This window comes from Pseudoflavonifractor sp. BSD2780061688st1 E11 (assembly GCF_005844125.1).
GTDB lineage: Bacteria > Bacillota > Clostridia > Lachnospirales > Lachnospiraceae > Sellimonas > Sellimonas catena.
The window spans coordinates 1-113,318 of the sequence record NZ_SPHM01000005.1; the positions used below are offsets into that span (position 1 = coordinate 1).

The window sequence follows — 113,318 nt, forward strand, 5'->3', positions numbered from 1 at the left end:
CGCATGTTTATCTAACATATGTTCGATGAACATGCGTTCTTTTTTTGACTGCTCCAAAAACGCAATTTCCTATAAAGCAAAAAACAGCCCGTCGAGGATTCCCGCTTGGGAATCCATCGGCAGGCTTGACTGACCTCCTTCTTATTCAATTTCTGTCCCTACATTTGGGGTAAATGATGATAGAACAGCGCCGTAACACCGTTATCAAGGTCTGGCTGACCGCTGCTCAACCATCAGAACAGAAATTGAGATCAATCAGTCAAGCCGCCAAAACCCTTGATTTATCAGGCTTTTTTCCGGTTGTCTCTATTATTTCACAAGCTCCATGAATCGTCGCAATGCATCGTTTTCCCATTAATTTTGGCAGCCACAGCATGGCGCACGGGCCTTCCGCATGGAAATGCACCACATCATACGGCCCGAAGGCTACACGAATTGCTGCCACGGTGGAGGCACTCATAGCTGCCAGTCCCCGCTTATCAATCGTAGGAACATTCACGATCCGCACCCCTTTGTATGTTGTTAATCCTTTTTTTCCGCCCTGCTTTCCGCTCCGGTTATAGCAGGTCACCTGATGCCCCAGTTTTGCCATTCGGGTGCTCAGTTCTTCCACTACTACTTCCACGCCACCCTGTCCCAGAGCCGGCATACATTTCATACCAAGGAAAGCAATACGCAGTTGATTTTGTTTCTTTTTTTCCATCACATCGATCCTTCTTTTTTAACCACTGCAAGTACTGTCTTCAGCAGAATCCGAAAGTCCATCCCCACACTCCAGTCTGTAATGTATTCCGTATCCAGCTTGACCACTTCCTCAAAATCCGTGATCTCGCTTCTTCCGCTTACCTGCCACATTCCGGTAATCCCCGGTTTGATAGCAAGTCTTGCACGATGGTGAAGCTCGTATTTTTCCCACTCATCCAGTGTCGGAGGTCTTGTCCCCACCAAGGACATATCACCTTTCAGGACATTGAAAAACTGCGGGAATTCATCAATCGATGTCACCCGGATCAGATGTCCGATCCCGGTCTTCTTCCTGCCATCCGGCAGGATCTTATTTCCAATGACGCGTGTGTCAAAATCCAGCTTGAACATCATGCCGTCCTTCACCCGGTTTTCTTTCATCAACTCTTTTTTCCGTTCCTCCGCATCCAGATACATGCTGCGGAACTTGTACATTTTAAATTTCTTCCCGTTTTTTCCCACCCTTACCTGTGAGAAAAAAATCGGCCCCGGCGACTGAATATAAATAGCCGGTGCAATAAAAACAAATAAGATTCCTGTCAGAATGCAACCCACCAGTCCGCCTGCAATATCCAGGCATCGTTTTAGAAATGCCTGCTTGTCTGTTGTATAATTGATGCTGGTAGTCAGTACCAAGTAATTTCCGATTTTCTCCACCAGCGGTTTCTTTCCCACCTTGTTGGTGGCCTGTGAAATATTAAAGTGTACAGTAACTCCTGTCTCCACCAGCTTGTCTATCAGGCTCTGGGGAAGGGTTTCGTCATCCCCCGGAATCAGGAGCACCTCGTCAATCCATTCCCGGCAGACATATTCCGGTGCGGTATCGACATTTGCCACCACCTGCAGTCCTCCGATATCTTCTCCAACGATATTCCGGTCGGCAATCACCAGACCGGCCAGATTGTACATTTCATAATTATGATGCTTGATGCTTAAAACCACATCCAGAGCCGCCCGGTCGGTAGTCACGATCAGGAGGGAGCGGTCTCCGCCTGTCCGCATCTTCTTCCGGAGCATCCGCTTCCATAGAAGACGCACCGCATAGGTGAGGAAGAGATAAATCACACCTGTCATATACAAAACGATTCTGGAATAATTCGCTGCTTCCTGAATCGTAAACAGATACAGCGTAGCAAACAGAAGTACCAGTACTACATGTTTCAGGGTGACGGCAAATTCCAGATAATATCCCCGTTTCAGTACATTTTTAAATGTTTCAAAGAAAAACAGCACGACAACATCTGCCAGTTCCAGAAAGATTGCCATATTCAGATATAACTGCGATTCATAAGGGCTGCCTGTTCTGTGCCGGAGCAGGTAGGCAAGAATAAATGCCGCCTGCAGGCAGATCAGATCCAGCAGGATAAAATCGCTGTGTTTTAACCATCCTTTGGAACTTTTCTTATACATGAATTTTTAACCTTCCTCTTCTGTTGCTCTTATTTTCTTTTAAAACCGGATGACTTCCTGCCCTTTCAGGATCCTCCTTGGATTCTCCCGAAGCAGCAGTTCCGGGCATGCACTTCCGTACTGTCTTGCCAGCAGATCCCGAAGTGGTGCCAGGCTCAACGTCCGGACATCTGCCCGGTGAGCGTCTGTTGCTGCAAGGGAAGCCAGCTGTCTGTCCAGCATGTAGGCTGCTGCATCCGCTGCTCCTTCTCCAAACCGCCCGAAAATGCTTCCCTTATCCAACTGGAGCACCGCCCCCATCGCGGCCCATTCTTTTACATGGCCAGGTATCCGCTGCACGCAGCGGTACCGTTCCGGATGTGCCAGGACCGGAATGTATCCGGCATCCAGAAGATACGTCAGCATCCTGTAAATCTGCCATGCGGGCGCATCCAGCCTGACTTCTGCCAGGACATAGCGGGTATGATTGATCGTCAGCAGTTCTCCGCGTTTTAACTTTCTTACCAGTTCCGGCCCGTCCATGATCTCCATGCCTTCTATCAGCTGTAATGGAATCCGCTCTTTTGTCAGGAGTTCCCGAAACTGTTCCAACTGTCTGCGGTATACACGTACAAGTTCCGCCGACTCTCTTCCCGGCAGGTTTGCATGACAGGTAGCTGCAACAGTATCAATACCGGACTCTACTGCTGTCTGCGCCATTTCGACTGCCTCTTCCCAGGATCTGGCTCCATCGTCAAGGCCCGGCAGAAGGTGGGCGTGGAGATCGATCATCTTACGTCCTCCCCGGAAGCGGTTTCTTTGGCCCCTTTTGATTCCTGTTTCTTTCCATAGCCATAAGAGCCGTATCCATAGTAACCATATCCGTAACGTCCATAACCATAGTAGCCATATCCGCCCCGGTGTACCGGAACACCGTTGAACACATATCCCAGAAGCGGTGCTTTGCTGTCTTCCAGCCCGGAAATACTGTCCAGAATCCGGCGTTTCTGCACCTGATCGTAACGGATCACATACAGGATGCCGTCCGACTGTTCTGCCAAAATACTGGCGTCCTCAAACATTTCTACCGGCGGTGCATCCAGAAGGATCAGATCCCACTGGGCTTTCATTTCTTCCATGACCTCATGGAAACTGCTATGATTGAGGATCTGCTGAACACCTTTGACAGGTTTGTTTCCTCCAAGGAAATCTACTCCAGTCTCTTTCTCCCGATAAACTGCTTCTTTCAGCGTACATTTCCCTGCTACAACAGAAGCTAGGCCTCTTCCTTTTTCCTCCGTCAGATGCTTCCGGTCTGCCTGCTTGCGCAGGTCCGCGTCAACAAACAGAACTTTTACCCCGTGGGATGCCGCCGCAATGGCCAGGTTATAAGCCAGGGTGGACTTTCCTTCTCCCGGCATGGTGCTCGTCAGTACCAGAACTTTACCGTCCTTTTCCTCCAGTTCACGGGAGATCCGAATCTGCAGACTCTGAATATTTTCCCGAAATGCCTGAGGCGTCCGGTTATCCTTCATCTGGATCCATCTGGTAGTCTGCTTCTTCCTAAGCTTCCTTGAAACTTCCGGTATATTAGCAATACAGGAAAGGCTCATGACACTGTTCAACTCTTCCGGCTTCTGTACCGTTTTCTTGAAAAAAGCATACAGGCAGATAAGAAGGAATCCTGCTCCTGCCCCGTAGACAGCACCTTTTTTGATCTGTCCCCGGTAACTCGGCCGGTTGTACGGCTCCGTCGGAGTCGACGGCTCGTCGATCATATTAAATTTCGTATCCCCGATGACAAACCGTGCCACGTCCGGATAAACCTTAATAGCCGACTCCAAAATCGCTTTGGCATCTTCCGCGCTGTTGCTGGTTACGGTCATGGTAATCATATTAGAATCAGACACTGCCTGTGCGGAGATACTTCCGTTGACCGCATCTACTCCCAGGTCTTCCTCAATCGCCTCCGTCAAAAGGCTGCTGCTTAAAATATAAGGAAAGGTTTTCGCCAGCTGTCCGGCCGTTGTCGTATCATAATAAAAGTTATAGGTACTGTTTTCCGAATCGGTAGATCCTCCGGTCAGAACCGTAAAGGTTGCAGCGGATTGATACATCGGTGTATAAAACAGGCTGGTAGCCCTGAGATAAAAAGCTCCTGCCCCGACTACAGCCAGAAGGATGATCAGCCACCAGAATCGGAGAATCCCCTGAATCACATTCCAGAACAGAGCCCCCAGATCAATCACGTCGTCTTCATCGATCCTTCGGGACAGGTTCTGGTTATTCTTGCTATAAAGATCTCTCTCTGCCATCCTTACACCTCCTCGCTGCCATCAGTTCTGCCGTATCCGTAGTAGGAATGTTCCCGAAGAGAACTCCACAAATGCTCTTTTAAAAAGGCATTTAAAATGAAACCTGTAAAGTCCACGCCTGCCTGGCGGATCGTATCCGAAGCATCGTTTGCCGCTCTCACATCCGTCCAGTCCTGGCGAACGATCAGTACCGCGTTATCTGCCATTTTCAGCATCAATTCCGCATCGCTGGATACGGACATTGGAGGCGTATCCAGAATAATGTAATCCATCTTTTTCCGACCGGCGTCAATCAGCGCTTTCATTTCCATTGAATCCAGATACCGTGCTGCATTATGGATGCTCTTCTCCTGAAACACCGTATAGATCTTTTCCTTTTTCTCATAAATTAGAACATCTTTAATCTCTGCCTTTTTGTCCAGATAATCCGATAGATACTTTCGGTTTTCTTCCTTTTTTTCAAACACTTTATAAAGAGCCGGCTTCTTCAAATCCACGTCAATCAGCATTACCCTCCGGCCTTTTTCCGCCAGTGCAAGGGCCAGGTTTGCCGCCACAGAAGATTTTCCTTCATTTTCCGCCACACTGGTCACCATCAGTACCTTCTGGTCTCTCCTGCGCATATGATGGTCGATTCGGGTTGCTGTCTTACGGACCGCTTCTCCAAACGGCATACTGACCAGCCTGGAAGAGATCAGAATGGATTTATTTAGTTTCCGCAACGCTCCCCGGACGGTTTTATTTTTCCGCTCATATGGAATCAGTTCCAGAATCCGTCCATCCAGATTTCGTTTGGCTCCTTCCCTTGTTTTCACTGTGAAACGCAGGATAGACAGTAAAACGACCAGCCCGCCGGATCCAGCCGCTCCTGCCAGAATGGCAAGCTTCTGGTACCGGGAACTATTCATGGCATTGGAAGGTGCATACGGAACCGATGGTTCCTGTACGATCCGGAGCATCGCATTGGAGAAGAGATAGTCCGATACCTCATCATAATTCCGGATGGCAGACTGGATCACCTGATACGCCCTTCTAGGGTTTTCACTCGTTACCTGCAGCGTGATCAGGTTCGTTTCTTCAATCACGGTTGCCTGAATCGTTTCGTTAATGGAATCTTCACCGAGCTCTTCTGCAATCTTTTCTTTTAAGACATTACTGTCGAAGACTTCGCTGAAGACTCCGGCCATCTGGTTGGTCAAAGACAGAGAGGAATAGGCATTGCTGTCACCTCTCGCACTGACTGCCATGGTGGCCTGGGCGGTAAATTCCGGCACATACAGAATGCTCATGACCCCGGTTACCGCAAACCATCCTGCTGCAGCCGCCAGAAGAATCACCCATATATTTTTCAGCAGGTCCCGGATGATACACAGGATGCTGATTTCATCTAGTCTGAATTCTCTTACTTCATTCTTCATCTGGTATCTCTCCTTTTACTCCCGCACGATTACGGTCAGCCAGGTTTCACCTCTGCCTGTATCGCCGTCTGTCTGATATTGAACCTGATAGGTTCCAGTTTCCCCGGTATTGACCTGAGAACTGATGGAAAGGCTGCCTGCATCCAGCTGGTTGCCGTCCATATCTTCCACATAGTCCACATAGTCTTCCGGGTGGAATTCTGCTCCTTTTTTCAAGTACACAAGAGACTGTGTCAGATGAATGTCTGTGCTGAGCCGGGATGCTTCCACGATATGAACCGGAAGTTCCGCCTGTGTCGTGTCACCCAGACTGTTGGACACTTCCACCTGGATCGTATAGTCTCCTGCAGTCCGGTAATCGACGTTACTCTCCAACAGTTTCACCATAGAAGAGATATCTCCATCGATCTGATCCGCAGCGTGGACATAGCTCCGAGCATTGTTCTCGTTACCTACTGCAAATACCAGCGGCTGGGTCAAAGTAAATTTCGGTGCCTCATAATCAGTAAAACGGACTCTTCTGGTTAGAGTTGCTGCCTGATTGGAGGAATCAAATACCACATAGGTCAGGTTGCACACTCCCGGCTCGATAAACTGGGAAAAGTTTCCTGCCATGATCTGGTCTGTCAGATCCCCGTCTTTTTCGTCCTCTGCTGTCAGTCCTTCCAACAGATCGCTTTCTTCATAAGAAGTGGAGACTTCCAGCTCTTCACGATCGCTTGTGATGACCGGTCTGGTCGGATCTTCTGTTGCCTGTTCTTTAATCCGGGCCGCCCCGTAGATTCCAAGGCTTGCGATAAAAAGGATGATAACCAGTATTCTTATATATCTCATCTTGTTTTCTCCTGTCTCTTAGCTTGGTCAGAATGCATCCAGAAATTCCTGAATGCCCTGTTCGTCTACCTGCGTAATCCCATGGTCCTGGATTTTATAGACCCGGTTACACATGGCAAATACGCTGGGCCGGTGTGCGGCCACAAGAATAGTCCGGTGCGGTTCTTTTTTGATGATTCTCCGAAGCACCCTCCGTTCTGTCGCCACATCCAGCGCACTGGTGGCTTCATCCAGAATCATAACCGGAGCATCTGCAAGAAGAGCTCTTGCGATGGAGAGCCTCTGCTTTTGCCCCTCGGAAAATCTTGTTCCCCGCTCCCGAACCTGTGTGTTCATTCCTTCTTCTAATTTCTCTACAAACTCCCAGGCACACGCTGCCTCCAGAGCCTGCCTGATTTCTTCGTCTGTCGCTTCCGGTTTGACCATCCGCATGTTGTCCGCAATCGTCCCTGTAAAAAGGGTGTTGCTCTGAGGGATGTAGCTGAACAGGCATCGTGTAGCCGAAGATGCCTCCATTGCTGTCCGTCCCGGATTACCAAGATAAACCCGGCCTTTTTGCGGATGGTACAGACCCAGAAGCAGGTTTAGGGTTGTCGTCTTTCCCTGCCCGGAAGGACCGATCAAAGTTTCCCAGACCAGCAATTCTTTCTGGCCAAGCCTTACTTTTTCCGGTTTATACACCAGATTTCTGCTTCTTTTCTCCATCTCGCCATCCCGCCTGCTTTTCATTTCTGTGCATCCGTTACCACAGAATGGTTATTCCGTGGTAAAAAAATACATAACAAAACATTTTTTCTCTAGCATGTTTCATTTTAATATTGTAGGAAAGAGAAGTCAATAGTTTTTTTGCATGCAAAGAAGCCCGTTTGCTTTTTCCGGGAAAACGGGCGTAGGCATGTTGCGCTATTTTTTGAAAAAGGAGGGCAGATCGACATTCCGGGGCTGTTACAAAATGGCACAGTCCCTTATTTTTTGCCGTTTTTCATGGCAGTTACCACGGAATAACCATTCTGTGGTATTTTTTATACGATTAATCTCATTTTTTTGATAATGCGTTCCTGTTTGCGGATGCCTTCCGCCACATAGATCTTATGACAAGCAAGTATTTATGGAAAGAAAAAAACTCTTGCCTGTATAACTACGGATTTTTATATAGCTTTTCTTTACATAATAATCGATACTTTCTGATGTAACTGACAATACGTCACATATCAGAAAGGAGATGGTTTGTTATGCTAAGACAAATCAAAGTTACAGAGCTCTGCAAAGAACTGGAAGAAAAGCTGGTTGGGCTTCAGTATTCCGAAGATTCATTGCGGAGATATCGCAAAGTATTCCGGGAATTCGAGGAATACGCAGGGGATTGTGATTATTCACAGTCCAGGGGAACAGACTTCTTGCTATGGAAGTTCAAACAACTTGGAGGTTTTGTTACATCCGGAGAGCACTCTAAAAATGAGATGTATTACTTTCGGGTAATCCGATCACTTGCTGAATATTATAACTTCGGTACATTGTTCAGACGGCACGATTATGACGGGGAAATTGTTTGGCCGCTTCCCTTTAAGGAGGTGACAGAAGGGTTTTTACAGTATGAAGTAGAATGCGGATGCTCCCAGTGTCACTATCGGCGTTGCCGGGGTATCATTAAGGATCTGATCCTGTTTTTGGATTCCTCGGGCATTCATCATCTCAATGGTGTTACCGCTGATCTAATGTCCCGTTTTACTGAAACAATGATCGGACTCGCCCCAGTAACGATCGCTGAAAGGTTATCTGCCCTTAGGCAGTACTTCAAGTATGCCTTTCTTCACAAGTATGTTGATCAACCTATAGAAGTATTTTTGCCCCATCCTCCACAGAGATTGCGTACAAAACTCCCGACGGTTTGGAGCGAAGAGCAGATCGAACAACTGATCAACAGTATCGATATCACTACCCCCATTGGCAAAAGAGATTACGCTATTATCCTTCTGGGGGCAAGGCTTGGTCTTCGCATTGGCGATATACTTTCTCTTACGTTCAATGACATAGACTGGGGCAAGAAACTTATTACTGTTACCCAGAACAAGACCAGGGAACCGCTATCGCTTCCGCTTCCGGATGATGCGGGGTGGGCGATCATTGATTACCTGAAAAACGGGAGGCCCGTTACGGATTACCCAAATATCTTTGTGACGCATAACGCCCCCTACAAAGGAAGCCCGTTTAAAAGTACGCTTCGGCACAACATCAATAAAGCTTTGAAAAGAGCCGGTATTCCAATCGATAAATCCAAGCGCTATGGCTGGCATTCCCTCCGTCATTCGCTTGCAACAAACTTGCTTCAGAATGAAGTGGATGCGTCCACTATCTCAGATATACTTGGGCATTCGGATCCGCAGGTGGCAAAACATTATCTCAGGGTGGATATAAACGGCTTGCGAAAATGCGCCCTGGAAGTGGAGGGGAAGCCTTATGTCAAAGAATAAGACATTCACCGGCCCCCTTGCGGAACATATACAGAGATTCCTTAATGAAAAGCGTTCCCTTGGGTATAAATACGAAGAACAAGAGCGTGTCCTCTATGTTCTGGACCAAATGAGCAAACAGTTTGACTGTTCAAATGGACTCCCCAAAAACCTTTGCCTGGCTTTTATTGAGCGGGATCCTAACTGGCGACAGAAAACGCAGGAACAACGCGTTACACTGATCCGTACTTTTGCCGAATACCTGATCAGACACGAAACCCCTGCGTACCTGGTGGACTTTTCTATCGTAACTAACAGGCACGAAGATTTCAAGCCGTATATTTTTACACATTCGCAGATCAAGGACATTTTTAATGCTGCAGATTCAATCCGTCCGCATTCTTCTAATTCGCATATTTTTTATCCAGCGATTCTGCGCATTCAGTATGGATGCGGCCTTCGCATCTAAGAAACACTCGGGCTGCGGATGAAGGATGTGGACATGGATAAAAATATCCTGCACGTTATAAACGCGAAGAACAATAAGGATCGCGACATCCCGGTGAGCGACTCGGTGATGGAGTACATCAAATGGTATGGACGTAAAACTCACGCAGCTTATGAGCCAGATGGCTTCTTTTTCAGGAGCCGCCGTGGCAATGGGCATTATGACAAAACATCTGTGAATCATTACTTCCGGGATATCCTGTTTGAATGCGGAATAATGCATGGGAACAAAAGCGATGGCGGGCCTCACCTGCATAATCTCCGTCATACTTTCTGTGTGCATAGTCTGGAAGCGATGTTGAGGAATGGGATCTCCCATCAGGTTGCGTTACCGCTGTTAATGACTTACATGGGGCATTCCTCTCTTTCCGCCACTGGCCGTTATCTGAAACTTACAGCGGAAGCATTTCCTGATCTGGTCGATCAGATCAGTAGGATATATGCTGACATCATTCCAAACCTGGAGGTAAAAACTGAGTATGAAGACGAATGATTTTCCCCGCATGCTCAGTGATTTTTTGCTGAAGGAACTGCCAGGGGTACGCAACCAAAGCAGCAACACCATTGTTTCTTACAGAGATACTTACATACGGCTATTGACCTACTGCCGAGATATACTGGGTATAAGGCCAGAAAATCTTAACGTAGCTGACCTGACTGCTGAACGGATCGCAGAGTTTCTAAACTGGTTGGAACGTAAATGCAATAACAGTATAAGCACGAGGAATCAAAGGCTTGCTGCGATTCATTCATTGTTCCGCTATATACAGATGCAGGCTCCGGAGCACATGTTTCAATGTCAGCAGGTGTTAGGAATCCCCTACAAAAAGACCAGTAGGCGTCAGGTGGGATATCTTAGCGAAGCTGAAACCAAAACATTGTTGTCCATGCCAGATACCAAAACACGTAAAGGACGCCGCGATCAGGCATTGCTCACTCTCCTATACGATAGCGGTGCCCGTGTGCAGGAACTTGCAGATTTACGCGTCGGAGACCTTCGTTTGGAATTCCCTGCCCAGGTCAAACTGACTGGGAAAGGAAGGAAAACCCGAAGCGTTCCTCTGATGGATAAAACTACCGCTCTTCTGAAGAATTATCTTTTAGAACAGCATTTGGACTCTCCATCTGACTTTGAGCATCCATTGTTCTATAACTCACAGGGCAGGAAGCTTACACGGCAAGGTATAGCGTATATCCTCAAAAAATATGCGGTTGCTTGTGAAATTGAAGAAATCTCTCCACATAAAATACGGCATACGAGTGTCCGAGAATGTCTGCAAGGAGAGCGAGATTTTTTTCTACCGCGTAAAAGCAGCGGGCGAACAGATGCCTCAGGTTGTGTGGAAAGACCTTCGTTTTGTCTACGCCGGCCTCTTCACAGATGGCTTTCATTTCATGGCAGATATTGCTCCGGTCCAGTGGTTTTCCGGTTCTTGTCTGAAAGATCGGTCCGCTCTGAATGTCCTGATTGTTTACGTAGGTCCGCAGTTTCTTTTTCAGCTTCTTTGGCAGCAGAATAGTCCGGTCCTTCCCTTTCAGGTGAATCTGTACCCTGCCGCATTTCAGCGCCTCTATCGTGATGAATTTCAGTTCTCCGACCCGGATCCCGGTACCGCAGATTGTCAGAATCACATAGTAAAGCCGAAGATTCGGGCGGTTCCTTGCTGCCATCAGCAGACGTCTGTACTCCTGCTCGGAGAGTTCTCTTTCTTCATCGATAAATGCCTGTCTCTGAATCTTCAGGAGCTTTACCGTGCAGGTTTGACAGCCTGTAAATTCCAGATAGGAATTTACCGCAGAGAGCTTCGCGTTTACGGTCTTTGGCTGGTAGGATCGAATCAGCCTCTCCGGTATTCGAGGATTTTCTGTTTTGAGACTTTTGCGCCGCCAAGAAAAGCGGATAAAATCTGAAGCTCTCTCATATACTTCTCAACGGTAGCCCGGCTTTTTTCTTCCTGAATCAGGAAGATTTCATACTCTTTCAATGACTTTTGCGTAATACGTTTCCCTTCCATAAGTATTCCTTCCTTTTGTGTTTTCTCTTTAGTATCTTCAGCTCTGCCTTCCACTAATCCTGCCTTTGTAAATTTTGCTGTATATAAAAAAAGACTGAATCTATCTCTGTTTTGGTTCAGTCTTTTTGCATTTTTTTTATTTTTCTTTACCATATGGCTGATTTTCGATATAATAAAGTTAATATATTACATCGAAGAAAGGATGCTCTACATGAAAAAAACGCTTTCGCGCCGCCAGAGTTATCTTCTGCTGGCAGTTTTTCCCGCCTATTTTATCATTGTGGGACTATTTATGCAGCCACCTTCGGAAATTCTTTCCGGTCTTTATTCGATTATCCGTGAGCCTGACTTCCTGATTACAGACTATTTTGTGATTGGAGGCATTGGGGCTGCTTTTCTGAATGCCGGCCTGATTACGCTGCTTTTACTGCTGGTTCTTTATCTTCTGCATATGGAAATCGACGGTCATACCATCACCTCCTGCTGCCTGATCTTTGGCTTTTCTTTGTTTGGAAAAAATGTCGTCAACATCTGGACGATTCTCCTGGGTGTCTATTTGTATGCTCACTATCACAAGACTTCCATCCGGAATTATCTTTATGTCGGTCTGTACGGAACGAGCCTTTCCCCGATTATTACCCAGGTTATGCAGTTCGAAGGATTATCATTGCCTGTCCGGGTCTTTTTAAGCTTTGCTATCGGTATCAGCATTGGTTTTGTTCTGCCTCCATTGTCTACCCATGTTCACTATGCTCATCAAGGTTACTCTTTGTATAACGTCGGTTTTTCTTCCGGTATCATTGCGACAGTCATCATCTCTTTATTCAAATCCTTTGGAATTGAAGCAGAATCCCGGCTGATCTGGCATACAGGAAGTAATCTGGAGTTTTCCATCATTTTGGGGGCACTGTTCCTGATCATGATTTTATCTGCCTTTCTTCTGGACCGGAAGCAGCTGTTTGCTTCCTATAAAAAAATCCTTAAATGCAGCGGAATCTCAGGAACTGATTATCTGAAACAGGAAGGGAAAGCGCCTGTTCTTCTCAATATGGGAATCAACGGATTTTTCGCCATGTTTCTTGTGCTGATTTTGGGCGGAGATCTCAACGGTCCGACCATCGGCGGTATTTTCACGATCGTCGGATTTTCTGCCACCGGGAAGCACCTCTTTAATATTGCCCCGATCATGATCGGCGTTATTTTGGCCAGTGTAACAAAAGAGTGGAATATCAACGATCCGTCACCGATGCTTGCTCTTCTGTTTTCTACGACTCTTGCCCCGATCGCCGGGGAATTCGGGATTGTAGCCGGTCTCCTCGCCGGATTTCTTCAGTCTTCTGTAGCATTAAATGTTGGAATTCTTTATGATAGTATGAATTTGTATAATAATGGATTTGCCGGAGGAATTGTAGCCATTTTCATGGTTCCGGTGATCCGTTCCATCCGCTCCAGAAGAGCGCGCGCAAAAGGCGACCTCTCTCTTTAGAGGCCGCCTTGCTTACCATTCCTTATGCATTTTTTGAAATTCCGGTATGTAGAGAATAAGTGTCAAAAACATGATCACCATCTCAGCGAGAATAAAGAAATCCGCTGTCTTTTTGGGAATTCCCGGAAATACCACCAGTGCCAGAAGTAGTAAAAACAAGGTGGCTGTACATACTTTTCCAAACCATTTTGCTCCGTTTAGCTTCTGCCCGTGTTTCAGATTCCAAGCTCCCATCACCGCCATAAATCCTTCTTTTACGATCATCAGAAGGATCAGATAACGCATCAGTGGATAGCGGAACGCAAGACAGATGGCAACTGCCGCATGGGTCAGTTTGTCCGCCACAGGATCCAGAAATTTCCCAAATTCGGTGATCATATTGAAATGTCTTGCGACTTTCCCGTCCAGGAAATCGGTGATGGTGGAGATCAGAAGAATCGCCGCCGCCTGATATTCCTCCTGAATGGAATCTGCACGTAAGTATACAATACAAAATACCGGGATCAGAAGAATCCGGAAATATCCCATGCAATTTGGTATTGATAACAGTTCTTTTTTTGAAAAATGCTTCATGTTCCCTCCATTCTGGTTTGACAGGCCCCCTCTTCTTTGTTTAAAATAGTGATAAAACAACGACAGGCAACAAGGAGGCGCTTTATGCTGCGAAATATTGATCTAAATGAAATCTCTGACGGAAATCTCTACACTTCCAATGATCTGGTCCGTGCCGACTGCGGCGGATGCCGCGGGTGCTCGGACTGCTGTCAGGGAATGGGAGATTCCATCATTCTGGACCCGTATGATATGGACCAGCTGTACCGTGGAACCGGCCTGAAGCCGGAGGAGCTTCTCCTTCGCGCTGCAGAGCTTTCCGTTGTGGACGGCATCATTCTTCCTCATCTGAAGATGACCGGAGAACGGGACTGCTGCCCGTTTCTTTCCGAAGACGGACGCTGTCAGATCCACGCATTTCGTCCCGGATTCTGCCGGCTCTTCCCGCTTGGCAGACTGTATGAGGATGGTTCTTTTTCCTACTTTCTTCAGACGAAAGAATGTAAAAAGACCCGCCGTTCCAAAATCCGGATTAAAAAGTGGCTTGGCATCCCGGACCTGCCGCGCTATGAAGACTATGTGTGCAGCTGGCACTACCTTCTGATGGATCTTCAGGCCCATATTGAACGGACAAACGATGAATCCTATCAGAAACAGGTATCCATGTATGTGCTTCAGAACTTCTACCTGACCCCGTACCCGGAAGAAGGCTTTTATGAATCCTTCCAGGAGCGGTATGAGACGTGCAAGAAGCTCTTTCACCTGACATAAGACTGCTTATGCCGGCAGGTGTTTTACAGTTCTCTGGAATCCAGAACGATCGTAAACGGTCCGTCATTGATGAGGGAGACTTTCATATCTGCACCGAATCTCCCTCTTTCTACGACCGGTACCTGAGCCTTGCAGGACTCAATGATATATTCGTACAGCTCCTCTGCCGCTTTTGGATCGCCGGACTCGATAAAGCTTGGCCGGTTTCCTTTCTTGCAGTTGGCATACAGGGTGAACTGGGAAATCAAAAGCAGACTTCCTCCCACATCCGCCAGGGACAGGTTCGTCTTGCCATTTTCATCTTCAAAGATCCGCATTCCGATCAGCTTTTTTACCATCTTGTCCGCGGTCTCTTTTGTGTCTTCCTTTCCGACACCGATCAGGACCATAAATCCCTTTCCAATACTTCCGATGGTTTCTCCATCAACGGTTACCGAGCTCTCAAGAACTCTTTGAATTACAAATTTCATCTTTTTCACTCCTTTTTTTCTCCTATCTATCTTACCGTTTTTTTGTCTGTTCTGCAAGAAATACCTTGTATTTCCGCAATAAATAAGATATATTGATACAGTATGATGAAATTTGGAAATGAGGATGAGACATGAAATTACAGCAGCTGCTCAGCTTTACACGGAAAGCTGTGGACGAATACCAGATGATCGAAGCAGGAGACAAGATTGCCGTCGGAATTTCCGGAGGCAAGGACAGTCTGACACTTCTCTACGCGCTCGCCGGTCTGCGGCGTTTTTATCCGAAGCCGTTTGACCTGATTGCCATCACGGTGGACCTTGGCTATGAGAAGTTTCATACAGAGAAGATTGAGGCACTCTGCCAAGAGCTGGATGTGCCATACCATGTAGTAAAAACGGATATTGCAAGGATTCTGTTTGAGGAACGCAAGGAAAGCAATCCATGTTCGCTCTGCGCCAAGATGCGCAAAGGCGCGCTCAATGAAGCAGTGAAGAAACTGGGCTGCAACAAGGTTGCCTATGCCCATCATAAGGATGATATTGTCGAGACGATGATTCTTTCTCTGATTTTTGAGGGACGGTTCCACTCTTTCTCTCCGAAATCCTATCTGGACCGTATGGATCTGACTGTTATCCGTCCAATGATGTATGTCAATGAAGCGGATGTCATCGGATTTCAGAGAAAATATGAGCTTCCTGTCGAAAAGAGCCGCTGTCCGGTGGACGGGCTGACAAAACGGCAGTATGCCAAAGATCTGATTCACCAGCTGGAGCTTGACCATCCGGGTGCAAAGCAGCGCATGTTTACCGCAATTATAAATGGAAATATTGAAGGCTGGCCGGTACGGCTGACAAGAGAGGAAGTAAAAAGCAGTTCTTAAAGAACTGCTTTTTTCGTTGCTTCTTTGATTTTTACGATCTCTATAATCGCATCTACACATCCGTCGATGCCAAGCTTTCCGCTGTCAAGGCAGACATCATAGCTCTGAACCGCCGACCATTTCTTGTTAGTGTAATAGTTATAGTAGCTGCCGCGCTTTTTGTCCGTCTTGATAATCATTTCCTTCGCTTTCGCCTCTGTCATGTCATACATCCGGCTGATTCGTTTGGCCCGCTTTGCTGTGTCCGCATGGATAAAGACAGACAGGACATTCCGGTAATCCTCCAGCGCATAGTCCGCGCATCTTCCGATCAAAATGCAAGGTCCTTCTTCGGCAAGCTTTTTAATCGCGTCAAACTGTGCGAGGAAGATCTTATGGTTGATCGGCATGTCAGAGTAGCTCCCTGATTTATATCCGAGTGAATAGGTATCCATTACCAGAGAATAGAGAAAACTGCTTGTCGGCTTCTCATCGTGTGCCTTTAAAAGTTCCTCTGCAATTCCACTGTCTTTGGATGCACGATCCAGCATTTCTTTATCATAAAATGGGATCTCCAGCTTCTCGGAAAGACGCTCGCCGATCTCGTGTCCACCGCTGCCAAACTCTCTCCCGATTGTAATAATTGTATTTGTTTTTGACATATACATCACGCTCCTTTAACCAGTCAGCTGTCAAGCTATCGATAGGACTATTATATATCAAATTGAGCAAAATGTATATAACTTTACCAAAAATTTAACTTTTTCTTCTCAGTTTTTGCAATAAATCAACAAAATATTGCGGAAGAGGGGCATCGAATTCCATGTATTCTCCCGTTGCAGGATGATAAATTCCCAGAATCTTCGCATGCAGCACCTGCCCTTTCAGCCCTGGAAAAGGAGGTCTGGAGGACGGTCCGTACACTTCATCCCCGAGAAGCGGATGATGAAGCGATGCCATATGGACACGAATCTGGTGGGTACGCCCCGTCTCGAGACGGCAGCGGATGTAGGTGAAATTTCCAAAACGCTCCAGCACCTCATAATGGGTCACAGCCTGTTTTCCATTTTTATGGTTGATGCTCATCTTTTTCCGGTCTGTCGGGTGGCGCCCGATCGGCGCGTCCACGGTTCCGGTGTCTTCTTTGATATTCCCGTATACAATCGCATGGTATTCCCTGCGGATCGTATGCTCTTTCAGCTGCTCCGCAAGAATCCGGTGGGCCTCATCATTTTTGCATACCAGAAGGGACCCTGTCGTATCCATATCGATCCGGTGTACAATTCCCGGACGCATCACGCCATTGATCCCCGAAAGGCTGTCTTTGCAATGATACATCAGTGCATTGACAAGCGTCCCGCTGTAATGCCCCGCCGCCGGGTGGACAACCATCCCTTTCGGTTTGTTGACGACCAGAATATCCTGATCCTCATAAAGAATATCAAGCGGGATGTCTTCCGGAAGGATATCCGGCTCCTTTGCCTCCGGGATCTCCACCGAGATTTCATCGCCTGCCCCCAGTTTATAGTTTGCCTTTACAGGCTTTCCGTTTACACTCACATGGCCCTCTTTGATCAGCTTCTGAATATAAGAGCGTGATACTTCCTCCAATCTGCACGAAAGGAATTTGTCGATCCGTTCTCCGACAAATTCCTCCGCCTGCAACACTTTATTTTCCATCTGTGCCTGTTCCTTTCTTTCTTCCAAGAAACTCCAGCTCCTCCTCCTTGTACCGGAAAAAGATCAGGATAAGCAGTACCGCAAATGATACCGTCACATAAATATCTGCCACGTTAAATACCGGAAAGTCAATCAGACGGAAATAGAAGAAATCTACCACATATCCAAGACGAATCCGGTCAATCAGATTCCCGGCCGCGCCTGCCACAATGAAAATTCCGCAAAGTCTCAGCGGCAGATACCGGCCGGTCTTCGGAATCCGCACGTAACAGTAAAGAATAAAAGCAAAAATCAGAATGGCAACGCACACGAAAAAGATCTGCCGGTTCTGCAGAAGACCAAACGCGGCACCTCTGTTTTCCAGATAGTTCAGTTCAAACACGTTGTCAATCAGGACAAAGGCAGGACCGTCCTTCAGATGCGTGACTGCCAGATATTTGGTATACTGGTCAATCAGTACCGCCACGATGACAAGAATCACTGCCATGACATAATTTTTCAGTCCATTTTTCTTATTCATATCTCTCTCCTGTGATCATCAATCAAGTATATTTTCGGACTTCAACATAGGATCTTCCCTTCCGCGTCTCGGAAAGCACGCCCTCGTAACGGAATTTCCCCATTCCCCGCACCGAGATAATGTCTCCTTCCTTCAGGCGGTACCCGTTGCTCACAATCAGCCTGCCGTTTACAAACACCTTTTTCCCTTCAATCAGTCCGGAAAGTCTGCTTCTCGAGGAAGAAAATGCAAGTGCCAGAAGACTGTCCAGTCTTACAGACGCAACTGTCCCCCGTATTTCTTCAAAGGACGGCTCGTACTGAAACTCCTGCTGTGCCTCAATCTGTGCCATTACAGATGTGTGACGGATTCTGGTCAGATTTTCCGCAAGAAAGTCCGCCATGCTTTCCGATACAAATACAACCGCCTCCCGGTCTTCCACGAGAATGTCACCGATCTTGCATCTTTCAATTCCAAGATTCAGAATTGCTCCAAGATAGTCCCGGTGAGACAGTTCCTCCGAAAACTTCGGATTCAGCGGGCGGATACGAAGGATGGAAAACGGATAAAAAAACTCATAACAAAGAGCATCAGGTAGAAAAGCAACCATCTGACGCTCCGCTGCCGCATAGCCGCCAAAAGTCTCGTATCCGGAGTATAGCTCCTCCTTTGACAGCGTATGCAGAATATTCAGTTCATTCAGATTCAGAAAGTCACTGAACATCACAATCCCGCGCTGGTAGGCAGTGCGGGATAGGTCAATCAGTCTTTTCTGAAATATTAATTCTTCTCTTTCCATTCTCTGAAACCGGTTTCTTAGTATCTTTTGCTGATAGAAGACACATCAAAAGATGTGTTCAGAAGATCCTGAAGATCTCCGGAAATACCTACGTTTGTAGGAGTCAGCAGGAAGATGAAACTGGAAATCTTCTGAAGGTTTCCGTCAATGGCAAATGTCGCGCCTGATGTAAAATCAATGATACGCTGCGCAATCTCAAGATCAAGGCCTTCCAGATTCAGAATTACAGTACGTCCGCTCAAAAGTGTCTCTGTAATCTCTCTTGCGTCATCCACAGAGCTCGGCTTGATCACACATACTTCCATGCCTGTAGCCTGCGGTCTGCGGCCTGAACGTCTCATAGGTGTCACTTTGCTGTTCTGAGAAGATGTCTGTCTGGATTCGTAGTCTTCCTCTTCTTCTGCAGAGAAATTTTCTGTCTCTTCATTCGTCTTATCTCTTCCAAACAGTTTTCTTTTCGGTTTCTCTTCGTAGTCCTCTAAGTCATCTTCATCAAAGAAATCATCGTTCTCATAATCGTCGTCGTCATCACTTAATTTCATGATATTCAAAAACTTGTCTAATACACCCATTTTTTACACTCCTATCATCTTGTGTTCTTATCTAAAGCATAATTTCTTTTACCAAAGATTCCTGTACCGACACGGACCATTGTGGCACCTTCTTCAATCGCTACTTCATAATCATTGGTCATACCCATAGAAAGTACGCCCATATGGATATTATCAATGTTTTTGTCTGCAATGTCAACAGATAATTTCCGAAGCGCAGAAAAAAATTGTCGATTTTTCTCCGGGTCATCTGTATTCGGCGCAATCGTCATCAGGCCCTCTACAGTGACATTTTTGAACTCTGGAACTTTATCGATAAACCCCATGACATCTTCCGGCATGAGACCGAATTTTGTGTCCTCTTTTGCCATATTGACCTCCAGAAGGACCTTCGCTGTGACCTGCTTTTTCGCCGCTTCCCGGTCAATGGTCTCCAGCAGTCTGAGGGAATCCACCGAATGAATCAGCTCGGCTTTGTCAACGATATATTTGACTTTATTTCTCTGCAGATGTCCGATCATGTGCCACCGGATATCGGACGGAAGTTCTTCGTATTTTTCCGTCAGTTCCTGTACTTTGTTTTCCCCGAACACACGGATTCCCGCATCGTATGCCTCCCGGATCATGGCAGCCGGTTTCGTTTTGCTGACCGCGATCAGTGTAACATCTTCCCTTTTCCGTCCGCTTCTTTTGCAGGCATTTTGTATTTTTTCCTCTACAATCCTGAGATTTTCTGTAACAACTCCAGGCTCATAACATGTTTCCATCTCTTCTACTTCCTTTCTGCTTTTGCTATACAAGAATCTCATCATCCTGTACCGATTCCGCGTTCAGGACAATTCTGTCATAGTTGGACAGCTGATTGCTGCTTCCGTTTCCGGTAATATAGTAGTCCTCATTTTCAGCCGCGATATCAATGGAGGTAAAGACAGCATAACCGCTTCCGGCTTCATAGACCCCTGCCTGGCTGACTGTCTCAGACAGCGTTCTTGTATTATTGGAATCCTGCATCTGGATCACTGTGCCCTTTGGCAGATTTTCCGCTTCGATGCATGCCATATTTTTTTCCGTATCTGTATAGTAGACATCCGCCGCCCGGAAACTTGTTTCCCCGTCATTATAGACAAGCACGCCCTGCTCATCTGTCTCGCCGTTGCTCACAATATATTCTGTCGGAACTTCATAGCAGTCCTTTTCCACAACCGCGGATTTTGGAATTTTGAGTCCCTGTGCGTTTTCAATGAGAATCTCAATGTCCAGATAACGGTCGGATGCGTAGCGGATCATCGAACTGTCCAGTGTCAGGTATGCGTAATAGGTGTCCTTGTCCTTCTTTTCCATCTGAAGGCCCGCAATCATTTCTTCATCATCTTTTAAAAAACGGATGTTGACACTGCTGCGGTCCAACAGAGACTCTGCCGTATCCGCATCCATTCTTACAACCAGATACCATTCTTCTCCTGTCACAATCTTGTACATGCTGTCTCCTTCACTGACTTTCCGGTTCTCATGCACCTCCGTCCTGGTATAGCTGCTTTTATCAAAATTCTTGTCTGTGACCTGGTCGGTTGTCATGCTCTCATAACCGTCTACCTCATAGACAAGAATTCCATCCGTCTCACTTGTACAGTTCTGATAGCTTCCTTCTTCCTGCTCTTCAAGAGCCGCTGTCATTCTGGAAGTTCTGGTCTGGTCTGTTTTCCGGTCAAGCAGATTCTGTATCGTACTTTTCAAGGAGTACGTCTCGGAAAAAGATGCCTCCCTGTAGTTGTCCGCAAATGTGCGGACCGAAGACAGAAGCTGTCTCTGCTCATCCTCTGTAAGCTGTGTTTCTCCTGTCTCTTCCTCCCTGTTGCTTAAATCCAGTTTCTTATCGGAAACAGCACAGACACTCTGACCTGCTGAAATCTTGGATTCCTCGGGCTGATAGAAATTCAGATAGCCGCTTTTCGACGCCTCCACAGTCTGCTCTGTCCGGACTGCAAATCCGGTATAGGATACATTCTTAATAATCGATCCCTGCCCTACTTCATAGTATGTCGTCGGCCGGTTGGTAACCGAAACCACCAACTCTACAATCACATAGATCAGGATAACGGCAAACAGAATGACTCCGATATTGATATTCCATTTTCTGCGGTATGACCTGATATCCGTAGTTTTCTTTCTGACTGCCAAATCATCTTCCTCCTAATTCCATTTCTTAAGCCTTGGTCCATTCCGGTAACAATAGAGATCCCCCTGCCGTACATTCCGCTTCTTCATCTCATCCAGCAGCATGTCTTTCAGCTTCCACCAGCTTGTATTCCAGTTGCAGAACACGGCATCCTTCTCCGGAATTCTGCTGAAAAACCGTTCGATCACCATATCCGGATCCAGCAGCCGGATAAACAGAATCAGGCGCTCCAGATACTCTTCCAGGGTGCAGATCTGAAACTCCCCGTTTTCATACTGCCCTGCAAGCTCTGTCCCTTTTGCCAGATAGAGAGAATGAATCTTGACGATATCATTACCAAGCACCGACAGAATTTTCGCTGTTTCCGCCGCATCTTCCCCGGTATCCCACGGAAGATTTAAAATCACATGGGTACAGATATCAAACGGATACTGTCTGATCCGCTGTACCGCATCGATATATTCCGCAAGGCCGTGTCCCCGTCTGACTTTTGCAAGGGAATGGTAGTTGACTGTCTGAAGTCCCAGTTCGATCGTGACCGCAATTCCCGTCTCCTGCATCCACTCATGCAAAAAAGCCAGGTAACGGCTGCTGATACAGTCCGGCCTGGTGGAAATCGATACTTCAACGATATCTTTCACCTTTTCCGCTTCCCTGATATAGGAGCAGAACGTCTCAAACGGAAAGTATGTATTTGTATAATTCTGAAAATATGCAATAAACTTCTCTGCGTGATATCGTCTTTGAATATATTCTTTTGTCTTTTCGAGCTGCACCGCAACCGGTACAGCCCCTTCCATGGCCTCAAACCCGGTGCCTTTTTCCGAACAGAACGTGCAGCCGCTGCCGCCCTCTCTGTTCGGGCATGTCCCGGGAAGATTGACCGGAAGTTTATATACTTTTGCGTGATACTTGTCTTTCAGATACTGACTGTATGATCTGTATAACTGCTCTTCCATCGTCACTGTCCTTTTCTTCTCCTGTATATTCTTCTGTTTTCCGGTAATAATAAGGAAAGAATTCATAAAGGAGGATTATCATATATGAAATGGTTTGATAACATTGCACTGACACTGGTAATCGTAGGCGCCCTGAACTGGCTGCTGATCGGCGTATTCCGCTTTGATCTGGTCGCCTGGCTCTTCGGAAACCTGTCCATGCTGTCCCGTATCATCTATGCGCTGGTAGGTCTCTGCGGCCTATATCTGATCAGCCTGTTTGGACGGATACGTGGCTTTTCCGAAGATTAATTCTGCGTGCCTTCCAGAAGCGCATTCATATTCTGATAAAGGATATCTCTCGATCCGGCACCCATCACGATGGAGATGTATGGATGATCTGCCGAATTCCGGTCCAGAAGGATCAGGCAGTATCCTGCTTCTCCGGTCGTGCCGGTCTTGCCGCCCACTACAGTAACTCCTTCCGGAGCATTTACAATGCCTCTCGCATAATAGTTGGTTGGCTTCCACTCTTCTGTGCGGACACTTCCGTCCGCTTCTTTGATGGAAGCAGTATAGCTTTCCGCCTCGATGACTTTCATGAATTCCTCATTTTGAATACAGGTATTGAAAATCAGATACAGATCGTATGCTGTTGTATAATGATTATCATCATGCAGTCCGTGCGGATTGGTGAAATGCGTGTTAACCGCCATCAGCTCCTTCGCGCGGGCGTTCATTTCTTCCACAAAAGCTTCTTCCGACCCGGAAATATGTTCTGCGATCGCTGTCGCAGCGTCGTTTCCTGAAGAAAGCAGCAGGCCGTAAAGCAGATCGCCAAGCGTCAACTGGTCTCCTTCCTGAAGTCCGCACAAAGACGCATCTGCAGGAAAACTGGATGCTGCCGCATTCTCTCCGACTGTCACGACATCAGAAAGATTCCCTTTTTCCAGCGCAAGAAGTGCTGTGAGAATCTTCGTCGTGCTGGCCGGATACAGCCGGTCATGGATCTGATTGGAATAGAGCACATTTGCTCCGTTTAAGTCAAACAGTCCGGCAGCATGTACGTCTGTTGTGCCGCTGTACTGAATTTCATCCGTATTTTCGGGAGCCACACACAGACTGGTTGCCGCAAGCCCGTCTGCGGAAAATACCGAACCGCTGTAGTTCGCTTTTTCGTAGGATATCATCTCCGCATTCTTCTGCGCATGCTGCATGGAGACCGCATACACTCCGCCGCCTGCCGCCGCAATCAGCACCAGACAGATCCCTGCTGCGATCTGTCTCCTATGGTTCTTTTTCTGATTCTTCTTATTCCCGTGTCTGCGGCTGCGTTTCTGTCTGTTTTTCTCAATCCGTTCTCTTCTTTTTTGTGCTTCCTCTTCCCTGTAACTACTCATACATGAACCCCTTCATAGCATTTATACTGCTGTGTTATACTACTTATACATTTCTCTCCAGTCGAGATCTCCTCTGTCGATGGCCAGAATAATCAGTTCCGCCGTTGCAAGATTGGTCGCGACCGGAATGTTGTATGTGTCGCACAGACGGATCACATCATTGACATCCGGCTCATGCGGCTTCGGATTCGACGGATCCCGCAGGAAAATCAGGGCGTCGATCCCGTTCTGCGCGATCTGGGATCCCAGCTGCTGCTTCCCGCCAAGAGGTCCTGCCAGATATTTGTGTACATTCAGATTTGTAACTTCCTCGATCAGACGTCCTGTCGTTCCGGTTGCATACAGTTCATTTCTGCTTAGAATCCCTCTATAAGCAATACAGAAATTCTGCATCAGTGTCTTTTTTGAGTCGTGTGCAATGAGCCCAATATTCATGTTTCTCACTCCTTACTTATATTTTTTCTGCTGTAATCCAACATTTAATACCAGACCTATACCGATAAACATGCTGACAAGGGATGACATTCCGTAGCTGACAAACGGCAGCGGAATACCGGTATTCGGGAAGAGCCCTGTCGCCACACTGATATTAATGAAGCTCTGTATCCCGATCTGCGCGGCTACCCCGCAGCATATGATCCGGCCTCCTGTATCCGGTGCACGCATCCCTATTCTCATACATTGTATTACAATTAATAATAGCAGACCAATCACGATACAGCAACCCACAAAACCTAATTCTTCTCCTACAATCGCAAAGATAAAGTCGGTCTGCGGCTCCAGAATAAAGTTACCGTTCTTTACGGATGTTGTCGTATTATTGTTCAGGCCCTTTCCGGTCAGCCGGCCGGAACCGATGGCCATAATGGAGTTATTCTGCTGATACGCCTCATCACTGCTGTATTTTTCGGGCTGCAGCCACGCAAGAATACGTGTCTCCTGATACCCCTGCAGAATATCGATATCCGAGTGGACAATGAGGCTCAAAAGGATCACTGCCGTCGGAACTGTAATCAGAAGAAATATTCCGATAAATTTATAGCTCAGGCCTCCCACATACATCATAACGCAGAATACCAGAACAATCGAAATCGTTGTTGAAAGGTCCGGCTGCTTGTAGATCAGAAAGCATGGTACCGCCATCAGAAGTACTGCCTTTATGATCGTAACCGGCTTTGTAATCTCATCTTCATGATTCATAATATATTTCGCAAAGAACAGAACAAGCAGGATCTTTGCAAGTTCGGACGGCTGAAACGTCGTAAATCCAAAGTCAATCCATCTTGTCGCGCCGTTTACGTCTCTTCCGAAGAAACGTACAGCCAGAAGCATCGCGGTCGTCAGGCCGTAAAGGATCCACTGCAGATTCAAAATCCATACATAATCAATCATGGATACAACGGCCAGTGCGATCAATCCGATGACCAGTCCGATGATCTGTCTTCCCTGAACAGACTGCTTAGCACTTCCGATTACCATGATGCCCAGACATGTCAGGGCAAGCACGGAAATCAGCAGCGAAAATTTAAAATCTTTTAAACGGTATGGTTTCGTAAATTTCAGTATCTTCAAAGCTTTTCTCCTGTCAGTGTAATGGTAATCCGGGAACGGGTGACTGAAACATCAAAGGTTTCCGGAGTTGTATCAATGTATTTTGATACCGTCAGAAACAGTTCTTTCTGGAACAGTTCACATACATTTGGGTTACAATCCATTCTGTCGGATACGAGAACCGTTCTGAGGCGGTCTTTTGCGATCCCGACAGACGCTTTTTTTTCCATTCCTTCAAATAATCCCATTTTCTGCCTCCTGCTTAATTCTTTTTGAACAGATGTGTGAGCCGGGAGAACAGTCCTCCCTTCTCATCCATATCCATGAGAGGAACTTCCTCCCCCGTAAGTCTTCGGCAGATATTCATATAGGCTTTCCCGGACGGGGAATCATCACCCGCAACAGGTTCACCCTGATTTGTCGCGATCACGACCTGTTCATCATCCGGGATGGCTCCAAGAAGATGGATCGGAAGAATCTCTGTCACATCTTCCACAGACATCATGTCTCCGCGCTTTACCATGTCAATCCGGATCCGGTTGATAATCAGTTCAAGATTCCGGATCTGTTTTGCTTCCAGAAGACCGATAATCCGGTCGGCATCGCGGATCGCGGATACTTCCGGCGTCGTTACGACAACAGCACGGTCGGCTCCTGCCACGGCATTTTCAAATCCCTGCTCAATCCCGGCCGGACAGTCCAGAAGTACATAATCATACTCTTCTCTCAGATCAGCGGTCAGCTTTTTCATCTGCTCCGGAGAGATGGCGGATTTATCCTTTGTCTGGGCAGACGGGAGCAGATAAAGCCCCTCATATCTTTTGTCGTGAATGGCAGCCTGCTTCAGTCTGCATTTCCCTTCGATCACGTCAACCAGATTGTAGACAATCCGGTTTTCCAGCCCCATTACAACATCCAGATTCCTAAGTCCCAGATCCGTGTCGATGACCAGCACTTTTTTCCCAAGCTTTGCAAGGCCGGCCCCTATATTCGCGGTCGTCGTCGTCTTCCCGACACCGCCTTTTCCTGATGTAATAACAATAACTTCACCCATGTTCCTTCCTCCTAAGACCAAACTTGATGGAAAGACAACAGACAGGAGAAATCCGCCCCTGCCATGCCGCCTTCTTTCTTTCGTAATTTCCGCTACATCATCAGTCTCCTGAAACAACCGTTCCAAGGGATGCTGCATGTCCCGTCACGATTTCATCTTCTTCATCCAGCCCGTAATAGTAGCGGATAATATCACGCCCTATTTCAGAAGGATACGTAGAATTATAACCATTTGCGATACGGATCGCAAACGCAACGTTGGTGTCCTGTCCTGATGTAAATCCAACGAACAGGCCGTGGTTCGGATGTGTCGTACTCTGCTGTGCTGTACCTGTCTTTCCGTACAGCTCAAAGTCTCCGAGACTATTGAATGTGGAAGTGTTGGTAACCATTCTGCGCATTCCATTGTGAACTGCTGTCCATGTGGAATTCGCAATTCCTTCCACCTCATTTCTGACACTTGGCTCATAATCTTTCACAAGATTTCCGTTGACATCCGTTGTTTTATCAAATAATGACAGATTATAGACGGTCCCCTCATTGGCAACTGCGCTGATATAACGTGCAAGCCCTGATGTTGTATAGTTGTTGGTTCCCTGTCCAATGGAAGAACGTACTACGTCACTGTCGGAAATCTGCGGCTGCGACTCCGTGATTTCCAGCCCGGTTGTGTCTCCAAGGCCGAATTCCTCCGCATATTTCTGCAGACGCTCAATTCCGTATGCATCATTGTATTCTCCGCCTGTTGTTCCAAGACGGTAGCCTACTTCGTAGAAGAAATCGTTACAGGAGTGCTGAATTGCGCTTACTACACTTAAGCTTCCATGAGAGCCCGGATAGATCCAGCACCGTGCAATCGGAGAAATCTTATCAAAAATTCCGGTACAGGAAATCGTAGTTCCTGTGCTGATTACTTCCTCGGTCAGACCTGCAATGGAAACAAGCGGTTTATATGTGGAACCAGGCGCCGTCCGTTCCTGTGTTGCTTTGTTGTAAAGCGGACTCGACGTCATGGAGTTCAGCTGTGCATAATAGTCGGAATCCATCGTATTTGCCAGACGATTGTTGTCATAACCCGGATAGGAAACCATGGCAAGCACCTGTCCGTTGCTCGGATCCGTAATCACGATGGATCCGGTACACGGCTCCAGTCCCAGTTCGCCGGGCGTAATCTCCAGACTTTCAATCTTGCTCCGGATAAAGTTATAAGCAGCTGTTGAACCGGAACTTCTCAGCCGGTTGTACTGGGTTTCATCATATTTCAGAATATTCTGCTCATACAGGATACAGCAGACCTGGTTTCCTGAAATATCCCCGGATTTGATCATATATTCATAGATGATTTTTTCAAAATCACCGTCATCTCCAAGCACTTCTCCCACATACTGCACAATTGCCTGATAAATCTCGGAAGCGCTTGAATAGCTTGCATCCCCTTCCAGATAATCGGTCAGTTTTGAGGTGTCGATCCAGTTCTGTGAAATCGCATAATTCAGGTATTCATTAACTCCGATCGTCTCCTCTTCTTTCCATGCAAGATAGGTCTCATCGCTTGTATCGATTCTGTCCTCAACAAGGATTCCGGAATCATCTGTCAGAAGTGTGTCCACCACATAGTCCATGTAGGCTTTCATCCGGTCAGACAGATCCTGGTAGGCCGTCCCGTTTGCATTCTGCATTTCGGAAAGCACGGAACTGATCGCGTCTTCCTCTCTCCAGGAATAGGTCTCCAGAACCTCTTTTTCTGCAGTACCCGCATCACTTTGGGTAAACTGGCTTGTATCAATGATCTCGTTCTTGAAAAATGCATTATAAACATCTCCCACCGGAATGACGATGGAGTCTGCATCGGTTACATTGCTTGTATCATAGTCAAGACGGTTGACCATCTTGGAAAGCAGAATCGCCGCAAGCTTCTCTTCGAGAATATTGTAGGCGGCAATCTGAAGATCCGCGTCAATTGACAGGTATACATCATTTCCTGCCTTTGCCTCTGTCACCTTCTCGGAATCGATGACCTTTCCGACATTGTTAACGTAGATTTTCGTCTCTCCTTTTTCTCCCTGAAGAGTGCTGTCCATTGCTTTTTCAATCCCGGCCTTTCCGACAATATCTGTCAGAGAGTAGGATTCCTGCTCTTCCTCGGAAAGTGCATTGTACTCATCCTGGGAAATCTGTCCGGTATAGCCGATAATCGATGCAAAATATTTACTGTTATTATACTGGCGGATGGAGCTCTCTTCGATGCTGACTCCTGTCAGCTCCTCCTGATTTTCCATTATTTCCGCCACTGTCGTATCACTGACATTTGTTGCAATTGTCGTTGCAATATATTTCCGGTACTTGTTCAGGCTGATCGCATACCGGATATTGACAAGCTTCAGAATATCCGATTTCTCGTAATCGTCCTCATTGATTCCGTATCCGTACGTCTCATCGGTGCACAGATAGTGGATAATATCTGCCGCTGTATAGTTTTTCTGTTTCTCGGACAGCTTGTCTATCGTAGCATACCCAAAAATGTCGGCAATAAACCGAAGACGCGCTGTGCTTTCCGTAGAAAACTCATACTCACCGCTGTCATTGAGGACAATACCGAAGCTGTTGATGATGGAGTCCCCGTTTTTCTCGATAATATCGATTACTCTGCGGACTGTTGCGTTCAGCTCCTTGTTTTTCTGCTTAGTCGTATCGTAATCCCCGTTATCTTCGATCGTTACCGAATAGGCAAGAACATTGTCCGCCAGAACTGTTCCGTTCCGGTCGAGAATCCGTCCTCTTGTGCCCTGTACTTCTCTTGTTTTCTGAATCTGGAGTTTGTAGTCGTTCAGATAGCTCTCGCCTCTTACAATCTGAAGATAGAACACTCTCTGCACCAGAATCGCGAACATCACGCAGAATACAATACTCGCGATAAACATTCTGGACTTTACAAGCTTGATGACTGTTTCCTTTATGCGTTCCAAAATATTAAACAAACCTGCTTGCACTCCTTTTTTCTTCTTCTACAAGTTTACGGTTAATTCTTAAAATAAGCTGATATACAATCAAGGTGATAATGACTGTATAGAGCATCTCCGGAATGATGACGTGCCCGAGATAGTAAAGAAAATGGAAATCACTCTGGAGCATGAACTGGAAAAAGTAGACCAGTATTCCATATACCAGCTCACTTCCCCCGATCAGAAGAAGCGGCAGTTTGATATTTTCATCATAGTAGAGCTTCTGGAAAAATCCATTGGCATATCCGATCACTGTGTATAATAAAATATAAAATCCAATATACTGTCCGAAGCTGATATCAAGCAGAAATCCGCTCAGCACTCCAACGAACATCCCCTCTTTCTTCCCCTGCATAAATCCAAAGGCTGCCGTCAGAATGATCAGAAGATTCGGCTTGATCGAAGCAAGCTCAAGATAGCTGAATATCGTTGTCTCCAGGAGGAAAAACACGATCACAAGAGCTGCCTCAATGACTTTGCGTTTTACAGCCAGCATGAGTTGTCTCCTTTCTATTCACCCGATGAATCGCTTTCTGTCTGATTTCCATTGTCGATCAGATCCTGTTTTGTCGTTGTAATGACAAGAACTTCCTGCAGCTTTTTGAAATCTACCGCAGGGATGATATATCCGGAACGGGTCAGATTGTTTGAATCCACGTTGACCTCGCTGACATATCCTATCAGAAGCCCCTGCAGATATTTACTGCTGATATTGGACGTTACAATCTGTTCTCCAACTGCAACTTCATTTTCATTATTTGCCAGCTGCTCAAACTGTACAACACCGTTGTTGATCAGCTTCAAATCTCCGCTGACAATACACTGGTCAAAGGTTGTCATGACCATGGCCGATATATTGACCTCATCGATAATCGAACGCACAGTAGAAGAATGCGTATTGACCTCTGTCACAATTCCGACAAGTCCGTTTCCGCTCAGGACATTCATATCTTCACGGATTCCGTCCTCGCTTCCTTTGTCGATCGTAAAGGAAGTAAACCAGTTGCTTCCGTCATTCGCGATCACTCTCGCTCCTACTTTCGGGTAGTCGGATGTATTCTGATCCATCTTGTATAAATCATAAAACCGCTCCAGCTCCACTGCTTTTTGCTGCAGCTGGTTATTTTCCGCTTTCAGATTTTCATTCTGTTCTTTCAGTGTTTCATTTTCTTTCTGTACACTTTTCAGTGTGGCAAAATTATCCGCCACATCGTTGACCCATGTCCCGATCACATTGATCCCTTTCTGCATCGGGACCACCGTATAATCTGCGATCGCCCGGAGCGGGCCGCTTTTGACATCTGCAAAAAAGGTCGCCGCCATGCACACAACGCAGGCAGCCACGATGATCAACAGCCAGTATTTACTTTCCAAACCTTTTTGATTTCTTGTCTTCATCTTATCTCATCCACCTATAATTTTCGTCTTTCATGGAATATGCCAGATCCTTCAGATCGTCCGACAATAGAATATCACGCACTCCCCGGATTGCGCTTAAATGGGGCTCTTTAACCGTATAAAACGGAATCCCCGTTTTTTCCTCCATATATCTGTCCAGACCTTTTGTACAGGCAATGCCTCCCGTCAGACAGATTCCCCGCTTTCTGATCGCCGCAAGCACATCCGGCGGAGCCTGTTCCAGCATCAGCGACACTGCTTCCCCGCAAGGCTTAAGGAACTCTTTCACAGCGGTTCTGACAATATAGTCCGGGATCTCCTTGATTCCGGGTCTTGACCGAACCAGGTCTCTCCCTGCAGCCATTACCGCGTGTCCCTGTTCTTCTCCAAACACGCTGCTCTGAATCCGCACAGCCTCTGCTGTCAGCCTGCCAATCACAAAATCCAGATGCCTCCTGACGAGAGTAATGATGGCTCTGTCTATGGAAGCCCCTCCGGTCTTTAACAGACGGTTCAGGACAATCCCGCCTCTGGACAGAACAGAAATATCCGTTGTCTCGCCTCCGATATTGACGATGGCCGCTCCGGTCTCCTGTTTGATATCAATCCCGGCTCCAATCGCATCTGCGACGCCCCGCTCCACGATGCGGACCTCTTTTGCCCTGGCCGAAGAATAGATCAGCAGATCAAAAAACGCTTTCTTTTCCATCTCTGTCACATCTGTCGGAACCGCAATCACATATTCTGTCCCTCTGGAGAAGAATCCCTCCTCTGTCTTCAATTCACTTTCCAACAGGTACTGCATCTCTCCGATTCTGGAAATCACACCTTCCTTCATCGGAAACTCGATTGTAATTTCCCCCGGCGCCTTTTCATACATTTCATAGGCACGGTCGCCTGTTGCAAAAATCTCTGTCTCATTCCGGACGGCTACCGCATTTTTTACGGTCCGGATCCGGTTTTCCTTTTTATCATAAATCTTTAACTGATACGTACCAAGATCCAGGCCATAAATACTCCTAGCCATCTTCGTCCCAGTCCCTTCTATTATTTATATCCACCCTTTTTCAGCAAGGCTCACATACGACCGGTCACCGATAATGATGTGGTCGATCAGCGTGATTCCGATCAGTTCTCCCGCTTTCGCGATCTTTTTCGTCACAAGGATATCTTCCCTGCTCGGCTCCGGATCACCGCTCGGATGATTATGCAAAAGTATAATCATCACCGCATCTTTCTGTAATGCTTCTATAAACAACTCTCTGGGAGAAATCACAGACATATTGACTGTCCCCTTGGAAATTCTTGTCTCACCCAGAAGCTTTGACTTTGTATTTAACATCAGCAGTTTCAGTTCTTCCTGTTTGAGGTGACGCATATCTTCCATATAATAGGAAGCGATCGTCTCCGGCCTGTCAAAACAGAGCGGCTCTTTTGCTTTCTCTTTCGCAATTCTTCTTGCAATCTCACAGAGGCAGAGAATCTGTACCGCCTTAACCTCTCCGATTCCCGGAATTTTCATCAATGCCTCTTTCGAGTAGGAAGGAAGCCTCGTAAGCCCGCCCTCTTTTCCGTCCGGGTAAAGCACTGCTTTTGCTGTCTCCAGCACATTGCCTCCTTTCGTACCGCTTCTTAAAAGTACGGCCAGAAGCTCAATATCGGTCAAGCTTTTTGCACCAAAACGTCCACATTTTTCATATGGACGTTCCTCTTTCAGTAACTCTTTCATTTTTTGATTCATACTCTTTTGTAAACTCTGATGATCGATTCAGTAGATTATAAGAAGCGATAAATAATGATAGAAAGAATCATGCCAACAATGCTGGCGATAGAAATATTCACACTCAGTCCCAAAGTGAGAACCAGAATTCCAAGATCCAGTACAACCGGCTGCTGCAGGCCAAATGTCTGACCGTACGAAAGCCATCCAAGTCCGGGAATATCCTGTGCGAGCATCCCTATAAATCCGCCCAACACAATACCTGCCAGAAGCATCAGGAAAAGTCCCCATCCATTTTTGCTTCCTGCTCCTTTCATCTGTAACCCTCCAAACTCTAGTGTTTTACAAACCGCTTTTATTCTAACACACTTCAAAAAAAGTGTATAGACTTTTTGTGCATTAAATTTTCCTTAAGAATCGACAACGTATTTTTTATGGGTAATCCTTTTCCCTTCCATAAAATAAACCTCCAAACTGATAAGTCTATCTTACATCAGTTTGAAGGTTTACACAAACTTTGGGATACTCCCTAAACAAAGCGAAGATGCCGCTTGATCATCTAGTCTGATGATTTTGCGACACCTTCATCAGCATTTTTTCTGAACTAGCTGTGCTCATTATTCCATACTTTTATAATAATCAATTACATTTACAAAAGGGATTACAATTTTTCCGTTATTAAAAATATTAGCCGTAAGTGTTTCTATTTTCCCTCTTGCAATCCCAATAATGGCCGCCGCTCCATTCACTGCTACAAGTTGCTTAAATTTCTTTTCACTAATGCTTCCCTGTGAAAGAAATGCTCCCTCCAGTGACAGTTCCATTATGAATTTATGCTTTTCTGATTGTTCAACTTCAATTTCAAAATCAATATTCATTATAGAAAAGATACCGTTATCATCCGTTTCAAAATATGGTTCATTTATTGTAAGTCCAAAACTTCTTTTTGCATCCTTTTCGATATCAACTATATCATTCTTAACAGTAAGATTTTTGATTGTTGCTCCAACCAGTTCTATACCTGGCGCAACTATGTTAAATTTCATTACGCAATCGCCTCCTTGTCAAAAGAATATGATGATATCCATTCTCTTTTCACTTTTTTCTTCTCCGCTCTCTCAGAATCCCATTTGACAATCGAATAATCTGATTTCTCAAGTGGTTTTTCTAGTGCAATAGATAATTCTAAATGAAGCTTTTGACAAATATCATTTAATGCTTTCACTGTAAAATTATACTCTCTGCCTTCCCATTTAGAAACCATTCCTTGAGTCACGCCCATGTATTCTGCAAATTCCTTTTGGGTCATGTCCATTTCAAGTCTACATCTCTCGATCTGTGCAGAAATCTTTGCTAACTCAACAATCGTTTTCACTTCAGATTCTGACAATCCTTCCGAAATCCAATTTGTTTTTTTTGCATTTGCAAGTTTTTCCGCAATTCCCATTATTCTATCCTCCGATTCTATTCTCTCTCTAGCTATCAAGCCATTTTATCCTTTGCAAAGCGGTCTTAATCGCTCTTTGATAGTCTCCCGTGTTTTTTTCCAAAAATGCTGTTAATAGTATTACAGCTCCCTCTTCAATTATGTAAATTATTCTTACATTTTTCTTTGATTCGGGATGCCTGATACTGTATAATCTATCAACACCAGTTAGTTTTTCAAATTGTGGCAGATCAATCGCCCGTTCCTTTTCTTGTTCCAGCACTGCCAAATCTTGAATAAGCTTTTTTTGATATCTTTCCCATGGCGGAATATCTTTCCAAGGTTCATCAACTGCTTTTTTAAATTCCTTCTTTACGCTTGAAATAGCAAAGGTATTTTCAATTCCTTTTACGCATATTTTTTCTAGCTCCACATTCAATTTCTCTCCTTTATCTATTTATAATATTACTTATAGGTAATAATTGCAATAGAAAATACTCTATTTCCTCATATCCATTTCTATTCATCTCTAAGTATTATGCATTTAACCTTTTCTACACAGTACCGCTCGTTTTCGGACAATGTTGTATTGAGACAAATGATTGTACTATGAATCTAAGGAGCATTCCTGTAATTCAGAAATATTGCCAATTGAATAAAAAAGAACCTCAGGGTAAGATTGAGTTGCATCTTGGCGGATGTAAACAAAACAATCATAAACCGGAGGTTCAAAATGAATTTAACACAGAATGACAGACTAAAGCAAGTAACAAGTGAAACTTTAATTGTTGGAGTTGATGTTGGATCACAAACTCACTTCTGCAGAGCGTTTGACTGGAGGGGATTAGAACTCTCCCGAAGAGTGTTCAAGTTTAGTAACACCGGAATGGGATTCCTTACTTTCCTTTGATGGACAGAGGAACTCATGAATAAAACTGAAATGAAAACTGTTATTGTTGGCTGCGAGCCTACCGGCTGTTACTGGCTTACTTTTCAGAAGTTCTTACAAGACCATGATATCCAGCTCGTAACGGTTAATCCGTTTGCAGTTAACAGAAGCAAGGAACTGGATGATAACAGTCCTGAGAAAAGTGATTTAAAGGATCCAAAGACCATTGCGTTACTTGTGAAGGATGGAAGGTATTCCACTTCTTATCTTCCAAGTGGAGTGTATGCTGAGATTAGAGAGGCTTCTGTCTGCAGAGACCAGCTCATGAAACAGCATGTGCGTCTGTCAAATCAGATACAGGGGTGGCTTCAGAAGTTCTTTCCGGAGTATTTTGAGTGTTATGCTGCTTGGGATTCCACCAGTGGACTTATGCTTTTGAAAGAGGCACCACTGCCACAGGATATTCTTAGAATCGGTGCAGGGGGAATCAATCAGATATGGCGTGATGCAAAGGTGCGTGGGGCAGGTATAAAGAGGGCACAGACCTTGGTAGAAGCAGCACAAAATAGCGTAGGATTGGAAGGCGGTGAGGCTGCAAGGCTTGAGATATGGATACTTATAAATGATTACATTCTGAAAGCGGAACAGCTTAGAAGACTGGATGAATACCTGGAAGAAAAAGTAAAAGAAGTACCAAATGTGGAGAAACTGCTCGCCATTAAAGGAGTAGGGATGAGTACTGTGATTGGCTTTATCGCAGAGGTTGGTGATATCGGACGTTTCACTGATCCCAAACAGATACAGAAGCTTGCAGGATTAGAGATAGTCAAGAAAAGCTCTGGGAAAAAGAAGGGGCAGCCAAGAATCAGTAAGAGGGGCAGGAGAAAACTACGAAGAACCATGTATGAATCAGCACGAGCGCTGATGAATTGGAATCCGGCATTTCAGGATGTTTTCCTTTATTACAGGAATAGACAGAAAAATCCGCTTGGTGGAATGCAGGCCAAGATAGCAGTTGCATGTAAAGCAATCAGGGTATTCTATGTAGTATTACAAACAGGCTGTGACTTTGACGAGGAGAAGTTCCGAAAGGATATCGTCAGGCCGGAAGCAGCCTAATACCAAAAAGCACATACTGTAGCAGATAACGTCCGCCAAGGATTCAATTGGTGCTGGATTACAGGAGTGCTCTCTATCAATGACAAAGCAGAGCGAAGCCGTTAAGACATATTTAATAGGGCATGACCCTGATAAGGAGCAGAAGCGGCATCCCACTATGGGTAGGCTGGACGAAGGAATTTAGGACCCTTGTAGTAGAGGATGATCCTGTTAGACATGAGAGGTTAGCAGCCATAGGGAAGAATGGGACACATAATCGCCTTCATAAAAAGATGACGTTTTATTTTGTGCACCTTTCTGACTGGAAACATACGTGCATTGAATCTGAAATGACACAGTTTTCGCCCATTAATGAATGCTTATCATTGTTTGTAACTTTATAAACCATTGCACAAATGGCTAAAATACAGGCTTTTTTGTGCAAAATAAATAAGAAAGTATAGAGAGGAATCTTTATGATTACATACGATCCTTTTTTGAATATATACCCCCTCGATGACTAGAAGCCAACGCTTTGTGCGATGGCTTCTTCTCCTTTGTTCTATTATGCAGGATTCCCCATTCTTATAATTATAAGGTGTTATGGCTGTTCATCATCAAAAACGACTCTTCCTGGAATTTCCGTTCTTCTTCCATTCTGAAATTCATCTTTCCACTCGGAAGTTCCAAAAGGTACATTCCAGGTCACTCGCTCCTCTTCTGTGCGCAGCTTACATGGAGGATCGAGTTTGTCTCCTCATCAACTACCAAAGCTTCAATCTCAGCAGAATGATCCAGCGGATACAAGAGAGGCTGGATATCCAGTTCCTCCGGTATCAGATTCTGACTGAAAGCTTCCACCTCATCTTCCTTTTCGTAATGCAGCGTATACATGCCGCCGGAAACCGGACCATTGGCACTGGATACAGGATAACTATCCAGCACCTCTATGGAATCCACCTTGTAATCTGCAAGCCTTTTCTCTGTATCAATGCCATATTCTTTGAGGAGATCACATGTCAGCTCAAAGAACGGGTAGACAAACATGTTCGTAATACTTCCGTCTGAGGAAGATCTGATCCTTGTATATCCGCACGGCAGCTCTTCTCCAAGCTGTTCCATCTTAAGTTCTGAGACATCCTGCCGGTACGCGTCAAGGAGAGCTTCTTTCTGATCCCCCGTGATCTGAAGGGCAGTTCCTCTTACACTGTCTTCCCATGTAAAGCGGTCTTCTGATACATCCTCAAGCTTTACTGCTGGATAGGCAATCCGCTTATATTCATCCGTCTCATATACTGATGCGAACATCTCCACCTGTTCTCTGGTCAGCGGATAAGAACGGTAATGGGTGCCGCCGTCCGGCATATAGTAGCAGACTTTTGCACGAGTGCAGGAACTGTCCGCCATACTGCTCTCACCGATGTCTTCCCTGATGATCTCCTGAAGCCACGTAAGCACTGCCGTGCGACCTTCTCCCTTTAGCTGATACCGCCTCAACTGCGCAGCCGTCTCATATTTTTCCTGATTTCCCGACACCTCGGCATAAGTCGAGCAATCCATACCGATCCCATCGATACTGATCCCGATGCTTTCTGCATTTTCCGGAAAGAGGGTGTCATAAGCGGAAGCTCCGGCAGGAAATGCCAGACCTGCTACAATTACAGCCGCTGCAGACAATACAAGCTGCCACTTTCTACGGAAAAACTTCACCTCTGTTCCCTGTACCGCATACTCCAACAGCAAATGTACCGCAAGAGCTATAACCACTCCGCCCACAGTACAGCCGATGATAGAACCGATGCCGACAGACGCCGGATCTAAAAAATCCGACAGAAAACTGCACATCCATAAGCCTGCAAGGAATGATACCAGTATCTGTACTGTCTGTTCTGCCGGCGCCAGAGTAAATATCCGCCCGGTCCTCTCTGTCTTTCTTTTCCTCTGCGCGAGTACGATGAACCCGAAAAGAACCACAATCCACAGGACAGCCGCTGCCACGGAAGAAATCTCCGGTGTAAATGTCAGCACAAACGGTTTTTCAAACACACTCATTCCGGTCAGATCAGCCGTGAGCCGCTCCGGTGACAGGACAGTATATAGCCATTCAAGAAACGGGTTTTTATAATATGTAACAAAATAATTCCGTGATAGCGCAGGGCATATATTCCCTGTCAGTATCGGAAAATATAGGATCATAACCGCACAGACGACTACTGCGGATATAATATTTCCGCAGATCACGGCGCACAGAATCCCTATGTGATAAAAGATCAGAAAGGACACCGCATATACAAAAATACTCTTCAGCGTGTAGCTTCCCGCATACACCCCGAACTGCAGATCAATAGCAGCCTGATAAATCCCGCATACTGCCATTATAAACATCAGAGGTACGATCACATTGAAGAGCCCGTGCACATACCGGCTCCAGAATATGGTTCCCCTGCTGACCGGCAAACTGTAGTAAAAGTCCTGCTGCTTCTGATGGAACAGATAGAAGAACTCAATGAAGGCGGTAAGAAGTCCGAGTCCCATGCAGATCCACCTGAGATCAAGGGCAGTGCCACCGATCCCGAAAAATGTATTTTCTGTGTCAAAACTCAGACGGGTCACGGCAAGGACGCCGTAAAGGATGAGAGTTCCCCACCCCAGAGCTGCCACAAGATGGCCTCTGCCTGCTTCTTTTACCCAGTTAATGAAGCACTTTGCGGATGTCATATCCTTTCACCTCCATCTCTGCGATAAATATTTCCTCTAGACTCATAGGGATCTCATTTAATACAGCAGGATGCTCCTCCTTCAACTTTGCCCTAATCTCCTCTTTATCCCCACGGACAGTCAAAGTGATAAAGCTTCCCTCTGAATGGATACGCACGATATCAAGGGTATTCTCAAGCCTGTCCATAATGTCCTGCAACTTCCCGCAGGATGACCACCCCTCTTCTTCTGTAATCTCGCCTTTATCAGCATTTGTATGAAATGCACACTGAAATTTCCACATATTCTCAGCCTGTACGCGCATATCTCCGGCAGTCACAAGTCCGCCTTTGTGCAAGATCGCGATATTCCCGCAGATATCTTCCAGTTCCTGCAGTCTGTGCGAAGCTACGACTACCGTAAATTTCCGCTCTTTCATCTCCTGCCGGAAGAGATTCTTCATCACTTCCGCCGCGATCGGATCAAGGCCGTCAAACACTTCGTCGCACAGCAGATATTTTGTTCCTGCACAGAGTGCGAGGATTAGGAATGCCTGCCGCTTCATCCCTTTGGAGAATGTACGGATCGGCTGTCTCACATCCAGGTTCAGTGATTCCGCCATGTATGTCACACCCTCTGCATCCATCCCTGGATATTGTCTCTGATAGAATTTCGCCATCTGTTCCATTGTGGCATTCGGAAAATAATATGGCGTGTCCGGCAGATAAAATATCTTCTCCGCCGAAACACTTAATGATTCATCATCTACAAGGATTTCACCAAAATCCGGCTCCAGTATTCCTGAGAGCAGACGGAGCATCGTCGTCTTTCCTGCACCATTCGTCCCGAGAAGGCCGAACATCATTCCTTCCGGAATATCAAGAAAGATATGATCTACAGCCGGTTTCCCATCGAATGTCTTTGTCAGCTCTCTCACGCTTATCATGTAATATCTCCTTGAAACATTTAATATTTTTGTAATAAATTATAACATGCCCTGCTGCTACTGTAAAGCTGACCAGAGACCTCTCCACCAGAACAGTAACCAAGAATAAAAATGCTCCGGCAGCCTGTCTTGCTGCTACAGCATAAGCTGCAGCAGTAATACAGAGTTTGCTGGAGCGTTAATATACTTTTATATTGTTTGCAAATATGAAAGAAAACCTTGAAACGAACCGATATTCCATGCAGTTCCACTGGTTGTGAATGCAAAATCAGTGACGTCTGCCTTTTGTAGTATACTTTCTATGAAAACAATAAAGGAGATGAAATCAGTATGCTGTTTATTCCCCTGTGACAGGGTATACGGAAGATGGAAAGGCCGTCTTGCCAAAAGCTCTTTGCTATGTATCTGACTGGTATATTGGATTTACCGTACTCACTGCTTACAAAGCAGGAACATATACACCAGGACTGGAAAAAGAACTTGTCAATGATAGTAATTTATCCAGTTCAGACATGAGTAAGTTTATTCAAAAGTTACTTACGGATTATACACATATGACACGCTCAACTGAGGATAAAGTATTAACATTTTCAGAACTTTATCAACTCTACTACAAGTGGAAATATAATGGCAAAAAAGTATATTCGGAGCAATCAAAATACTCTACACGTGCAGCTTATAAAAACTGTAAAGCGTTACACAATATACCAATCGATAAAATTACATATGAACAAATGCAGGATGTTGTTGATTCAATTCCTCTAAAATATTCTTCTTTGGATAACGTAGTCTTGCTGATGAAACAGATGTTTCGCTATGCAGCTGGAGTATCATTTATCGTTAGCAGGACAAAATTCCGCTTTTCAAGTTTTCAGCGACTGTCCGAAAAGTTATATATACGACAAATGCGATAGAATCATTAAACTCCACCTATCGGAGACTGAACCAGCAGAGAAGCGTTTCCCGAGCGATACGGCGCTGCTGAAAGCTCTGTATCTGGCTACCTTCGAAGCCACCAGAAGATGGACTACTACCATCCGGAACTGGGGTCAGGTATATGGCGAGCTGAGTATCATGTATGAAGGCAGGTTACCGGACTAAATGAACCTCCTGCTATATATAATATAGTCTTGAAACAGGTATTTGTGTTTGTTTTTAATTTCCACTTTCCTTAGTGTTAGTATACCACAGGCCTCCGCTTTATTTTAGCGTGAACTACTCGGTCTAAAGTACTGAATTTAATCCTTACATTCTCCTTTCCATGTTTAAAAACTTCTCCCGCAAATAACAGTCATAAAACGAAATCTTATATAATGCAAACAGAAAAAATCAATTCATAACAGTACCTTTCCCTCCATTACATGTTATAATAATCCTTAGCTATAATCTGAACAAAGGAGTTATTGACATGAACACAGAAACCCGAAACGAAAAAATCAATGCAATCCGGGAAAACATCGGAAAAGTCCTGGTTGGAAAGGAAAAGCTGACAGATCTGATTCTTACTGCCATTATCGCAGAAGGTCACATCCTTCTGGAAGACGTCCCTGGTTCCGGAAAAACAGTCATGGCGAAGTCTCTGGCCCGTTCTATCGACGCGGAATTCAGCAGAATTCAGTTCACACCGGATCTTCTTCCATCTGATGTAACCGGACTGAATTACTATAACCAGAAAGAGGGCGAATTTACATTCCGGGAAGGTCCTGTATTCTGCAACATTCTTCTGGCAGACGAAATCAACCGTGCGACACCAAGAACCCAGTCCGCGCTTCTGGAATGTATGGAAGAGCGTCAGGTGACCGTGGACGGTGTCACCTATCCTCTTGACCGCCCGTTTTTTGTTATTGCGACTCAGAACCCGGTCGAGACTTCCGGAACCTTTCCTCTTCCGGAAGCACAGCTGGACCGTTTCCTGATGCAGCTCTCCATGGGACTTCCAAGTGTTCAGGAGGAATGTGCCATTATGGAGCGTTTCCTGACGTCCAGTCCTCTGACAGAACTTGGCTCCGTCTGTACGGCCGAAGAACTCATCGAGCTTCAAAAAGACTATCTGGATATCCGTATTCATCCGATGCTGATTGATTATATCGCCCGTATTGTGCATGCCACCCGTACTTCCGGTGACTGTCTGGCAGGGGTAAGCCCGCGTGGTACTCTGGCTCTTCTCCGCGCCGTGCGTGCCTATGCCATGGTGCAGGGCCGGTCCTATGTTGTCCCGGAAGACATCAAGACGCTGGCCATCCCGGTTCTCGCACACCGCCTTGTCTTCCCGTCAGGTCATATTCTGGACCGGACAGCAGAACGGTTCCTGGAGGGCATTCTGGATCAGACCGAATTACCAACGGAAGAGTGGGGGAAATAATATGATCATCCTGCCAACTCTGTTTGCAGTCCTTTTACTTTATATTCTGCAGGCAGTCTATTACAAAAAATACTGGATGAGAGGTCTGGAATGCCAGATCCGGTTTCAGGATCATGCGGTCAATGAAGGAGACGCTTCCTGTCTTCTGGAGACAATCACAAACCGCAAACTGCTCCCTCTCACCACACTTCAGGTAAAATTTTCGGTCAGTCGGAAACTGAAATTTTCGGAAGCGGAAAATACTGCAACGACGGACAATAATTATCGGAACGACATTTTCTCCGTCATGTCCTATGAGAAAATTTCACGGAGTCTGCCGTTTACAGCGTCAAAACGGGGATGCTATCAGGTCTGGAATCTGGATCTGATTTCCTTTGATTTGTTCCTCATGAACAAATCCGTGATTTCAAGAGCGGTGGATACTTCCCTGTATGTATACCCGAAACCGGTTCCATTCGCGGAATTAAAAGCGCCTTTCCGCAAAATGATGGGAACAATTCTCACCCGGAATTCCGCGTTTGAAGATCCTTTTGAATTCCGCGGCATCCGGCCGTACCAGCAGTATGATCCCATGAAAGCGGTAAACTGGAAGGCATCTGCCAAGACCGGAGAACTGATGGTGAATGTACACGATTACACGGCCAGCCGTCAGGTTACCATTTTTCTGAATCTTGCCGACGATTCCAGCTGGCACTCGGAGCGCCTGTTCGAAAACGCCATTCGTCTGGCCGCCTCTTATGCGGAACTTCTTCTGGCAGAAGGGATTCCGGTACAGCTGATCACCAACGGGATCGATGCAATGACGAAGCAGACGCTGGTTCTTCCCGCCGGAGCCGGAACACACCATATCCGCACACTCAAGGAAGGGCTTGCAAGACTCAGCGACCGTTCGCAGGATCTGCCGGAGCTGGAGCCTTTGATTGCCGAAAAACTGTCTGTTACACACGGGGCGGATTTTTATCTTCTGATTTCCTATTCTCAGAACAGCCGCCTTCTCCGGACTTTTGACCAGCTTTGCCTTCAGTCCGAAGGTTCCCAGTGGATTGCTCCGCTTCACAATGATATGGAATTTCTCCAGGACCGCTGTCCTCATGCGGTCTCCATAAAATGGGAGGTGTCACGCATTGAATAAGTTATATCAGTTTTACTGCCGTCACTCTCTTGCGGTCTTTCATGTGATTCTCCTGGCCGCAGCAGGGGGTTTATGTCTGGTCAACTACTATACAAAAGATCCCTTTTTTGCCGACTGTGCATATGCCGTATTTGTCGTGGATATCTTCTCCGTGCTGATTCACACAAACCAGCAGGGAATATATGATTATATGAGAATGAACAAAGATGTTTCTCATGTACCGAAGCGGCAGATCTATCTGATTAACACTCTGCTGTTAACCGGATTTCTGATATTGACAGGCGGATGCATGTTCCTTTTTGTTCATCTTCCTTACCGTAATGTCATTGATGCGGTTAAAACAGTTTTTGTGGCTGTCATCCGATGGATTCTTCAGTTGCTGCTTCGTAAAGGGTCTGCACCGGAAGAAGAGATCATAACTCAGGAAACAGAGCCGTTTTTCCAGAATCTGCCCCGTTCCCAAAATGTTTCCTGGTTCGCCCGGATACTCGAGTATCTGTTTTTGATTATCGCTGTCGTTTCCATCGCGGCAATTCTGGTTCTGCTGCTTGTTGCGATTTACCGGAAGCTGACATCCAGGCGTGAAGGGACAGAACTGGACAAAAGGGAATTTGTCTCTCCGAAAATGGAGCGAAATAAAGTGAAACGGACTTCCTCCGGAGAAAAACTCCGTTTTTTTGACCGCAGTACGGAAGGGCGGATACGGAAACTGTATTATCGGTCCATACGCCGCCGGCTTCGTTCCGGAAAAACGCCGTCAAGATCCATGACCCCGTCTCAGATCGAAGCACTTGCCAGCCTCTCTCAGTATCCTGGCGCAGACCAGCTGCACGAGGCTTACGAAAAAGCCAGATACGATACGGAAGGCTGTGCAAAAGAGGATCTTGAAAAAGCAAAAGAAGGCGTGTCACGTCTTACGTAACAGGCATATTTGATTATACTGTAAAAACGGACTCTTCGGGGTCCGTTTTTTGTAAAGGAACCTTGACATTTTCTCGCAAGGCAGGTATGATCAAATTGTAAAGGTACCTTGTCAAAAGGAGGGATTCACTGCTTGAAAAATCGAGTCGAAGAGTTAAGGAAAAAATTAGGTATGAATCAAGAAGATTTTGCAAAAGCGATAAAAGTTTCTCGACAAACGGTTAGTTCGATAGAAACAGGCAAATATAATCCATCTTTGGAATTAGCCTTTGTCATATCTGATTTTTTTGGCGAAAGTATTGAGAACATATTCATCCATGAAAGGAGTGGAGAGAATGAAAAAGAGTAATTTGATAACCGGCTTTATATATCTCATTGCCGGTGTGATTCTTCTTTTAATTGCAATATTCACAAATACAAAATTGGATAGTTTGCTTTGTGGCTTTGCCGGTGTAGGAATCGGTCCCGGTCTTATGATAATTTTTAAATATTTCTACTGGAATAAACCGGAAAACAAAAAGAGATATCAAGAAAAATCAGAGAAAGAAGCGATTGAACTGCATGACGAATTAAATATAAAGCTGAGAGATAAATCAGGGCAGTCAATCGTGTACAGAAACACAATTGACTGCCCTGACTATTTTTATATAAGGAAAATCACTCGCAAAATGCTTGATACTTTTTCGCCACTGCTTCCGCTGTCTTCATGCCGTCCATGGCAGCCGAAGTAATTCCGCCTGCGTATCCGGCGCCTTCTCCGCATGGATACAGCCCCTGAACATTCACACTCTGCATCGTTTCATCTCTTGTAATTCTAACCGGGGAGGACGTCCTTGCCTCGACGCCGGAAAGAACCGTGTCGTCTCGGGAAAATCCATGAATTTTCTGTTCAAATGCTTCGATCCCTTCCTGAATGGAAGAAGCGATCTCCTCCGGGAAAATTCCACGTACATTGCCAAAGCAGTACGCCCCCTTCATCTGCGGAAACACCTCTCCAAAGGAATGGGAAATTCGGCCATTTTTAAAATCTCCGAAGCATTGTACCGGGATCTTTCCGTTTCCTGCTTCATATGCCCGCTCTTCCAGATGTCGTTGAAATTCCACTCCGGCAAGCGGTCCCTGATTTCCATCTGCAGCGTAGTCTTCCGGTGTCACAGTCACGATCACGGCGCTGTTGGCATTTTTTCCGGCTCTTCCATGATAACTCATTCCATTGACACAGAGACGCCCCTCTTCAGAGGACGCATTGACTACATAGCCTCCCGGACACATGCAGAACGTGTAGACTCCCCGCCCGTTTTCCGCTTTTGCCGTCAACTTGTATGCAGCCGCCGGAAGATCCGGATGTTGTTCCGTACCATACTGGGACAGATTGATCCGTTTCTGAAGGTGTTCGACACGGACGCCCACCGCAAAGGATTTTGCTTCCAGAAATACTCCTGTCTCTTTCAGCATCGCAAAGGTATCTCTTGCGCTGTGTCCCAAAGCCAGTACAACCACTTCCGCAGGAATCAGGGATTCTTTCCCCTGCTCTTCGATCCGGATTTCCTTCACTCTGCCGTCCCCGGTGCTGATTCCGGTCAGCTTTGTGTAAAACCGGCATTCTCCGCCGGAATCCTCTATGGATTCCCGCATCCGGCGTACCACATCAATCAGGATGTCCGTTCCGATATGTGGTTTATTCTCATACAGGATCTCCTCCGGTGCACCATGCGCCACAAAGATCTTCAGCACTTCCCGGTTTCTTCCTGCCGGATCTTTCACCAGAGTGTTCAGTTTCCCGTCGGAAAAAGTCCCTGCACCGCCCTCGCCAAACTGAACATTTGTCCTTGTATCCAGCACTCCGGTCTCCCAGAACGCCTCCACTACTTTTTTTCGTTCTTCCACCGGCGCCCCGCGCTCAATCAGAATCGGACGGTATCCGTGTTTTGCAAGCAGATACGCACAGAACAGTCCGGCAGGACCACTTCCTACTACTACCGGCCGGTGTTTCATCTCAGACGCTTCCCTGCACGCCGGAAACTCATACGATGTTTCTTTTTCTTCGGATACATCCTTAAGTTTTCTGCGGGACAGAATCGCTTTTTCCTTCTTCACTTTTGTCAGCTTCACATCAACCGTGTATACATAATAAATTTCCGGTTTTTTTCTGGCATCAATCGAACGCTTCCGGATTTCAATGGACTGGATCTCTTCTCTGGACACGCCAAGAGCACGCTCGACCTTTCTTTCCAGCTCCTCTTTTGTATGTCCGGTTTTAATTTTCAGTTGTCCAATCCTTAGCATGGCCTCTCCTTTCCGGCAGCACTGATGCCGGCCACATGACCGCTGGACCAGGCCCACTGCAGATTATAGCCGCCGCACATGCCGTCCACATCTACGATCTCCCCGGCAAAATACAGTCCCGGGATCAGACGTGATTCCATCGTATCCGGGCAGATTTCTTCGGTGGAAATTCCACCCGCACTTACCTGTGCCTGTTCAAAGCCGTTCGTACCGGTAATTTCCGTCTGAAATCCTTTGATGATCTTTGCAAGACGGTAACGGTTCTGATCTCCCAGCCTGTCCACTTTTAGTTCCGGAGGGATTCCTGCCCTCTTCAGGAACACCGCCGCAAGTTTCTCATGAAAGATTCCGGTAAAAAACTGATTCATCGTCTTTTCCGGCCGCATCTGAATTCTGCTCATGAAAAAGCTTTCCAGCTGTGTCTCTGTAAATTCCGGCATGAAATCAAGGTCCGCCACAATGTCAGTTTTCTTGTCTTCCAGAGCCCGCGCCGCGAAACGGCTTACCTGAAAGACCGGGATTCCGGAAATCCCGTATTCTGTAAACTGGATTTCTCCGATATCCAATGCCTCCACAACTCCATCACAGAGAAGTTCGATCTTTGCTCCCGCACGGACTCCTGCAAGAGACGGATAAAAATTTTCCCGGCATTTCAGCTGAACCAGTGCCGGCACACACGGAATGACCCGGTGTCCGAAGCTCTCTGCCAGCCTCATTCCGGTACCGTCCGCCTTTTGTACTCTTCCCGCAAGTCCGCCTGCTGTCAAAATCAGCTTTTCTGTCAGATAGACCTTTTCCTCTTCTCCGGTTTTTACAAGAACCGTACGCTTTTTACTTTTTTTCTCCTGCTTCAAAATGCTTTTTACTGCCTTTACCCGGAAACTGTTTCCTTCTTTTTGAATCTCCTCCACACAGACTGATGTCTCGATCCGGACATGCAGACGTCGAAGCTCCATGAGAAGGACATCCCGCACAGCGGATGCCTGTTCCGAGTGCGGATAAAGATACCCGTCTTTGTTTTTGGAGTAAAGTCCCAGTTCCATAAACAAACGGATCGTATCCGGCACCGGGAAACGGGAAATCACATCCTGGGCAAATTCCGGATGTTCTCCACGGTACGCTCCCGGTATCTGGTTAATATTTGTAAAATTGCATTTTCCGTTTCCAGTGGACAGAATCTTTTTTCCGAGCTGCTCATTCTGTTCCAGAATGGTCACTTCTGCACCCTGCCCCGCCGCCGCAATGGCGGCCATCATGCCGGAGGCGCCCCCTCCGATCACCAATACTTTCTCCATGCCTGCTCCTTTACTGAATCGTTACCACACCAGCTTCCACTAATTTCTGAAGGCTCATCAGAATTCCGAATTTGGCGTGTTCCCAGGTCAGTCCCCCCTGGAAATACACCGCATACGGCGGTTTGATCGGCGCATCTGCTGAGAGTTCGATGGAAGATCCCTGAACAAATGCTCCTGCTGCCATAATGACATCGCTGTCATAGCCCGGCATTGCCCATGGTTCCGGCGTCACATAGCTGTCCACCGGAGCAGCCGCCTGAATTCCCTGGCAGAAACGGATCACACCTTCCGCAGTTCCGAATTCTACCGCCTGAATGATGTCGTGCCGTTCTTCATCTTTGGACGGGATGACGTGGAAACCAAGTTCCTCATAGATTCCGGCCGCAAAGATTGCTCCTTTCACTGCTCCTTTGACCACAGTCGGCGCCAGAAACAGCCCTTGATAAAAGTCCTTCATAACTCCAAGGGACGCACCTACTTCTTTTCCAAGTCCCGGCGAAGTCAGACGGTATGCACAGTTCTCGATCAGATCTTTTCTTCCTGCGATATAGCCTCCGATCGGCGCAAGTCCGCCTCCCGGATTTTTGATCAGAGAGCCGACTACCATGTCTGCCCCCACATCGCTTGGCTCCTGCAGCTCCACAAACTCGCCGTAACAGTTGTCCACCATACAGATCACATACGGGAACCGCTCTTTGATAAAGCGGATCGCCTCTCCGATCTGGTCAACCGAGAAGCTCGGTCTCGTCTGATATCCCTTGGAACGCTGGATCGTGACAAGCTTGGTATCCGGACGTACCGTTTTTGCAATCTTTTCAAAATCAAAGCTTCCATCCGGAAGAAGATCTACCTGGCGGTAGCTGATGCCGTATTCTTTCAAAGATCCTTTGGACTCCCGGATTCCAATGACTTCTTCCAGCGTGTCGTATGGTTTTCCTGCCACGGAAATCATCTCATCTCCCGGTCTAAGATTGGCAGCCAGCGCAAGGGCAAGGGCATGGGTGCCGCAGGTAATCTGCGGGCGTACGAGAGCATCTTCCGTGTGAAAAATGTTCGCATACACCTGCTCCAGCGTATCTCTTCCAAAGTCATTGTAGCCATAGCCGGATACATACTGAAAGCACTCGGAATTCACTCTGGCTTTCTGCATCGCATGGACAACTTTCAACTGATTGTATTCTGCGATCCGGTCAATGGCTGCAAAACGCTCCTTTAAGGAGTCCTCAATCTTTGCCCCAAACTCATAGACCTTCCGCGAGATGCCTGCCTCCTCGTACTTTGCCTTTATGAACTCATCCATCTTATGACCTGTCATCTGATCCATTTTGTATTATTCCTCTTTTCCTTAGATTTTCCAGTAAAAATTCCAGTATTTTCATTTCATCGTAATCAAATTCCTGCTTCGGGACCCAGATCACATCTCTTTCCCGCTTAAACCAGGTAATCTGACGCTTCGCAAAGTGTCTCGTATCCCGCTTCAAAATCCGGACAGCCTCCTCAAAAGGGATCTCTCCTTCCAGATAAGCCAGAATCTCTTTATATCCGAGCCCTTTCATGGACACCATGTCCCTTGTGCAGCCCATATCCTTCAGTTTCCGGACTTCGTCGACCAGGCCCTCCTCCAGCATCTGGTCCACTCTCCGGTCAATCCGCCCGTAAAGCCTCTCCCGCTCATCGTTCAGGACGAAATACGCAAACTGATACGGTGACTCCTTCTGCCGCTCCGTCTCATTGTGTTCGGAGATTTTCTGTCCGGTCAGATGATAGAACTCCAGCGCACGAATTACCCGTTTCCGGTTATTCGGATGGATCTCTTCAGCCGCCCGTTCGTCCACTTCCCGCAGCTTTGCATGGAGCGCTTCCTCGCCGTACCGGTCTGCAAAATCTGCCAGCTCTTTCCGGTAACCGGTGTCCTCGCTGCTTTCCGTAAAATCAATATCATACAGAAGTGCCTGGATATAAAATCCGGTTCCCCCTGTCACAATCGGAATCATGCCCTTCTCATAGATTTCCTCCATCGCCTGTCTGGCAAGCTCCTGAAATTTCACAACATGAAATTCTTCTGTCGGTTCCAGCACATCAATGAGATAATGCGGCACACCGTCCATTTCTTCCGCGCGGATCTTGGCCGAACCGATGTCCATATACCGGTATACCTGCATGGAATCCGCCGAGATGACCGCTCCGCCGATTTTCTTTGCAAGCCCGATGGAAAGGGCTGTCTTCCCTACCGCCGTCGGACCTGTCAGTATGACCAGTGGTCGTTTCATTTTTATTCACCCTATCTATATGATTCGTTTAAATTTCTTTTCCAGTTCCCGCTTTGTCATGGCAATAATCGTCGGACGCCCGTGCGGGCAGTGATATGGATTGTCAAGCTTCAAAAGCTCCTTTAGAAGTTCCTCCACTTCCGCTCTTGACAGTCTGGAATTTCCTTTTACTGCCGCCTTACAGGACATGGATGCAATCTTTTCATCCAGAATCTCAGGCGTCATGTTCGTACTGACCTCATCGGAAAGACTGTCGATCATCTCCATAAGAAGTTCCTTTTTTGCCACACTGAACAGATTGTCCGGCACTGCGCGCACTGCAAAGGAATCTCCCCCAAAAGGCTCGATCTCAAACCCGATTCTGGTAAACCGATCCATGTACCTGCGAAAGAGCTCCGCCTCCTGCATGGACAGATCCAGAATAATCGGAGGACTGATGTACTGAGACGTATATTCCCTCGTCTTCATTCCCTTTAATGTCCGCTCGTACAGCACCCGCTCATGGGCCGCATGCTGGTCGATAATGTACATGCTGTCATGAAGCTGGACAATCCAGTAAGTATCAAAGACCTGTCCGATGATCTGATAGTCCGGTACAGATGCCTCATCCAGCAGCTTTTCATCAAAAAGCGTAAGCTGCTCCGCCGTCTGTTCCGGCTTCTGGTTCTTGATTTCGTCTTTTTTCCCTTCTGTTCTGGCTCGGTAAGATACCGCCTCCCGGATGCGTCCGCTGTCTACGGCCGGTTTGTGAATATCGCTCCGGTCTTTTACCTCTGCCGATGCATACTGATTATGATAGGCGGTCACCCGCTCCTTCATCCGTTCCATAAAGTAGTTTAAATCCCTCTTTTCCGGCTCCGGAACCGGTTTCTTTGCTTCCGGTTTTTCCTCCGGTCTGACAGGCGGTTCTGCGGCTGCCGGTATTTCTTTCTTTTGTTCCGGCACAGGAGCCTTCGGCGCTTCCGGCGCCTCGACTCTTGGAATCAGATCTCTTCCGTGCAGCGCCTTTGATACTGCCTCATACAGGAAGCGGTACACTTCCTGCTGATGCCCGAACCGCAGCTCCATCTTGGTCGGGTGAACATTGACGTCTATCTCCTCTCCCAGAATTTCAAGATGCAGTACCACAAACGGATATTTATGCTGCATCGTAAAATCTTTATACGCATCTTCCACTGCTTTTGAAAGAATCCCGCTCTTGATATATCGTCCGTTCACAAAAAATGTCTCAAAATTCCGGTTTCCCCGTGTCACGGTCGGATTTCCGATAAATCCGGAAAGCCGGATCTCTTCATTTTCCACAGAGATCTCAATCAGATTGGCCGTGATTTCCCGTCCATAAATATGGTATATCACATCCTTTAAGCGGCCATTCCCCGACGTATGCATCCGCTCCTGCCCGTTGTTGACAAACTGAAAGGAAATATCCGGCCTGGACAGGGCAAGCCGGGTCATCAGATCGCTGACATGACTGGCTTCCGTCATCGGGGTTTTCAGGAACTTTCTTCTGGCAGGCACGTTGTAAAACAGCTGGCGCACAAGAAAGGTTGTTCCGTCCTTCGCTCCGGTCTCTTCCATGGAAATCTCTTTTCCACCGGAAATCTGATACGAGGTTCCAAGAACATGATCCCGCCCCTTTGTAATCATCTCGATCCGGGAAACTGCCGCAATACTGGATAGTGCCTCGCCGCGGAATCCCAGAGAGGAAATATGCATCAGATCATCTACCTGGCGGATCTTACTTGTAGAATGGCGCAAAAAGGCATTCCGCACATCGTCCGGCTCCATCCCGGTCCCGTTGTCCGCAATCCGGATCAGCGAAATTCCGCCGTCCTCGATTTCCACCTCCACAGCGGTTGCCCTGGCATCGATCGCATTCTCCACCAGCTCCTTGACTACGGAGGCCGGGCGTTCTACCACCTCTCCGGCGGCGATCTTATCGATTGTAACCTGATCTAAAACCTGAATCTTTCCCATCGTTCCTCCTTACCACCGGTTGTTCAGCTTGTTCTGAAGCTGATACAGAGTATTCATCGCATCCATCGGTGTCATACGGCTGATATCCATTCCCTTGATCTCTTCAATCACATCATTGTCCGATACCGTGTCAAACAGAGACATCTGAGCCATGTCCACGACATCCATTTTCTTCGGCTTTTCTTTTGCCTTCGTCTCCTGTCCCTGCACGCTCATTTCGCGTACCCGCGTCGTAATATCCGCATCGGAAAGCTCCTCGGAAATCTCCTTTGCACGGGTGATGACAGTCTCCGGCACGCCTGCAAGCTTTGCCACCTGAATTCCATAGCTTCTGTCCGCCCCGCCTTTTACAATTTTACGCAGAAATACGATGTCATCGCCTTTTTCCTTGACTGCAATACAGTAATTGTTGACGCTGTCGATCTTTCCTTCCAGCTCGGTAAGCTCATGATAATGAGTCGCAAAGAGCGTCTTTGCCCCCAGCAGTCTGGCATTGCTGATATGCTCCACCACCGCCCAGGCAATCGAGAGACCGTCAAAGGTACTCGTTCCCCTTCCGATCTCGTCAAGAATCAGAAGACTTTTGCTCGTGGCATTACGAAGAATATTCGCAACCTCGGTCATCTCCACCATAAAGGTACTCTGGCCGGATGCCAGGTCATCGGATGCCCCGACCCTCGTAAAGATCCGGTCCACCAGCCCGATATTGGCCTGGGAAGCCGGAACAAAGGAGCCGATCTGCGCCATCAGTACAATCAGTGCGGTCTGTCTCATATACGTGGACTTCCCGGCCATATTCGGCCCTGTAATGATGGCCACCCGGTTCTTCTTGTCATCCAGGTATGTATCATTTGCAATAAACATATGATTCGGGATCATCTTCTCCACGACCGGATGTCTTCCATCCTTGATATCGATGGTTCCCTTTTCATTGATTTTCGGACGCGCATAATGATTCCGCTCCGCCACAAGTGCAAGCGAAGCAAATGCATCAACCGCCGCAACCGCCCTCGCAGTCGTCTGAATCCGTACAATCTCATCCGCAATCCGGTTTCGTACATCACAGTAAAGCTCATATTCCAGCGCATACAGCTTATCTTCTGCTCCAAGGATCAGATCTTCCAGTTCCTTGAGCTCCGGAATAATGTAACGCTCCGCATTGGTCAGTGTCTGTTTTCTTGTATAATAATCCGGCACCATATTTTTGAAAGAATTTGTTACTTCCAGATAGTATCCGAACACCTTGTTATACTTGATTCTTAAATTTTTGATACCGGTCTTTTCCCGTTCTTTCTGCTCCAGCTCGGCAAGCCAGGTCTTTCCGTCCGTCTTTGCTTTTCTAAGGCGGTCTACCTCTTCATGGTAACCGTCCCGTATGATTCCGCCTTCCTTCATTGCCATCGGCGGATCGTCAATGATTGCATTTTCCACCAGACTGCACAGATCCTCCAGCGGATCAATATCGTCATACAGTTTCTGAAGCAGCGGACTCTTCATGTCTCCCAGAATCGTCCGGATATGCGGCAGCATGGAGAGGGATGCCTTGAAGGCTGTCAGATCTCTTGGATTGGCTGACTGATAGGAAATCCGTCCTACCAGACGCTCCAGGTCGTAGACCGAGGACAGATATTCCCGGATCTCTTCCCTGGAAATTGCCTCCTTTAAAAGCTCCTCCACCGCATCCAGACGCTTCGTAATCTCCTCTTTATCAATCAGCGGCTGCTCCACATATTTCCGCAGGAGTCTGGCTCCCATGGCTGTTTTTGTCTTATCCAGCACCCAGAGAAGGGAGCCCCGTTTCTGCTTCTCCCGCAGAGTCTCGCAGAGTTCCAGATTTCTCCTTGTGGAACTGTCCAGCACCATATATTTTCCTGTGGAATACGTGGTCAGCTTCGTCAGGTGGGCAAGGGACGTCTTCTGTGTCTCAATCAAATACTGAAGAAGCGCTCCGGAAGCGGTCACGCCGCAGTCATAATCGGCGATTCCAAGACTCTCCAGAGATGCCACCTGAAAATGTTCTTTCAATGCTTTTTTACAAAGTTCCTCGTCAAAATACCATGCATCCAGAGAGGAAATGGCAACATGCATCCGGTTTTTCAGATCTTCCAGCTGAATCCCGCTTACATAAAGCGCCTCGTTGCAGATAATCTCGGATGGTGAAAATTTATAAATCTCATCAAACAGCTTGCTCTCGCTGTCTGTTTCTGTCACAAAATAATCTCCGGTGGAAACGTCCGCAATAGAGATTCCGTATCTTCCCGCGTCATAGACAATGGACATGATATAATTATTCTTCGTCTCATCCCTTGTCATGGAATCGATGTTGGTTCCCGGAGTGACGATCCGGATAACCTCTCTTTTCACGATCCCTTTCGCCTGCTTCGGATCCTCCACCTGCTCACAGATGGCAACCTTATATCCCTTCTCCACCAGCCGGGACAGGTAACTGTCTACTGCATGATACGGCACCCCGCACATCGGCGCGCGCTCTTCCAGGCCGCAGTTCTTCCCGGTCAGAGTAATTTCCAGCTCTTTGGACGCCGTCAGTGCGTCGTCAAAAAACATTTCATAAAAATCCCCAAGACGATAAAATAAAATGCAGTCCTTATATTCTTTTTTCGTTTCCATATATTGCTGCATCATTGGTGTTAATTCTGCCACTTTTGTTCTCCTTTTCTTTTGCTGCTTGTTCTATTTTATCTTTTTTACTTCCTGTTTTCGTGTTCAGGGAACTTTGCCCTGATATTACATTATATCACCATTTTCCGGGCAGCAAAAGTAAAATTTCGTTTTTGTTACCAAATGGGGATTTTCGGCTTTTCTTCCCCGTAAAGCACATGCAGCAGATAGCCGCCCAGATAGATTCCGATTGTACATAGAAGACCAAACAGCGCCATAAAGGGCAGGCAGATCTGGCCAAATAGCTGAAACGGTACGTTGCTGTAGTCCCAGATGCCGAGATTCAGCCATTTGTTGACAATGATTCCTGTAATAAATTCGCAGGAAGTCACAAAGATCATGCACCGTAAAATCTGGATTCCCAGCGGATCCCTCCATCTTCCCGCCCGACCCTGGGCCGTGCAGAATACAAGACACAGGCCGCCAAGTACGAACATGGTCCAGTGGGAAAATCCCCGGAAAACAATTTCAAATGTATAATAAAGGCAGCCTCCGACTGCCCACAGAAATAAGTATTCACTTAATTTTTTCATAAAAAACGCCCTCACTTTTGTACATTTCCATACATAGTGTGGGCGTTATTTCCGGCATTATACATCTGTCAGGCTGGCGGATTATTTTTCCACTGCTTCTCCAATGTAATAAAATCCTTTACACTCCAGAAGCTTCACATCGATGAGTTTTCCGATCTGCTCTTTTGTTCCCGGAAAATGAACAAGCAGGTTGTTGCCAAGTCTTCCTGTCACAAGAGATGGATCGTGTTCGTTGACCTGCTCTACCAGTGCGGTCTGAATGGTTCCTTCATGCTTTGCACACTCTTCGGAAGCGATCGTCTGAACTTCTTTTAACAGGCGGTCAAAGCGGTCTTTCACCACATCCTCCGGCACCTGCCCTTCCATAACTGCTGCCGGTGTTCCGGTCCGTTTGGAATAGATAAAGGTAAACGCACTGTCGTAGCGTACCTTTCTCACCACATCCAGCGTCTCCTCAAAATCTTCTTCTGTCTCCTGCGGAAATCCTACAATAATGTCGGTTGTAAGGGAGATGTCCGGCACTGCTTCCCGGATTTTGTGTACAAGCTCCAGATACTGTTCCTTTGTATATCTGCGGTTCATCTTTTTTAAAATCTCCGTGCTTCCGGACTGTACCGGAAGATGCAGATGATGGCAGATCTTTTTGGAAGTCCGCATGACTTCAATGAGTTCATCGGACAGATCCTTCGGATGGGACGTCATAAAGCGGATTCGTTCCAGGCCGTCGATCTTTTCCACTTCCCGTAAAAGCTCCGCAAACGTCATCGGTTCCTCCAGCGTCTTTCCATAAGAATTGACATTCTGTCCCAGAAGCATGACTTCTTTCACGCCGTCCGCTGCCAGATTTTCGATTTCCCGGATGATATCCCGCGGATTCCGGCTCCGTTCCCGTCCTCTGACATACGGCACAATACAGTAGCTGCAGAAGTTATTGCAGCCAAACATGATATTGACTCCTGATTTAAACGAATATTTCCGCTCGCTCGGAAGATCCTCCACGATCCGGTCCGTATCCTTCCAGATATCAATGACCATCCGTTCGGATTCAAACCGGGTGGCAAGCACTTCCGCAAATTTATAAATATTGTGGGTTCCGAAAATCAGATCTACAAATCGGTAGCTCTTTTTCAGCTTTTCCACCACATGCGGCTCCTGCATCATACAGCCGCAGAGTCCGATCAGCATGTGTGGATTTTTCCTTTTTACACGATTCAGCTGGCCAAGTCTTCCATAGACTCTCTGATTCGCATTTTCTCTGACCGTACAGGTATTGTAGATAACGAAATCCGCCTTTTCCTCCTGATCAATCATCGTGTAACCGATCTTCTCAAGAATTCCGGTCAGCTTTTCGGAGTCTCTGGCATTCATCTGACAGCCAAATGTGATGACCGCCGCTGTCAGCGGACGTCCCAGCTCCTCTGAAATCTTCCTGACATAGTCTTTGCACTTTTCAATAAAGTAATACTGCCGTTCCGGTTCTGTTACCGGTATATGTTCAATTGCATTTTCATTTGTCTGCATCATATAGCGCTCTCTTTCCTCAATAGTATTATAAGGAAAAGACTAACGAAATTATCCATGAATGTCAAGTACAATATGCTCCGAGATCCGTTTCCCGTGATCGTAAAAAATCTCATCTTCCTCTGTGATTTCCCGGTGCACTTCCGCCGGATGGCCAAAGGCAATGACATTGGGCGGAATGTCTTTTGTCACGACAGAACCGGCTCCGATAATGGAATGATCTCCAATTGTCACACCCGGCAGAATCGTCACATTGGAAGCGATCCAGACATTTGCCCCTGGAATATAAGATGAGAAAAAAGAGCTGACTTCCTGAGGGCGGGATGAGAACCGGAGAGACAGACGGCCTTAATGTGCCGCCTGTTTTTCCAGTAATTTCCGGATTTTCCTCCACAGGAAGAAGGACAAAATGACCGCGATATAGTCTGTCACGGACTGTCCGAGAATCACGCCGTTCAGCCCAAACAGCGCCCGGAGCAGATATAATAACGGGATCAGGAGAATTCCCTGTCGAAGCACTGAAAGAATCGTGGCCGGGAGCGCCCTTCCTACGGACTGCATACAGTTCATATTCACGAAGAGAAATCCGATCACGGGTCCGGAGAGCATATAAGCAACAAGCATATCCACACCGTAGAAAACGACCTCATTGTCGCTGATAAAGAGACGGATGATCTGTTCCCGGAACAGGAAATACAATGCCGTTGCCGCAATTCCTGCCACAAGACAGCATTTCTTTGTGTAGGATTCCACACCGCGGAACCGCTTCATATTTCCGGCGCCGTAATTGTAACCAAGCAGTGGCTGCACTCCATTTGCAATTCCCATCTGCAAAAAGGTGATAAACATATTGGCCTTGAATACAATTCCGATGGCCGCCACCGGGTCATTGCCATAGACCACCAGAAGCTGGTTGAGCACAATGGTGGAAACACTCATGAGAGCAGAGAAAATTGCCGTCGGGAGACCGGAACCGCAGACCTTCGTCAGGATTGACTCCCGGACGGTAAAGTCACTCCATTTCAGCGAAAGCACTTTGCTTTTCTTCAGGAAATACCAGAGATAATAACCACTTGCCAGGATATTTCCAATGGTCGTTGCGATTGCCGCGCCGGCTGTTCCCTGATTGAGTACGGAAATAAAGATCGGATCCAGAATAATATTAGCGACCGTTCCGATCATGCTTCCGATCATCGCCTCCTTACTGGATCCTTCCGCCCGGACAATAAAGCTGGCAGCCGCTGACCAGATGATGAACGGCGCACCATAGGAAATGTGGAAGGTATACCCTTTTGCGAACTCATATGTCTCTGCATTGGCGCCAAACACTGCCAGAATCGGATCCATAAAGACGATCAGAATCAGTGCAAACAGTATTCCAACAATCAGAGAGGCATAGGTGACAAAGGACGAAGTCTGCCTTGCCCGTTTCTCATTTTTCGCACCGAGGGCCATGGAAAGGACTGCGCTTCCTCCCATCCCGAACATGTTGGCAAACGCCATCATCAGAATAAAAATCGGATTGGTCAGGCTAACAGCCGCCACCTGAAGCGGATCCCCGGTCTGTCCCACGAAAAAGGTATCCGCCATGTTGTAGACGACTGTCACAAGACTGCTGATAACACTGGGAACAGCCATCTTTGCCACGGCCTTTGAGATTTTCATCTGTCCCATCAGTTCATTCTCATTCATTTCTCTTCTCCTCCTCTTCCAGATTTTCCAGCATTTTAGCCGTAATCTTCATAAATACAGCCTGCTCTTCTCTGGAAATGCCACGCAGCAGAACTTCTTCCGACTGCTTGATTTCCGACCGGAGGGCACTTCGGATCGCCTTTGCTTTTTCCGTAAAGACAATTTTTTTCAGCCGTCCGTCCTCTTCGTCCGGTACACGGACAATCAGTTCTTCCTCCTCCAGATGCTTTAATACTTCTGTCGCTGTAGAAGGACGAAGGTCAAATTCCTTTTCAATCTCTTTCTGATACACGTTGTGTTTTTCACTTTCCACCAGAATATAATCCAGCACATTCCCTTTTGCTCCGGTAATACCCAGGGTCTCCTGCACCTTTCTGGAACGTCTCCGGAGCCGGTTGGAAATCCGGTTTATCATTTTTCCTGTTTCCATGCAGGTTCACACTCCTCTGTAATTGTTTCGGTTCCTAAGTATTTTAGTTCGTTTCCTAAGAAATGTCAATTTTTATTTTCTGCACACAAAAAAGAAGACCTGCTCCCGCTTTTCTGCAGAAGAAAGTCTTCCCCATTTTTATTCTCTTTTAGCCTGCGTTACTTGCCGCAATCTTGACGCGGCTCCAGAGATCACTGATAATCTTTTTCGTATCCGCATTGTACTCAAACACTTCATCGTTTTCATTGCCCGTCCGCGGGATGTAGGCATTGATTCCTTCATAGTCTCCGCCTTCCCCGGAAAGGTCATCCATAACCTCCTGGTTGGCCGAGGTATATCCTACATAGCTGGAGTTATCATATGCGCCGTCATAATCGCTTGCATAATTGATAAATGCATGAGCAAGATCCGGATTCTTGGCGTTTTTCGGAATCACCATGGCATCAGACCAGAGGTTGGTTCCGGTCTCCGGCATGAAGTAGCCCATGTCTTCATTTTCGGCCATGACATAACTTGCGTCACCGGAATAGATCAGTCCGAGCGCTTTTCTTCCCTGAGCCATGTTGTCAATGATCTCATCTGTTACGATTTCCGTATCCATCGTTTCCACACATTGTACGAGCCATTCGTATGCTTCATTTAACTCTGCCTCGTTCTCGGTATTCATGGAATATCCAAGTGCTTTTAATGCCATCATAAAGGAATCTCGCTCGGAATCGTACAGATAGACGTCTCCTTTATACTTCTGATCGAGGAAAATATTGTATCCTTCTCTCTCCAGATCTTCGATGTCTACCTTCGTCTTGTCATACACAATTCCCACGGTACCCCAGAAGTACGGAACGGAATAGTCATTGTTCGGATCGTACGGGAGACCAAGTACCGCATCAGACAGCTTGTCAAAGCAGTCCAGTTTTGATTTATCCAGTTTCTGCAGATAATCTTCCTCAATCAGACGCTGAATCATATAATCACTCGGGACGAGAATGTCGTAGGCTTCTCCGTTTGCCACCTTAATGTACATCTGCTCATTGGAATCGAAGTTTTCCATCACGACTGTAGCACCTGTCTCTTCTTCGAAATCACCGATAATATTTTCCCCGGTGTACTCACCCCAGTTGTAAATATGGAGTGTCTGTCCTTCGAAAGGACGATCCTTGCCTGTGATGCCTCCTCTTTGCAGAGCGACAACAGCAACCGCAAGAACACAGCATACCGCAACAGCCGGTACCCATCTTTTCCGTTTCACGGCACCGCCCTTTTTCACTCTCTTCGCCGCTATAACCGGAGCCAGATTGATCACAAGGAGCACGATGGTGATGATGACTACCACAAGGGTAGATACTGCATTGATACTCGGGTTGACACGCTTACTCATTGTGTATACCACGATACTTAAGTTCTTCACGCCGCTTCCTGTGACAAAGTAGGAAATAATAAAGTCATCCACTGACATGGTAAATGCAATCAGCGCACCGGAGACAATTCCCGGTGTAATCTGCGGCACAATAACTTTTGTCAGTGCCTTGAACGGAGTTGCCCCCAGATCCATGGCCGCATCCGCCAGGTTCGGATCCAGAGACCGGATCTTCGGCATGACAGAAAGCATGACATAAGGAATACAAAAGGCAATATGTGCCAGAAGCATGGTAACATACCCTTTTTCCACCTTGAAGGTGATGAACAGAAGCATGAAACCGATGGCTGTCACGATCTCCGGATTCATCATCGGAAGGTTGTTTACCTGTTCCATGATATTGCGGATTACCTTTCTGGAACTGGACAATCCGATTGCCGCCACCGTACCTACGACAGTTGCCACAATCGTCGCAAGAATCGCGATACTAAAGGTGGTATAGAGCGCGGTCATCATGTCCTGGGACTCCAGCATGTGCTGATACCAGCGAAGGGAAAATCCGGTAAAGCTGGTCAGCGATTTTCCGTCATTGAAGGAAAAGATGATCATATAGAGGATCGGCAAATAGAAAAATGCGATCATCAGAATCATCAAAGCCTTCCCTAAAGTACGTTTCTTCTTTTTCATGCTTTTGCCCCCTTTCCGCCCTGATTTCTTGTTTCAATTTTACGCACGAGCATCATCAGGAGCATCATGATCACTGCCATAATCATGGAGATGGCACTTCCGAAGTTCCACTCTCCAACTGTAATAAACTGGTTTTCAATCATATTTCCGATGAGGAAATACTGTCCGCCTCCCAAAAGTTTCGGGATAAAGAAGGAGCTGACTGCCGGCAGGAATACCAGTGTAATTCCATTAATAACTCCCGGAAGAGACAGTGGAAGTGTTACCCTCCGGAAAGTCTGCGCCGGACTTGCTCCAAGATCCGCGCTTGCCTCCAAAAGGGAATGATCCATCTTGCTTAAAGACGTCTGAATCTGCAGAATCATAAATGGAAGGAAGTTGTACACCATACCAAGGAGTACTGATCCTTCTGTATACAAAAGCTCGACATCTCCCAGCCCGAAAATTCCAAGGATCCGCTGAATGATTCCACCCTCACTGAGAAGGCCGATCCATGCATAGGTTCTTACCAGCATGTTGATCCACATCGGAATCGTGATACAGAGAATCAGAATATTCTGTACTTTTTCACTGCTCCTGGCAATAAAGTACGCTGCCGGGTAACCAAGGATCAGACAGATAATTGTTGTCTTAATTGCAATCAACAAAGATCTCCACAAAATCAGAAGGAAATCCGGGTCTGTAAAGAACTTGATGTAATGATCCAGTGTCAGGGAGAAGGAAATAATACTATTTCCCGGCTCCATAACCGAATACATGGCAATCAGCGCCATAGGAAGTACCAGCATCAACGCAGCCCAGATAATATACGGGACTGCCAGCTTTGAAAATCGTTTCATTTAGAATACCTCCTTGGACATAACGTGGATATCCTCCGGGAAAAAGGTAAGCCCTACCTCCTGTCCCTCTTCGGTATAATCCGTTGTATGGATTTTGAATTCCCGGCCTGTCGTGGAGAAGGTGATCTGGTATACGCCCTCTTTGACATCCTCCGGCTCAAAATCGTAGTCAACGCTGAGATCTACGGATTCATCTTCATTACTGAGCTTCCAGCCCTGTGCTCCGGCCCAGGTCTTCAGATCTGTATCAAGAGCCTGTGACTCTGTGATCTCGTCCACTGTTTTAAAGAAGTTGAATGCCATGACACCTTCATTTGCCTTTTCATTCTTAACAAACGGCTGATCCACTACATAGATATTTCTCTCAATACTTGTTCCGTTGGATGTGGAGAAAGTAACCGGATATTTTCCTTCTTCTTTTTCCAGACTGTACTCTACCTTGGCGATAGAAATCAGTTCATCTGCCGCCGGATCCCACGCCTGGGCATTGGAAAGGGCGATGATCTCCTTGTCGTCCAGTTCTTCCACGTCGTCGATATCCACGTAGAAATCATTGGCGCTGATCATCTCTTTGCCGTCCTCACTCTTTACATCCTGATTCCGGATCACACGCATATTGACGGTGACGCTTGTTCCCGGAACTGTCTCCACCATGATCTCATAATGGACACCTTTGAACAGGACACTTAATACTTCTCCTGTCATCTTTCCGTCTTTGACATCCACAATATCAATATCCTCTGGACGGATGACCACATCTACCGGTTCGTTCTCTTTAAATCCAAAGTCCACGCAGTCAAAGGTAATGTCATCAAAACGCACCTTGTAATCTTCCACCATGGTTCCCGGGATAATATTGCTCTCCCCGATAAAATTCGCTACAAAACGGTTTGCCGGTTCATTGTAGATGTCCTCCGGAGATCCTACCTGCTGAATTTCCCCGTTTTTCATGACCACGATTTTATCAGACATGGTCAGCGCTTCTTCCTGGTCATGGGTAACAAAGATGAAGGTAATTCCGACCTCCTGCTGAATCCGTTTCAGCTCGTACTGCATCTCCTTGCGGAGTTTCAAATCCAGCGCCGCCAGAGGCTCGTCCAGCAGAAGCACCTTCGGCTCATTCACCAGCGCTCTTGCGATGGCAACACGCTGCTGCTGCCCGCCGGAAAGAAGTGTCGTATTTTTATCTTCGTATCCCTCAAGTCCAATGAGCTTCAGCATCTTCATGACCTTCTGGTCGATGACGTCCTTACTCATCTTCTTGATTTTCAGTCCAAAAGCGATATTTTCATATACACTCAGATGCGGAAACAAGGCATATTTCTGAAAAACCGTATTTAACTCTCTCTCATAAGGAGGCTTTTTACTGATTTCCTCCCCGTCAAAGATCACAGAACCTTCGTCCGCATCCAGAAAGCCCCCAAGAATACGCAAAAGTGTTGTCTTACCACAGCCGCTCGGGCCTAAAAGAGTGACAAATTCATTTTCATAAATATCCAGATTGATTCCTTTTAAGACAATCTGGCCGTCAAAATTTTTCACAATATTGCGAAACTCGATCAGTTTTTTCTCTTCCATCTCATTTCTCCTTCCTAGAACATCGGCGGCGTTGTGATCCAGAGGATCTTCGCATCGCCGGTACCGTGATTGTACAGATAATGACTCTTGGACCCGTCCATATAGAACGTCTCATGAGCCTTTACCTTATACTTTTTCCCCTCTTGTACGATGGTTACGCTTCCTTTCAGCACATAACCGAACTCCTGGCCCTGATAAGCAGAGAGCACATGACTCTTTTTTCTCGGATGCAGTGTCAGAATGATCGGCTCCATCTCATTTTTCTGCGCGTTAGGGACAATCCACTCAATCGTATAATCTTCCTGCTCATCCACAAAGAAATCCTGTACTGGAAACACGATCTGTTTCTCTTCCTCTTCATGAAAGAAATCGGACAGATTACTTCCCAGCGCCTCCAGGATATCCTCAAGCGTCGCAATACTCGGCGTCGTCAGCCCACGCTCCACCTGTGAGAGAAATCCCTTTGTCAGCTCGCTGCGGGACGCAAGATCTCCAAGCGTCAGATCATTCTGGAGCCTCAGTTCTTTCAGTTTCTTTCCAATGTCCACTTACCGCACCTCCGGTTTTCTAATACTATACTTTTTGTTCAAAATATGCGAACCGAATCTAATTATACATCCTCGCTGACAAAATGCAACAGGTTTTGATGATTTTTTCACATTTCCTTTGTTTGCACCATTTTCTACTAAGTAGTAAAATAAAATCATATCAAAAATTAGGAGGAATATTTCATGAGCTGAAGTCTGATGTGAATCCAGCCCCTCTCTTTGAAGGTACTAAAATTTGGGATGCCGGACATCCTTATACAGACCAGATGGGACAGTATCCGGTTATCACACTTTCTTTGAAATCATTAAAACAGACTGATTTTAAATCAGCTTTTTACTGTCTGCGCGAGGAGATTGCAAGGGAATTTGACCGTCATGCTTCGATTGTCTCTTCTCTGGATTCCAGAGACAAGCAGGAAAAATACAATCGATTTGTGAAGCAAAAAGCGGCGCCAGAGGAATACCTGACATCGCTAAGATTTCTGTCAGACTGTCTCTATGCCTCCTCTCAGACCCGCTGCATTATCCTGATTGATGAATGCGATGTTCCTCTGGAGAATGCATTTTTTCACGGATTTTATCCGGAAATGCTCTCGTTGATCCGATCTGTCTTTGAATCTGCACTCAAAACGAACGACACTCTAGAATTCGCTGTCGTCACCGGCTGCTTAAGGATCAGTAAAGAATCTATCTTTACCGGCTTAAACAATTTGTCAATGATTTCCATCATGGATCAGTCCTATGCGGAACACTTTGGATTTACTCAAGAAGAGGTGGACCAGATGCTTCGGGATTATCAGCTGGAAGACCGCCGGGAAGATATCAGGAAGTGGTACGATGGCTACTGCTTCGGGAACACAATCGAATCCTTGATTGCAGGAGGTACAATTATCAAACCAGTCCACGAAGACATCACTTATGCCGACATCGACACCTCCCAGGATTATTTGTGGAATTTTCTCTTTTTTACAGGTTATCTCAAGAAAAGAAAACAGTATCAGGAAAACGGCGAAATCTATATGGAGCTTGCAATTCCAAACATGGAAGTCCGGCATATCTATAAACATACTGTCCTGCTCTGGTTTGAAGAAAAAATAAAAATGAAAGATTTATCCGAACTGTACCGCAGTATTTTGGACAGTGACCGTAAAAAGCTCTCCGAGTTCCTTTCTGAATTCCCTGTTGGCTCATCCGCCAGTACCAAGTCTGGATTATTAATCAGTGCCCGGCAAATTGCCACTCTCTGCTTTTCTCCTCCGGAGAGCTCATACGGATTCTTTTTGAGCAGATGTTCAATCTGAAACTGTTTTGTATAACGCAGGGCAGCTTCTGTCATGACTTTGGCCTTTTCCTTACCAAGGATCATCGGAAATTTCTCTTTTATCTTCTTCCAAAATCTGTAGCAACAAACACTTTACTTCCAACTCATTTGCCCACTTGCTGATAATTCCCCTCTCCATGTAATCCAACACAAAAAAGTAAATATATACCCCTTTAGATAAAATACCAACTCTATGAAAAGAAAAACTCCCCAGACAGACTGGGGAGCCTTCAGAAGCTATACCTTTCGGTCATACGGCTTCGTTGAAACATTTATAAAATACCCACTGTATTCTGAAAACAGATGTGGGACTTAATCATAGTTTCTTCTTCATTTTTATTATATACTGTACCATACTATCTTTCTCCAAAAAATCATAGACATGCATAAAATCCGGTATCACTCTGCCTTCGTCTGTTTGTATGAAACTTTGAAATTCTATGGTAGTTTAATTTATCTTTTCCCCATCCGGCAATATTGTAATATTCCTGTGCTTCCTGATTCATTATCTCTCCTCTACCTGTTATAGCATGTCTCCTCTTCCAAAATCCGCAACAGCAGATCTCCTAGGCCAACCTGATAGCCGCTTGTTCCATAAATCACATTGAGTCTGCCTTTTGTCACGGCGATAATTGGAAGTTTTTCATGATCCACATACAGTCTTCTTCCCACTGCCGGAACATGATCCTCAAAGTCATCTTCATACACCTGGATCTGTGGGAACGTCTCCATTACTTTGGCAAATAGAGGATGTTCCCATGCCTGCTTTGACCGGACAAACAGAAGAATCCGGGAAGCCCATGGAGTAAACCGTTCCTTCTCTTCCAGCATTTCATTGAAAATATGTTCCGTCGGCTCCTCTCCTTCCCCTGCCCAGATCAGCACATGACTTCCCTCTTCTGTCAGAATTCCGGAGGAAATTTCCTGTCCATTCAGATCCCTCACCGGAAATTCCGGAAGCGAGAGGGACTCCAGCATTTCGGAAAGTTTTTCTTCCCGGAGCTGCAGTGCAATCTCTTTTCTGCAGCCGGAAGAAAGCAGTATCTGACACTCCCGGGCGTGAACCGTTCCGTTTGGCAGACGAACAGATGTCAGAATCCGGTAGATTCCATTCTCCAGATGGATTTCTCTCTTTCCATTATCCCATCCCGTGTCTGTAAGCCGGAGAGGAAAACCCTGCTCTTCCGTTAATTTTGTAATGCTCCAGTTCAAACCATACCGCCACATTTTTGGATTTTCCGCGTGTAGTATGAGAACTGCTGATTTTGTCCGGTCCGGATCAGCTGACAAAAATCTTCCGTCTTTCCAGTACTGAACTGTTCCGTCCTCCGGACAAAGCCTTGCCGGGATTCCAAAACTCCTTGCCATGGCAACAAAAAGAATCCGTTTCGAGCGACCACTGCCGCACCTCATCCGGTAACAGGCTGTTGGTGTCGTGAGTACGGTACTTCGCTCCTGTTCCAGACATTCCCGGACTTCCTTCTGAATCTTTTCCCAAAGTCTGCCGGGATCTTTTCGATACCTCTCCTGTTCTTCGGTGCTGATTTCCCTCTGAAACCATCCACGGTATTCCGTCAGTACTTCATCATCCACTCTCGGATTCAAAAGCGCTGTCACAAAAATATCCTCCGGTACTGTATTCCAGTATGGAAGAACTCCTTCCAGATGATCCAGAAGGACGGTGCACCGGATATCTGTCTGATCTTTTGCAGTCAATGTCTCGAGTAACTGCTCTCCCAGCTTCCGCTCCTGCGAAGTTTTTGTTTCCAGACAGCTCAGAAATGCTTCCCGCTCCGGATTGACCCATTCTTTTCGCTTGTTCTCCTGTTTGTTTCTCAGTAAAGCAAGGCGCTCTTTTCCTTTTTCCTTCTGCTCCGGACTCGGCCTTTTGCTTAACGGCGCACGGTCGTGTGGCGGGATCAGGTCCAGATCTCTCCATCCTTCTGTCTCCGGACAGCAATCCAGCCGTTTTGCAAGTGTCAATGTACAGCTTCTGCTCTCTCGTGTATCCAGAATTTCGTCCGCATACCGTCCCTGTCCTGCTGCGAACAAATGAAGGCTTCCCGCCCCTGTGCTGAGAGAAACTTTGCCATGCTCATCCGTCCGGCACTGTGCGATTGGGCGAAATGCGGCATAATTAAACACTTCAAACCACACAGAAATTCCTGCGGCCGGACGTCCTTTCTCATCTACTACTGTCACTTCTATCTTCTTCACATCATCGGCGTATCTGGAAAGCACGTTTTCCATCACGACCATTCCGTCTTTTCCAATCACTTCTTCCATTTCGCTTTTCCGGTCCGCATCCTCCTGTCCTGCAGATTCGATTCTGCCATCGAAACGTCTGGAATGAACCAGCATCGCCCGGGAAGCCGCATATTCAAACCAGCCCAGATCCAGAAGCGGTTCCGGCTCACAGGCTCCCAGAAAATGCCACGTTCCATCAATCCACACTTCTACCCAGGCATGATTGTCATCGCAATGGGACCAGTACGGCGCATACACCTGTCTGGCAGGAATCCCCGCACTTCTAAGGGCATTGACGGTAAAGACAGATTCTTCCCCGCATCGTCCATATCCTCTTTGCCAGACAGAAAGAGCCGAAAGAGTCCGGTCATCTCCCACTTCATAGGAGACTTCCCCCGCACACCAGTAATTCACTTCCAATGCTGTCTTTTCTGCATCTTTACCTTCTATCTGATCTTTCAGTTCCTGATAGAACAGACTCCTGCACGGACGGATTTCTTCCTCATTAACCCGGTGGTAAAGAACATACTGCAAAAACAATTCTTCCGGAAGTTCCCGTACATACGTATTCTGTTTATACAGCCACACTCCATGGCGTGCAAAGTCCAGAAACGTTTCCACCGGATAATTCCCTATATCACTGTACGGCATGGATGCGTAAAGATAGTGCATCGCAGCCGCTTCTGCTTCAGGAAGAGACCGTATATACTGATCCACCGGTTCCATAAAATCCCCCAGATCCTCTTTGACCTTACGGTATGCTTCCTCGATTTTCTTTCGGCTCTGTTCTGAAAACATCTGCTTTCTCTCCTTTGTCTCCTGCTCGATTTTTATCTGCTTTTCTCTTTCTCCTGTTTTAGACACTCTTGCCTACAGCCGCTTTAGAATATCTATAGCCTGACGTACCTTTTCTTCGGATGTCTGGAACAGCTTATATTCACTGATATCCGCAATCCCCATATGAACGTCCGGATTCCGGTATTCCATCCGGCTCTCAATTCCGGTTTTCGCCGACATATGCCATGTCCGGATTCCGGTCTGATAGAAAAGTGCTTCCAGGTTCTCCGGTGTCACTCCTCCGCCTGCCTGAATCTGGATCTCACCCCGACTCTCTTTTTGAAGTTCCCGTAAAAGATCTGCTCCTTCCATGCAGCTGTCCTTTTGTCCGGACGTCAGAATCGTCTGGATTCCAAGATCTTTTGCCGTCTGAAGTGATTTCAACGGATCCCGGCAGACATCAAAAGCCCGATGAAGTGTCACCGACATGTCTCCCCGCTCTTCCAGAAGTCTTTCCATCCTTTCCCGGTCAATGCTTCCGTCCGGGCTCAGCACACCGATGACAACTCCATCCGCTCCCAGTTCCCGGAACATTTTGATTTCCTCTTTTATTTGCTCCATCTCATAGTCCGAGTAACAAAAGTCACCGAATCTTGGTCGGATCAGCACATGAACCGGGATCTCCACTGCGTGTCGTACTATCTCAAAGAGTTTCGGGCCCGGCGTTGTCCCTCCGATAATCAGATTCTGGCAAAGTTCCAGCCTTGTGGCCCCGCCTTTTTCGGCCGCTATCGCAGACTCTGCCGAGTCTGCACAGATTTCCAGTATGTAGTCCTGCATATTCTTCCCTCTTTCTCCTGACCATCAGGCACATCATTCTATTTTTGTTTCAATCATTTCATTTTACACTTTTCGGTTATTATACCGCAGTTTGAAGGAGAACAACAGCAGGAACCGAAAATCTGCCGTCAAAATTTCTGGTGAACTATTGTTATCATGCGGATTCCGCTGTAAAAAAGCAGGATTCCAAGTGTTTTCCACGAAGTGATCTTTTCATACCAGACCGCTCCTTTAGGGAGACAGAATAAAAGTGTTCCAACTACGTTTGCGGGATCTGCCGTGCTGAAATCCTCGTGTTCATTGGCATCTCCCTTTGTAACGAGCCCTTCGGATGTCTTTTCAATCAGGCGGTGCAGCACCAGCTGATCATTCTCCGTCCGAAAGGCAATCACATCACCAGGCACGACAGCATTCTCCTTACATTGTCGGATATAGGCCATATCCCCTTCCAGAATCTCAGGTGCCATGGAGCCGGATAATACCCGGACAGGCAGGATTCCAAATGTGGTCGGGCAGGCGAACAGAAGAACATAGCATGCCGCACACAGAATCAGAATGGTATCCAGCCTTCGGAACCACTTATTCATCAGCTCTCCTCTTTCTGATCAGGAGGAGAACCAGACAGGCTGATCCCATCAGCAGCAACAGCAGAAACAAATGGCTTTCTTCTCCGGTTTTCACGGTTTCCCGCCGCTCCTCCTGCAGGAAGTCTGCCTCCTGTGTCTCGGAAACTGCCCGGAATCTCCATGTCATCTGACCATTCAGAAGCCGATAGAGATTATCCATCTCTTCCGGGAAATGAAGCGTGAACATCAGACTGTCTTTCTCCTCCGGTGAATAACGCCCAAGCAGGGCAAACTGATCTGTCTGGTATTCCTGAATGGTTCCCTGATACAAAATTGCACCGCTGCTCTTTTCGATTTTGAGTTCCACCGGATTTAACAGGGTTTGCTCCTCCGAATCCAGTTTCCAGTATACCGCTTCTGTCTGCTCACACCCGTTTTCAATCTGAATTTCTCCCTGAACCGTATCTCCGGGAACGACCGTTCCCAGTTCCGAAAAGAAGCTGTCCGGTACGGTGATAATCCGGTCCCCTTCCACTACAACACGACAGAGCCCTTTTTGAGGTACCGCTACACGAAGCTGATTTTCTTTTTCCTCTTCCGAAACTTTCTGGACTCTCGTATCTCCCCATGGATTTTCCGATTCAAAATCCGGTGTGAAATTTCGGCTTTGAATCGCATCGGCTGTCACATAAATACGGATTTCATCCTCCTCTTCCTGCTCCCATGTTTCCGGAAGCATAAACGCAGTAAACAGCTCCTCCTTTTCACCGTGTTCTAAAATTTTCGTATCATAAAAATACTCTCCCTTTTGCACACAGTCATCCGGCAGGCCCCGAAAAGAAGCGGAAGGTATTTCCCGCTTACTTTCTGCTTCCGCCCTTATACGGTAACGGATAAAACAGTCTTCCCCCAGGTTCTCAATCTCTGTAATCATGGGAATCTCCTGCCCCGGCAGAATGTCTTCGACATCTTCCCATTCCTGCTTTTTTTCAGCGTCACCGTACCGGTTCATCCGGATGCTGACCCCGCCGGACTGGATATCCGTTGTCACAGAAGCCTCTTGTTCCGCTGCCGCCGCATGAATACCGCCAAGCATCCAGATGGCAGCCATCACTGCAAGTTGCCTTCTTTTTTTCACCTTCCCACCTGCTTTCCAAATACATTGATCTCAAGATCATTGTGGCTGAAATCTCCATAATTCACCAGTTCGTTGCAGAATGTTGCCTTTGCCGTATCGTGATCCTTTGTGTCCAGCCTGGCTGTACTGCCCTCGATGCTTCCATTTTCCACCTCTTTGATTCCTGTCATCCGGTATCTGGAAACCGGAATTTCCCGGACCGTCCAGATCCCGGCAGGGATCTGCATGATAAAGGACTTCCTGTAAACACCGTCTTCTTTAAACTGTTCCGGAATTTCCAGCGCCTCATAATACGTCCGGCTGATTCCGTTATAATCTGTTCCCGTGATCTGGAATAAAAAGACAGGAGTTCCAAATTCATCCCATTTTCCTTTTACTTCCTTTGTGATTGTAAGGGCGGGATTTTTTTCGTATACTACCCGGATATGGTGGTCTGCATTGACTTTTGTGAAAGAATAACTGGATATGTGTTGATTTTTGTCGGTTTCTTTCTGATCGACGGTAACCGATTTCAGATAGTATCCCGGCAGAGGAGAATAGGTGATCTGCATCGTTCCTCCCGCGGGAACTTTCAGATTGGAAGCGGTAATCGAACCATTTTTCGCTTCCGTTGTGATTTGATAATAGAAGGATGTCCGGACCTGCTCCGTTTCTTTCGGTGTTTTCTGATCTACGCTCAGCCCGGCTTTGTTGGATACCACATTGGATTTCCCGAAGATGTACTCCGGCCGCTTATGAACCTGAATGCGTATTTCAAAACTTCGACCATATATCCATGCGGAGGACGTATCTCTTGCAGATACTTTCACCTGATCCGATGTCCCTTTTGTTATCTGGATATGAAATTTTGTGCTGACATCCTGCTGATTGTCCGCATCATATACAACGACTTTCTCCACCGTCAAAGCCTCCGGCATCGGATCTGTCAGAACCAGACTCTGATAGTAGTCAGCCGGCTGACATTCCGGCACTTTAAAATTAATCCGGTATGTAAACGAGTCCTCTCCATGGACTTCTGTCCGGTCTACGCTCTTTACCGGAACCGGCGGAGTAAACGGACCATATCCTCTTGCGGAACCTGCAATCCATCCAAGTATTGCTCCCGCATTCGTTGATTCTTCTACACTTGATTCTCCGACCAGATGATCCCGAAAGCGTTCGTAATCTTTCTTTACTTTTTCCGACACATACCTGCTATAGGTAAAGCTGTCCGGAAATGCGACACCGCCGCCAACACGAAGGGTAAATGCAGAAGCATTTTTGTACTGTACCTGTACACTGTCTTTTTCGTATTCATTGGAAGCAATATTGTCCGCATAAAAATAGTAAAATCCATCCCGGTCGATATAATATACCCGGCTGTCTTCCGGAACCGCAAGTCCGGATATGGCATCACTTTTTTTCACGCCGAAGATCTGTCCGAAATCCAGATCATCCGCCCGGTAAGTCATATTGACGGCAAGGGGACGTCCCTGATCATCCAGAATCTCCATCTTTGCCTCATACCAGATATCGCTGAAGATCAGGCCGTAAAAATCTGTCGTAAGAGAAAGTGAGACCCCGAGAACCGGATAATACCGTTCCCCCGACTCTGTCCGGTAAGACGGCCAGTCCGTAAAGGTGATCCTGAGATTCGTATTTTTCCCTTTGTAACTTCCCATATTCGTCAGATAGCAGGAAATCTTTCCCTTCTGGGCATCGCTGGTCACCATCTGTCCCCACCGTTCAATTCCGTTTCCTGTCTGATGAATCAGCTGCGGATCGGCGATTCCACTCGTATCTTTCCAGGTACAGGTTGTATGTTCAGTCCTTTTCAGGCGGAAGGAAAAGCTGGAATCTTCCTCCTCCCCGTACTGTTTCACTGTAATCGGTGAACCGGCCTGTTCTGCCGCCTCCAGCGCACTGACATGACCTGCACTCCTTACATTGACTGTTCCTGTACAGGCCAGCAACAATGCCAGAACCAGTCCCTTTTTCCATCTGCTCTTTTTCATACACCACTCTCCTGTTCTCCCCGGATGGAAGCAAATGCTTCCTGGGGCGTCTGAAATCCCTGCGCCTGTACTGTCTCCTCATAAATCAGAATCCGAAATGTCTCTTCAGTCTTTCCGGTTGTTACGCTGGTAAAGAGCGGTTCTGTCTTTTTCTTTCCTTCCAGAACTGTCCGGTAGTAATAATAGCCGTCCGCCTGTTTTTCCGTCCAGTGTTTCGTGTCAAACGCAATGGACAGCGGGATCTCCGACTGATCTTTCTCTACAAAAACCCGGACGTAACATGGCGTGTCGGTCTGATTTCTGACAGAAACGGTTTTGTTGTAAGTTGTATCCGGGGTGACCGTATCCGGCGGATCGAATTTCTCTTCAATCGTAGATGTATTATCACCGACCTGAAGTACATTGTTCTTTTCATTGCGGTCCGCGAAATAAGCTGACACTTCCGGCATATGAATCAACTGTACCACTATTCCGGTCAGCACCAAAACCGCCAGAGCCCGGCCACAGGGAGTTCGTTTTCTTTTTCTCATTGTAATCTCCCCTTCTGTTTACTGGTTCTGTTTCATGTAAATCTGGAATACGTCTGAAGGTACTTTGGACTCTCCAATGTGTTCCGCCTGAATTGCGTAGCTTTTCACCGGAATATTCAGCGTTTCTTCGTCAATCTGCCCCTCAATGGCATTGACCAGAGTAACACTATCAAAAAGTGGAGTCGTCGTCTCTCCTTTCTTCAGAACCGTACACTGGGTTTTTGTTCCATAGGCGTAAACATAGCTTCTTGCCGTCACCTTCCCCGATGTGGTAATATCGGAGCTCCGGACTTGTACCCATCCGTCATTTACTTTATAAGCAAAGAGCTCTGTATCTGCTGCCGGCAGCTTTTTCCCGTCTGGACCTACCGTAATAATCTTTTTCACCGGAACCTGAATTTCCAGAAATGCGTACGCATCATTCGCTCCGGTATTGGTGATCCTCGGATCCTTTTTGATCGTCTGGTTCGGTGTAATATCTGTTTTTTCGTCCGATGGAACATCTTCCCACTCCGGCTCCTCCAGATCTGTTTTTACACTTCCTACAGTCAATGTATTGGTTTTCTCCTGGGTATCCGTAAAATACGCGGAAATCCCGCCAATCGCAGCAGTTGCTGCAGCCACTGCCAATGCAATGACCGTGATGTGTTTCCATATTCTTTTTTTTCTCATAGTATTTCCTCCATGTCATATCTACTGGCTGCACAAAATATGATCAGACAATCAACGGCCTCACCCCCTCTGAACATGAAGTTTTCTTTTCTTCGGGATTCCGAAACAGAATTCGTCTCGGTCTCAAATAGATAAATATAGAAAAATAGATCAGGGCAATGATCTGCCCCTGTTAGAAATGTCTAAAGTATAGCATGCCCTCCGCAAAAAAGCAAGACAAAAGACTGCCTATTTTGCAGTCTTCCTTTTGCTTTCTTATACAAATTGATTCCGCTTCGGATCGTACTCATAGTCGATTCCGGAAAGCGTGCTGCAAATCCAGTCTTTTCCAACTTGAAGATCTTCGCACAGCGCATCCAGAGTCGGATAAAAATCCCGCAGTTTCATATTTATGGTTCCAAGAAGCATCACTGGATCTTTTGGCAGGTCTGCCATCATCTCTCACATCCTTTTCTTATTCGTAACAATGCTGATCGGTAACTATGATCCGTGGCCGGATATCATACGGTCCGGCGGGTATCTGTTCCACAATCTGCTCTTCAAAGCAGACTGCCGCAGTCTCAAGGCCCGGATGGTTTGCCAGATACCGGTCGTAAAACCCGCCTCCATAACCGATCCGGTTCCGTTTTCGGTCAAAAGCTGCTCCTGGAAGAATCACAAGCGCCTGCTCCTGTGGGTCTTCTTCAAAGGCAGGGCACTCCGCTCCCGGTTCCTCGATTCCAAAACATCCCTGTTCAAAATCTTCCCATGTCCGGACCAGAAAAAACTCCATTGTCTTTCCTTCCACACGGGGACAATAGACTCTCTTTCCCGTCTTCCAGGCCTGTTCCATCAAAAGAGTAGTCTCTGCTTCAGACCGGAAATGGCGGTAAATTAAAATAGAGGACGCCCCTGCAAAACAGGGCATCCCGCAAAGCCTTTTTGCAATCCGGATACTTTTTTCTCTTCGCTGTTCTTCCGGTATCCTGTCTCTCCTATCAAGAACCTTTTTTCTGATTTCTTTTTTTTCCATATTTTTCACCAAGATTAACAATCGTACCGTCTTTTTCTTTGATTGAAATATTGTTCAGCTGTCCTCTGAGATTTTCACGAAATGATTCGATGTATTCCTGACGCAGAATTTTCTGCTCTTTCTTCTCCTCCTCAGTCAGCCCCTCTGCTTTTGACTTATGGTATAGCTCATTGATTCTTCTGATTTTTTCTTCTTTCATCTTTTTGTACCTTTCCCGTCAACTGGAGTAATTTTCCAGAAATCCGTACAGTTTTTCCACTGTCCGGATTTCCTTTCCCTCCTGAATTTCCTGCCTGATATCTTCAGGCAGATCTTCTACAACAATATTGGTATATTCATAAATCGTTTCTTTATCTGATCTATATACGGCGACAAATCCGTTCAGATCCATAAGGTAAAAAACTTCCCCTTTACTGACATCACCTTCCGCCGCCACGGCGTCCTCCTCTTCTTCTTTTACAGATTTCATGATTTCCTGTTTCAGTCTTGCTTCCTCTTCTGCCTGTCTTTTTGAATACTGAAAGCTGAACTGATAGGCCGCGCCGATCAGCGCAACGCAGCCGAGAAAAAGGACGAAAAGTCCGATACTGTATTTTTTCATAGAAGCACACTCCTTTTTTTATACAGTATCTGCCTTCTCGCTGAAATTTATACAAGTTTTCCCAGAAGACGTTCAAACGGAAGTCCTGCGCGTTCTTCGCCCGCTTCCACTGCTTTCGCCCTTAAGCAGTCTGCAACAAATGCATGGGCCTTCCGCGCAGAAGCCTCAAGCGAAACGCCGCCAAGGAGAGTTCCGCATAGTACCGCGTCAAACAGATCCCCGGTACCATGAGAATGATACGGAATCTCCGGCTCTTTGCAGATTTTCATGTTATTTCCTTCCAGAACCGCCATGCCGATCTCATCTTCTCTTGCTTTTGTTCCGGTAATGACACCGTCTTTCATGCCCATTTTCCGAAGTTTCTCCACAACTTTTCCCAGTCCTTCTTCCGACTGACATTCGGAATAGGGAATTCCGCTCAAAAAGGCCGCTTCCGTCAGATTCGGAAGCAGAAGATCCGCTTTCCCAAGAAGGGGAAGCAGGGCTTCCTTATATGTTTCATCAAAATTAGAATAATATTTTCCGTGATCCCCCATAATCGGATCCAGAATCACCAACGGCCTGCAATCCATCTCCAGAAGTCCGGAAACGGTCTGTGCCATTTCCGTATTTCCCAGATACCCGACAAAAATACAGTCAAACCGGATCTGTTCTCTCTGAAAATGTTTAAGGCTTTCTTCCAGATACGTCCCCGGTACCGGAAGCATTTCCGGCCTGCCGAATCCTCCGGTATGGGTTGACAGCAGCATGGTCGGAAGCGGACATACCTCCATTCCCATAACACTTAAAACCGGAATCATATTCATCATGGCCGCTTTCCCGACCGAGCACAGATCATGGATCAATAACACTCGTTTCATCTCGTGCACCTCTATTTTAACAAATGTGCTTTCTGCAGAACTGCCGCAATTTTCGCGCCCTTCGGAAGTGCAAGAATCTCCGCTTCTGTCAGTCCGCCGATTGCAAGGAGGCTGACCGCATAGATGCAGACTCCAGCCACAATCGAAATGACCGTTGCAACAGCATCACTGATCACAAGAGCCAGTACAAACTGAAGTACGAAAACAACGACCCCCATAATGACAGCAGCTACTGCCGGGTATACAAAGGTCCGTTTCTTTTCCTGTACGTATCCGACCGCTTCCCGAAGATCATGTGAATTTAAGATGCACATGGCAAGACCAAAGATCACCTTACTTGCAACAACTGCATAAATGCTCCAGTGGAAAAATACAAGCATGATAAACAGGGAAACAACATGAATCACAAGGGAAGTCGCCGCATTTTTCACCGGTGACATCATCTTGTTGACTCCCTGCAGCACTGCATTGGTCAGAGTAGATGCCGCATAGAAAATGATCGAAATTGCACCGATCCGGAACAGATTTGCTGCCACTGTATTATCAATAGATCCCCAGATCAGATCCAGCATCGGCTTTGGTATTACGATAAACGCAACTGCACTTGGCACTGCAATCAGCATGGTTACGCGCATTGCCATCTCAATCTTCTGATGCACCTGCTCCCGGTTTCCGTTCTCGTATGCACGTACAAGCGGCGGTACAATCGATGAACCGAGCGCATTAGCCATGAAAAGCGGCACGTTAAACAGCGTATAGTACTGTCCCAGACTTCCAAGCAGATCCGCGCAATGCTCCTCTGAAAATCCCTGTGCGGACATAATGCTGCTGAACATGGCGCTGTCAATCACATTCTGAATATTGTATACGGTAGAACTTAAAATAACCGGTGCGATCGTAAGAATCAGCACTTTGAAAATAAATCCGAAGCTCTCCACCTCCACGGTTTTGTCCCGTCTGATTTTATTCCGCAGTTTTCCGCGATACGCATAGAAAATCAGCACAAGGAAAATCAGTGCGATCAATCCTCCGGCAATAACGCCAAGTGTAGCACCTGCAGCTGAAAAAGCCGGCCCGTAAAGATCATCTCTTTGCTCAGAGCCTACGGTTTTTCCGTACTGAAGCAGAATATATGCCCCGATGATACTGACAATCGCATGGACAACCTGCTCCAGAATCTGTGATACCGCTGTCGGCACCATGGATCCGCGCCCCTGGAAAAATCCTCTTAAAACTCCCATCACGGAGACAATGACAAGTCCAGGTGCCAGAACCCGGAGCGCGTAGGCACTCATGCTCATCTTCATAACCCCGCCTGCAAGAACATCTGCTCCAAAGAAAATAATCAGACTGACAACTCCACTTACCACTAATGTCAACAATAATGCCGATTTAAAAATCCGGAACGCATTTTTTTCCTGATTTTTGGAAAGCCTTGCGGAAACAAGTTTGGAAACCGCAAGCGGCATACTGTAGGATGTAAGAATCAGTGCAATACTGTAAATCTGATAAGCAACCTCGTAGAATCCCTGACCGGTCGTCCCCATAATATTGAGCAGTGGAATCCGGTAGATCATCCCTATGATTCTGGAAATCATTCCAGCCGCCGCAAGAATTCCGCCTTGTACCAGAAATTCATTTCCGTTCTTCTTTTTACCCATAAAACACCCCGCTATTTCGTTTCGTCTTTTGCAGTTCCTGATCTGGAGATGCCGAGGCGCTCCAGAATTTCATTTTGCTTCTTTTCCATAATAACCCTTTCCTGCTCTTCCATATGGTCATATCCGAGCAGGTGAAGCATGCTGTGCGCAATCAAAAAGGCGTACTCCCGCAAAGGAGAATGTCCGTATTCCTCTGCCTGTGAGAGTACTTTTTCCTTTGAAATCACAATATCTCCAAGAAGTGCTTCCCCGGTTTCCGGATGAAAGCAGTCCGGGCGCTCTTCCAGAAAATCGAATTCTCCCGCTTTTTCATAATCAATCATCGGGAAAGACAGTACGTCTGTCGGCCGGTCAATTCCTCTCTGTTCCCGGTTCATTTCCCGGATTGATTCATTATCGGTGAGCAGGATTTCTACTTCCGCTTCATATGGGAACCCCTCATAATCAAGAGTTTCCTCCACCACCTGCTCTGCTGTTTTCCGGCAGTCTACCGGAAGTCTGATTTCTGATTCTTCTTCTAAATATATCGTCATATCAACCTCTGTGTCTTATACTTTTTCTTCTGTTTCCACGCTTTCCGCTCTCTTCTTTTTTCTCGTAATTCTCATATGCCTTTACAATTTTCTGAACAAGCGGATGTCTTACAACGTCCCTGCTGGTCAGGCGGCAGACGCTGATCCCTTCCAGTCCGTTTACAACTTTGACTGCCACATCAAGGCCGGAAGTCTGTCCGGACGGCAGATCCTTTTGTGTCTCGTCACCGGTAATAACAACCTTTGATCCGAACCCGATCCGTGTCAGGAACATTTTCATCTGGGCCGGCGTTGTATTCTGCGCCTCATCCAGAATGATAAACGCATTGTCAAGTGTACGTCCTCTCATATAGGCAAGCGGAGCCACTTCAATGAGTCCTTTCTCTGAATTCTTTACAAAGCTCTCTGCCCCCATGATCTGATAAAGCGCATCATAGAGCGGCCGCAGGTACGGATCGATTTTGCTCTGCAGATCTCCCGGAAGAAATCCAAGTTTCTCCCCCGCCTCGATTGCCGGACGGGTCAGAATGATCCTTCCCACTTCATTATTTTTGAATGCTGAGATTGCCATTGCCATTGCGAGGTAGGTCTTCCCCGTACCGGCCGGTCCAAGTCCAAAGACAATCATATCCTTTTTTATTGCATCCACGTAGTTTTTCTGCCCCAGAGTCTTCGCCTTGACAGGCTTCCCCTGAACTGTATATGCGACAACCTCTTTATCTATTTCCAGAACATCGCCCTTTTCATCATCTTCCATAGCCAATGAAATGAGATAGTCTACATTTTGTTCTGTGATCACATTTCCCCGCCGGGACAGCTCCAGCAGCTTTTCCAGAATCTCTTCTGCTTTTCTGGTCCTTCCCTCTTCACCCATGATTTTGATCTCGCCGTTTCTCTCGATCAAAGTCACATGGAACGTGCGTTCAATTTTCTTTGCGTAGGCATCCAGCTGACCGAACACATTTGCCTCATGCTCAGCTGGTATCTGCATTGTTCTCTCCAAGATTCCCATGTTCTGTCTTTCTTTCCTTTCCGCATGATTCCAGAAGAATCAGTGTTCCTTTTGCTTTTGCACTTTGCGTGTCCTTGTATATTTTAACATCATTCTCCAGAATTTGAACCCCTTTTTTTCTTAAATCCTTGCAGAAGCGTTCAAATTCTCTGCTTAGAATCTCCTGACATTCCTTTTTTGTATAGGTTTTCTTCACTTCCCGGTACTGTTTCTCCTCCCGGACGCCAAATGAAAACGGGAGAAGAAAGCTTTTTGAAAACTGAGGGAGGACCTCAAACGAAAAGATTTCTTTTTTCTCCCCTGCTTTAACTTTCTGTCCCAGAACGTATTCTTTATCCGAGAAACGTAAGAACACCTGACGTTTCTTTCGTTTTTCATATCTCTTTACCGTATAGGATAAATCCAGCGTATCTTCATATGCTTCTTTTGTCTCCATCCGGATATCCGCATCCGCATTCTGGTACTGATATCCTACGACTTCCTGACTGTCATTTTTGATCTCCACACGTCCCGACACAAGAATATCTCCGGTTTTTACTTCATCTCCGGCATGAACCATCGGAACACCGGACCTGGTGACAATCTCTTTGATCACGCCGTCCTTTTCAGCGATGAGATCGGTTCCTTCCTCTGTCATTTCCTCTTCCTCAATCTCTCTGGAATCACTGTTTTCCTTAATGTCAATCTGGATTTTACTGCCCTTCAGAGATGCCGACACCCAGATGACATCATCGTACTCTTTCCGGATCATCCGTGCAATCCCGGCACAGTCCACAGAAGAAGCCGGCATTCCGCAGTGCACATCCTGTTTTCTTAAAAAAGCCAGAATGGTCTCATCCGTCCGGACATGATTTCCGCTGATCTCAATATTCCATATAAAAAGGGAAAGGATATATACGAGCAGAACGCAGCCCGCTGCTCCGGCAAAAAAAATCTTCCTTTTGCGGTGCCGGAAAAGGAAAAAAGGAAGTCCGATTTTCTCTATGATTCGTAAATTCGTGCCGGTTTTTTTGAGAATCGGTTTTAGTTTCTTCATGCCGGCTATTGTAATATTCATGTCATAAAAATTGCGGCCCGGCAACAGTCCCCAGACCGGAATCTTTTTGTATTTGCACAGATTCAGAAATCGTTCAGGAGAATATCCGGTGATCCGTATCCGGACATACCCTTTCACATACCGCAGGATCCGTGTCAGCAATGTGCATCCTCCTTCTTTTCAAACTCTACCTTCCAGATCTTCCCGGTAATTTTCATCTCATCGTTCATATAGTATTCTATGCACATTCTTTTTCCGATAATCCGGATCGTTCCGGATTTTGTTTTCACACGGATCAGTTCCTCCGTATATTCCAGAATCCCTCTATAATTTTCTATACAGATTTCACACTGTCCGGTCAGATGGATCAGCGGAAGCCCCATGATCACGTCTTTTGGTGCATCTGCAGTCTCCGCGATCTTTTTGCGGATCACGTCCCCTCGTGTCTCTTCCTGCCTGGTCTGGTCTCTTCGTTTGCTTCCCATCATACTGCCGCACACCTTGCTTTTCTAGCAATATATGCGGCAGTCTCCAATCCTATACACCATCTGTTTCCAAAAGCTACTGTGCCTTTCTCTCCTTCCCGGTAAAAGAAAGGACCTCAATGCAGTACACATCCGCCGCTTTCAGCAGATTTTCATCAAATTTTAATTCTGCCTCCGGCGCCAGATGCTCCATAATCTTTTCGAAGCCGTAACGCTTTTCGCTCTCCGACTCCAGCTTTCTGATCTTTCCTGTCCCCATAATACTCTGGTAGGCATATGAATAGGAACAGGTGTAATCTCCCCGGATCACCCCGCCTTCCCGGTCAAGTTCCAGCGCTGCTACCGGCTCTTTTGCAAAAGCCTCTGCTTTCCTCCCCTGAGCCGCGGAATGAAAATACAGTTTCCAGTCAAGTGTCCCGTCTTCTTTCTCCAGTAATTCATATCCATAATTCACCGGCACAATAAACATTCCTTCTTCATCCGCCGCGCCGATTCGTACAACACTGCATCCGTCAATCAGGTCTCTTAAAACCTCTTTGTCCCGAATCTCTCTTTTCTTTAATCTCATAGTCCGCATCCTGTCTTCCTCCTTTTTTTCTGATCATCTTCTATTCAAAATGCAGAAGCTCCGCATATTCTTTCAACGTATTTGTTCTGTAAATCTTCTGAATCATTTCCCGTTCTTCCCGGTGTACCAATGCACGGTATGTCCAGAATTCTTTCAGTCTCGACAGCACATGCCGCTCCTCCTGGATTTCTTTCTGATATGCGAGATAAAGCTCATACTGAAGCTCCATCCAGGTATGGGCCGGCCTGTGGTTTTGTTTAATTTTAGATAACAAAAGCGGATCGCCAAGTATTCCTCTCCCAAGCATCACCGCATCGCTTTGTGGAAATTTCTTCTCCCAGTCTTCGTACTGTTCTTTCGTAAAAAGATCGCCATTATAACATAATGGATGTCTGCTTTCCTTCATTGCATACCGGTAAACTTCCCGGTGCGGGCTGCCTTTATAAAATTCTTTCCCGGTACGTGGATGGAGAATCAGCTCCTCGAGCGGATACTGATTATACAAATCCAGCAGTGCTCCGAACTCCTCCACATCCCTCACTCCGATTCTGCTTTTAATGGAAATCCGGATATTGGATTTTTCAAAAATTTCATCCAGAAATCTGCGCAGACCGTCCGGATCCGCCAGAAATCCTGCTCCCCTTCCTTTCGACACCACACAGCGGGAAGGGCAACCCAGATTCAGATTGATCTCCTCATATCCAAGGCTGCCAAGATACGCCTCTGCGCTCAGGAATTCTTCTGTTTTATTTGTCAGGATCTGTGGAACCGCATACATTCCTTCATTATTTTCCGGAAGTACGTCCTGTCGCTGCCGTTTGGACAGTTTTCCATTCTCATTTGGCGTAAGAAAAGGGATAAAATATTTATCCATCGGTTCAAACAGCTTATGATATGTTCTTCTATAGATATGATCTGTGATCCCTTCCAGGGGAGCAAGATAATATTTCATGTTCGTGTATTCCTTTCTCTTTTCCTTTTCTGAGCCTGCTTCTATTTTCTTTTAATTCATCATACACTGAAACCAACAATATTTTCGGGAATCAAAACTATGAAACATGCTCCTGAATTAAAAAAAGCATTGCTTCTTCTCCTGCTTTTTGTAGCCGCCTACTGCGCCGGAACCGGCATCGGATTTCTTATTTCCTCCTTCCGGGAAGCCCCGGCCCGGGAGACGTCTGCCGAAGCCTCCGGGAACTGGGGATTAAGCTTTCCAAACGAAGGAGAACGTCCCGTCGGCAATGCTGATATTTCCGAGCTCTCCGCTCTGAATGCCGCGTACTGTGAAGATACGGATGAAAAAGTCATCTACCTGACTTTTGACTGCGGATATGAAAACGGAAATACGGAAGCAATCCTTGATGCCCTGAAAAAGCATGACGCTCCCGCGGCTTTTTTTATTGTAGGCACCTTTCTTCGTGACAATCCGGACATCGTAAAACGGATGGTCAAAGAAGGGCATACACTCGGAAATCATACGTGGCATCATCCGGATATGTCCGCCATCTCTACAGAAAGCGCTTTCCGCGAAGAACTGGAAAGCGTAGAATCTCTTTTTGAAGAGACAACCGGACAGAAAATGAGCCCGTATTATCGACCTCCGCAGGGGAAATTCAGTACCGCAAATCTACAGATGGCAAAAGAGCTGGGATACTCTACCTTTTTCTGGAGTCTCGCCTACGTAGACTGGTACGAAGACGACCAGCCCACCAGAGAAGAAGCATTTGAAAAGCTGCTCGGACGTATTCATCCCGGCGCAGTCGTTCTTCTCCACAACACGTCTTCCACCAACGCGCAGATTCTGGATGAACTGCTGACCAAATGGGAAGAAATGGGCTATCACTTTGCTCCGCTCTCACAGCTTGTAGAAAATCAGCTTTAGCAGAAGAGGGATATGGTCTTTGAACCGTATCCCTCTTTCTTATTCATATTACTTTTCCATTCTGCCCAACCAACGGATCATCAGATCGTCGGGTCGGTCGGATCCCAGTTCTGATAAGCCGGAATCTTCGCATATACCGGTTTTCCAAGCGGTCCTGCTGCAGAACTGTTGTAAATGGTGACTGTTGTGCCGGAAGCACAGTTGTCATAAATCCATTTCGCGTCAATGGCTCTCAGCCGGATACATCCGGAAGATGCCCATGTTCCAAGTCTGTTGTACTGATTCGGCATCATTGTCCGGTTGTTGAAATGTGTGTATGGAAGAGAATGGAACAGGATGTGGCCTGTAATTCTCGTACACCATTGGCCCTGAGCCCCATACAGCGCATGCCAGCGATATTTGTCAGAGGTATGGAACGTACCGGTCGGCGTTCCTGCTCCCGGTGAACAAGCAAATGCCACAACCGGGATGATATATCCTCTGCTTCCATCTTTTGCATAAACTGTCACGCAGCTCATCTGTTTGTTAATCTTGATCAGATAAGAGGACTGCTTTCCGATGATATTACGGATATCTGTCTGTCTGACACCGGACTTATAATAATACTTATATCCGTTTTCGTAGTACCATCCATTCTTACTCTTCACAAATGGACGCGACGTGGAACCCGGTGCTGCCGCTCCTTTCTTTACCAGACGGATCTGTACTGCCTCCAGGCGGTAGCTGCATCCTTCGGTACCGGCGCTTGCACCGTTCTTTGCCCATCCGAGCCAGCCATACTGCTGCGCATGAACGCGGTAATAAATGTCAAAGTACTTTGCCATATTTCCTGTCAAGCGAATCTGAATCGCTTCCAGGCGAAGACTTTTTCCCGTTGTTCCGCTTATAGCGCCATTCTTTTTCCAGGATGACTCCCACCCAAGATTCTGAATATGGGAACGATACTCAATATTTCCGCTGATATCCTGATTTGCCAGACGGATTTTGATGGATTCCATGCGTTTATACTGTCCGACGGTTCCACCTGTGGCCCCATCTTTCACTTCGCTTTTCCAGCCGTCATTCTGTACATGTGTCTGATAATATACAGATGGAAGCTGATGGAATGCAGATGCTGTACTTCCCGGTGCCGCTTTTCCTTTTACGACCAGTACCACCTGGAGTCCCTCCAGCCGATAGCCAAATCCGGCTGTCCCTGCACTCTCGCCATTTTTCGCCCAGCCAAGCCAGCCAAACTGCTCCGCATGAACCCGGTAATACACATCAAAACGCTGTGCCATTTCTCCGGTCAGACGGATCTGAATTGCCTCCAGACGGAGAGCCTTTGCAGTCGTTCCGCTCATAGCTCCGTTTGCTTTCCAGGATGATTCCCATCCAAGATTCTGAATGTGGGAACGGTATTCAATATTCCCGCTGTATGCCTGATCTGTCAGACGAAGCTTTACAGACTCCATTCGTTTGTACTGTCCAACGGTTCCGCTGATGCCACCGTTCTTTACTTCTTTCTGCCAGCCGATTGACTGAACATGCGACTGGTAATAAACCGACGGGCGCTGCCAGAATGCATCGGCCGTACTTCCCGGCGCCTGACCGCCCTTTTCCACAAGGACAATCTGAATGCCTTCCAAACGGTAACTGAATGCTGCTGTTCCGGCACTTTCTCCATTCTTTGCCCAGCCGAGCCAGCCAAACTCCTGTGCATGAACACGGTAGTAAATATCATAATGCTGTGCCATCTCTCCGGTCAGACGGATCTGAACCGCCTCCAGCCGCAGTCCTTTTCCAACTGTACCGCTTGCAGCACCGTCTTTTGCCCATGCGGATTCCCATCCAAGATTCTGCACATGGGAACGGTATTCTACGCTGCCTTTGTAAGACTGATCCTCCAGACGGATTTTGAGCGTTTCCATTCGCTTGTATTCTCCGACCGTTCCGCTTGTAGCACCGTCCTGTACTTCATCCTGCCAGCCGTCTGTCTGAATCTGGGACTGATAAAAGATATGCGGCGTGCTGACTTCTTCTGTTTCCTCCGCCTGCACCTGCGGCACTTCCGCTGCTTCTGATTCTTCAGATACTGCTTCTGATTCCGAAGCAGTATCTGTCTGGTTTTCTGTATTTTTCACCGGTTCCTGCACATCGATGTCCGAATCAGTCTCTCCGGTTTCTTCCTGTTTATCCGCTACGGACTGGTCACCTGTCTCTCCGGTTTCTTCCTGTTTATCCGCTACGGACTGGTCACCTGTCTCCCCGGCAGGTTCCACCGTCTCTTCTGCCTGACTGTCTTCGGATTCAATCAGAATCTCCTGCCCGCTTTCTGCCGGATTTTCAGCTGCCTGCTCTGATAAAACAGCTGTATCTGTTGTATTTACGGACGAATCAGCTGCCTGTACTGAAAAAGATCCCATTATCATTGTCAGGCTTAAAATAACTCCGGTCATTCTTTTCATGACCTTTTTTACATTCATAGTTCATTTCCTCCCTATTCTGTTACGGATGCAACTTTTATGTAGTTTCCCTGTGCATCCTGCCCGTAGTATGTAAGTTCTCCAGTATCTGCATTGAAAATTCCAATGTCGTATTTGCTCCTGCTTAAAATTTCATCCGAGAACTCAAGCAGATAGCAGTCTGCTCCATCCGGACATAATGCTGCAATCCTGCTGTCCACATTATCCGGATCAATTACGGAAGCAAACCAGTCAATTCCGGAATAGTCGATGCTGCCTGCCTGACCCAGCGCCTCTGACTTCGTCGAACTGAACAGCCCGCATGCCATTTCTCTGGATGCAGAGTTAAATGTACTGGAACTGTAACCGGACATACTGATTTCCGGATTGAAGAATAAAATCAGCTCTGCCGCCACTGAGGAATCTACGTCAATCATTCCCAGTCGCTCTAACTGCTCCTGTTTTGCCGGATACATTCCGGTCGGGGTATTTGGATGACCTTTGTAATAATAAACATACTCATCCCCGTAATAAAGCATTGTCAGTCTTGCATAGTTTTCAAATGTCTCTTCGTTGTATGCATAAGTACCTAAAAGCATCATGGATTTCTTATTCTGAATTTCGGATTCCGCAAAATATCCATCATTAAAATCATACAAGGCTTTAAAGGCATTTACGGTTCCCTCGCCTTTTGCCTGAAGATCCTGGAGCATTGTGTTAACATTTTTCACTGTCACATCTGCTTTGATCTTCTCGGCAAAAGCATTATTGTCCCCGCTGGTGAACAGATTGTTTCGTGCTACCCACCATTCGGTTCCAGGTTCGCACGCAAGCACTGCGTACATACAGTCCCAACGCTTATGCCATCCCCATTCCGTTGCAACCTTTCCAGTCTCGTAGGCATCCTGTTTTGCACTCTTCCATTCATTAATCAGCTGCTGATGTTTTGCGGAAGGATCTGACACATTATAAGTCTTATTCATAATGTTGAAGGTTCCGGAACCATCCGACATCATTGTAATTGTATATTGCTTATCCGGAATCCGGTTTGCATAAATCAGTGAATGAATCAGGGTACAGGTAATATCATTAATATACAGGTTAAACCTGGAATCCGGACTTACCTCATACAAATCCTTGACATACTGTGCATACATGCTGTAATTATATGTCTTCTGCATCTGTTCATCTGTAAGATAAGGCATTCCATAAACACCTTCCGGAAGCTGATCCCAGTTATACGCTGAAGGTCTGTCCAGCATTACAATCGTTGGAATTGTTTTTCCTGTCTCCGGAGAAGTGGTAATATCCCACAGGGACAGTGAAAAGTATACAACCGGGAAGGATGCGGAAACCGGTGCCAGGTTATATTCGCCTGCCTTTACGCCTGCGATCTGCTCTTCGGCTTCTATAATTTTCCCATTCTTTTTATAAGAAATTGAAACATAATACTTTCCGTAGTAGCCCACATTCATGTTGAATCCGGCGGATGATATACTGTTCAGATCCACTTCTTTCTTTACCTGACGGACAGTATTCCCCCGATATTTCATTGCTGCGGTTACTTCTATACTTGTAGCCTTTCCGGACTTTTTGAGCTGGTCAAGCTTATTCGGTCTTATATTAATTGATGTGGAATCTCCAATCTGTCCAATCTTCGTTCCCCATCCGGTTGTAATGTATGGATGGTCTGTCGAGCCGGGTGCTTTCGCGCCTTTTTCTACCATCTGAATTTCAATGGCTTCCATCCGTTTGGATAATCCTGTTGTTCCGGCAATCTCTCCATTTTTTGCCCAGTCAAGCCAGCCATAATCCTGCACGTGAACTCTGTAATACAGATCATATTGATCTGACACGGTTCCCGTCAGCCGGATCTGAAGCGCTTCCAGACGGAGTGATTTCCCAACACTTCCACTGACAGCTCCATTTTTCGTCCATTTATTTTCCCAGCCAAGATTCTGCACATGTGTACGGTATTCTACTTCTCCGGCAACATCCGCATTATTGATCTGAACTTTAATTGCTTCCAGGCGTTTTGCTTTTCCCTTTGTTCCGCTCATCGCCCCGTCGTTGACATAATTCTCCCAGCCGAGATCCTGTACATGAGACATATAGCGGATCATCATTTTCACATACGGTGTATCCGTTTTTCCAGGAGCCTTTTCTCCCTTTTTCACAAGCTGAATCTGAATTGCTTCCAGCCTGAGATTCAAACCGGAAGTTCCTGCGCTTTCTCCGTTTTTCGCCCAGTCAAGCCAGCCGTAATTCTGTGCATGGACTCTGTAATACACATCATACTGTTCGGCTATTTCTCCACTTAAGCGGATCTGTATAGCTTCCAGGCGAAGTGCTTTCCCTGTTGTCCCGCTCAGTGTTCCATTAGACTTCCATTCTTTTTCCCATCCGATATTCTGAATATGAGTCCGGTACTCTATATTTCCAGAAGGAGCTTCACTGTCCAGGCGAATCTTGATTCCTTCCAGGCGTCTGTATTTTCCAACTGTTCCACTGACTGCCCCATCTGCTGCTGAACTCTGCCATCCTGCCGTCTGAACATGAGTACTGTAGTTGACAAGTGGATGCACATAGGCATTTTCTGTAGTGCCTGGTGCCTTTCCTCCTTTATCGACAAGCTGGATCTGAATTGCTTCCAGACGTTTTGACTTCCCGGACGTTCCTGCATTTTCACCGTTCTTAGCCCATCCAAGCCAGCCATAGTCCTGCGCATGAACACGGTAGTAAACATCATACTGTTCGGCAGCCTCCCCGGTCAGCCGGATCTGAATTGCCTCCAGACGCTTTGCCTCACCTTCTGTTCCGCTCAAAGCGCCGTCTGCCTTCCATCCATTCTCCCATCCATACTTCTGAATATGAGAACGATACTGAATGCCGCCCGATACACCTTCCAGCTTAATTTCGATCGCTTCCATACGCCTGTACTCTCCGACCGTTCCGCCCAGAGCTCCGTCTGCTGCTTCTTTCAACCAGCCTTTATCCTGTATATGCGTTCTGTATACTACATGTGCTCCCGCTGCTCTTTCAGTCTCCGCCGTTTTAGTCTGCTGCTCTTCCGGAGCTGCTGCTTTTGCAGCCTCTTCTGATGTTTCCGGAGTACTGTTCTCCTGCTCCTGAGTTTCCTCTGCAGCCGGCCTGGTCTCGTCTGAAGGCTGAGTCTCCGAAATCGTTTCTTCCTGAACATCGTCTTGCGACTCTGCCGGCAGTGCTTCCTCTCCGGAAGTCATATCCTGTGATTCTTCCGGCTCTTCCGAAGTTTCACTGTTCAGACTGCTTCCTTCTTCTGTGCCGTCCTGCTGCACGTCTTCCTGCATGGTATCTGTCTGAACTTCAGTCTGCCCATTCGGAGTTTCCTCGGCGTAAACCGGGACAGATGACAAACACAGTGCTGCGCATAAAGATGCTGCAAGCATTCTCTTTAACTTCGTTCTAATCATTCCCTCATCTCTCCATTCCTAAGCAAAATTCCTGCTAACTTATTATAACGTACTTCTACCGGAACTACAAATCTTTCTGTGGCTTTATCCGGCCTTTTTTCAGATTTGGTTCCAGCCAGTTCTTCTGCGCGTATTCCCAGAGCACAGAAGCGCCCTCGCCCGTCCGTGCATTTCTTTTCATAATCTGGTCTATTGACACTTCGTGCTCTACCCATGCCTTCCCATCTGTAGCCGCATTGAGCATCATCGGCTGAAGATTGTCCATGGTCCGCGCAAATTTTGCTTCCGGTGTTTCTCTTGCCTCAAATTCCTTCCACAATTCCATCAGGTAATTACCCTGTTCCTCCGGAAGCAGCCCGAAGATCCGCTCAGCCGCTTTTTCTTCTCTTTCTTTCTGCGTCTTCTTGGCTTCTTCATCGTAGGCGTAGGTGTCTCCTGCATCAATTTCTACAATATCATGAATCAGAAGCATCGAAATCGTTCGGAGAACATCGATTTTTTCATTGGAATATCCGCTTAAGAGCAGTACCATAATCGCCATGTGCCATGCATGTTCTGCATCATTTTCTTTTCTCTCACCGTCCGTCAGATACGTCTGGCGTCCGATAAACTTTTCTTTGTCAATCTCTCTGATAAAATCAAACAGCTGATCTAATGCTTTATCCATCTTCGCTTCTCCCTGTCCAGTTCTCTCTGATTTGTGATCCGCACCACTTTGGATCCATACTTTCGCATCACACGTTGATACTCCATTTTTGCCTTCCCGCTTCTTCCCTGATAAAGAATCCAGAAAACAAATTCCAGATCCAGTTTCTCTGTACATCCTTCTGTGATGGAGGATCTCGTTTTTCCACGATACCTTCTTGCCCGTTTCCATGCCCGGTAAAGACAGACAAGTCTTGGAAAATCAAGGAAAAGAATGCGGTCTGCTTCCTGCATCCTGCGCTCGTATTCCATACTGTGATAGTTCCCGTCAATCACCCAGGAATCATGACTGTCAAGAAATTCCCTGACTATTTTCTGTTCCTCTTCTTTCGGACGTTCTATCCATCCGGGCAGCCAGTGAACCTTATCCAGATGAAGAAGCGGAAGTCTTCTCTTTTTGGCAATCCATGCCGCGATGGTAGATTTTCCGCAGCCGCTGTGTCCGATAACCGCTACCTTCAAGCTTTTTCCCTTCTTTCCTTTTCCATAGTTCTTCTTTTGCTACAGTATATTTTATCTGAAATTTCCCCTGATGTAAATGTCGGATCTTCACCAAAAAAAGAGAAGCTTCGACTTCTTTTGAAAGTCCTGCTTCTCTTCTTTTTTATTCTTCTGTCTTCCAGATTTCACATGTCCGGCATCCGTTTACCGTAAGCATCCGCTCCGGTTTTTCCAGATAGATTCTGGTTGTCATTACCACTTCTCCATCATTTACAAAAATCTCTGCAATCGAATTATCAATCAGCACAAGTGCATGACTGATTTCCGATGCCGTCCGCCCGATCCGTATGGCTCTTCCTCCGCCGCAGGCAGATGGCTCTCCCTTTTTATTTAAGAATGTCATTTGGATGCGGTCTGCTTCCATATGAATCGTCAAACCATTCTCTTCCGTTCCAATCCGGATTTCTGCCGGGATTCCTTCCTGCAATGCAGTTTCGATTTTTACCATCTCTCTTCCAAAACGGCAAAGGGTCCCTTCTTCTCTTTTCCAGGATAGTGTATCGATCTCACGTACCGGCATCTGGTATACCGCTCCGTTTTCTATATGAAGTTCTCTTGGTATCGTCAGGCAGTGCTGCCATCCATTCTGTACAGACAGATTCCGGTGCGTCTCAATGGTATCCGGCACTCCGCCCCATCCGACCAGAATTCTCCGTCCGTTCTCATCCTCGAATGACTGAGGTGCATAAAAGTCAAATCCCAGATCCCATTCCTGAAAGGTTTTTTCCGGAGTTTCACCGTTTGTCAGAATCGAATAGCCGGACTGATACAGATTCTGGAAGCGTTCCGGTTCCGCAGGGAGTCCCTGTGGACAGTAGGAAAGAATTTTCTCTCCATCCAGTTCAAACAGATCCGGACATTCCCACATGTAGCCAAAATTTTCTTCCGGTAGAATCTCATGATCCAGCTTCCATTGTTTCTTATTATCCGAAACATAGACCAGCGCACAGCCGGTATCACGGCGTCTGTCACCATCGAAATCCCGTTTTCTTGCGCCAAGAATCATGTAGTAATGCCCCTGATCTTTCCATACTTTCGGATCCCGGATATGTGCTGTCATGTCTTCCGGATAATCTTTCATTCCAAGAAGAACCGTTTTTTCTGACATATGCTGTCCATCTTTTGAACTTACCATCAGCTGGCTGGAAATTCTTCCTTCATCAATATAGTCATAGTCACCCGGCAGTTTGACATTTCCGGTATAAAAAAGATACATCGTTCCATCTTCTATCAGTGCAGATCCGGAATACACTCCGCTTCGGTCTTCCGGCCGGTCTGTCGTAAGAACCGGATCCTGATACTGCCAGTGCAGCAGATCCTGACTGGTACAATGCCCCCAGAAACCTCCTCCGCCATTCACACTGAGCGGTGAATACTGAAAGTGCGCCTCCGATTGCTCCGCCGATACATCCGCCAATCAGTGGATAACGGTATCTTAAATTCACACCAAACAGTGCCGGCTCCGTAATTCCAAACAGTACGGAAATAAAACTTGGAATACATAATTCTTTTGCCTTTGCATCTTTTAAATTTCTTGCAAGATATCCAAGTACTGCTCCGCCCTGTGCGATGATCGCTACAGACATCAGCGGATTTAAAAAGTTCCTTCCGGTATCGACAAGAAGCTGCGATTCTATCGCGCCAAATACGTGATGAAGGCCGGTAATAACGATCAACTGCTGCACTCCTGAAAATGCCGCGTATCCGATCACTCCAAGGTTCTGGGTCATCCATACAAGTACGCTCGTAATTCCATTTGCAAGTCCTCTTCCTACCGGTCCGATAATCATAAACAGAAGGAAGGAGCTGACAAGTGTTATCAAAAGTGGTGATACAAGCAGACGGATCACTTCCGGTACTTTCTTCTCAAAGAAAATATCCAGCTTTGCAGTGACAACACCGATCAGCAGCGCCACGATAATACCACCCTGGAAACCGATCAGGTCGACCGGAAGTCCAAAAATATGGAGCGTAGTTACTTCCACCGTTCCCTGTGCTGCCGCGCTGGCATCTGCCAGACTGTTTGTCAGCATGATACAACCGATTACAATACCCATAATCGGTCTTCCGCCAAACCGCTTGACCGTACTGTACGCAACGCACAGCGGCAGGAATCCGAAGATCGCACCGGAGGAAATATTAATCAGCCGTGCAATTCCATAAAGGGTTGCGTTGTCTTCCACAATCTGCAGATTTCCAAGTACACTGGAAAGTCCGGTTAAAAGAGCTGCTGCCAGGATTCCCGGCATGATTTCAATAAATACATCAGAAAGAGCCTTGACTGCTCTCTGCAGTGGATTCATCCTCTTATTTGCTTTTGTTTTCAGATCTCCAAGGCTCATACTGTCCATATGGATAGATTCTGCAAGTACCTGACATACATCATTTACCAGCCCTGCTCCAAAAATGATCTGAAGCTGATCCCCTGCCACAAACACACCTTTTACCAGGTCCATATCTTCAATCGCCTTGATATCTGCCTTATCATTGTCTTCCAGAACAAGTCTCAGACGTGTCGCGCAGTGGGCAATCCCTAAAATATTGTTTCGTCCGCCCGAAAGTCTGACAAGTTCGGATGATATGTTTTCATATCGTTGTCTTTTTCCCGCAATCTCGACGCCATGATCTATACCTGCGGTTTTGAAACCTGTGTGCCGTCCCACAGTTATGGCCCTGTTGTGCGCAGCGGCTATCTGATTCATTATATTTTAAAAGGAAAAGGCATTTATAAAACAGACGGACATCTTTACCATCTTTCCGAGGGAGATGCCTTTCTGATCCGTCCCAATACGCTGATTTACTACGAGGCGGATAAGTACGATCCATGGACCTATACCTGGATTGGCTTCCAGGGTATCAAGATCGAAGAGTATCTGAAACGAACCTCTCTTCTGGAAACGCCTTATTTCCACTACGGAAAGGACGACCGTGTCAGACTGTGCCACGAAAAAATGTTTGAAGCGTACCAGCTTCCGGAAAACCGCGACCTCATGATGAACAGCATCCTTTATGAATATCTTTACCTCCTGGCGAGTAAATTCCCACGGGCATACATCCCGCCGAAAGAAAAAAAGATCTCTTATGTGGAGGAGGCACTGCGCTATATTGAGAATAATTACGCCCATCCTGTCAATATTCAGGTCATCGCCGACCATCTGAATATTGAACGCACTTATCTTTACCGCCTGTTCAAAGATATCACCGGCAGTTCTCCTCAGGAATATCTGCTTGACTACCGGATCCGGCGAGCCTGCACACTGTTAAAAGATACCGACCTTATAATCAACGATATTGCCAGATCTGTCGGATATGATGATGCGCTCTACTTTTCCCGTCTCTTCAAACAGAAAAAGGGCCGTACCCCGACCCAATATCGAAAAGAGAAGAAAGGCTGATGTCCTTCTTCTCTTTGTTCCTTATGCTGTATGGTACACGATCTTTTCAAGCTTTCCGACCCTCTCCTGCAGATCAGATACATTTTCTACAAGAAGGTGAATCGTCCCCGTCTCCATCTGAATTCCATTTACTAATTTTGTTAGATTGTCGATCTTCATATCCAGACGGTTGTAATGCTTCGTACTGATTTCCTGGACACGATCCACCTCTTCCAGGATACTATTTTCCAACTCCCGTCCCTTTATATCCATTCTGGCTATCAGGTCATCCCGAAGCTTTTGGTTCTGTTCATCCATTCTGATTGTCAGGTCATCCCGAAGCTTTTGGTTCTGTTCATCCATTCTGATTGTCAGGTCATCCCGAAGCTTTTGATTCTGTTCATCCATTCTGGTTGTCAGGTCATCCCGAAGCTTTTGATTCTGTTCATCCATTCTTACTACAAGTTCGTCTCTGAGTTTCTGATTCTGCTCGTCCATTCTTGCTACGAGTCGATCTTCCAGATTTCGATTCTGCTCGTCCATTCTTGCCACGAGCCGGCTTTCCATATTCTGGTTCTGCTCATCCATTCGGGCCACAAGCCGGCTTTCCATATTCTGGTTCTGCTCATCCATTCGGGCCACAAGCCGGCTTTCCATATTCTGGTTCTGCTCATCCATTCGGGTTACGAGACGGTCTTCCAGGCTCCGGTTCTGCTCATCCATTCGGGTTACGAGACGATCTTCCAGGCTCCGGTTCTGCTCATCCATTCTGGTTATCAGCCGGTCTTCCATACCAAACATCAAATTTTGAATACTTTGTAAATCTTCCTGTGTTAATGCCATTTTTCTCTCCCCTTTCTCCCCCTCTACTAGTTATTAAGTATAGCATACTGTTTGATACCTGTCTATTTTCCTTCATTACAATTTTTTCATCATCCAGTATGCATCTGCATAGGTGCCGTCCAAATATTTCATATTATCAGGCAGCTTTCCGTACATCTGAAAGCCAATGCTTTCATAAAGACGAATTGCTCTTTGATTGTCAGCAACTACTTCCAGTTCCATCTGTTCGTATCCTTTTTCCTTTGCAATCTCCAGAAGTTTTTCGATCATGGCACGTCCGATTCCCATGCCTGTGTATTTCTGGTAAAGCGCAATACCCATCGTTGCTCGGTGTCGATAGCGGGATGTCGGAACTCCGGAAAAGGAGCAGTTTCCTATGTAGATTTCATTCAAGAAAGCAAGAAGCATCAGATCTGTTTGAGAATCATTTGTTCTTTTTATAAACTGTTCTTCCTGCTCTACTGTCATTTGGATTTCCTCCGGTTCTTTTGCAAGAAATCTGGTTTCCGCACAGGTCTTTTTCAGATAGTCAATCAACATCTGTGCATCCTGCTCCGTGGCAGTCCGTAAGACAATCTCCTGTCCTTTTGCGTGAATTGTCATTTCTGGAACTCTCATTGATCTACGCCCCTTCCCTTTTCTCATCTAAGAAACGGAAATTTCCGCCATTTTTTCTTCGATCTCTTTCTCACCTGCCTGCATGGCACGAAGTGTTTTATCGAACAGATCGTTTAATTCCCATCCAAGCTGCTCTGCTCCTGTCCGGATAATTTCTCTGGAGCATCCGGCCGCAAACCGTTTGTCTTTAAATTTCTTCTTCACACTGGATACTTCCATATCTGACACACTTTTCGATGGACGCATCAGAGCTGCCGCCCAAATCAGTCCGGTCAATTCATCTGCTGCAAAAAGCACTTTTTCCATCTCATGCACCGGCTCCACATCACTGCACACACCATATCCGTGGGAGCAGACCGAATGAATCAGCTCCTTACTTGCTCCTCCCTTTTCCAGAAGTTCCGGCGCTTTCTTACAGTGTTCTTCCGGAAACTGTTCAAAATCAATATCGTGAAGCAGACCGACGATTCCCCAGTATTCTTTCTCCTCTCCATATCCGAGTTCCTCTGCATACCAGCGCATAACAGTCTCCACGGTAACCGCATGACGGAGATGAAACTCCTCCTGATTATAAGTTTTTAAAAGATTCCACGCTTCTTCTCTTGTAAGATTGCTTTCCATTTCTTTTCTCCTCCCTTTTACTTCCTGACTTATTTTATTCTAAATTTCAAATTAAACATTACTGTCGTCCAGATACCATTTTAACTCCTTTGCCGGAACAATCGTATACTGTCCCGGTCCTTCTCCGGTTCTCATAATGACATTTCGTATCCCTGCCTGAATGATGCTTCTAGCACACAGCGGACACGGATTCGCCTTATGAATCGAATTATCTTCCGGATTGACACCGGCTTCCCTTTTTCCGGTTTTACCATGCGAATACACCCCCTTTACTTTCGTAATGCAAAATCGCTGGCTTCCTTTATCCAGTCCATTAATTCGTCATCCACTTCCTCCACACTGGAAATCAGCACATGATGTGTCCATCTGTTCGGATATGGTTCCGTAGCTGCATCAATTCTTGACGACTCCACTTTGTACTCCAGACCAAAAGTCACAACAAGCCATGGATCCGGCCTGTCCTTTGCCTTTCGCACTTTTACAAACGAAACACAAGCAAAAAAGCGCTTATTAATAAAGGAAATCTGTGTCTTTTGCACTTTCATCTGCACACCCGGAATTTCATCCAGAATCCGCTCTTTGAGTTTCTCATATAATGGAAGCGCATTCGGATATTTCTCAAAAAACAAAAGTTCTGCATCATTCATGTTTTTCTCTCCTCCCCTGGTGTTACAATGTCCCAAAATATCCAGCCGTATGATTGCCCATTGTCAATATCCCATCCTTCTGATACTTCGCAAACAGATCCCGCAGTGCTTTCAGATATTCCTGATAACGTGCATCTCCTTCTTTCAGCGAATAGGAGCCGGACAGGCTTCTGCTGATAAACGTCTCTTCTGAGTAATAAAGCGGATTTGCAAACTCTATGTACTGATATCTGTCATCAAAAAATGCCCGGATTCGTTCATCGTCTTTCTGAATTCCGCCGCTGTACCCTTTGAAATCCGGACAGTAGTTCCGGTAGATTTCGTATGCCTCCTGATTCAGTTGGTCGTTCATATCCCTCACATTCCAGATCAGAAAGACCTTTCCGCCGGGCTTCAGGATTCTCCGGCACTCCTTTGCAAAAGCCGGCACATCAAACCAGTGAAATGCCTGGGCGGTTGTGACGAAATCAGCGGAATGATCTTCCAGAGTGGTTCCGGCTTCTGTTCCTTTTACCGGGTAGAACCGCACAAATCTGGAAAGTTCTTCCACTGCCTTTTCCTTCATATCATCGTTTGGCTCTACACCATACACAGTACACCCGCGTTCCAGCAACTGTCCTGCAAATTTTCCGGTACCGGACCCGATATCTGCAATAACCGAGTCACTGGAAAATCCATAATCCCGGAACAATGCCTCCACAAATTCCTGCGCATATACCGGCCTGCCCACAACATAATCCTGCGCCCGCCCGTCAAACTTCTGCAATGTACTTCTCATAACTGGACCTCCCTTTTGGTTCACTTCTGCTGCTTTTCTATCTATTATACTGGAAAGTAAAACTTCTGTATAGCAAAAGAACCCTGACATTGCAGGATTCTTTTCGTTGCTTATTGTAATTTTGCGAGTGTCTTCTTAAATCGGAAATAAAACAGTATTGCTGTAAATGTAACGGCAATGATATCGGCAATCGGTTCTGCCATGTAGACTGCTTTTACCGGATCGGATGACAGAAGCACCGGCATCAGATAGATCAGCGGAATCAGCAGTATGAATTTTCTTACTACCGCAACTACGATAGATTCCACTGCATTTCCCAGCGCATTAAAGGTCATCTGACATGCAATCTGTATTCCGAAAATCAATGTCGCCGCCATATAAATACGAAGTGCGGTTTTTGTAAATTCCATCAGTTCCGGATCTGTTGTAAACATTGCGGCAAATGCCTGCGGGAACAGCATAATCAGAAGCCACAAAAGCACAGAATATGCCAGACTGACTTTCAGAAGCAGCTTATACGTTGCCCGTACCCTGTCCACGTTTTTGGATCCGTAGTTATAACTGATAATCGGCTGCGCGCCCTGTCCAAGACCCTGAAGCGGAAGCATTACAAACTGCATAACACTGGTCAGAATGGTCATCGCTCCAACTGCAATGTCTCCTCCGTATTTCTGGAGGGAAGAGTTAAAGCACACAGAAATAACACTTTCACTTGCCTGCATTACGAAAACCGAGGTACCAAGTGCAAGACATGGAAGCACAATTTTAGGCTGTATGCCGATATTTTTCCGGCGGATTTTCAGTGTTGTTTTCTTTCCGCAGAGGAAATGTACGACCCAGATACAGGAAAGTGCCTGAGAAATAATTGTCGCAAGGGCAGCTCCCCGGACATCCATATTAAATCCGAAAATAAAGACCGGATCCAGGATAATATTGGTAACTGCACCGATCAGTACAGAAAGCATTCCCGTCTTTGCAAATCCCTGAGCAGTGATAAAGGAATTCATTCCCAGTGTTACTTCTACAAACAGGGTTCCAAGTGCGTAGATATTCATATAGCTTACGCCATAGTCAATCGTATTCTCACTTGCGCCAAATGCCATCAGGAAGTCTCTGTTCCAGATCAGAAGAACCACTGTCAGGATAATGGAAATAATAATCTGAAGCGTAAAGCAGTTTCCCAGGATCTTTTCTGCTGCTTCATTATCTTTTCTTCCCATTGCGATAGATGCTCTGGGAGCACCACCGTAACCTACAAGTGCCGCAAAAGCAGACACAATCAGAATCAGAGGCATGCATACCCCGACTCCCGTCAGAGCTGTCGCTCCGATCTCCGGAATATGTCCGATGTACATTCGGTCTACGATATTGTAAAGCATATTGATCAGCTGGGCAGCAACCGTGGGAAGTGCCAGTCTTAGCAGAAGCTTCCCGACCGGTTCCCTGCCTAGAAATTCTTTCTCGTCATTCATGGTCATACCCTCTTTCTTCTCCGATTTTCACATTTTCAAGAATACGCCCTTTCAGGTGAATATAAGTTTCATATTCTTCTTCTGAAAATCCATCCAACAGTTGAGCCGCATAGGACTCCTGCACTTGTTGAACATCATACATAATCGGCTGCGCATCTTCTGTTAAAATCAGATGTACTTTCCGCCTGTCTTTTTGATCCGGATTTCGTTCCAGAAGCCCTTTTTGAATCAAAAGTTCCGCTCCTTTTGAAACAGCTGCTTTAGAAAGCATCCTGAATTCTACAATATCCGCCGCTGTATCTTTCATGGGATGATTTTTCAAAAAAGCTATAATATCTACCTCTACCATCGATAAGCCATATTTTCTGCATACATTTTTCATCATTTTTTCATATAGCCGCAACATACTTCGAAGTCCGTTCCATAGTTCTCCGAATTTATACATGATTTCACCTCCCGGTTCATTTTTAGCGAAAATAATAGTTCACTAAGAAACCGTTTCTCAGTGAACTATTATAGTACGGTAATTTCATTTGTCAACAGACTCTGTCAGATTTTTTCAAAATCTTCCGCCCCATGCTTGCAAATCGGACAGATAAAATCTGCCGGAAGTTCCTCTCCTTCATAAATATATCCGCATATCCGGCATCTCCATCCGGTCTTTTTTGTTGTTTCCGCTTTTGGTTTTATCACATTTTGATAATATGCATAGGTTGCAGACGGGCTTTCCGATATTACTTCGCCATCTTCCACCTCTGCAAGAAAAAGCGTATGCGATCCCAGATCTATCGACTGAATTACTTTAGCTGAAAGCCATGCATTCGTTCCTTCGGTAATCACATACAGTCCATTTTCTTTCCGTTGAACATTTTGAAAATCTTCGAATTTATCCTTGTCTTTTCCACTTTGAAACCCAAAATGCCGGAACAGATCAAATGAAGCCTGTTCAGAAATCACGGAAACACTAAATTTTCCTGTATGAAGAATCATATCATGTGTGTAGTTTTCCTTGTTCACTGCGAGAGAAATTCTATTAGGTGATGAGGTCACCTGCATTACCGTATTGGTAATACATCCATTATCCTTTTCCCCCTCCTTTGCAGTTACAACAAAGAGCCCATAGCTTAATCGATACATTGCCTTTTTATCCATTTTTCCTCCTTATCTCCCGGCAGTTTCCGGGTACTTCTGCATAAATACTGCTGCAGCTCCGGCCAGATTGGCATCTTTCCGATAACTGCATACTCTTACATCCGGAACAATAACTTTTGTCCCTGCAGCTTTTTCCACCTCCTTCGCAAGATCCTGAAGATATTTCTGCACTTCATCCGAAAAGTTTTCGCGGCTGCTGATTCCTCCGCCCAGCAAAATTCTCTCAGGATCATAAACATGCTGAATATTATAAATTCCTTCGGCAAGCTTTCTGTAAAAGCAGGAAACGGCAGCCCGGCAGACGGAATCATTCTTTTCCGCTTCCTCAAACACCCGTCTTCCATCCCATTCCTGATCTGGATAAACCTTCCGGACTCTTCGCACAAGTGACATTGTAGAAGCCTGTAAAGAAAACGTACTAAGCTTTCCCTCGTCATCTCTCATCACCATACAACCAAATTCCCCGCCATACAAATGTGAACCATGACAGATTTTTCCATCTATCACGACTGCTCCGCCAATCCCCGTACCGCATACTACAAAAGCCAGATTTTTACATCCTCTCCCGTTTCCAAAAGTTACTTCGGCCATAGCGGCACAATTTGCATCATTTTCAATACTTGCCGGCAGTCCGAAGCATTTCTGAAGTTCCTCCAATATCAATACATACCAGTAAATTTTTCATTCTTTCCTCCCTTGTTTCCTTACTTTTATGGTTAGATTGTACCACATTTTCGTTTTCTTATCTATCCGCAACGTTTCTTTTCAACTTTTGAGTTTCCCTTTTTTGTTTGCATATTTATGCTCTTTTTCTACGTTTTTTCAAATGTGTCTTTCTTCATCAATCGTCTTTTTTCCCCTTTTTATCAGTTTTCGTCAAATTAAAGCATTGACGTGCGAAATCGAAAATGATAATATATTTGTTGTAGTGTAAAAATATACAAAACAGGAGGTATATGCATGTTAAAAGGATTTAAGAATTCACCAGAATTGGATTTTTCGATTCCAGAAAACAAAGAAGCAATGCTCAAAGCATTTGAACAGGTAGATAAAGAAAAAGGCCAGGATTATCCTTTGATTATCGGCGGCGAACGCATTATGACAGACAAAAAGATTGTTTCTATCGCGCCATCAACGAAAGAAGTCCTCGGACAGGTCAGTTCCTGTGATCAGGAGCTTGCAGATAAAGCGATTCAGACAGCACATAAAGCATTTCAAACATGGAGCAGAACTCCTGCCGAGGAACGGATCTGCTGTGTTCGCAGACTGGTGGACCTCATGAAGAAAAACCGTTTTCTCATCGATGCCTGGAGCATTGAGGAAAGCGGCAAAAACTGGGGCGAAGCAGACGGAGAGCTCTGTGAAGCTCTGGACTTTTTCAACTCCTATATCATGCATATGCGTGAGCTTGATAAAGGCCTGGAACTGGTAGACACAGAAGAAGAATGTAAATGCATCTACATTCCGATCGGAGTCGGTGTAGCTGTTCCACCGTGGAACTTCCCGCTTTCTCTTCTTGCAGGCATGGTTGTTTCTGCCGTCATCACAGGCAACACTATTGTTTGCAAGCCGTCTTCCGACACACCGATCGTAGCTTATAAATTCGTAGAACTCTGCGAAAAAGCAGGTTTCCCGGACGGCGTTATCAATTTCATTCCTGGATCCGGTTCCGTCATCGGGGATTATATTGTACAGCATCCGCTGACACGCTTCGTAAACTTTACCGGTTCGAAAGAAGTGGGACTGCGCATCAGCCAGAAGGCAGCAGAAGTTTCCGAAGGCCAGATCTGGATCAAACGTGTCGTAGCAGAAATGGGTGGAAAGAATGCGATTATCGTAGATTCTTCCGCAGACCTGAAACGTGCCGCTGCCGGAATCGCAAATTCAGCGTTCTCTTTCCAGGGACAGAAATGCTCCGCATGCTCCAGAGCAGTCGTATTAAGCGATGTATATGATGCATTTGTAGAAGAAATCGTTGCCTGCGCAAAAGAACTCAAAGAAAATCAGGGAAGCGGACGTGATAATCTTCCGATGGGCCCGGTCATCAACCAGAGCGCATTTGACCGGATCTCCGGCTACATCGAAACAGCACGCAAGGAAGGCACGATTGTCTTTGGCGGAAATTATGACGATTCCAAAGGCTTTTACATCGAACCAACCGTTGTCCGTGACATTACAAAAGACGCTGTCATCGCAAAAGAAGAAATCTTCGGACCGGTACTTGCTGTGATCCGTGTGGATTCCTTTGACGAAGCACTGGAAGTTGCAAACGGAACCGAGTATGGTCTGACCGGATCGGTATATACAGAGGACAGAGAACATATCCAGAAAGCAAAAGTAGAATTCCATGTTGGAAATCTCTACTTCAACAGAAAGTCCACCGGAGCTGTTGTTCTGCAGCATCCATTCGGCGGCTTCAATATGTCCGGTACGGACGCAAAAACAGGAACAAGAGATTACCTCACCAACTTCCTGAATCTGAAATCCGTATGCGAGGATCTGACATATTAAATTCATATCAAGACAGACATATGGCAGGAAAATCAGATTTTCCTGCCATATCTGCGTTTTGTCATTCTATGTATTTTTATAAAAATGTTTTGTAGTCTTCATAGTTCCGTTTCAAAAGCTCCGGTGTATTCAGACCGTACGGACACTTCTTCATACAGCTGCCGCAGTGGAGACAGTTCTCGATCTTTTTCATCTTTTCCTGCCACTCCTCAGACAGCCACGCTTCCTGTGGCGCACGTCTTAACATCAGACTCATTCTTGCGCAGTTATTGATCTCGATTCCTGCCGGACACGGCATACAGTAACCGCATCCGCGGCAGAACTCTCCCGCCAGCTGATCTTTATCTTTCTGTATTTCCGCCAGAAGCGCTTCATTTAATTCCGGAGCCTGTTCCTGATAGGAAAGGAATTCATCCAGTTCCCATTCTCTTTGGATCCCCCAGATCGGCTCTACATGGGCAAACTGCGGCTGGCACATAAATGCATAAGCAGAAGCAGAATTGTGGATCAGGCCTCCGGCAAGTCCTTTCATCGCGATAAATCCGACTTCTTTCTGACGGCAAAGTTCTACAAGTTCCACCTCTTCCTCAGATGCAAGATAAGAAAATGGAAACTGCAGCGTCTCATAAAGACCGGACAGAACCGCTTCTTTTGCCACAGCGATCCGGTGGTTGGTAATTCCGATATGCCGGATCTTTCCCTGTTCCTTTGCCTCCAGTGCCGCCTCATAAAGGCCGGAACCATCCCCCGGCTTCGGGCAGAATGCCGGATTGTGGAACTGGTACAGATCAATATAGTCGGTCTGGAGCTTTTCCAGACTCATTTCCAGATCCTTCCGGAAGTCCTTCCCATTCTGAGCCGCCGTTTTGGTACTGATAATGATCTGATCCCGCACCTCATGAAGTGCTGCTCCCATCTTTTCCTCACTGTCGGAGTAAGCCCTTGCTGTGTCAAAATAGTTGATGCCATTCTGGAATGCCTTCTGCAGTAAAACAACTGCGTCCTCTTTGGAAATCCGCTGAATCGGCAGCGCGCCAAATCCATTTTTGTTGACTTTCAGGCCTGTCTTCCCTAATACTACATGTTCCATGTTTCTTCCTCCTTTTACCATGCTGTAAACTCATCTTCATGCTCTTTAAAAAACTGATAATACGCCCTCACATTTTCCAGCTGCGTCCATTTTTTCACATCCACGGGATCCTCATCCAGGTCATAGATTCTGGCTCCCTTCATGGACAGTAAAAATGGTGAGTGCGTAGAAATCACAAACTGACATCCGAAAAACCGTACCGCGTCCTCAAGAAACCGCACCAGTTCCTGCTGTTTGGCCGGTGACAGACTGTTCTCCGGCTCATCCAGCAGAAACAGTGCATTTTCCGTAATCTTCTCTGAAAAATACAAAAAAGCACTCTCTCCGTTGGAATACTCCCGGATATTGTCCATCAGCTCCGACCTTACAAACCGGGACTGGGTTTTGCTTCTTGCTTTATTCACCCGTTTCAGCTGCTCATAATCATCCAGTGAATTCATCCGGAAATGAGAATATTTCACATCCAGATAATCTTCAAACAACTCTTCCTTCTTCCGGTCGATTCCCTCGTTCATACTCCGGATATTGAGCATATAGTCAAATACATCGTCACTTGTAATGATCCGGCTTACCTTCGGAACCGGTATCTGTGTATCATAATCACAGAAATCCAGATAATCTCCGAAAAAACTGGATTTATTAAAGGCCGAATCCCTCTCCAGATTCAGTTTTTCCGCAATGACATTGATAGCTGTCGTTTTTCCGCTCCCGTTTCCTCCATAGAGAATGGTAACCGGTGCAAAATCAATTCTCCGGAAATGATGCCTGGACAAAATCTGAAACGGATAGTAGGAATCATAACAGGTACGTTTCTGCTTCAGAAAAAAGTCAAATTCCTTTTCACTGTCCGGAAATGTAAACCACTCCAGATAGATCATTATCCTTCCCGCCTTTCCATATCTTTTTCACTCATTTGGCCCATCAAATTCCTTCTGTCTTTCTCAATTTTCTATAAAATCTGCCTGCGACAATCAGGGAGATAGTATCCACAATCGGCTGAACCCACATACATCCATTCAGCCCCAGAAGCGCATTCATCAAAAACAGAAGCGGAATATCCAGAACTCCTTTTCTCAAAATGGAGCAGACCATAGACTCCTTGAATTTTCCCATCGCCTGAAACTGGATAATCATTGGATAGCAGACCGACATCATCGGCATGGCAGTCACCATTCTGCGTAAAAATCCTGCGCTGTACTGGATTGTGACCGGATCCTTGATAAACAGACCCGAAAGCTGCGGTGCAAAAATCTCGTAAACAACCAGACACAGAAGCGAAAAGGCAAGAGAAATTGTACTTCCCAGCCGAAATACACCCCTTCTTCGCTCCTGATTGCCTGCCGAATAATTGTATGCCAGAAGCGGAAGAATCCCGTTTGACACTCCGATCGAGAAATATAAAGGAAGCTGATCCAGTTTCTTGACTATTCCAAGTCCTGCCACCGCTTCCGTGGTGTACTGTGCCACAAACCGGGACTGTGCCGCAATGGCAACCACCGTCAGGGCATACTGCACAGCCGACGGGAATCCTGTTGCCAGTATCGGCCCAAGGAACTGTCGCCAGTATCGAAGTTCCGTCGGTGAAATGCTGATCACAGATTTTCCTTTGTTCCTTGCAATATAGACGAGAAAATAAATCGTTGCCGCCACATTAGAGACAGCCGTGGCAAGCCCCGCTCCTGCTGCTCCCATGGAAAGGAATCCCGGAAGTACAAAAAAAGGATCCAGAATGATATTCAGAATTCCTCCCATGGATACGCCAATGGCAGCCTGCGCTGCACTTCCCTCTGCACGTACCAGATTCGCCAGCAGCGTATTTAAAATTGTCCACGGTCCTCCAATCACAACAACCCATCTTGCATAGGCAAATGCGGTCTCATATGTTGCCCGGGTTGCTCCGCAGAGAAACAGGACCGGACGGGCCAGAATCAAAAATACAATTGCGAACAAGATACCGCATCCTAGTCCTCCCCAAAAGGAAATTGACGCAATCCTTTTGGCATCCTCCGTCTTTTTCCCGCCGAGCGCTCTTGAAAGGGCACTTGCACCTCCCACTCCAAACAGATTTGAAATGGCAGTCAGCATCACGAAAGATGAATACACAATCGTGATTGCTGCCGTCTCATTGGGATCATTCAGCATCCCTACAAAATATGTGTCTGCAAGATTGTAGATTAACGCGATCATCTGGCTTGCGATTGCCGGTACAATCTGCTTTCTCACTGCCTGTGCAACCGGCATTGACTCCAATACCGCTGTGTTCTGGTTCATGCTGTCTTCTTACCTCCTCTGAATTTCTCTACTCTGACCAGTTTTCACAGTCCTTATCCTTTCAGTACAATCTGCTCAAGTTCTCTTCTTTTCTGTTCCTCTTCCGTATGAAGCTGTTCCTGCATCTTCCTTAGCTGTTCCAAAATACCCTGTATCTGGCTGTATGTCTGCTCAGCCCGTTCCTTTGACACTTTGATCTTGTCATAGACCATCCAGTCTGTAAAAATCCCGTCAAAAAAGTAGTCTGCAAAATGAAGGAACTCTCCAACCTCTACCTGAAGCGGCCCTTCAATCCGGCTTGAAACATCTGAAAGTTCTGTCCGGAACGTACGCAATGCCATTTGGAGCGCACTTGTTCTGTCCTTTACCGATTTCAGTTTATCATATTTGATAACATCCGACATAATACCACCGCCGATGAGATCCACCATTCCCCAGTTTTTAGCACTTTGCAGACCTTCCAGCGTCTCTTCTGCAATGGAACGTGCTCTTTCCCCGGCGCTGATCGCTTCCTTCACTTCTTTTCTGCGATTTTCTATAGCGGCAATCTGTCTTTCCATTTCCAGAATTTTCCCGGCTTCTATATTGCCCGATTCTTTGATCTCTTCCTTTTTCGCCTCAAGCATCCTCTCATATTGAATCTTGCAGTCCGGAAGCCCCGATGCCTGTTTTTCATAATATGCAATATCTTCTTCGACAGCCTGCAGCTCCTTTGCGGCAGCATCGTATTTTACAGCAGCCGCAAAGGCCTCCTCTTCTTCCTTCGAAAGCTTTTCTCCCATCTTTCCGGATGCCCGGTATAAAAACGCAGTAAGACTTTTTCGGTTCAGCCGGTCCACATCCTCCTGCTCATCTTCCATGATCTTCTTTAGATCTGCCGCCTTCTTCTCCAGCTCATTCTGCTGGATATAAAGATCCGCCAGCTTTGCATCTGCTCTTTCTTTTTCCATCATCTCCTGCTGGAGACGCTGAAGTTCCTCGTCATAATAGTTCATACTTTTCCCTCCTTTGCTTCTCTTTCCTCTGTTTTCTGCCGGATTTAAAGTTCAAGATTTTTTAATTTTTTCACTGTATCATACATGATCGCAAGGCACTTTTCGAATTCCTCTTTTGATACGGTATAAAAATCATCTCCCGGATAACGTGCATCAAAATAAAAATCTGTCAGATACGCCAGTCCGATTGTATCTAAATTGAGTTCTGGATTCCATTCATTTAATTTAGAAGCCATTTTTTTCATATTATGTTTTCTAAGCAAATCCGAAATATCCTCTTCTAAAAGCAATTTGTCCAGATATCCCTTTAAAAATTTTTCTGCAACCTGCTGACACTGTACTGCCAGCTGATTATAAAATGTACTCCCTGTTTGCAGTACAGATTCCAGATATTGCAAATCATTTTCCGCAATATCTATATAGGTATTTTTTATCATTCTATCACCTCCAAAATCAATTTTTTATCTTTCTCTACTTCTCTTTGAAAAACCTGACTGGACAGACATCCTTCTTCATAAGCAAACACCACATCTGTCCTTACACCATCCAAGTCCTCATCTAATGTCCATCGAATATCTGCCGTTAATGACCTGTCCATGAGCTGAGTTTTTGTTAAAATCAGAAGGTCGATATCACTACTGCTTCGAACTTCCCCTCTGGCGCAGCTTCCAAAAAGATATATTTTTTTCAATCCCGGAATTTTCGCTTTTATCAGATAGTTCAGGTCGCTTTCCAGTTTCTTTTGAAACCTTACTGGAAGTTTTTCATATTCTTTTTTGTATACTTTTACCTGTTTCAAAAAACAACCTCCGATCCATCATACTATCAACTGACGTTTCTAATATTATATCATCCAGGCTTCGGACTGTCATTTCTTTTTGCCAAATCAAAAACACAAAAGGAACGCCCCCCCCGGTGAAGCGTTCCTTAATTACTATAAAATAATTTCCTTCTCAAGCTCCTGTTTTTCGTTCAAATTCTATTGCCGCACATTTTGTAATCTCATGCAGCAAAACCTGCTTCCCATGGGTCAGGGTATATTCTGCCCTGTCGGAAACATTTTCCCGCACTTTCCGGGTCATTTTCCCTTTATCCGGGGCTTTCAGTGTATTGCCTGCCCCTTCCGGAAATCGTACCCGCAGCCTGTATTTTCCCTGCCGGACCATCAACTCCTTTTCTCCCATTTTTCTGACTGATGCTCCCAGATAGGTTGCAAAACGGTATACGCGCTTTCCATAACACAGAAAACCGATCGTCCCCGTAAAAGAACTGCCTGCAAATGGAACCGTGGCTGCTGCAAGCATCAGCGATCCTTCCGGCAGAAAATGCTGTGTCCATATATATCGTTCAGGAAATGACGTTCCGGTGTCGCCTTCCATATAGCCTGTTCCGTTTTGAAACCGCATGGTCTCCTGCCCCAGTTTCATACTTCCATTCACGGTATGCTTCATACTGTAAACCGCATGTCTGCATTCCATACGAGGGATGAGGGCAAAAGGCCCCATGATATCATGCTTTAATTCTGTAAACTTACCAAAGCGTAGAACTCCTGTAATCCTTACTGATTTCTTCTCGTCTGTATCGTTCTTCATCCCCGCTTCGTCCGAAATTTGATCCATTTCCAGCTTCATTCGAATTCCTTTTCTGGAAAACAGGTTTTCTCCAATCTTCATGCTCCCTTTTTCCCTGTTGATTCGAAACTCCTGAATCGGAAATGTTCTGTAATAGCTTCCGTTTTTTGTAATAACCTGAATCGAACAGGATTCCTCTGTTTCTGACAAATGCACAGCCGGAATGACAGCCATGCTCCCGTCTTCTCCCTGACACCGAAAATACCATCCGTAAAAATAATTATTCATATTGAATTCCCTCCTGCGCCGGCCCGTCTAACAGATTTCCTCTAACATCAAACCTGGAACCGTGGCACGGGCAGTCCCAGGACTGTTCATCCGGATTCCACGTCAATTCACATCCCAGGTGCGGACAGACAATATCTACCTTGAACAGTTCTCCTTCTTCTGATTTGTACACTCCCATCTTCCCTTGAGATGTCTCTACTACAGCCCCGTGTCCTCGCTCCAGCATATTTGCAGTCTCTTCCGGCACGTGAAAAAAGCGTTTTGCCAATCCTTTCACTGCATGTCCGCTGTCTCTTGCTATCTGCGGGATCTCTTCTGTCGAAAATCTCGATGGCGCAAAGGTTTCAGCATACGGATTTTCGATGTTACAGATCTTGTCCCGAAGAAGCATTGCCGATACCATCGACGAGCTCATGCCCCATTTCTGAAATCCGGATGCCACAAGCCATCCGGGTCTGTCAGACGCATACGCTCCGATAAATGGAATACTGTCCGCCGTGATACAATCTTGCGCAGACCAGCAGGCCGCCACGTGGCTGTCCGGGTAATATGCTTTCGCGGCTTCTTTCAGCTTTTGATAGCACCCTCCACTTTTATTTTCCCCGGTCCGATGCCCCTGCCCGCCAAGCAGAAGATAGCGGTCATACTGCCGGAATGAAAGTTTTTCTTCTCCTTCACCAATGTACATTCCCTCTATTTTTCCTGCATTCTCCAGCGCAAGTACATAGGAGCGCTCCTGATGCATTCTTGTAAAATACATACCCGGGAAATTAATGAATGGAAAATGTACCGCAAAGACGATATAATCTGCTTTCACGCTTCCGAGGGAGGTTTTCACCAGATGTTCTTCCACTCCTTTTACCTGAGAGTCTTCGTACACTTTCAATGTTTCCGACAGTGCATAGAGAAATTTTAATGGATGAAATTCCGCCTGATCTGGAAAACAGACTGCCCCTGCGCAAGGGATGGGAATTTCAATCTGCTCTTTTAGCTCTGCACGGATTCCCAGTTTCTGCGCCGCTTCTGTTTCCTGTCTTAATTTTTCTCTGTCCGAGGAATAAACAAACGAATCTGCTTCTGTCAGGTCGCAGTCAATTCTTTCTTCCTGTATGATCCTCTCGTACTCTTTCACCGCCTCCTGATTGGCCTGCACATAGTTTCTGGCCGCCTCTTCTCCTTTTTTCTCAAGAAATGTATGACAGAACAATCCATGCTGAGCCGTTATTTTAGCAGTGGTATTTTTCGTCTGTCCCTGACCGATCTGATCTGCCTCCAGAACAACGGTACGGACTCCGGCCTGTTCCAGCTGCCATGCAGTCAGAATCCCCGCCATTCCTCCGCCGATTACAGCCACATCCGCCTCTATCTGCCTGTCCAAAGCAGGCCTTTTTTCTCGATGATTACAGATCTGAGTCCATATCGATTCCATCATTCGCCTCCTGAATCCTTTTACTCATAAGATTTCCAGGAGGAAAAGATTTCATACTTGTTCTTTATTTTTCCTTCCAGAAATTCCGGCTTAAGAACAAAAAAGAACATGGTACAGATATCATCCTGCATCCATGTTCTCTTTCCATCCTATTTCCCACTATTCATTCCAAAAGCATCACACAGTATTGCGCTTTTTATATATGATAATTTCAGGATCTGTACCATTGCAGCCGTATTCGCATACAAGCAGATAAGATTCATCCGCGACAATTCCATAGCAGCGGTCCGAACCAGGCCTTTCGATCTGATTTCCCAAATAGATTTTCTTATCTTCAAGCAATTTTACAGACTGACCATTTGCGAGCGGGTATTCCAAATTCACAAAAAAGCCATTCAATAAATGAAGCTCTTTTACTTCAAGCCCCTCTATTCCTAATGCATGGAATTCCGAGATCAGTGTATCTTTTAACTTCAAAAACTCTTCCTGTCCACCACGTTTAATACATTCAGCAGCAATGCATGTTCCGCCAAAAGGATGTCCGTCTACTTTTTGGCATCCGCCACATTCTTCTCTTCTGCTGCATTCCTTGCAACAGTCCAAACCACAAATTGAACACATAAAATGCCTCCATCTATACTCATTTCATCTGACTTACTTTTTCCGCCATTCACATGTGCCATATAATTGATCAGTATCCCCATGTGAGTAATTCCCAGTCTTCCTTTCCACTTCTTGCCAGATACCATTGCCATCCTGTATAATCCTGATCCGGATTCCATGCACCACTATCTTTCTTTGGGGAATGAAAAACAGATTCAAAAACAATACACTCACTAAAATCCGCACCATCTTTTAATTCATTACAATAAGAAAGTTCTTCTTCTGCCCGTTTATCATCCGTATATGACACCGAAAGAAGCTTTGCTCCTTTCCAGGTTTTGAATTCTTCTTTTATTTTTTGAATTGCAGAATCCATATCTTCCCGCGAATATATCGAAGATTGTCCATAATCAATCTGTACTTTACTTACATCCCCTCCGTTACTGCATCCCTGCAAAAGCAACAGGATCAAAAAAACAATCCCAAATCTTTTTCTCTTAAATAGCATGGTCTTTCTCCTTTCAGTTTGCCTGCTTAGCGGTCACTTTTTCCTGTTCTTCTACATACCTGATAAATTCCGGTGTTTTTGACCAGTACCTGATTCCCCAGTTTTCAAAGTTCCACTCTTCCATATAGGCATTACATTCGTAATCTACATAGTACAGAATCCCATCCTGCAGGATAAAATTAGTCGGGAAATAATCAATATTGGTTTCTTTTTTATAGAGAAGCCCGCACATCTTTTTCACCTGTTCCAGACAAGTGTCTGGCAGACAGTCTTTTCGCACCATTTCAAATACTGTATCTCCGGCAATATATTCTTTTACAATTCTCTCTTTCTCTCTGTCAACATCCAGCATTTCAGGAATCGTTATTCCAATTTCCTTCAACCGCTTATAGTCCCTAAGTTCCGCCTCCAGTTTATCGTCAAACTGATAATAGGAACACGGTTCATGATGAATCTGTTTTACCACTACTTCCCGTTCCCCGTCTGATGCCAGATAGGAATATCCGCCTTTCCCTTTTCCCAGAAGTTTGATCACTTCATATGTTTTTTCATTTACATCCAGTATTTTGTCCATACACTTTTGCTCTCCTTTTTAGGGGCCCATCCTGTCTAAATTTCCTTGATCAGAAACAGCTCCATCGGCTGTGCATAAGCAGGAATATCAATCACAAACCCTCCACAGTCTTTGTATCCAAGTTTCCGGTAAAAGTGCTGTGCCGTTTCGTCCACCTGTGTAGATGTAAGCAGCATGCCATATCCCTGCCGTTTCATATCCTGCTCCCAGTACTCCATCAGCTGTTTTCCATATCCTTTTCTCTGATATTCTTCTTCGATAAAAAGAAGCGTACAAAACGGCGTATTGTCCCAGAACAGATTATATCTTAAAAGTCCGGTCGGTTTATCGTTCAAGCATAGAATATAGGCCCTCTTTGTCTGCACTTTATATTCAAATTCCGATTCCGGCATATGCTGGTCAACACTAAACCAATATTCTTTATCGGAGTATTCCGCGTATCTGATTTTCACCATCCTTATCCCTCCTGCTTTCTGTTCCCGTTCTTGTCAAACATGTGCTTCAGCGCCCTTTCCGTCGGCCAGATCGGTCCTACCAGAAAAATCATCTGGATCACACAGAGAATCCCTCCGGCTGTTCCAATTGCATCTTCTGATTTTCCAATTACGAACAGCATGACAAGAATGGAAGGTAGCAGTAATATGCTTCCGCAAATATACCAGAGTTTTCCAAAATAGTTGTGGGCGAATGTCCATGTATCTCTGTTTTTCATAGACCTCTTTGTGCGATAGCCAAACGCCGCATTGATCTCTTTCGGCGCCTTTTTCTGAAAATATCTTCCAAACCCAATCATGGTAAGAGGTATCCACAGAGTCATCAGAAACATAAAAATCCAGAATCCCATACTGTCCCCTCCCTAGTTCAACTATATTTTTTTCTTTTTATTCAGTTTCAGCTTAATGTTTCTCTGTTTGGCAATACTTTGCAAAATCTTTGCAGCATAAGCACTTTTCTCTTTTATCGGGCGTTTCTCTGAACCATTCATCTGTTGAATCTGCTTCACCGCTTCACGAAGATCAGACAGACCCATCAGGTTCACTGCAAGGCAAAACATACTCTTTTTCCGCCCATCGTTATAATTTGTCAGCAAATACTCCAATATTTCTATTTTTTCTCTCTGCTCACAATGATACGCATGAATGCCGATTCTCTTAGCCTTATTCAAATCAGATTTCTGATTCCTATGAGTAATAAATGAGTCAAACGCTTCTATTTGTTCATATATTCCGCACGGATATTCTTTGCATTCAAAGCAGTATTCCAGACCGCCATGTTCCAGACTACACCTTGCAATTTTGCAGGACTGGTTTCCATTTCCGCAGCTGCCACAATGTCCTCCCAGGCGCATGGAACACAGTCCGCAATTCAGACCGCAAAGAGATAGTAGCTGATCCT

Annotated in this window: 115 protein-coding genes and 5 pseudogenes (1 of these 120 running past the window's edge); 19 read left to right on the forward strand and 101 right to left on the reverse strand. The window is 46.2% G+C overall.

The features are described from left to right. Positions 1–259: 259 nt before the first annotated feature. Genes FGQ85_RS03275 through FGQ85_RS03305 form a run of 7 tightly spaced genes read right to left on the reverse strand, consistent with a single transcriptional unit; the run spans position 260 to position 7,405 of the window. The gene (locus tag FGQ85_RS03275) at positions 260–703 is read right to left on the reverse strand and encodes a glycosyltransferase family 4 protein (protein ID WP_138372650.1); all 444 of its coding nucleotides are present in this window, start codon (positions 701–703) and stop codon (positions 260–262) included. Beyond that, positions 703–2,154, reverse strand: coding sequence for a sugar transferase (locus FGQ85_RS03280; protein ID WP_138372651.1), 1,452 nt, complete (start codon positions 2,152–2,154; stop codon positions 703–705). The genes FGQ85_RS03275 and FGQ85_RS03280 overlap by 1 nt, the downstream gene beginning before the upstream one ends. A 39-nt stretch (positions 2,155–2,193) precedes the next feature. After that, positions 2,194–2,925 carry a CpsB/CapC family capsule biosynthesis tyrosine phosphatase gene (locus FGQ85_RS03285; RefSeq protein ID WP_138372652.1) on the reverse strand — a complete coding sequence of 244 codons (732 nt, stop codon included), beginning with the start codon at positions 2,923–2,925 and terminating at the stop codon, positions 2,194–2,196. Continuing rightward, positions 2,922–4,448 (reverse strand): polysaccharide biosynthesis tyrosine autokinase, encoded by a 1,527-nt coding sequence (locus tag FGQ85_RS03290; RefSeq protein WP_138372653.1) that lies wholly within the window; start codon positions 4,446–4,448, stop codon positions 2,922–2,924. The genes FGQ85_RS03285 and FGQ85_RS03290 overlap by 4 nt, the downstream gene beginning before the upstream one ends. Positions 4,449–4,450: 2 nt before the next feature. Further along, on the reverse strand, positions 4,451–5,866 hold the full coding sequence (locus tag FGQ85_RS03295; RefSeq protein WP_138372654.1) for a polysaccharide biosynthesis tyrosine autokinase: 1,416 nt from the start codon (positions 5,864–5,866) through the stop codon (positions 4,451–4,453). Positions 5,867–5,881: 15 nt separating this feature from the next. Further along, positions 5,882–6,700, reverse strand: a complete 819-nt coding sequence (locus FGQ85_RS03300) for a bacterial Ig-like domain-containing protein (RefSeq protein ID WP_138372655.1) — start codon at positions 6,698–6,700, stop codon at positions 5,882–5,884. Between the two features lie 27 nt (positions 6,701–6,727). Next, positions 6,728–7,405: an ABC transporter ATP-binding protein gene (locus FGQ85_RS03305; RefSeq protein ID WP_243128474.1), complete on the reverse strand. Its 678-nt coding sequence runs from the start codon at positions 7,403–7,405 to the stop codon at positions 6,728–6,730. A 527-nt stretch (positions 7,406–7,932) separates the two neighbouring features. Between FGQ85_RS03305 and FGQ85_RS03310 the strand changes: the two genes are divergently transcribed. Genes FGQ85_RS03310 through FGQ85_RS03320 form a run of 3 tightly spaced genes read left to right on the forward strand, consistent with a single transcriptional unit; the run spans position 7,933 to position 10,150 of the window. Then, complete coding sequence (locus tag FGQ85_RS03310; protein WP_243128475.1) at positions 7,933–9,171, forward strand: site-specific integrase; 1,239 nt, start codon at positions 7,933–7,935, stop codon at positions 9,169–9,171. Further along, complete coding sequence (locus FGQ85_RS03315; protein WP_138372657.1) at positions 9,158–9,619, forward strand: hypothetical protein; 462 nt, start codon at positions 9,158–9,160, stop codon at positions 9,617–9,619. The genes FGQ85_RS03310 and FGQ85_RS03315 overlap by 14 nt, the downstream gene beginning before the upstream one ends. A gap of 12 nt (positions 9,620–9,631) precedes the next feature. Next, positions 9,632–10,150, forward strand: a complete 519-nt coding sequence (locus FGQ85_RS03320) for a tyrosine-type recombinase/integrase (protein ID WP_347563042.1) — start codon at positions 9,632–9,634, stop codon at positions 10,148–10,150. Between the two features lie 704 nt (positions 10,151–10,854). Here the strand turns inward: FGQ85_RS03320 and FGQ85_RS18715 are convergent. Next, on the reverse strand, positions 10,855–11,559 hold the full coding sequence (locus FGQ85_RS18715) for a tyrosine-type recombinase/integrase (protein ID WP_347563043.1): 705 nt from the start codon (positions 11,557–11,559) through the stop codon (positions 10,855–10,857). Next, positions 11,496–11,672, reverse strand: coding sequence for a hypothetical protein (locus FGQ85_RS18275; RefSeq protein ID WP_171027872.1), 177 nt, complete (start codon positions 11,670–11,672; stop codon positions 11,496–11,498). The genes FGQ85_RS18715 and FGQ85_RS18275 overlap by 64 nt, the downstream gene beginning before the upstream one ends. 202 nt (positions 11,673–11,874) lie before the next feature. On the opposite strand from FGQ85_RS18275, the gene FGQ85_RS03330 reads away from it, so the two are divergent. Continuing rightward, positions 11,875–13,158, forward strand: coding sequence for a DUF1576 domain-containing protein (locus tag FGQ85_RS03330; protein ID WP_087169369.1), 1,284 nt, complete (start codon positions 11,875–11,877; stop codon positions 13,156–13,158). A gap of 12 nt (positions 13,159–13,170) precedes the next feature. Here FGQ85_RS03330 and FGQ85_RS03335 read toward each other — a convergent pair whose 3' ends face one another. Further along, positions 13,171–13,731 (reverse strand): CDP-alcohol phosphatidyltransferase family protein, encoded by a 561-nt coding sequence (locus FGQ85_RS03335; RefSeq protein ID WP_138372660.1) that lies wholly within the window; start codon positions 13,729–13,731, stop codon positions 13,171–13,173. A gap of 84 nt (positions 13,732–13,815) precedes the next feature. Here FGQ85_RS03335 and FGQ85_RS03340 point away from each other — a divergent pair, with 84 nt between their 5' ends. Beyond that, entirely contained in the window at positions 13,816–14,481 is a 666-nt protein-coding gene (locus FGQ85_RS03340; protein WP_138372661.1) for a YkgJ family cysteine cluster protein, read from the forward strand. A gap of 23 nt (positions 14,482–14,504) precedes the next feature. Here the strand turns inward: FGQ85_RS03340 and dtd are convergent, their stop codons facing one another. Beyond that, positions 14,505–14,951 carry a D-aminoacyl-tRNA deacylase gene (dtd, locus tag FGQ85_RS03345; protein ID WP_118637346.1) on the reverse strand — a complete coding sequence of 149 codons (447 nt, stop codon included), beginning with the start codon at positions 14,949–14,951 and terminating at the stop codon, positions 14,505–14,507. 131 nt (positions 14,952–15,082) lie between these two features. On the opposite strand from dtd, the gene FGQ85_RS03350 reads away from it, so the two are divergent. Continuing rightward, positions 15,083–15,832: an ATP-binding protein gene (locus FGQ85_RS03350; protein WP_087169366.1), complete on the forward strand. Its 750-nt coding sequence runs from the start codon at positions 15,083–15,085 to the stop codon at positions 15,830–15,832. Here the strand turns inward: FGQ85_RS03350 and FGQ85_RS03355 are convergent. From FGQ85_RS03355 to FGQ85_RS03390, 8 genes are all read right to left on the reverse strand, one after another. Continuing rightward, positions 15,829–16,473: a cytidylate kinase-like family protein gene (locus FGQ85_RS03355; protein WP_087251931.1), complete on the reverse strand. Its 645-nt coding sequence runs from the start codon at positions 16,471–16,473 to the stop codon at positions 15,829–15,831. The genes FGQ85_RS03350 and FGQ85_RS03355 overlap by 4 nt on opposite strands. Positions 16,474–16,567: 94 nt before the next feature. Beyond that, positions 16,568–17,491: an RluA family pseudouridine synthase gene (locus FGQ85_RS03360; protein WP_087252086.1), complete on the reverse strand. Its 924-nt coding sequence runs from the start codon at positions 17,489–17,491 to the stop codon at positions 16,568–16,570. Next, positions 17,481–18,011 (reverse strand): signal peptidase II, encoded by a 531-nt coding sequence (gene lspA / locus FGQ85_RS03365; RefSeq protein WP_087169364.1) that lies wholly within the window; start codon positions 18,009–18,011, stop codon positions 17,481–17,483. Before lspA ends, FGQ85_RS03360 begins: the two co-directional genes overlap by 11 nt. Positions 18,012–18,033: 22 nt before the next feature. Next, positions 18,034–18,789 (reverse strand): YlmH/Sll1252 family protein, encoded by a 756-nt coding sequence (locus FGQ85_RS03370; protein WP_138372662.1) that lies wholly within the window; start codon positions 18,787–18,789, stop codon positions 18,034–18,036. A 17-nt stretch (positions 18,790–18,806) separates the two neighbouring features. Further along, positions 18,807–19,361, reverse strand: a complete 555-nt coding sequence (locus FGQ85_RS03375) for a cell division protein SepF (RefSeq protein WP_087251932.1) — start codon at positions 19,359–19,361, stop codon at positions 18,807–18,809. A gap of 14 nt (positions 19,362–19,375) precedes the next feature. Further along, the gene (locus FGQ85_RS03380; protein WP_087169375.1) at positions 19,376–20,107 is read right to left on the reverse strand and encodes a YggS family pyridoxal phosphate-dependent enzyme; all 732 of its coding nucleotides are present in this window, start codon (positions 20,105–20,107) and stop codon (positions 19,376–19,378) included. 25 nt (positions 20,108–20,132) lie between these two features. Then, entirely contained in the window at positions 20,133–21,518 is a 1,386-nt protein-coding gene (locus FGQ85_RS03385) for an HlyD family efflux transporter periplasmic adaptor subunit (RefSeq protein WP_138372663.1), read from the reverse strand. Positions 21,519–21,530: 12 nt separating this feature from the next. After that, positions 21,531–22,475 carry a TIGR01212 family radical SAM protein gene (locus FGQ85_RS03390; protein WP_087252088.1) on the reverse strand — a complete coding sequence of 315 codons (945 nt, stop codon included), beginning with the start codon at positions 22,473–22,475 and terminating at the stop codon, positions 21,531–21,533. Between the two features lie 84 nt (positions 22,476–22,559). Here FGQ85_RS03390 and FGQ85_RS03395 point away from each other — a divergent pair, with 84 nt between their 5' ends. Then, a complete protein-coding gene (locus FGQ85_RS03395; RefSeq protein ID WP_087169360.1) occupies positions 22,560–22,766 on the forward strand; it encodes a DUF378 domain-containing protein in 207 nt (68 codons plus the stop codon). On the opposite strand, the gene FGQ85_RS03400 is transcribed toward FGQ85_RS03395, so the two are convergent. The 14 genes from FGQ85_RS03400 to FGQ85_RS03465 form a co-directional block, all read right to left on the reverse strand. Beyond that, entirely contained in the window at positions 22,763–23,854 is a 1,092-nt protein-coding gene (locus tag FGQ85_RS03400) for a serine hydrolase (protein ID WP_171027873.1), read from the reverse strand. The genes FGQ85_RS03395 and FGQ85_RS03400 overlap by 4 nt on opposite strands. A gap of 39 nt (positions 23,855–23,893) precedes the next feature. Next, positions 23,894–24,289: a methylglyoxal synthase gene (locus FGQ85_RS03405; protein ID WP_087169359.1), complete on the reverse strand. Its 396-nt coding sequence runs from the start codon at positions 24,287–24,289 to the stop codon at positions 23,894–23,896. A 12-nt stretch (positions 24,290–24,301) separates the two neighbouring features. Then, positions 24,302–25,426 (reverse strand): FtsW/RodA/SpoVE family cell cycle protein, encoded by a 1,125-nt coding sequence (locus FGQ85_RS03410; protein ID WP_138372664.1) that lies wholly within the window; start codon positions 25,424–25,426, stop codon positions 24,302–24,304. Further along, entirely contained in the window at positions 25,423–25,653 is a 231-nt protein-coding gene (locus tag FGQ85_RS03415; protein WP_087169357.1) for a cell division topological specificity factor MinE, read from the reverse strand. Before FGQ85_RS03415 ends, FGQ85_RS03410 begins: the two co-directional genes overlap by 4 nt. A gap of 14 nt (positions 25,654–25,667) precedes the next feature. After that, a complete protein-coding gene (gene minD, locus FGQ85_RS03420; RefSeq protein ID WP_087251936.1) occupies positions 25,668–26,459 on the reverse strand; it encodes a septum site-determining protein MinD in 792 nt (263 codons plus the stop codon). Between the two features lie 100 nt (positions 26,460–26,559). Beyond that, positions 26,560–29,424: a penicillin-binding transpeptidase domain-containing protein gene (locus FGQ85_RS03425; RefSeq protein ID WP_347563039.1), complete on the reverse strand. Its 2,865-nt coding sequence runs from the start codon at positions 29,422–29,424 to the stop codon at positions 26,560–26,562. 4 nt (positions 29,425–29,428) lie between these two features. Continuing rightward, positions 29,429–29,956: a rod shape-determining protein MreD gene (gene mreD / locus FGQ85_RS03430; protein ID WP_087169355.1), complete on the reverse strand. Its 528-nt coding sequence runs from the start codon at positions 29,954–29,956 to the stop codon at positions 29,429–29,431. 14 nt (positions 29,957–29,970) lie between these two features. Beyond that, positions 29,971–30,858, reverse strand: a complete 888-nt coding sequence (gene mreC, locus FGQ85_RS03435) for a rod shape-determining protein MreC (RefSeq protein ID WP_138372665.1) — start codon at positions 30,856–30,858, stop codon at positions 29,971–29,973. A 1-nt stretch (position 30,859) separates the two neighbouring features. Next, a complete protein-coding gene (locus FGQ85_RS03440; protein ID WP_087251937.1) occupies positions 30,860–31,885 on the reverse strand; it encodes a rod shape-determining protein in 1,026 nt (341 codons plus the stop codon). 24 nt (positions 31,886–31,909) lie between these two features. After that, a complete protein-coding gene (gene radC / locus FGQ85_RS03445) occupies positions 31,910–32,587 on the reverse strand; it encodes a DNA repair protein RadC (protein WP_330616933.1) in 678 nt (225 codons plus the stop codon). Between the two features lie 47 nt (positions 32,588–32,634). After that, on the reverse strand, positions 32,635–32,895 hold the full coding sequence (locus FGQ85_RS03450; RefSeq protein ID WP_087169351.1) for a DUF4321 domain-containing protein: 261 nt from the start codon (positions 32,893–32,895) through the stop codon (positions 32,635–32,637). Between the two features lie 300 nt (positions 32,896–33,195). Further along, positions 33,196–33,624: a hypothetical protein gene (locus FGQ85_RS03455; RefSeq protein WP_138372666.1), complete on the reverse strand. Its 429-nt coding sequence runs from the start codon at positions 33,622–33,624 to the stop codon at positions 33,196–33,198. Then, the gene (locus FGQ85_RS03460; protein WP_087168888.1) at positions 33,624–34,025 is read right to left on the reverse strand and encodes a helix-turn-helix transcriptional regulator; all 402 of its coding nucleotides are present in this window, start codon (positions 34,023–34,025) and stop codon (positions 33,624–33,626) included. Before FGQ85_RS03460 ends, FGQ85_RS03455 begins: the two co-directional genes overlap by 1 nt. Positions 34,026–34,053: 28 nt before the next feature. Beyond that, positions 34,054–34,437 (reverse strand): type II toxin-antitoxin system RelE/ParE family toxin, encoded by a 384-nt coding sequence (locus FGQ85_RS03465; protein ID WP_158099179.1) that lies wholly within the window; start codon positions 34,435–34,437, stop codon positions 34,054–34,056. Positions 34,438–34,929: 492 nt separating this feature from the next. Here FGQ85_RS03465 and FGQ85_RS03470 point away from each other — a divergent pair, with 492 nt between their 5' ends. Beyond that, a complete protein-coding gene (locus tag FGQ85_RS03470; protein ID WP_243128477.1) occupies positions 34,930–36,012 on the forward strand; it encodes an IS110 family transposase in 1,083 nt (360 codons plus the stop codon). Positions 36,013–36,696: 684 nt separating this feature from the next. Here FGQ85_RS03470 and FGQ85_RS03475 read toward each other — a convergent pair. After that, positions 36,697–38,709: a DUF6449 domain-containing protein gene (locus FGQ85_RS03475; protein WP_087168891.1), complete on the reverse strand. Its 2,013-nt coding sequence runs from the start codon at positions 38,707–38,709 to the stop codon at positions 36,697–36,699. Then, positions 38,684–39,634: an ABC transporter ATP-binding protein gene (locus FGQ85_RS03480; RefSeq protein WP_087168892.1), complete on the reverse strand. Its 951-nt coding sequence runs from the start codon at positions 39,632–39,634 to the stop codon at positions 38,684–38,686. Before FGQ85_RS03480 ends, FGQ85_RS03475 begins: the two co-directional genes overlap by 26 nt. A gap of 380 nt (positions 39,635–40,014) precedes the next feature. On the opposite strand from FGQ85_RS03480, the gene FGQ85_RS03485 reads away from it, so the two are divergent. The 7 genes and pseudogenes from FGQ85_RS03485 to FGQ85_RS03515 all read left to right on the forward strand — a co-directional run bounded on the left by FGQ85_RS03485 (position 40,015) and on the right by FGQ85_RS03515 (position 44,780). Further along, entirely contained in the window at positions 40,015–40,548 is a 534-nt protein-coding gene (locus tag FGQ85_RS03485) for a hypothetical protein (RefSeq protein WP_138372667.1), read from the forward strand. Beyond that, positions 40,515–40,735 (forward strand): annotated as a pseudogene (locus tag FGQ85_RS03490) (transposase); the annotation flags it as partial. The gene FGQ85_RS03485 and the pseudogene FGQ85_RS03490, both read left to right, overlap by 34 nt. A 307-nt stretch (positions 40,736–41,042) precedes the next feature. Beyond that, entirely contained in the window at positions 41,043–41,996 is a 954-nt protein-coding gene (locus FGQ85_RS03495) for an AAA family ATPase (protein ID WP_087168894.1), read from the forward strand. A 1-nt stretch (position 41,997) separates the two neighbouring features. Beyond that, the gene (locus tag FGQ85_RS03500; protein ID WP_138372668.1) at positions 41,998–43,128 is read left to right on the forward strand and encodes a DUF58 domain-containing protein; all 1,131 of its coding nucleotides are present in this window, start codon (positions 41,998–42,000) and stop codon (positions 43,126–43,128) included. Next, on the forward strand, positions 43,121–44,050 hold the full coding sequence (locus tag FGQ85_RS03505; protein ID WP_138372669.1) for a hypothetical protein: 930 nt from the start codon (positions 43,121–43,123) through the stop codon (positions 44,048–44,050). Before FGQ85_RS03500 ends, FGQ85_RS03505 begins: the two co-directional genes overlap by 8 nt. 132 nt (positions 44,051–44,182) lie before the next feature. Next, a complete protein-coding gene (locus FGQ85_RS03510; RefSeq protein ID WP_138372670.1) occupies positions 44,183–44,398 on the forward strand; it encodes a helix-turn-helix transcriptional regulator in 216 nt (71 codons plus the stop codon). Beyond that, entirely contained in the window at positions 44,385–44,780 is a 396-nt protein-coding gene (locus tag FGQ85_RS03515; RefSeq protein WP_138372671.1) for a hypothetical protein, read from the forward strand. Before FGQ85_RS03510 ends, FGQ85_RS03515 begins: the two co-directional genes overlap by 14 nt. Here FGQ85_RS03515 and FGQ85_RS03520 read toward each other — a convergent pair. From FGQ85_RS03520 to FGQ85_RS03590, 15 genes and pseudogenes are all read right to left on the reverse strand, one after another. Next, positions 44,707–46,335: an FAD-dependent protein gene (locus FGQ85_RS03520; RefSeq protein WP_138372672.1), complete on the reverse strand. Its 1,629-nt coding sequence runs from the start codon at positions 46,333–46,335 to the stop codon at positions 44,707–44,709. The genes FGQ85_RS03515 and FGQ85_RS03520 overlap by 74 nt on opposite strands. Then, the gene (locus FGQ85_RS03525) at positions 46,329–47,630 is read right to left on the reverse strand and encodes an NAD(P)/FAD-dependent oxidoreductase (protein ID WP_138372673.1); all 1,302 of its coding nucleotides are present in this window, start codon (positions 47,628–47,630) and stop codon (positions 46,329–46,331) included. The genes FGQ85_RS03520 and FGQ85_RS03525 overlap by 7 nt, the downstream gene beginning before the upstream one ends. A gap of 10 nt (positions 47,631–47,640) precedes the next feature. Beyond that, entirely contained in the window at positions 47,641–48,930 is a 1,290-nt protein-coding gene (locus tag FGQ85_RS03530; protein ID WP_138372733.1) for a methionine gamma-lyase family protein, read from the reverse strand. A gap of 1 nt (position 48,931) precedes the next feature. After that, a complete protein-coding gene (gene miaA, locus FGQ85_RS03535; protein ID WP_118636042.1) occupies positions 48,932–49,900 on the reverse strand; it encodes a tRNA (adenosine(37)-N6)-dimethylallyltransferase MiaA in 969 nt (322 codons plus the stop codon). A gap of 15 nt (positions 49,901–49,915) precedes the next feature. Beyond that, positions 49,916–51,877 carry a DNA mismatch repair endonuclease MutL gene (gene mutL / locus FGQ85_RS03540; RefSeq protein ID WP_138372674.1) on the reverse strand — a complete coding sequence of 654 codons (1,962 nt, stop codon included), beginning with the start codon at positions 51,875–51,877 and terminating at the stop codon, positions 49,916–49,918. A gap of 9 nt (positions 51,878–51,886) precedes the next feature. Beyond that, positions 51,887–54,538, reverse strand: coding sequence for a DNA mismatch repair protein MutS (gene mutS / locus FGQ85_RS03545; RefSeq protein ID WP_347563040.1), 2,652 nt, complete (start codon positions 54,536–54,538; stop codon positions 51,887–51,889). 134 nt (positions 54,539–54,672) lie between these two features. Further along, positions 54,673–55,089, reverse strand: coding sequence for a hypothetical protein (locus FGQ85_RS03550; protein ID WP_087168906.1), 417 nt, complete (start codon positions 55,087–55,089; stop codon positions 54,673–54,675). An 81-nt stretch (positions 55,090–55,170) separates the two neighbouring features. Then, positions 55,171–56,613 carry a tRNA (N6-isopentenyl adenosine(37)-C2)-methylthiotransferase MiaB gene (gene miaB / locus FGQ85_RS03555; protein ID WP_087251958.1) on the reverse strand — a complete coding sequence of 481 codons (1,443 nt, stop codon included), beginning with the start codon at positions 56,611–56,613 and terminating at the stop codon, positions 55,171–55,173. Positions 56,614–56,661: 48 nt separating this feature from the next. Continuing rightward, a pseudogene (locus FGQ85_RS03560) lies at positions 56,662–56,889 on the reverse strand (sugar O-acetyltransferase); the annotation flags it as partial. Positions 56,890–56,958: 69 nt separating this feature from the next. Next, on the reverse strand, positions 56,959–58,302 hold the full coding sequence (locus FGQ85_RS03565) for an MATE family efflux transporter (protein WP_138372676.1): 1,344 nt from the start codon (positions 58,300–58,302) through the stop codon (positions 56,959–56,961). After that, on the reverse strand, positions 58,295–58,732 hold the full coding sequence (locus FGQ85_RS03570; RefSeq protein WP_087168910.1) for a MarR family transcriptional regulator: 438 nt from the start codon (positions 58,730–58,732) through the stop codon (positions 58,295–58,297). The genes FGQ85_RS03565 and FGQ85_RS03570 overlap by 8 nt, the downstream gene beginning before the upstream one ends. 148 nt (positions 58,733–58,880) lie before the next feature. After that, entirely contained in the window at positions 58,881–60,776 is a 1,896-nt protein-coding gene (locus FGQ85_RS03575) for an extracellular solute-binding protein (protein ID WP_138372677.1), read from the reverse strand. Then, entirely contained in the window at positions 60,773–61,615 is an 843-nt protein-coding gene (locus FGQ85_RS03580; protein ID WP_087168912.1) for an ABC transporter permease, read from the reverse strand. The genes FGQ85_RS03575 and FGQ85_RS03580 overlap by 4 nt, the downstream gene beginning before the upstream one ends. Then, positions 61,616–63,193, reverse strand: a complete 1,578-nt coding sequence (locus FGQ85_RS03585; protein WP_087251963.1) for an ABC transporter ATP-binding protein — start codon at positions 63,191–63,193, stop codon at positions 61,616–61,618. Between the two features lie 14 nt (positions 63,194–63,207). Beyond that, complete coding sequence (locus FGQ85_RS03590; protein WP_087251964.1) at positions 63,208–63,741, reverse strand: XRE family transcriptional regulator; 534 nt, start codon at positions 63,739–63,741, stop codon at positions 63,208–63,210. A gap of 98 nt (positions 63,742–63,839) precedes the next feature. Between FGQ85_RS03590 and FGQ85_RS18720 the strand changes: the two are divergent. Continuing rightward, positions 63,840–64,592 (forward strand): annotated as a pseudogene (locus tag FGQ85_RS18720) (AAA family ATPase); the annotation flags it as partial. Positions 64,593–64,909: 317 nt separating this feature from the next. On the opposite strand, the pseudogene FGQ85_RS18725 reads toward FGQ85_RS18720, so the two are convergent. The 21 genes and pseudogenes from FGQ85_RS18725 to FGQ85_RS03695 form a co-directional block, all read right to left on the reverse strand. Next, positions 64,910–65,050 (reverse strand): annotated as a pseudogene (locus FGQ85_RS18725) (ATP-binding cassette domain-containing protein); the annotation flags it as partial. A gap of 386 nt (positions 65,051–65,436) precedes the next feature. Continuing rightward, positions 65,437–65,568, reverse strand: a complete 132-nt coding sequence (locus FGQ85_RS19000; protein WP_275532814.1) for a hypothetical protein — start codon at positions 65,566–65,568, stop codon at positions 65,437–65,439. A gap of 10 nt (positions 65,569–65,578) precedes the next feature. Further along, positions 65,579–68,107, reverse strand: a complete 2,529-nt coding sequence (locus FGQ85_RS03605) for a transglutaminase domain-containing protein (protein ID WP_138372679.1) — start codon at positions 68,105–68,107, stop codon at positions 65,579–65,581. 72 nt (positions 68,108–68,179) lie between these two features. Further along, the gene (locus tag FGQ85_RS03610) at positions 68,180–68,926 is read right to left on the reverse strand and encodes a copper homeostasis protein CutC (protein ID WP_087251967.1); all 747 of its coding nucleotides are present in this window, start codon (positions 68,924–68,926) and stop codon (positions 68,180–68,182) included. Between the two features lie 128 nt (positions 68,927–69,054). Then, complete coding sequence (locus FGQ85_RS03615) at positions 69,055–69,513, reverse strand: signal peptidase I (protein WP_087251968.1); 459 nt, start codon at positions 69,511–69,513, stop codon at positions 69,055–69,057. Beyond that, complete coding sequence (locus tag FGQ85_RS03620) at positions 69,506–70,630, reverse strand: hypothetical protein (RefSeq protein ID WP_138372680.1); 1,125 nt, start codon at positions 70,628–70,630, stop codon at positions 69,506–69,508. Before FGQ85_RS03620 ends, FGQ85_RS03615 begins: the two co-directional genes overlap by 8 nt. After that, positions 70,627–72,624 carry an isopeptide-forming domain-containing fimbrial protein gene (locus tag FGQ85_RS03625; RefSeq protein ID WP_138372681.1) on the reverse strand — a complete coding sequence of 666 codons (1,998 nt, stop codon included), beginning with the start codon at positions 72,622–72,624 and terminating at the stop codon, positions 70,627–70,629. Before FGQ85_RS03625 ends, FGQ85_RS03620 begins: the two co-directional genes overlap by 4 nt. After that, positions 72,621–73,154, reverse strand: coding sequence for a hypothetical protein (locus FGQ85_RS03630; protein WP_087168921.1), 534 nt, complete (start codon positions 73,152–73,154; stop codon positions 72,621–72,623). The genes FGQ85_RS03625 and FGQ85_RS03630 overlap by 4 nt, the downstream gene beginning before the upstream one ends. A gap of 18 nt (positions 73,155–73,172) precedes the next feature. After that, positions 73,173–73,826, reverse strand: a complete 654-nt coding sequence (locus FGQ85_RS03635; RefSeq protein WP_138372682.1) for a TasA family protein — start codon at positions 73,824–73,826, stop codon at positions 73,173–73,175. Positions 73,827–74,081: 255 nt separating this feature from the next. Continuing rightward, positions 74,082–74,261, reverse strand: a complete 180-nt coding sequence (locus tag FGQ85_RS03640) for a DUF4250 domain-containing protein (RefSeq protein ID WP_087168941.1) — start codon at positions 74,259–74,261, stop codon at positions 74,082–74,084. A 19-nt stretch (positions 74,262–74,280) separates the two neighbouring features. After that, positions 74,281–74,838 (reverse strand): 5-formyltetrahydrofolate cyclo-ligase, encoded by a 558-nt coding sequence (locus tag FGQ85_RS03645; RefSeq protein ID WP_138372683.1) that lies wholly within the window; start codon positions 74,836–74,838, stop codon positions 74,281–74,283. Next, the gene (locus tag FGQ85_RS03650; RefSeq protein ID WP_087168924.1) at positions 74,804–75,037 is read right to left on the reverse strand and encodes a DUF896 domain-containing protein; all 234 of its coding nucleotides are present in this window, start codon (positions 75,035–75,037) and stop codon (positions 74,804–74,806) included. The genes FGQ85_RS03645 and FGQ85_RS03650 overlap by 35 nt, the downstream gene beginning before the upstream one ends. Positions 75,038–75,055: 18 nt before the next feature. Further along, entirely contained in the window at positions 75,056–75,439 is a 384-nt protein-coding gene (locus FGQ85_RS03655) for a hypothetical protein (protein ID WP_087251974.1), read from the reverse strand. Between the two features lie 47 nt (positions 75,440–75,486). Further along, positions 75,487–76,299 carry a pyridoxamine kinase gene (locus FGQ85_RS03660; RefSeq protein ID WP_138372684.1) on the reverse strand — a complete coding sequence of 271 codons (813 nt, stop codon included), beginning with the start codon at positions 76,297–76,299 and terminating at the stop codon, positions 75,487–75,489. Between the two features lie 11 nt (positions 76,300–76,310). Further along, positions 76,311–77,960 (reverse strand): polysaccharide biosynthesis protein, encoded by a 1,650-nt coding sequence (locus tag FGQ85_RS03665; protein ID WP_087251976.1) that lies wholly within the window; start codon positions 77,958–77,960, stop codon positions 76,311–76,313. An 11-nt stretch (positions 77,961–77,971) separates the two neighbouring features. Continuing rightward, positions 77,972–78,493 (reverse strand): rRNA maturation RNase YbeY, encoded by a 522-nt coding sequence (gene ybeY, locus FGQ85_RS03670; RefSeq protein ID WP_087251977.1) that lies wholly within the window; start codon positions 78,491–78,493, stop codon positions 77,972–77,974. Position 78,494: 1 nt separating this feature from the next. Then, on the reverse strand, positions 78,495–79,505 hold the full coding sequence (locus tag FGQ85_RS03675; protein ID WP_087168929.1) for a PhoH family protein: 1,011 nt from the start codon (positions 79,503–79,505) through the stop codon (positions 78,495–78,497). Then, positions 79,468–80,703, reverse strand: coding sequence for a sporulation protein YqfD (locus FGQ85_RS03680; RefSeq protein WP_138372685.1), 1,236 nt, complete (start codon positions 80,701–80,703; stop codon positions 79,468–79,470). Before FGQ85_RS03680 ends, FGQ85_RS03675 begins: the two co-directional genes overlap by 38 nt. Further along, positions 80,697–81,029 (reverse strand): sporulation protein YqfC, encoded by a 333-nt coding sequence (yqfC, locus tag FGQ85_RS03685; RefSeq protein ID WP_243128478.1) that lies wholly within the window; start codon positions 81,027–81,029, stop codon positions 80,697–80,699. Before yqfC ends, FGQ85_RS03680 begins: the two co-directional genes overlap by 7 nt. A gap of 73 nt (positions 81,030–81,102) precedes the next feature. Next, complete coding sequence (locus tag FGQ85_RS03690; protein ID WP_242958869.1) at positions 81,103–81,594, reverse strand: pyridoxamine 5'-phosphate oxidase family protein; 492 nt, start codon at positions 81,592–81,594, stop codon at positions 81,103–81,105. Between the two features lie 40 nt (positions 81,595–81,634). Beyond that, the gene (locus FGQ85_RS03695) at positions 81,635–82,546 is read right to left on the reverse strand and encodes a tRNA-dihydrouridine synthase family protein (RefSeq protein ID WP_138372686.1); all 912 of its coding nucleotides are present in this window, start codon (positions 82,544–82,546) and stop codon (positions 81,635–81,637) included. Between the two features lie 99 nt (positions 82,547–82,645). On the opposite strand from FGQ85_RS03695, the gene FGQ85_RS03700 reads away from it, so the two are divergent. After that, positions 82,646–83,476: a polysaccharide deacetylase family protein gene (locus tag FGQ85_RS03700; protein ID WP_138372687.1), complete on the forward strand. Its 831-nt coding sequence runs from the start codon at positions 82,646–82,648 to the stop codon at positions 83,474–83,476. Positions 83,477–83,556: 80 nt separating this feature from the next. Here the strand turns inward: FGQ85_RS03700 and FGQ85_RS03705 are convergent, their stop codons facing one another. From FGQ85_RS03705 to FGQ85_RS03730, 6 genes and pseudogenes are all read right to left on the reverse strand, one after another. Next, positions 83,557–85,941 (reverse strand): L,D-transpeptidase family protein, encoded by a 2,385-nt coding sequence (locus tag FGQ85_RS03705; protein WP_138372688.1) that lies wholly within the window; start codon positions 85,939–85,941, stop codon positions 83,557–83,559. Positions 85,942–85,955: 14 nt separating this feature from the next. Further along, complete coding sequence (locus tag FGQ85_RS03710) at positions 85,956–89,372, reverse strand: hypothetical protein (RefSeq protein WP_138372689.1); 3,417 nt, start codon at positions 89,370–89,372, stop codon at positions 85,956–85,958. A 64-nt stretch (positions 89,373–89,436) separates the two neighbouring features. Next, on the reverse strand, positions 89,437–90,039 hold the full coding sequence (locus tag FGQ85_RS03715) for an HD domain-containing protein (protein ID WP_087168936.1): 603 nt from the start codon (positions 90,037–90,039) through the stop codon (positions 89,437–89,439). Further along, the gene (locus FGQ85_RS03720; RefSeq protein ID WP_138372690.1) at positions 90,024–90,539 is read right to left on the reverse strand and encodes a topology modulation protein; all 516 of its coding nucleotides are present in this window, start codon (positions 90,537–90,539) and stop codon (positions 90,024–90,026) included. Before FGQ85_RS03720 ends, FGQ85_RS03715 begins: the two co-directional genes overlap by 16 nt. Before the next feature lie 142 nt (positions 90,540–90,681). Further along, positions 90,682–91,938 carry a glycoside hydrolase family 32 protein gene (locus FGQ85_RS03725; protein ID WP_243128479.1) on the reverse strand — a complete coding sequence of 419 codons (1,257 nt, stop codon included), beginning with the start codon at positions 91,936–91,938 and terminating at the stop codon, positions 90,682–90,684. A gap of 49 nt (positions 91,939–91,987) precedes the next feature. After that, a pseudogene (locus FGQ85_RS03730) lies at positions 91,988–93,280 on the reverse strand (PTS transporter subunit EIIC); the annotation flags it as partial. On the opposite strand from FGQ85_RS03730, the gene FGQ85_RS03735 reads away from it, so the two are divergent. After that, positions 93,200–93,973: an AraC family transcriptional regulator gene (locus tag FGQ85_RS03735; RefSeq protein ID WP_138372693.1), complete on the forward strand. Its 774-nt coding sequence runs from the start codon at positions 93,200–93,202 to the stop codon at positions 93,971–93,973. The pseudogene FGQ85_RS03730 and the gene FGQ85_RS03735 sit on opposite strands and share 81 nt — an antisense overlap. A gap of 21 nt (positions 93,974–93,994) precedes the next feature. Here FGQ85_RS03735 and FGQ85_RS03740 read toward each other — a convergent pair whose 3' ends face one another. The 10 genes from FGQ85_RS03740 to FGQ85_RS03785 form a co-directional block, all read right to left on the reverse strand. Next, entirely contained in the window at positions 93,995–94,795 is an 801-nt protein-coding gene (locus FGQ85_RS03740) for a hypothetical protein (RefSeq protein WP_138372694.1), read from the reverse strand. A gap of 75 nt (positions 94,796–94,870) precedes the next feature. Further along, the gene (locus tag FGQ85_RS03745; RefSeq protein WP_138372695.1) at positions 94,871–95,413 is read right to left on the reverse strand and encodes a GNAT family protein; all 543 of its coding nucleotides are present in this window, start codon (positions 95,411–95,413) and stop codon (positions 94,871–94,873) included. Between the two features lie 27 nt (positions 95,414–95,440). Continuing rightward, a complete protein-coding gene (locus tag FGQ85_RS03750; protein WP_138372696.1) occupies positions 95,441–96,034 on the reverse strand; it encodes an HD domain-containing protein in 594 nt (197 codons plus the stop codon). 51 nt (positions 96,035–96,085) lie between these two features. Further along, a complete protein-coding gene (locus tag FGQ85_RS03755; RefSeq protein ID WP_138372697.1) occupies positions 96,086–96,298 on the reverse strand; it encodes a hypothetical protein in 213 nt (70 codons plus the stop codon). A 5-nt stretch (positions 96,299–96,303) separates the two neighbouring features. Next, positions 96,304–96,681 (reverse strand): DUF5655 domain-containing protein, encoded by a 378-nt coding sequence (locus FGQ85_RS03760; protein WP_138372698.1) that lies wholly within the window; start codon positions 96,679–96,681, stop codon positions 96,304–96,306. 22 nt (positions 96,682–96,703) lie between these two features. Next, on the reverse strand, positions 96,704–97,459 hold the full coding sequence (locus tag FGQ85_RS03765; protein WP_138372699.1) for a class I SAM-dependent methyltransferase: 756 nt from the start codon (positions 97,457–97,459) through the stop codon (positions 96,704–96,706). 110 nt (positions 97,460–97,569) lie between these two features. After that, positions 97,570–98,931 carry an MATE family efflux transporter gene (locus FGQ85_RS03770; RefSeq protein WP_138372700.1) on the reverse strand — a complete coding sequence of 454 codons (1,362 nt, stop codon included), beginning with the start codon at positions 98,929–98,931 and terminating at the stop codon, positions 97,570–97,572. After that, positions 98,924–99,376, reverse strand: a complete 453-nt coding sequence (locus tag FGQ85_RS03775) for a MarR family transcriptional regulator (protein WP_087167950.1) — start codon at positions 99,374–99,376, stop codon at positions 98,924–98,926. Before FGQ85_RS03775 ends, FGQ85_RS03770 begins: the two co-directional genes overlap by 8 nt. A 104-nt stretch (positions 99,377–99,480) precedes the next feature. Then, positions 99,481–100,083, reverse strand: coding sequence for a flavin reductase (locus FGQ85_RS03780; RefSeq protein ID WP_138372701.1), 603 nt, complete (start codon positions 100,081–100,083; stop codon positions 99,481–99,483). Between the two features lie 9 nt (positions 100,084–100,092). After that, entirely contained in the window at positions 100,093–100,740 is a 648-nt protein-coding gene (locus tag FGQ85_RS03785) for an ROK family protein (protein WP_171027875.1), read from the reverse strand. A gap of 303 nt (positions 100,741–101,043) precedes the next feature. Here FGQ85_RS03785 and FGQ85_RS03790 point away from each other — a divergent pair, with 303 nt between their 5' ends. Next, the gene (locus tag FGQ85_RS03790; protein WP_138372702.1) at positions 101,044–102,594 is read left to right on the forward strand and encodes an L-glutamate gamma-semialdehyde dehydrogenase; all 1,551 of its coding nucleotides are present in this window, start codon (positions 101,044–101,046) and stop codon (positions 102,592–102,594) included. 76 nt (positions 102,595–102,670) lie between these two features. On the opposite strand, the gene FGQ85_RS03795 is transcribed toward FGQ85_RS03790, so the two are convergent. The 14 genes from FGQ85_RS03795 to FGQ85_RS03860 all read right to left on the reverse strand — a co-directional run. Then, positions 102,671–103,684 carry an aldo/keto reductase gene (locus tag FGQ85_RS03795; protein WP_138372703.1) on the reverse strand — a complete coding sequence of 338 codons (1,014 nt, stop codon included), beginning with the start codon at positions 103,682–103,684 and terminating at the stop codon, positions 102,671–102,673. 14 nt (positions 103,685–103,698) lie between these two features. After that, positions 103,699–104,562, reverse strand: coding sequence for an AAA family ATPase (locus FGQ85_RS03800; RefSeq protein ID WP_138372704.1), 864 nt, complete (start codon positions 104,560–104,562; stop codon positions 103,699–103,701). A 43-nt stretch (positions 104,563–104,605) separates the two neighbouring features. Further along, positions 104,606–105,955: an MATE family efflux transporter gene (locus FGQ85_RS03805; protein ID WP_138372705.1), complete on the reverse strand. Its 1,350-nt coding sequence runs from the start codon at positions 105,953–105,955 to the stop codon at positions 104,606–104,608. Positions 105,956–106,008: 53 nt separating this feature from the next. Then, the gene (locus tag FGQ85_RS03810) at positions 106,009–106,950 is read right to left on the reverse strand and encodes a hypothetical protein (RefSeq protein ID WP_138372706.1); all 942 of its coding nucleotides are present in this window, start codon (positions 106,948–106,950) and stop codon (positions 106,009–106,011) included. 44 nt (positions 106,951–106,994) lie between these two features. After that, positions 106,995–107,387, reverse strand: coding sequence for a HEPN domain-containing protein (locus tag FGQ85_RS03815; protein ID WP_138372707.1), 393 nt, complete (start codon positions 107,385–107,387; stop codon positions 106,995–106,997). After that, a complete protein-coding gene (locus tag FGQ85_RS03820; protein ID WP_138372708.1) occupies positions 107,384–107,749 on the reverse strand; it encodes a nucleotidyltransferase domain-containing protein in 366 nt (121 codons plus the stop codon). The genes FGQ85_RS03815 and FGQ85_RS03820 overlap by 4 nt, the downstream gene beginning before the upstream one ends. 154 nt (positions 107,750–107,903) lie before the next feature. Then, complete coding sequence (locus FGQ85_RS03825) at positions 107,904–108,809, reverse strand: tocopherol cyclase family protein (protein WP_138372709.1); 906 nt, start codon at positions 108,807–108,809, stop codon at positions 107,904–107,906. After that, positions 108,802–110,238, reverse strand: a complete 1,437-nt coding sequence (locus tag FGQ85_RS03830; protein WP_138372710.1) for an FAD-dependent oxidoreductase — start codon at positions 110,236–110,238, stop codon at positions 108,802–108,804. Before FGQ85_RS03830 ends, FGQ85_RS03825 begins: the two co-directional genes overlap by 8 nt. 177 nt (positions 110,239–110,415) lie before the next feature. Next, positions 110,416–110,859 carry a hypothetical protein gene (locus FGQ85_RS03835; RefSeq protein WP_087167961.1) on the reverse strand — a complete coding sequence of 148 codons (444 nt, stop codon included), beginning with the start codon at positions 110,857–110,859 and terminating at the stop codon, positions 110,416–110,418. Positions 110,860–110,929: 70 nt separating this feature from the next. After that, positions 110,930–111,349: a hypothetical protein gene (locus tag FGQ85_RS03840; protein WP_087167962.1), complete on the reverse strand. Its 420-nt coding sequence runs from the start codon at positions 111,347–111,349 to the stop codon at positions 110,930–110,932. 13 nt (positions 111,350–111,362) lie between these two features. After that, the gene (locus FGQ85_RS03845; RefSeq protein WP_138372711.1) at positions 111,363–111,923 is read right to left on the reverse strand and encodes a hypothetical protein; all 561 of its coding nucleotides are present in this window, start codon (positions 111,921–111,923) and stop codon (positions 111,363–111,365) included. A 35-nt stretch (positions 111,924–111,958) separates the two neighbouring features. After that, positions 111,959–112,378, reverse strand: a complete 420-nt coding sequence (locus tag FGQ85_RS03850; RefSeq protein ID WP_138372712.1) for a GNAT family N-acetyltransferase — start codon at positions 112,376–112,378, stop codon at positions 111,959–111,961. 2 nt (positions 112,379–112,380) lie between these two features. Then, positions 112,381–112,767, reverse strand: a complete 387-nt coding sequence (locus tag FGQ85_RS03855; RefSeq protein WP_138372713.1) for an SdpI family protein — start codon at positions 112,765–112,767, stop codon at positions 112,381–112,383. A gap of 21 nt (positions 112,768–112,788) precedes the next feature. Next, positions 112,789–113,318 carry the 3' portion of a DUF3795 domain-containing protein gene (locus FGQ85_RS03860; RefSeq protein ID WP_138372714.1) on the reverse strand. Its footprint extends 19 nt past the window's final position, so 530 of the gene's 549 nt are visible here — the last part of the coding sequence; its start codon lies off the right edge, out of view — the gene reads right to left on this strand; its stop codon occupies positions 112,789–112,791.

What these genes read in the sequence shown, in the direction of transcription:
- FGQ85_RS03275 (WP_138372650.1), bottom strand. Translation starts at nt 703, where the DNA reads ATGGAAAAAAAGAAACAAAATCAACTGCGTATTGCTTTCCTTGGTATG.
- FGQ85_RS03280 (WP_138372651.1), bottom strand. Translation starts at nt 2,154, where the DNA reads ATGTATAAGAAAAGTTCCAAAGGATGGTTAAAACACAGCGATTTTATC.
- FGQ85_RS03285 (WP_138372652.1), bottom strand. Translation starts at nt 2,925, where the DNA reads ATGATCGATCTCCACGCCCACCTTCTGCCGGGCCTTGACGATGGAGCC.
- FGQ85_RS03290 (WP_138372653.1), bottom strand. Translation starts at nt 4,448, where the DNA reads ATGGCAGAGAGAGATCTTTATAGCAAGAATAACCAGAACCTGTCCCGA.
- FGQ85_RS03295 (WP_138372654.1), bottom strand. Translation starts at nt 5,866, where the DNA reads ATGAAGAATGAAGTAAGAGAATTCAGACTAGATGAAATCAGCATCCTG.
- FGQ85_RS03300 (WP_138372655.1), bottom strand. Translation starts at nt 6,700, where the DNA reads ATGAGATATATAAGAATACTGGTTATCATCCTTTTTATCGCAAGCCTT.
- FGQ85_RS03305 (WP_243128474.1), bottom strand. Translation starts at nt 7,405, where the DNA reads ATGGAGAAAAGAAGCAGAAATCTGGTGTATAAACCGGAAAAAGTAAGG.
- FGQ85_RS03310 (WP_243128475.1), top strand. Translation starts at nt 7,933, where the DNA reads ATGCTAAGACAAATCAAAGTTACAGAGCTCTGCAAAGAACTGGAAGAA.
- FGQ85_RS03315 (WP_138372657.1), top strand. Translation starts at nt 9,158, where the DNA reads ATGTCAAAGAATAAGACATTCACCGGCCCCCTTGCGGAACATATACAG.
- FGQ85_RS18275 (WP_171027872.1), bottom strand. Translation starts at nt 11,672, where the DNA reads ATGGAAGGGAAACGTATTACGCAAAAGTCATTGAAAGAGTATGAAATC.
- FGQ85_RS03330 (WP_087169369.1), top strand. Translation starts at nt 11,875, where the DNA reads ATGCTCTACATGAAAAAAACGCTTTCGCGCCGCCAGAGTTATCTTCTG.
- FGQ85_RS03335 (WP_138372660.1), bottom strand. Translation starts at nt 13,731, where the DNA reads ATGAAGCATTTTTCAAAAAAAGAACTGTTATCAATACCAAATTGCATG.
- FGQ85_RS03340 (WP_138372661.1), top strand. Translation starts at nt 13,816, where the DNA reads ATGCTGCGAAATATTGATCTAAATGAAATCTCTGACGGAAATCTCTAC.
- dtd (WP_118637346.1), bottom strand. Translation starts at nt 14,951, where the DNA reads ATGAAATTTGTAATTCAAAGAGTTCTTGAGAGCTCGGTAACCGTTGAT.
- FGQ85_RS03350 (WP_087169366.1), top strand. Translation starts at nt 15,083, where the DNA reads ATGAAATTACAGCAGCTGCTCAGCTTTACACGGAAAGCTGTGGACGAA.
- FGQ85_RS03355 (WP_087251931.1), bottom strand. Translation starts at nt 16,473, where the DNA reads ATGTCAAAAACAAATACAATTATTACAATCGGGAGAGAGTTTGGCAGC.
- FGQ85_RS03360 (WP_087252086.1), bottom strand. Translation starts at nt 17,491, where the DNA reads ATGGAAAATAAAGTGTTGCAGGCGGAGGAATTTGTCGGAGAACGGATC.
- lspA (WP_087169364.1), bottom strand. Translation starts at nt 18,011, where the DNA reads ATGAATAAGAAAAATGGACTGAAAAATTATGTCATGGCAGTGATTCTT.
- FGQ85_RS03370 (WP_138372662.1), bottom strand. Translation starts at nt 18,789, where the DNA reads ATGGAAAGAGAAGAATTAATATTTCAGAAAAGACTGATTGACCTATCC.
- FGQ85_RS03375 (WP_087251932.1), bottom strand. Translation starts at nt 19,361, where the DNA reads ATGGGTGTATTAGACAAGTTTTTGAATATCATGAAATTAAGTGATGAC.
- FGQ85_RS03380 (WP_087169375.1), bottom strand. Translation starts at nt 20,107, where the DNA reads ATGGAAACATGTTATGAGCCTGGAGTTGTTACAGAAAATCTCAGGATT.
- FGQ85_RS03390 (WP_087252088.1), bottom strand. Translation starts at nt 22,475, where the DNA reads ATGGAAGAGCAGTTATACAGATCATACAGTCAGTATCTGAAAGACAAG.
- FGQ85_RS03395 (WP_087169360.1), top strand. Translation starts at nt 22,560, where the DNA reads ATGAAATGGTTTGATAACATTGCACTGACACTGGTAATCGTAGGCGCC.
- FGQ85_RS03400 (WP_171027873.1), bottom strand. Translation starts at nt 23,854, where the DNA reads ATGAGTAGTTACAGGGAAGAGGAAGCACAAAAAAGAAGAGAACGGATT.
- FGQ85_RS03405 (WP_087169359.1), bottom strand. Translation starts at nt 24,289, where the DNA reads ATGAATATTGGGCTCATTGCACACGACTCAAAAAAGACACTGATGCAG.
- FGQ85_RS03415 (WP_087169357.1), bottom strand. Translation starts at nt 25,653, where the DNA reads ATGGGATTATTTGAAGGAATGGAAAAAAAAGCGTCTGTCGGGATCGCA.
- minD (WP_087251936.1), bottom strand. Translation starts at nt 26,459, where the DNA reads ATGGGTGAAGTTATTGTTATTACATCAGGAAAAGGCGGTGTCGGGAAG.
- mreD (WP_087169355.1), bottom strand. Translation starts at nt 29,956, where the DNA reads ATGCTGGCTGTAAAACGCAAAGTCATTGAGGCAGCTCTTGTGATCGTG.
- mreC (WP_138372665.1), bottom strand. Translation starts at nt 30,858, where the DNA reads ATGAAGACAAGAAATCAAAAAGGTTTGGAAAGTAAATACTGGCTGTTG.
- FGQ85_RS03440 (WP_087251937.1), bottom strand. Translation starts at nt 31,885, where the DNA reads ATGGCTAGGAGTATTTATGGCCTGGATCTTGGTACGTATCAGTTAAAG.
- radC (WP_330616933.1), bottom strand. Translation starts at nt 32,587, where the DNA reads ATGAAAGAGTTACTGAAAGAGGAACGTCCATATGAAAAATGTGGACGT.
- FGQ85_RS03450 (WP_087169351.1), bottom strand. Translation starts at nt 32,895, where the DNA reads ATGAAAGGAGCAGGAAGCAAAAATGGATGGGGACTTTTCCTGATGCTT.
- FGQ85_RS03455 (WP_138372666.1), bottom strand. Translation starts at nt 33,624, where the DNA reads ATGAAATTTAACATAGTTGCGCCAGGTATAGAACTGGTTGGAGCAACA.
- FGQ85_RS03460 (WP_087168888.1), bottom strand. Translation starts at nt 34,025, where the DNA reads ATGGGAATTGCGGAAAAACTTGCAAATGCAAAAAAAACAAATTGGATT.
- FGQ85_RS03470 (WP_243128477.1), top strand. Translation starts at nt 34,930, where the DNA reads ATGAATAAAACTGAAATGAAAACTGTTATTGTTGGCTGCGAGCCTACC.
- FGQ85_RS03475 (WP_087168891.1), bottom strand. Translation starts at nt 38,709, where the DNA reads ATGACATCCGCAAAGTGCTTCATTAACTGGGTAAAAGAAGCAGGCAGA.
- FGQ85_RS03480 (WP_087168892.1), bottom strand. Translation starts at nt 39,634, where the DNA reads ATGATAAGCGTGAGAGAGCTGACAAAGACATTCGATGGGAAACCGGCT.
- FGQ85_RS03495 (WP_087168894.1), top strand. Translation starts at nt 41,043, where the DNA reads ATGAACACAGAAACCCGAAACGAAAAAATCAATGCAATCCGGGAAAAC.
- FGQ85_RS03500 (WP_138372668.1), top strand. Translation starts at nt 41,998, where the DNA reads ATGATCATCCTGCCAACTCTGTTTGCAGTCCTTTTACTTTATATTCTG.
- FGQ85_RS03515 (WP_138372671.1), top strand. Translation starts at nt 44,385, where the DNA reads ATGAAAAAGAGTAATTTGATAACCGGCTTTATATATCTCATTGCCGGT.
- FGQ85_RS03520 (WP_138372672.1), bottom strand. Translation starts at nt 46,335, where the DNA reads ATGCTAAGGATTGGACAACTGAAAATTAAAACCGGACATACAAAAGAG.
- FGQ85_RS03525 (WP_138372673.1), bottom strand. Translation starts at nt 47,630, where the DNA reads ATGGAGAAAGTATTGGTGATCGGAGGGGGCGCCTCCGGCATGATGGCC.
- FGQ85_RS03530 (WP_138372733.1), bottom strand. Translation starts at nt 48,930, where the DNA reads ATGGATGAGTTCATAAAGGCAAAGTACGAGGAGGCAGGCATCTCGCGG.
- miaA (WP_118636042.1), bottom strand. Translation starts at nt 49,900, where the DNA reads ATGAAACGACCACTGGTCATACTGACAGGTCCGACGGCGGTAGGGAAG.
- mutL (WP_138372674.1), bottom strand. Translation starts at nt 51,877, where the DNA reads ATGGGAAAGATTCAGGTTTTAGATCAGGTTACAATCGATAAGATCGCC.
- FGQ85_RS03550 (WP_087168906.1), bottom strand. Translation starts at nt 55,089, where the DNA reads ATGAAAAAATTAAGTGAATACTTATTTCTGTGGGCAGTCGGAGGCTGC.
- miaB (WP_087251958.1), bottom strand. Translation starts at nt 56,613, where the DNA reads ATGATGCAGACAAATGAAAATGCAATTGAACATATACCGGTAACAGAA.
- FGQ85_RS03565 (WP_138372676.1), bottom strand. Translation starts at nt 58,302, where the DNA reads ATGAATGAGAATGAACTGATGGGACAGATGAAAATCTCAAAGGCCGTG.
- FGQ85_RS03570 (WP_087168910.1), bottom strand. Translation starts at nt 58,732, where the DNA reads ATGGAAACAGGAAAAATGATAAACCGGATTTCCAACCGGCTCCGGAGA.
- FGQ85_RS03575 (WP_138372677.1), bottom strand. Translation starts at nt 60,776, where the DNA reads ATGAAAAAGAAGAAACGTACTTTAGGGAAGGCTTTGATGATTCTGATG.
- FGQ85_RS03580 (WP_087168912.1), bottom strand. Translation starts at nt 61,615, where the DNA reads ATGAAACGATTTTCAAAGCTGGCAGTCCCGTATATTATCTGGGCTGCG.
- FGQ85_RS03585 (WP_087251963.1), bottom strand. Translation starts at nt 63,193, where the DNA reads ATGGAAGAGAAAAAACTGATCGAGTTTCGCAATATTGTGAAAAATTTT.
- FGQ85_RS19000 (WP_275532814.1), bottom strand. Translation starts at nt 65,568, where the DNA reads ATGAATCAGGAAGCACAGGAATATTACAATATTGCCGGATGGGGAAAA.
- FGQ85_RS03605 (WP_138372679.1), bottom strand. Translation starts at nt 68,107, where the DNA reads ATGTTTTCAGAACAGAGCCGAAAGAAAATCGAGGAAGCATACCGTAAG.
- FGQ85_RS03610 (WP_087251967.1), bottom strand. Translation starts at nt 68,926, where the DNA reads ATGCAGGACTACATACTGGAAATCTGTGCAGACTCGGCAGAGTCTGCG.
- FGQ85_RS03615 (WP_087251968.1), bottom strand. Translation starts at nt 69,513, where the DNA reads ATGAATAAGTGGTTCCGAAGGCTGGATACCATTCTGATTCTGTGTGCG.
- FGQ85_RS03625 (WP_138372681.1), bottom strand. Translation starts at nt 72,624, where the DNA reads ATGAAAAAGAGCAGATGGAAAAAGGGACTGGTTCTGGCATTGTTGCTG.
- FGQ85_RS03630 (WP_087168921.1), bottom strand. Translation starts at nt 73,154, where the DNA reads ATGAGAAAAAGAAAACGAACTCCCTGTGGCCGGGCTCTGGCGGTTTTG.
- FGQ85_RS03635 (WP_138372682.1), bottom strand. Translation starts at nt 73,826, where the DNA reads ATGAGAAAAAAAAGAATATGGAAACACATCACGGTCATTGCATTGGCA.
- FGQ85_RS03640 (WP_087168941.1), bottom strand. Translation starts at nt 74,261, where the DNA reads ATGGCAGACCTGCCAAAAGATCCAGTGATGCTTCTTGGAACCATAAAT.
- FGQ85_RS03645 (WP_138372683.1), bottom strand. Translation starts at nt 74,838, where the DNA reads ATGGAAAAAAAAGAAATCAGAAAAAAGGTTCTTGATAGGAGAGACAGG.
- FGQ85_RS03650 (WP_087168924.1), bottom strand. Translation starts at nt 75,037, where the DNA reads ATGAAAGAAGAAAAAATCAGAAGAATCAATGAGCTATACCATAAGTCA.
- FGQ85_RS03655 (WP_087251974.1), bottom strand. Translation starts at nt 75,439, where the DNA reads ATGAAAAAATACAGTATCGGACTTTTCGTCCTTTTTCTCGGCTGCGTT.
- FGQ85_RS03660 (WP_138372684.1), bottom strand. Translation starts at nt 76,299, where the DNA reads ATGAAACGAGTGTTATTGATCCATGATCTGTGCTCGGTCGGGAAAGCG.
- FGQ85_RS03665 (WP_087251976.1), bottom strand. Translation starts at nt 77,960, where the DNA reads ATGGGTAAAAAGAAGAACGGAAATGAATTTCTGGTACAAGGCGGAATT.
- ybeY (WP_087251977.1), bottom strand. Translation starts at nt 78,493, where the DNA reads ATGACGATATATTTAGAAGAAGAATCAGAAATCAGACTTCCGGTAGAC.
- FGQ85_RS03675 (WP_087168929.1), bottom strand. Translation starts at nt 79,505, where the DNA reads ATGGGAATCTTGGAGAGAACAATGCAGATACCAGCTGAGCATGAGGCA.
- yqfC (WP_243128478.1), bottom strand. Translation starts at nt 81,029, where the DNA reads ATGATGGGAAGCAAACGAAGAGACCAGACCAGGCAGGAAGAGACACGA.
- FGQ85_RS03690 (WP_242958869.1), bottom strand. Translation starts at nt 81,594, where the DNA reads ATGAGATTAAAGAAAAGAGAGATTCGGGACAAAGAGGTTTTAAGAGAC.
- FGQ85_RS03695 (WP_138372686.1), bottom strand. Translation starts at nt 82,546, where the DNA reads ATGAAATATTATCTTGCTCCCCTGGAAGGGATCACAGATCATATCTAT.
- FGQ85_RS03700 (WP_138372687.1), top strand. Translation starts at nt 82,646, where the DNA reads ATGAAACATGCTCCTGAATTAAAAAAAGCATTGCTTCTTCTCCTGCTT.
- FGQ85_RS03705 (WP_138372688.1), bottom strand. Translation starts at nt 85,941, where the DNA reads ATGAATGTAAAAAAGGTCATGAAAAGAATGACCGGAGTTATTTTAAGC.
- FGQ85_RS03710 (WP_138372689.1), bottom strand. Translation starts at nt 89,372, where the DNA reads ATGATTAGAACGAAGTTAAAGAGAATGCTTGCAGCATCTTTATGCGCA.
- FGQ85_RS03715 (WP_087168936.1), bottom strand. Translation starts at nt 90,039, where the DNA reads ATGGATAAAGCATTAGATCAGCTGTTTGATTTTATCAGAGAGATTGAC.
- FGQ85_RS03735 (WP_138372693.1), top strand. Translation starts at nt 93,200, where the DNA reads ATGATCTATACCTGCGGTTTTGAAACCTGTGTGCCGTCCCACAGTTAT.
- FGQ85_RS03740 (WP_138372694.1), bottom strand. Translation starts at nt 94,795, where the DNA reads ATGGCATTAACACAGGAAGATTTACAAAGTATTCAAAATTTGATGTTT.
- FGQ85_RS03745 (WP_138372695.1), bottom strand. Translation starts at nt 95,413, where the DNA reads ATGAGAGTTCCAGAAATGACAATTCACGCAAAAGGACAGGAGATTGTC.
- FGQ85_RS03750 (WP_138372696.1), bottom strand. Translation starts at nt 96,034, where the DNA reads ATGGAAAGCAATCTTACAAGAGAAGAAGCGTGGAATCTTTTAAAAACT.
- FGQ85_RS03760 (WP_138372698.1), bottom strand. Translation starts at nt 96,681, where the DNA reads ATGAATGATGCAGAACTTTTGTTTTTTGAGAAATATCCGAATGCGCTT.
- FGQ85_RS03765 (WP_138372699.1), bottom strand. Translation starts at nt 97,459, where the DNA reads ATGAGAAGTACATTGCAGAAGTTTGACGGGCGGGCGCAGGATTATGTT.
- FGQ85_RS03770 (WP_138372700.1), bottom strand. Translation starts at nt 98,931, where the DNA reads ATGAATGACGAGAAAGAATTTCTAGGCAGGGAACCGGTCGGGAAGCTT.
- FGQ85_RS03775 (WP_087167950.1), bottom strand. Translation starts at nt 99,376, where the DNA reads ATGTATAAATTCGGAGAACTATGGAACGGACTTCGAAGTATGTTGCGG.
- FGQ85_RS03780 (WP_138372701.1), bottom strand. Translation starts at nt 100,083, where the DNA reads ATGGATAAAAAGGCAATGTATCGATTAAGCTATGGGCTCTTTGTTGTA.
- FGQ85_RS03790 (WP_138372702.1), top strand. Translation starts at nt 101,044, where the DNA reads ATGTTAAAAGGATTTAAGAATTCACCAGAATTGGATTTTTCGATTCCA.
- FGQ85_RS03795 (WP_138372703.1), bottom strand. Translation starts at nt 103,684, where the DNA reads ATGGAACATGTAGTATTAGGGAAGACAGGCCTGAAAGTCAACAAAAAT.
- FGQ85_RS03800 (WP_138372704.1), bottom strand. Translation starts at nt 104,562, where the DNA reads ATGATCTATCTGGAGTGGTTTACATTTCCGGACAGTGAAAAGGAATTT.
- FGQ85_RS03805 (WP_138372705.1), bottom strand. Translation starts at nt 105,955, where the DNA reads ATGAACCAGAACACAGCGGTATTGGAGTCAATGCCGGTTGCACAGGCA.
- FGQ85_RS03810 (WP_138372706.1), bottom strand. Translation starts at nt 106,950, where the DNA reads ATGAACTATTATGACGAGGAACTTCAGCGTCTCCAGCAGGAGATGATG.
- FGQ85_RS03815 (WP_138372707.1), bottom strand. Translation starts at nt 107,387, where the DNA reads ATGATAAAAAATACCTATATAGATATTGCGGAAAATGATTTGCAATAT.
- FGQ85_RS03825 (WP_138372709.1), bottom strand. Translation starts at nt 108,809, where the DNA reads ATGAATAATTATTTTTACGGATGGTATTTTCGGTGTCAGGGAGAAGAC.
- FGQ85_RS03830 (WP_138372710.1), bottom strand. Translation starts at nt 110,238, where the DNA reads ATGGAATCGATATGGACTCAGATCTGTAATCATCGAGAAAAAAGGCCT.
- FGQ85_RS03835 (WP_087167961.1), bottom strand. Translation starts at nt 110,859, where the DNA reads ATGTGTTCAATTTGTGGTTTGGACTGTTGCAAGGAATGCAGCAGAAGA.
- FGQ85_RS03840 (WP_087167962.1), bottom strand. Translation starts at nt 111,349, where the DNA reads ATGCTATTTAAGAGAAAAAGATTTGGGATTGTTTTTTTGATCCTGTTG.
- FGQ85_RS03845 (WP_138372711.1), bottom strand. Translation starts at nt 111,923, where the DNA reads ATGGACAAAATACTGGATGTAAATGAAAAAACATATGAAGTGATCAAA.
- FGQ85_RS03850 (WP_138372712.1), bottom strand. Translation starts at nt 112,378, where the DNA reads ATGGTGAAAATCAGATACGCGGAATACTCCGATAAAGAATATTGGTTT.
- FGQ85_RS03855 (WP_138372713.1), bottom strand. Translation starts at nt 112,767, where the DNA reads ATGGGATTCTGGATTTTTATGTTTCTGATGACTCTGTGGATACCTCTT.